We start from the raw sequence: 115,343 nt of genomic DNA on the forward strand, positions 1-115,343 counted from the left end.
ACTAGACGAATGGGACGCATATGCCTCGTTGAGGAGGCGCAAATAATAGATATATCACCCATTCATGTCAACCACTTATGTTAATTTTGTCGCTGAAAAATAACTCGATCATGACTGCGATATTGGCCGAACGTAATGTCTGCTTCTGGCGCGTCCAACACACCATCACCATCACGATCCCACAAGAGGAACGGAAAACGGGTCATATCAATTTGCATGTTAATTGTTCCGGAAAAAGATTCACCAGGTGCCGACATTTTGATGTCCGCATCTCCCGCTTCCACCCTAAAGTCACTATCAGCATATCCATAGGTGAAAGAGGATTTATCATCAACAATCAACGTGCCTTCAACATCGCTCAAGACAACTTCAGACTCCAACCAAGCAGAGCAACTATCCAGCTCATTGACAACAAATTGCTGACCATCAAAATACTGCACTACCCAAGGCACAGCCAAGGACTCCGTCTCAGGACCGTAAGCATTCTCCAACCACAAACGGCCATAGCGCATTGATAACGCATTAACTGCTCCTAACCTAAAGCCTTGGCAAGACTCTTCCAACCAGTCATTATCGCCGTCACTATCCTGTTTATAACAAACCAAATCCGCATCGGTTAAATCAGCTGCCGACAAAACGATGTCAAAGCTTCCCGCAAAAGGCGCCTCAGTGGCACCTTTTACATACCGCACTTGATCGTCCAACAAAGCTAAAACAGCCTCACCTGAAAAATCAGCTTGGGTTTCCTGCCAATCGCCACCGCTCCCTAAGACTGACTCAAGTGAAGCATTGACTGCTGCACTTTGGTCTTCAAAAGTTCGCTCAGATACGCTATCGCTTAAACGCCATAAATCAGCACCATAATTATAAGTTATAGCTCCCGTGTAACTGCGAGGCTGCACAGTAAATTCTGGCGCCACTTGAAAAGACAGCCAATCATCTAGGTAATTAAAGCCACCAGAAGGACAGTAAGCACTCATTTCAGGTGTATTAGCCGAAACAGCTAAAAAAGCGGGAACAAAGCGACCTACGTATACACTCTGTGTCGGAATTTGATGACCAAAATAATCGTCATCCCTCGCTGCTACGGATAAAACTCCTACCTCATCATAAGTTGTGCTAAAAGCAGCGGCTCCGTTGGAAAAAGCAGAGGAGACATCTAGATCGGAAGACACATCTTCCACATCGATAGAACCTGACGCTAATGCGAGTACACCGCTAACAGCCCCCTCAGCCATAAGAGGCGATTCTAATTGAGCCGACAGCATGGCCGAACTGGGCTGATAATTTGGCGTAGGCGTACCATCTGCACACTGAGCAATAATGGAGAGATTGAAAGGGCGCGCCGCTTGCCACACTGCTCCTGAACTTAGATCTGCATTATGCAAAGCCCCTCCGTCAGTATCGCTAGCGGCAACCTGCAGCTGCGCCGGATAGGTAACCCACTGATCTCCACCTATCAGCGTATTAACACTTGTTTGGAGTGATACGGCTAATGAAAGCTGGCCAGCATCAGCATAAGCTGCTGAAAACTCCGCTTCTCCGTTAGCGTCAAAGCTTAAAGTCACGGGAGTATTCACGCCTTCAGACACAGAGTATTCAACCCCTAAGGCACTAATCAGGACAGGAGCGCTACCTGAGGACGGTATACTATACTGACTGCTAAAACTGACTTGCTGTGTACCTGAGATCGCTGCCGCACAACTAGCGCTTGAATCAGACTTTTTAACAGCGCGCAGCCTTACGGTAGCACTCGACAAGCAGGAAGCCGTATCAGGAATATCAAAAACAAACCCCGATTCAGAAACGATCAGGTTCAGGTCTTCAGGATCACTTACATCCCTTAAATCAGTAGATTCACCATCGGTAACATTAAAGTTAACGATTTCGGTATCTGATGATAAGTCCGGGTAAGCAAAACTCAACACTACCTCCGATTCCCCATTATCAGGAAATGTATACGTTACCTCCCCTGCACTCGAACTGCCTAACACACCACTACCACTAGTAACGCCCAGCCACTCTCCTTTCCCTGTCGAGGTTGAGACAGTAATTGTTCGTCCACCAGCACTTACGAGAGAGTGGGAGCTATCATGCGCTTGAATACGGATATCAGTTGCCATACAGCTGACTAAATTTTCTGCATGGCTAACCCTGTAATGGTCAACTTGATTAGGCTCGACACAGTTACACGCCCTTAAGCCACCATCATAGTTTCTGCCGGCATTTTCATTATTATAGATGTCACGCAATTCAAACTCGGTCAAAGCGACATCAAAGATTTTCACCTCATCGATATCCCCATCAAAAAAACGATCACTCAACCCCTGATCTTGCCCAATTTGAAGGTCATTATTGTTATTCACTAAAGGCCCAGCAAAAGTAGCCCTGCCTGCCTCTTGGCCATCAATAAAAATTCGTTGAAGCCCATCAGCATGCACAATTGACACCTGATGCCATTGGTTGAGTGACAGCTGGATAGTGGACGTCACAGTTCCATTCTGGCCAGCCTGGTTGTACCACCACCAAAATACTTGCAGGTTGGAATTAACATGGAATTCGTAATTATTATCTTTAGATAGAATCGTCTTCAAACTACTAGGTACTGATTTTATTCGCACCCAGGTTGTCACTGTTAACTCATCGGAAATATCAACCAAGCTATTATCCGGTAAAGTGACATAATCATCCTCGCTATCAAACTGAGCTAAACCACAAATTTTTCCGTCTATGGTCGACAGCACCCCATTAACAGCAAATGCATCTAAGGAATTTGGGCCACTATCAATAACATCCTGACTATTTGACCAATTACAACTATCAAACCGGTAGTTCAATACGGTAGGTGGCAAATCACAACGACGACTTGAACCGTCATAATTGAGCCCACCTTGCTGATTAGCAAAAATCTGCGCCACTTGTCTTCCCGTCAACGCCGATGAAAAGAGAAGCGGCTCATCAATATATCCTTCCCAATCCTGAGTTGAGCTAAAGCCCCCTTGCAAAGAGTCCTGCTCTTGCCCAATAACAACACCGCCGGTAGATGCCGCAAGAGGCGCATTGGCCACACTGACGCAATCGAAGCGTTCTCCATCAAAGTAGAGGCACATTTCACCGCCGCTTCTCACCAGAGCAAAGTGATGCCACTGATTATCAGCAAAGTTTAAAGGGCCGCTAAAGTTATATTGGTTCTCATGAAAATAAACGCGGGTGAAGTTATCGCTATCAAAAAAAAGTAAGAACTCATTTTGGTTACCATTTCCATAAACAGAAATCAGCGCCTGATTACCAAGGTGTTGAGATTTTCCCCAAACGGAATACGTAAAATCATTCAACCCATCAAATGCCTGAGCATCCAAACTAATATAGTCAGTTACAGGCGCTGCAGTAAAATCAGCCGCACGACAGACAACACCCTCTTCAAGGGAGTCCATAGCAATATTCGATTTACCATCAAAGCCATTACCGCTGTAGTCAGTAACTTCGGTATCAGCACCCAGCCATCGCTCTTTATCTAAATGCCAGTCGCCTTGCGCCAAAGGAAGATCAGGAACAGGACAGGTTCGCACACTGCCCTCCCAATTAAGCCCTGACTGATAATTCTGATAGATGCCATCTGCTTCTGCAGAGCTAACAACGCTGCGAAAGATGAGTAACTCATCAATATAGCCTTCCCAATCACTATTAGAAGACAGGCCTGCGCCCACAGATGTTTGTCGCTGGCCTAAGATCAAACCACCGTTATCAATTGATACCTGCCCCGTTTGACCTAAGCTAGCACAACCGATTAAGGCACCGTCGATATATAAACAATATTGATCCGTTCCACCGCTCTGCTGGCTCGCATTGCGTGTCCATATATAGTGATGCCAAGCATCATCATTAGGAAAGTAATTATTAAGCTGAATAGTGTAACCATTGACTATAAATTGGTAACGCCAAACATTGCTAACCTGCACAAACCTTATAATAACCTCTTCATCTGAGCCACCCGCCGCACCTGATAAAACAGTCTGCGTTTGAGTCGAGGTCACAGAACTTGGCAGCTTCCCCCAATAAGCAATAGAAAAGTCGGTGGCTCCGTTAAGAGCGCTTCGGTTCAAGGAAATATAATCACTGCTGCTATTTGCGGTTAAGTCCACCGCCCCACACAATGCTCCTATAGCGGTGCTGTATAAAATACCGTTTGACTGCCCGTGATTGTCAGAACCACTAGAATCAACAACCTCATTTGCCTGCCCCGTCCAATCAAACTCATCAAGGCGCCAATCAGCCTCAATGACTGTAGCCGCATTAACCATGACGGAAAAACAACTTAAAAAGACAAACAACAGCCGTACTAACATGCTTATTCCTAAGTAAAAAGCTACAACAGAGCTCTAGATATCGACCAACAAGGCAATTACTGAATAAGATTAGTATAGGAGAGAATTAAATGAACACGTGGAGCGGGAAACGAGATTCGAACTCGCGACCCCGACCTTGGCAAGGTCGTGCTCTACCAACTGAGCTATTCCCGCAAAGATTAACCAACAGAAAGTCAGCTAAATAAGTGGCGTCCCATAGGGGGTTCGAACCCCTGTTACCGCCGTGAAAGGGCGGTGTCCTAGACCACTAGACGAATGGGACTAATTTAATTAAAGCTTGGTAACTTTAACTAGCTGCCCTAAGGCAGTAAATATTGGAGCGGGAAACGAGATTCGAACTCGCGACCCCGACCTTGGCAAGGTCGTGCTCTACCAACTGAGCTATTCCCGCTCATAATTATCAGCACAGCGGCTTGATAATTAATGGCGTCCCATAGGGGGTTCGAACCCCTGTTACCGCCGTGAAAGGGCGGTGTCCTAGACCACTAGACGAATGGGACGCATCTCACATTTCGAAGCATTGCCTCAAATGCGGGGCGTATATTATTCTGCTTACTCAGTAGCGTCAACTGTTTTTATTATTTTATTTAGTATTAAAATCAAATACTTTGTTTTGGGGAGCTAGCGCCTATGTTTACAGCGACTTTTTACTCAACCATGCGCTCCGCAAACTAGAAACACGCTATCGATACGTCCAGTTGATATTTACGATCAAACCGCTCTTTACGTCAATTAGCCATTTCCGACCATCAAACCGGTAAATCATGCGCGTGACTGAACAGGTTCTCCCAGAACCACAGCGAGCCTTCGTTTTATACTTCGTTTTTGGCTTACCCAAAGACTCGTAAAGTTTAGAAAGGTCATCCCCTGAAGCCAATAGTTGACCATCCGGTAGTCGCAGTGCATAAACCGAACTGGCATAAAAACAGACACCAATAACAATCCATTGAAATAGCCGCATCCTTGCTTCCTCATTAGAAAAAGCTAAACACTACTAAAAATAACATGAATGAAAGCTTAGGACCGGGTTAGCGATTTAACCGCTAGCACCTTGATTAACAAGGTAGATTAACCGTCATTGTTACGCCATTATCGGATTCAATGGTTAAGATAGCGCCTATAAAATCACAACGTTCTTCAATTCCTAGTAAGCCAAAGCCCCGATGGCCAGTTGGGTCCACATCTAAGTCAGGGACAAAACCTTGCCCATTATCTTTGATGCATAAAACCACCTCATCTTGTGTTTGTAACAATGAGATGGAAAGCTCGGTCGCTAAAGCATGCTTAAGCACATTCGTTAACGCCTCTTGGACAATACGATAGAGATGGATATCCGCCCCCGAAGGGGTTATCACATCTTCTAGATCGAGAGATACAGTAACGCCTGACTGCTCTAAGCTTTTCAACGTGGGAATTTGCTGAATCGATTGGCACAACCCCATGTGATCAAGTTCGGTTGGCCGCAGCGCCATGATACGATCGTAAACAGTTGCATACATAGCAGCCACTAGGTCTTTAATGTTTTTAGTATTTTTGAGTGCTGGGCTGCTCATCGATATTTGATGCTCTAGCAAGGTCGTTTCGACTCGAACAGCAGTAAGTAATTGGCCGAGCTCATCATGTAACTCTTGCGCTAAGTGGTTACGCTCTTGTTCTTGATTATTAATAAGCTGGTGCAAAATTACGCGCTTATCCCCTAATGCTTTTTCCAGTTTTTGATTAGCAGCCTTTAGCTCCGTTCGTCGGGTCGATAATTCGGCTGCTATCTCATCAACCTGCCCCCCCATTCGGTTAAATTCATCAATGCGACCTGGACTCCACCTATCAGTAGCAGCTCCTGTCATTAAGTGTCTGATATACATCACTAGCTTTTGCAGTTGTTTATCCAAAGAGGATGATAGCAATGCGGCCACAAGCGCACTGATAACTAATCCGGCTAAGCATCCCCCCACTAGTAACGCCAGCAGCCGACTGGCCAATGAATAAATGCGCGTGTCTGCAGACTGCAAGCGCAATTGCAAATGCTCGCCAAAACCTTTAATGGGCAACTGTAGGTTTTCTTCTAATACATGATTTAAGCCTAGCAACCGCAAACCAAAATTAGCGCCTTCAACGGGCTTTTCAAAAACGTGATCCGTTAGCGTTACCCCATCAACCAGTAACTTAGCCCGGTCAATAACCGCCTGCGTTCTATGCACCAATTGATTTAAAAATAACTTGTTGTTTGATAGCTTGATACCGCCAACCAACCTTCCAACTACCTTTTGATCGGCGTTGGTTATCAAATAATCTTTAATCAATAGCCATTCGGAACCGTTATTCAATAAATTCCATTCTTGGCGCGTAACATCATTGTATTTGCTATATAACTGTTTGCAGTTGGTAGGCCCAATATCCAGCAACGGATTTTTCAACAAAAAGCACTGGCCTTCTTGTAAAAGATAAACGAGAGCAAAAGCATATCGATGCTGTCGTTTACCTCTATTCTCGCCTAATACAATTTCATTGAGCTCTGGGCGCGTCTTGTCTAACAAATTAGGTTCAAGTGCCAGATCTACAGACAACATGTGGAGATCTTGATCAATGAGGCGCAACTGTATATCAAACTCATGCTGGACTGCTTCTGCACTGCGCGCGAGTGATTCTCTAGCCGCTTCTTTTAGGATTTGGGATGTTGTGTAATAAGCATTAAGAGAAAACAATAAAAGAAAGCCGGAGATAACCACCAGAAACAACAAGAACGTCAATGTTCTAAAGCGAAAAGTCATTGCATCATGGCCCTGAGTAGATAAATGCTTTTGATATAAGAGTTCTTAGTATTTCTGGAGTTGAATTGTTGTGCAATACCGAGAAATCGCCAGAGAACACCAACGGAACCTCTTTCTTCTGACGATCCAGAGAGATAGCTTCGGCTATAGCCACACCATTTTGGTCATTCATCCTCATCAATAAAACGTCTAAATCTCCTCTTTCAAACGCTTCTATTTCGGCTAACCCTCCTCCCCAACCATTGATGACAATGTCTTCACGCCCTAATTCATGTAAAGCATCCACTGCCCCTAAAGCCACATCGGTGGTACACGCATAAATATATTTAATTTCGGGGTACTCCGTTATAAGAGCGAGTGCCTGAGCTTTTGCCATTTCTCGGCTAGCGTTAGTAAAGTAACTTGCCTTTAAATCATGATAGCCACTTACAGCACGCTCAAAAGTCAAACCACGTTGGTCACTTACCACTCCTTTGTTCCATAAGAGCAAACCATAGGGCGTACCTTTAGGGAAGCGAGCTTTAAAGTAATCCGCCAGCTCTAAAGCACCTTGAGCATGATCAAAACCCACATATAAAAATGGCTGAAAATCAAACCACTCCTCCACAGGCTTGGTTAAATTTTGAACTATTATTTTAGGCTTATCCTGTTCTAACAACAGCTCTACGATGCGTTGTTGTTGCAGTGAGTTAATCGTCAAAATTAGATAATCAGGCTCCTTAGATAAAACGGACTTTATCTGCCTCACCTGCAAATCTACACCTTCCGCTGGAGCCGAAAAACGAACATCCAGATGATAATCCAACTCAATGGCATCTAACCGCCCCGTCAAAGAGCGAATGCTGCGCTGCCAATAATCAGACGACTGAAAACCCGGATACACAACCGCAATTTTAACGGACGAGCTCTGTTTAAACTGGACAGGGTGCGCGTCATCAGTGACTAATTGTTTAAAGTCATCAGCATTAACAGCCAAGACATTCGGGTTAATAACAACCAGTAATATCCAGCCTAATATAAAAGAGAAGAGCCGATGATGAGCCGACGGCCACTGCTTTCTTAACATTCAAGCACCATTTTTCGAAGCTCCTTATTGATAGAGATGCCGACAGTTACTGCTGAAAAAAGCCAACACGACTATTAACGCACTTATCATTGATTGACCAATTGTTCATTTAGTGACTACTCAATAAGAATGAGTTGATCAATAAGGCTAGGATCAGAAAATTGAAGTTGCGCTAACTTTTCTGCCAGGCCTCCAGAGCGACGTGCTTCCTCAAAAATTTTAGCAAGTAATAATAACGACGGTACTTGATGACGCTCAAGGTCAACTAATTTTAAACTACCTTGCTGGGCAACAGCGCTCACCACTTGACTGTCAAACCCCCACAGGGCTAACCAAAAAGCACCCGGAGCGGCTGCATCCCCATATGAAAAGTCAAATGCTGAGCTTAAATCCATATCATCTTGCTCAACTTGAGCTATGACTAGATCACCAATGTTATGCAACAAACCGGCAAGGTAACATTTATCAAGCGAGCCACGAGAGGCATCAAGGTCGGCTCCCAATTTAGAGGCCCAATAAGCGACATCCATCGCTCTTGATAACGCCAAACTACGCTGAAAATGGGAGGTTTTAGGAAGATTAACAAACACACCTACAACAATGACCAAATAATACATACGGTCAAGCCCCAGCCGCACTACCGCCTCATGAGCGTCAGTCACGGTATGCCCTAAAGCCAACGTCGTTGCGTTAGCAGCATGCAAAACTTTTCCCAGAAGAACTTGATCACGTTTAACCGCTCTAACTATCGAGCTAATATCGACATCTTTAGCACGTAAAAGACGCATTAATCGTAAATAAGGCTCTGGTAGGACGGGCAGATGACGAAGTTGGCAAAGCTGGATGCGCAACTCTTTCTCTAAGTTAAGTTGCTGCAACATTCGTACACGCGGCAGCAACGCTAGCAAGGCGATTGTTAAATCTTCTTCCGGTAAACTAAAATGGACTAATCCCGCATCATTTAAATGCAGCACATCCACTTCTTTACATACCAAGGCTCTAACCGCCGTAGGGTAGCGACTCGATATTTCAGTAAACAGTTCTGTTTGCTCAGCTTCTTGGTCTGTACTGTCAAACACTAAAACCAAATCAAAATCTGATTGCACAAGAGTGGAATCGCGCCAACGGGCTATCTCATCAAAATTTAAATTGTGCCCTTGACCCAGCACTTCCCAATTCAACGAATAACCACTGTTGTCTATCAGGCTTCCTTTATGATTCGACAGCACCTGAATTGATAGCTTTTGCATATCAAGGCCTATTAGTTTAATTACTAAGATTATCGGCCAGAGCTACATTTTTTATAGCACTGTGTTATGGAGCTACAAAAGAACGAACAACACACTCAACCAACAGTATTCACTATAGACCTATAAATACGCAGTGCCCACCAATCGAAAATTAGCCCCTCACTGACAATGCGCCTACCGCGCCTGAACACAAGGCTGATTCTATAATCAATAGTGGATTAACTTCTTTAATCAACTTTTACGCCTTATCTTTAAGACACCGCCAGCAAACAAAGCTTTGCTACAAAGGCACGAACCATGTGTTCGCCTAACCAACGGGGAAGTTTAGGAGGGAATATACATGATGACTGAAACCGACCGATGAGGATCGGAGTTCAGCCCATACAAGAAGCATGAACCCTACATAGAGCTTGGCAAAGAGCACATAATGGATTGACGTGTTCAGCATTGCTGGCAAGGTCATCACTAAGCACATCAGTGAGTGGTAGTTACTTATATTAGTTACTTATTAGTTACTAATTCCTGGCTACTGACTGCTTGGGAAGCCAAACGTATAAACGCATTTGCCTCTCCATAGCGATTATAATCATCAATGCGCTGCACCACTTCAAAAAACACGCCATGAACAGTTTGCGTATAAAAATGGAAAAATTCACCATCATCATTGCGATCGTACAACACATGATTAGCTTTCATCTGATCTAGCAACCCTGCATCTAAGGCAAAACGAGCGTCTAAATCTCTATAATAGTTCTCTGGAATAGGCAGCAAGTGAGTTGCTCCCACATGCTCAGCAGCGGCAAAAATATCCTCGCAACTGAAAGCTATTTGCTGGACCCCCGACCCCTTAGAATGCTGTAAAAACCGTTGAGCAGATGCATTTCTAGCCTCTGTCATATTGATGGGGATACGCACTCGATTATCCGAGCTTACGGCAACACGACTGACAACTAACCCGTAAATATCAGGCAAATCGGTACTCGCCTCAATATCAAAATCAAATAAAGATTTATAAAAGAAAGCCGCTGAAAGGAAATCTGTATTAGAGACCGTCTGCCCCACATGATCGATGCGCTTAAGACCAACGGCTGACGCCTCGACATCAGCTACAGGTTCAAAGTCGATATCAAAAAAACGAATACCGGCCCGGCGCTCAACAAAATAAACAAGGCTGTCATCAATTCCTCGGATAGCAGGTATATTTAGCTCGCCGGGGCCAGACTGCCCTTCAAACCGAGGGCAGCGATAAAAGTCAGCCCGCTTTAACATGCCCTTTAAATCATCTGTGGTAAACGCCAGAGCGCATACGGACACACCGTGCTTTTGATAATGCTGATGCGCTAAACTTTGCGGCTCTCGATTAAGTACAAGATTGATATCCCCCTGGCGCATCAAGCTAACATTCTTGGAACGATGCTTATGCGTTTCGGTAAAGCCCAAAGCCGAAAGCATAGCGATTAACTGTTCCCCACTATTGCCTTCCACAGAAAATTCAATAAATTCAACATCTGTAATAGCGGGCACCGCAGGCGCTACCTGCTCTACTTTAGGGGCGGTCTGCTCTTCCAACCAAAGCAATGAGCGCATACCATCTATTGCTTTCTCCAAAGGGGAAGAAGAACGAAACTCATCATTAAAAATTTCATGAGACAAATAATCATCAAAGCCTTTATCTCGTAACGTTTGCACAAGCTCGACAACCGGCAAGTCACCTTGACCGGGAAAGCAACGAAAGTGACGGCTGTAACTAAGTACATCCATTTGTAAACTGGGTGCATCAGCCACTTGTACCAGCGCTATCTTTTCTATCGGAATTTCGTCACGTAATAGATCTAGCGTATTGCCACGTGCAAACATATGGAAAGGATCAATAATGATCCCTACATTACTGTGATCAGCACGCTTAACGATATCCCACGCATCGCAGTAGTCAGCTACATATCGTCCCCAAGCCAGCGCTTCATAGCCAATGATGAAACCTTCTTTTTTGGCCAACTCGCCTAACTCTCTCAAATCAGCCGCCGCCCGCTGCTTATCGTCTATCACGTGAGGAGAAACGTTACTGCAGATCAATAATCGCTGAGTACCCAACTCGTGCATCAATTCGAACTTTTTCTGAGCACGATAAAAATTCTGTGTACGGTAAGGCTCTGGCATCGCTTCAAAATCACGAAACGGTTGCAGCGCTATGATCTCTAGGTCTAGGTCATTAGCCATCCTACGTACATCTGCCGCAGAACCGGCGAATTGGGTTAAATCATTCTCGAAGATTTCAACGCCATCAAAGCCGGCTGCGGAGGCAGCTTCAAGCTTTTGCTGCAATGTTCCAGAAAGGGTTACGGTAGCAATAGATTTTTTCATAACGTGACTTACCCAGAGAATCGAGCTGTAAACCCAGCAACGACGGATTCTTATTCAATATTACTACCCACATTAGCGACTACTTAAACGGTGTGGAAATGAAATAAAGATAGTTTATTATTCTTTTTTTGATATAAATAATATGAATTAAATGGAATCAACTACATAAATAAGCATAATATCAATATATTTAAAAGTACCCTATATTTTAAACATACTCAGAAACTGCATAACGCATTTTAAATTTACCTACCCCCAACCAGGACATAAGTGATGCTTGAGAACCGAATTAAGTACAGGCACTTACAATGCTTTTTAGAAGTTACACGCCAAGGCAGCGTTGGCAGAGCGGCTGATGTTCTTGCTCTAACGCAACCTGCTGTATCCAAAAAGCTAAAAGAGCTTGAGGAAATGCTCGGTGTTCGATTGCTTGAGCGCAATAAGAAAGGAGTAGAGCTAACACAATTTGGAGAGGTTTTTCTCAAGTATGCAGGGGCTAGCGTTGCCGCATTACGTGAAGGGACCGACAGTATTGCTCAAGCGCAGCAAAAAGGGAAAACAACACTTAGTGTGGGTGTACTTCCTACCGTTGCCACCTCTATTTTACCCAATGCTGTACAGCGTTTTCGCGAAAGCGGTATTGATGCAACGCTCAATCTTGTCTCGGGGCCCAATTCATTATTAGTAAGCCAATTGCGCGTAGGTGAACTGGATCTAGTAGTAGGACGCCTAGCTGAACCAGAACAAATGTCAGGCCTATCTTTTCAGCACCTGTACTCTGAACGCGTAACGTTTGTGGTTCGCCCAGGCCATCCTTTGCTTAGCAAACCAATGTTAGACGTAAAAGACGTTAGCCAGTACACCGTCATTTACCCACCTAAAGCCTCACTGATTGCTCCTGCCGTTGAACGCTTTTTATTAGCTCAAGGCTTTGGCGCACTACCCGACCGCATCGAAACTATCTCAGACTCATTCGGTAAAGAGTACATCCGCCAAACTGATGCTATTTGGGTTATTTCGCGCGGCGTAGTGGCACGTGAAATCAAAGACAACATATTTATTGAGTTGCCTTTAGATACAAAAGAAACCTTAGGCCCAGTCGGACTAACGACACGTGCCGACACTATCCCGACCCCTGTAATGCAAATGTTTATGAATGCAGTGCGCGATACGGCAGAGGCAAATCCAGTTAACTAACACGCAGCAAAAAGCGATAGAAAACGTTTACATATCGAAAACGATATAAAAATACAACAAAAGCTCATTTTACATAACATAAAAAGTTGTCAAAAGTATGGGGATCAACTAGCCAAAAACTAACAATAAGGCTGATACCTATGCAAACCCTGTCAAATAACGGAGACGTCCTACACTACCAATTGGACGGTCCCTCACATTTGCCACTTATCGTCTTTTCAAACTCATTGGGTACTGACATGCGCGTCTGGGACCCTTTGCTGCCTTACTTGAAAGACCAATACCGTTTTTTGCGCTATGACAAACGTGGACATGGCTTATCGTCTTGTAACAACTTGCCCGACACCATTGACGATCATATTAGCGATTTAATCGCTCTATTAGACTCTTTACATATCAGCCAAACCATTCTGTGCGGATTATCTGTAGGAGGACTTATCGCGCAGGGAGTAGCGGCTAAACGTCCGGAGCTGGTGAAACACCTTATTCTCTGTGATACCGCTCACAAAATTGGCCCGGCAGAAACCTGGGATGCCCGAATTGAAACAGTCACTCAGCATGGAATAGGCCATATTGCTGATGCAGTGATGGAACGCTGGTTTGCCAGTAATTTCCGTACCGAGCAAGAAGCGGAAGTAGTTTTGTGGAAAAACATGCTGGCGCGCACTCCCGTAGAAGGCTACACCGCCACCTGTAAAGCCATTCGTAATGCAGATTTAACACAAAGCAGTTCGCAATTAACACAACCTACACTGTGTATTGTGGGTGATGAAGATGGTGCAACACCACCCGAATTAGTGCGTTCAACAGCCGAACTCATTCCTGGTGCGCAGTTTGAAATCATTAAAAATGCAGGCCACCTGCCTTGTGTTGAGCAACCAGACGCTTTAGCTAAACTCATTCAAGCCTTTCTTCGTAATGTAAGTGAACCACTGACACGCTTCGATGCAGGTATGAAGGTACGCCGCTCGGTCCTTGGCGATGCTCATGTCGACCGTGCAGAAAGCAATAAAACAACATTCGACGAACCCTTTCAAACTTTCATAACAGAAGGCGCTTGGGGTTCCGTATGGAGCCGCCCGTTTCTCAGCAAACGGGATCGTAGTCTGATTACGATTGCACTATTAGCAGCGCTAGGTCATGACGAAGAGCTGGCAATGCACGTTAGAGCAACACAAAACACTGGCGCAACCCTCGATGAAGTACGCGAAACTTTATTACACCTTGGTGTATATGCGGGTGTTCCAGCATCAAACATCGCCATTCGTGTGGCAAAACAAGCCTACGCAGAGATAGGTATTTCCATTGATGGGGACAAGAACTCATGAGTAAAGTGACACCTAGAGACTGGGATAGCCATGCGGCTTATATTAGTCCTGAATACAAATCCTCCATTTTACGTGGTGTATCAAAAAGCTTAGTTGAAATTGATCCGGAGCTATCGGAGCTAACAGGCCCCGCCTATGGTGCAGAAGTGATTGGCGAGCTTGATCACGACTTAACAAAGAATGGGCAAGTCAACGGCGAGCCTATTGGCGAACGTATCGTCGTGACCGGCCGTGTATTGGATGAGAACGGCAATCCTGTTGCCAACACTCTGGTCGAAGTGTGGCAAGCCAATGCAGGTGGACGTTATATCCATAAGCAAGATCAGCACGATGCACCGCTGGACCCTAACTTTTTAGGCTCTGGCCGCTGTTTGACTGACGCTGAGGGTCGATACAAGTTTTATACCATCAAGCCCGGCGCTTATCCTTGGGGCAACCACGCTAATGCGTGGCGTCCTAATCATATTCACTTCTCATTATTTGGTGGCAGCATCGCTTCACGCCTAGTCACGCAAATGTACTTTCCTGGCGATCCGCTGCTAGACCTTGACCCTATTTATCAATCGGTTCCCGCGGGTGCGCGTGAACGTATGATTAGCGAATTTTCTATCGATGTTACCGAAGAAGGTTTCGCACTAGGTTATATTTTTGACATCGTTCTACGTGGTGTTTCAGCAACGCCAATGGAGGCTTAATTATGTCTATGAAACAAACGCCTTCACAAACCGTTGGCCCTTACTTCGCCTATGGCTTGACTGCGCAGCAATATCACTATAACCATACTCAAGTTGCAGATGCCGTCATGGTAACGGATACAACTGAGGGTGAGCGCATCCGTATCAAAGGGCGAGTGTTCGACGGCCAAGGCCAAGTGGTCAATGACGCAATGATTGAACTCTGGCAAGCGAACGCCGCTGGTCGATTTAATCATCCTAATGATGGACGCCAAGACCGTAAACTTGATCCAGCATTCTCTGGGTTTGGTCGCTGCGGTACAGGTATGACAGCCGATCACCACTTTGCGTTTGAGACTATTAAACCTGGGTCATCAGAAGCAGGTAAAGCACCTTATATCAGCGTGATCGTCTTTATGCGCGGCTTGCCTAACCATGCTTATACACGCGTTTACTTTAGCGATGAAGCTGCCGCTAATGCGAGCGATTCCACGCTCAATAAAGTTGAGGAAAATCGTCGCCCTACGCTAATAGCACAACGTCACGAGACGGCGACAGGCATTGAATATCACTTTGATATTCATATGCAGGGCGATCAAGAAACTGTGTTCTTCAACTTCTGAGGATAAAACATGTCATCTCCCTGCATCATTAGCGTAGCTATTACGGGGTCTCTGCCTCAAAAGCAGAATAACCCGGCCGTTCCTATCACGCCGGCAGAACAAATTGAGTCTACGCACGAAGCTTACGAAGCAGGCGCGACCTTAGTGCATCTGCATGTCAGAAACGACGACGGGACGACGAGCTCAGACCCAGAACGTTTTGCTTTAGTGCAAGAAGGCATACGCAAACACTGCCCAGGAATGATCACTCAATTTTCTACGGGTGGCCGAAGTGGTTCAGGTACAGAACGTGGTGGCATGTTACATCTCAAACCTGATATGGCTTCGCTTGCGACAGGTTCTGTCAACTTTGGGTCGATTGTTTATGCAAACTCTCCGCAGCTGATCGATGATCTTGCGCAACGAATGCTTGATAACGATATTAAACCAGAGATTGAAGCCTTTGATCTGTCGATGATTTTTAATACAGCCAAACTGGTAGAACGAGGCCTGCTCAAATCGCCTGTACACCTGCAGTTTGTGACCTCTATCCCAAACGCAATCCCAGCCGATCGCGAAGTACTAGAGTTCATGATCAAACAATTTAAGCGTGTATGCCCAGACGGCACATGGACAGCAGCAGGTATTGGAAAGTACCAACTCATTCTAAACCAGTGGGCGCTTGAACTCGGTGGGCATGTACGTACAGGCTTAGAAGATAACATCCGCTTCGACAAAGACAACCTAGCTAAAAGCAACGCACAATTAGTAGAGCGCTTAGCAGGTATGGTCGTTGATTATGGACGTACAGTGGCTACCCCGGCGCAAGCTCGCCAAATTTTGGGGCTAAAGCCCGTATAACGCTCCTTTGAAAAGCAATCGGCGAGCCTAGTATCTTGATAATCTGGCCGTCGTTTTGTGTCTGCTCTTATATAATTGAGGAACCCTTGCCATGGCAAAGTTTGTCTCCCTTAAAGAAGCAATCGCAGAAAACGTCTTTGACGGTGATGTGATCGCAATGGAAGGCTTTACCCATCTAATCCCTCATGCCGCCGCGCATGAAGTCATCCGTCAGAATAAAAAAGATCTTACTTTGATCCGCATGACTCCAGACCTCATCTATGATCAATTGATCGGTATGGGCTGCGCCAAAAAAATCATCTTCTCCTGGGGTGGAAACCCAGGTGTCGGCTCACTTCGTCGTTTGCGTGATGCTTATGAAAAAAGCTGGCCGCACAAACTTGAGATCGAAGAACATAGCCATGCAGCCATGGCAAATGCTTATGAAGCCGGTGCTGCAGGCTTACCGTGTGCTATTTTCCGTGGTTACCTTGGCGCGCAATTAGAAGAAGTAAACCCTAACATCAAACGCGTAGAGTGCCCGTTCACAGGTGAAAAACTGGCAGCTATTCCCTCTATCCAGCCAGATGTCGCTATCATTCACGCCCAAAAAGCTAACAAGAATGGTGACGTGTTAATTGAAGGTATTGTAGGGGTTCAAAAAGAAGCCATTCTCGCCGCCAAACGCGCCATAGTAACCGTTGAAGAGATAGTCGATGACTTTGACGACATCCACATTAATGCCTGCGTCCTACCTAGCTGGACGGTAAAGTCTATTGCCGTCGTCCAAGGCGGCGCTCATCCTTCCTATGCGATGGGCTATTACGACCGAGATAATGCTTTCTATAAAAACTGGGACCCTATCGCCTCTGATAGAGATGCATTCCTGGCGTGGATAAAAGATAACGTATTAGAAGTAGGTCCCGAGATTTTTGCGCAACGTGTTGCCGATAAGAAAAAGGAGAAGTGAGATGAGTTACACTCCGACAGAAATGATGACCATTGCAGCAGCGCGCGCTATCCGAAATGACGACGTCTGCTTCGTAGGTATTGGCATGCCCTCAGCTGCCTGTAACCTAGCACGCTTAACACATGCACCCGGCGTCACGTTAATCTACGAATCAGGCACCATTGGTACAAAACCTGATGTATTACCACTATCTATCGGTGATGGTGAGCTATGCGACACTTCGGTAACGACCGTGTCTGTTCCAGAAATGTTCCGCTACTGGCTACAAGGTGGACGAATCTCAGTTGGTTTCCTAGGTGCTGCTCAACTGGATAAATTTGGCAACATCAACACCACTGTTGTTGGTGGAGACTACCACAACCCTAAGGTTCGCCTGCCTGGTGGCGGTGGAGCGCCTGAGATCGCTACTTCATGCGGTGAAATATTTATTGTCATGAAACAAACCAACCGTGGTTTTGTTGAAAACATCGACTTTATTACATCGCTTGGTCACGGCAAAACAGGCAAAGAGCGAGAAGAGCTCGGCGTTAAGACAAAAGGCCCTAGCCGATTAACAACGGATCTTTGTATTTTCGAAACAGACCCGGCCACTAAAGAGTTCATAGTGACGTCTATCCACCCAGGCGTAACACGTGAGCAAATCCAAGAGAATACAGGCTGGACTGTTCGTTTTGCTGACCAAGTAATCGAAACACCGGAGCCCACTGCGATTGAACTTGACGCTCTACGCGCACTAAATGAACGTACGGCTAAAGCACACGCCGGAAAATAACCGAGATATCATTATGACCGTAGCTTACATATGCGACTATATTCGCACGCCGTTTGGACGATTTGGCGGCACACTCTCTACAGTGCGTCCTGACGATTTAGGCGCCATTCCGCTCAAAGCTTTGTTAGAGCGTAACCCAGAACTGGACCCAGCGGCTATTGATGATGTGATCTTTGGTTGCGCTAATCAGGCAGGCGAAGACAACCGAAATGTTGCCCGTATGTCTTCATTATTAGCGGGATACCCTACTAGCGTTACCGGTACTACCGTTAACCGCTTATGTGGCTCTGGGATGGACGCTATTATCATGGCCTCCCGCGCAATCAAAGCGGGTGAAGCCGAAGTCATTATTGCAGGCGGCACCGAAAGTATGACTCGCGCGCCTTTTGTCATGCCAAAAGCGACGTCAGCATTTTCGCGAAACAATGAAGTTCATGACACTACCATTGGTTGGCGCTTTATCAACCCTAAGATGAAGGCCGAATACGGCGTTGATTCAATGCCCGAAACAGGTGAAAACGTCGCTGAACAATTCAACATTAGCCGCGCCGACCAAGACGCCTTTGCGCTGGAATCGCAACAACGTGCAGCGAAAGCACAAGCCGCCGGTATTTTTGCACAAGAGATTGTCCCGGTTACGATACCTCAACGCAAAAAAGATCCCATCATTTTTGCAGAAGATGAGCACCCTCGCCCGCAAACTACCGCTGATGCCTTAGCTAAACTCGGCACTCCGTTTCGTGAAGGAGGTAGTGTAACGGCAGGCAACGCGTCGGGCGTGAATGATGGCGCCGCTGCTTTGATTATTGCTTCTGAAGCAGCCGTTAAAAAGTACGGCCTCACACCTATTGCGAAAGTGCTAGGCGGTGCAACAGCAGGCGTTGAACCTCGCATTATGGGCTTTGGCCCTGCCCCAGCGGCACAAAAGCTATGCAAACAGCTTAATATGGATATTAACCAGTTTGATGTCATCGAGCTAAACGAAGCATTTGCTTCCCAAGCGCTCGCAACATTGCGCGACCTAGGCCTGCCAGATAATGCAGCGCACGTTAACCCTAACGGCGGCGCTATCGCGATCGGTCACCCACTAGGGGCTTCGGGAGCACGCATTACAGGAACGGCAGCTCTAGAGTTGAAACGTACAGGCAAAAAATACGCCTTAGCAGCCATGTGTATTGGTGTCGGCCAAGGTATCGCTATCGCAATTGAAGCGGTTTAACACTCCGCTTTATTATTGTCTGGCTCCATAGCGCTAACGCTGCTGTCCTCATTGTTGAGGTATAGTAAGCATTAGCGCACTTTTTGTTTCTGATACGCTGTATTGCTACTGACAAGGTCTATTCATGATTCAAGTAACCCCTTTTGACTCGGCACTATTTAACCCTCTGCTCTCCGATAACGAAGCCGGTTATTATTTAAACGATCAGGCTTTCATCAAGGCAATGCTATCCGTAGAGTCTGCTCTGGCCATAGCGCAAGCTAAAGCCGGCCTAATCCCAACAGAAGCCGCGACAGCCATTACAAATGTTGCTGAAAACTTAGAGATCTCTCCAGCTACATTAGCTCAGGGCACGGCTTCGGCTGGAGTTCCTGTTCCGGCTTTAGTAGCTGCTATCAAGGCCCAGCTTCCATCGGAACAGGCGAAATGGGTTCATTTTGGCGCGACTAGCCAAGACATCGTTGACACAGCGCTCATCTTAACGATCCGATCTCTACTCGATATTATCGAACAGCGCATCAAACATTCTCTTAGACATTTGCGAGATTTAGCGCAGACACATGAAAATACGCTCATCGCCGGCCGTACTCGCACACAACAAGCGGTCCCCATGAGTTTTGGCTTCAAAGTAGCTGAATGGGCTAATCCTCTGCTGCGCCAGCTCGCGCGGTTGGATGAAATGAGGCCTCGTATCCTCAAAACACAATTAGGCGGGGCCGTTGGGACCCTAGCTGCTATGGGTGAAAAAGCGGATGAGGTCGGTTTGCATTTTGCAGATACACTTACACTTGAGCGCGGTGATAATTGGCATACACAACGTGATTCACTAGTAGAATGCTCTTCGTGGTTGAGTGTAACTACGGGGCTACTTGGCAAAATGGCACAAGATTGGCTTTGGCTCTCATCCACTGAATGCGGCGAAATCCGTTTTACAAACGGTGGCGGCTCTTCAACCATGCCGCAAAAGTGCAACCCTGTTAATGCCGAAGTCATGGTTGCCATGATGCGTTTAAATGCAGGTTGGTGCGGACAAATGCATCAGGCCATGCTGCATGAACATGAACGCAGTGGCAGTCAGTGGACACAAGAGTGGTTCATCCTCCCTCAACAGCTGCTAGCAACAGTGGTAGCCGCTCGTCATAGTATCGACGCGCTGGACCATATTGTTATTAATAGAGAGCAAATGTTACACAACCTCGGCGCTTTCAATGGTGTCATTTATGCTGAAGCCGCAACATTTGAGCTCGCCAAGACGATGGGAAGGGATAAAGCATCCGAATTAGTAAAAGCAGCAAGCAAGACGGCTATAACCGGGAGCGAACATTTATTTACATTGATTGCACAAGAAAGTGGTCAACAGCTCGATGTAGAAACAATGCAAGCGGCGCTGCTTAAAGCAGGCGCAACGACATCTTGGCTAGCTCGCATAATAGGCAACATAAACCAAATATGCCCGTAGACTTCTACACGATACAGGGAGAATAACGTGTTAGAGATTTTTGCTACAACAGCACCCATTTTCTGTTTAATCATACTCGGTTATGTTGCGGTTAAAACAAGACTAATGCCCACGGATGCATTACCGGGACTGGGCCGTTTTGTCATGTACTTTACGCTGCCCGCATTGATATTTGATACCTTGGTCCATATGGATTTTGCGGATGTGATTGAACCCCGCTTTTTACTTGCTTATGGGATAGGCTCGCTGTTGTCTTTTTCGATTGGATTATTGATCGCTAAAAAACTGTTGAACAACAACCTAACAGGAAGCGGTATTAAAGCATTGGGCATGTCGATGAGTAACAGTGCATTTTTTGGTCTTCCTGTTCTTATTTTAGTGTTTGATGATCCACCTACAGTGGCATTTACTATGGCCTTAATCATTGAGAATATGCTGCTATTTCCTGTGGCTTTAATGACTATTGAGTACGCAAATGGCAAAGGGGAAAACCAATCTCTTTTACAAATTTGGAAATCAGTTATTAAACGTGTTACTCGCAACCCATTAATCATTGCTATCGTTGCAGGTTTTATCGGGTCGGCACTACAAATACGCTTCCCCGCTCCTGTTAATGAAAGCCTACATATGTTGTCTGCCGCCTCAGCAACAACAGCCCTATTCGTTATTGGAGGCTCCCTAGTTGGCTCCACCATAAAAGGGAATATGGTAGAAATTAGTACTGTTATCGTCGGTAAATTATTAATGCACCCGTTATGCGTCGCGCTCGCGGTGCTTTGCATTCCAGGCCTCAGCCCTGAACTACGCTTAGCCGCTATTTTATTGGCAGCCATGCCTATGATGAGCATATACCCCATTATAGGTGGGAATTACGGGTACCGAAGTATATGCGCCAGTATTCTCATGGGGGCAACAATGGTGTCCTTCATATCGATAGCCGCCATCTTAGGCATCTTACTTTGAATACCCTGCCAATAAGCATGGGCTACACTGTGGCTTTAGGTGTTTGACTACCTCGACTAATATGGAGGGACAGCAAGGATTTGGCACCCTCTATATCATCATCCAAGAGCCGCTGAACCAATTCTTGATGCTCAGCCATAACCTCTTTCCCGCGAAACGGGCGCTGGCTTAACGCTAATACTTGATAACGCATATACAGCTCAATAACAGAGGCATGATAACGAATTAATTGTTTTGATCCGCAATTAGAGACAATGGCTGTATGAAAATCTCTATCAGCCTTCTCCCAAGCAGTTACATGCTGCGCCTCATCTTCCATCATCAACTTTTCAGCACAACTTAAGCGAAAGTGGGCGCTAATAAGCCGAGATTTCCAATCGATCAATGTATCTCTACGTTCGAACGACTTTTCTAGCCCTAGCATTTCCAAGGTGCCGCGTAGCTCTATTAACTCCTCTAAATCCGCAATAGAGACGGGGATAACACGAAAACCCTTTTGGTCTTCAAATGACACAAAACCTTCAGCCACCAAGCGCATCAAGGTTTCTCTTAGTGTATTTACACTAACGTTATATGTTTCCTTAAGCTGATTTAGCTTGAGCTTTTGCTCAGGCTTTAAGTGCCCGGTGACAATATCATTTCGTAGTTTTTCGTAAACCGCTTGCCCAACCAACTTACGATCCAATGCATTATTCATTCATTTTCCGACATTCTACATAAACTGTTCTACATTCCTTTTAGCAATTCTAACAAGTTTAGTTAAGGTATCCTTTAACAATTTAGATAGATTACCTGTACTTTTCACCCATAAAAAAAGCCTATCCAATAATGGATAGGCTCAGGGAGCATTGATAGCCCAAGAAAAGATAACTACCTATTAACTAATAAATTGGCTCTTCACATTAAACTTCTCTTTAAAGCGCGCTAGGACCGAGGGGGCGTCCACGGCTTGTCCGGTGAAAATAGTAAATGCGTCTAAGCCTTGATATAAAAACAAGTCAAAACCAGAGACAATCGTCATCTGCTTTTGATGAGCAACCTGTAAGAATTCGGTATCCACGGGTGTGTAGACCGCATCAAAAGCCCAAGATTGTGATCCAAACAAGCTTTGGTCAAGAGGGTTACCTGGCGTTTTGTAATGCCCAATTGGCGTACAATTTACCAGACCATCGGCATCCATAGCCGCATCACCAATGTCATTTTTGGTAACAAAGCGGGCATTCAAACCAGCCGCACACATAGATTCAGATAATGACCGAGCACTCTCTTCATGCACATCGTAAATCATCACTTGTGTAGCACCAACGTCAAATAAGGCAAACGCTATTGCCCTGCCAACACCGCCAGCGCCAATCAATAACACGTTACCTGCCGGCTGCTCACCTAAGCGGCTTTTGAAGCCGCGAATAAAACCAGAGTAGTCGGTATTCGCTGCGCTAACCGTCTCGCCGATAAAGGACAGTGTATTTGTGGAACCAACACGCTTTACCGCCTCGTTGGTATTAGTCGCGTGATTAATCGCAATTTGCTTATAAGGAAAAGTTACATTGCATCCGGTGTAGCCTTCTTCACGCAACCGATTCAATGTGAAAGCAAACGCTTCGGGAGATTTATCAGCTGGCTCATGTAAATCATACATTACCGGTATGTTGTGCAACTCACCTAACAACGTATGTAACAAAGGCGCGCTTGATTTTTGAATCGATTGACCGATAAGGCCTAACTTTATCATTTCTTATTCTCCACAATACTGCTCACTGCGAATGCTAATCGAGATTTGCCATCTAATCCCACGCTAGCACAAAGCTAAGGTGCAACCACGAATGATCACATCACAGCGATCATAATTACCTCCACCGCGGCAAGTCAACATATATGATATAAAACAAAATATAGGATACTTTTAGGTTTTATCAGGGATACATTATCTAATTTCGCATCGATAACGTATCAAAAAATCTATTTGTTATTAATTATCAATTACTTATGTAAAAAATATCTGATTAAAAAGAGAAAAAATCTAACCAAATAAAAACATTTATCCTGTTTAAAAACACTTTAACATTACAATAACAGTATACTAAAACGACAAAATCTCATTTTTCATATCGATAGCAATCACTCAAAGTTCACCTACTACTCAATAGTCGTTTAGCTCAAAACCCAATAATTTTAGGTATTAATTGCTTAATGAGAAGATTTTATCGTAATAATGCATAAAAAATGTCAATTTAATGGGTAAAAATATAGGTTATTTTTAATAACAAACTATAAAATTAGCCGTATACTTATCGGCTCTTAGCCGACTCAGGGCAATTTCAGGCGTAACACCCTCGCTTGAAATAACTATAAACATAAAAAACAGAAGACTTCTTAGAAGTCGCCTTTGGAGATGTAACATGAAATTAACCGTAAAAAACGTAACTCTCACCTTGGCTTCAGTGGCTGCTGCAGTCTCCTTTTCTGCTCACGCTGCAGAGGTAACCCTGACACTAGGCCATGTAGATCCACAAGAGTGGACGACATCTAAAAAAGGGGCTGCTTCTAAAGTCTTTAAAGAACTTGTTGAGGCTGAATCGGGTGGACGTATTGAGGTAGATATTTACCCGGCAAGTCAATTAGGCGGCGAAACAGACTTAGTACAGTCGGCTCAAGAAGGTACATTAAGTATGACAATGGTGTCTGGCGCATTTGCTAAAGTTTGCCAAGAAGCGTCCGTTCTAGAAATCCCCTACCTGTTTCCTTCAGCGCCTGTTGCTTGGGAAGTGTTGGACGGCGAATTTGGCAAGGCACTTTCTGAAAACTGCTTAGCAAAAACCGGGTTACGTACTTTAGCGTACGGTGAAACTGGCTTTCGAAACTTTACAAACTCTAAGCGCCCAATAGCCGAACCTAAAGATTTAGAAGGCTTAAAAATCCGTGTAATGACACTGCCGTTATACGTGGAGATGGTTAAAGCAATGGGTGGTGAACCGACTCCTATCGCTTGGCCTGAGGTACCTTCTGCGTTGACAACCGGCGTGGTCGACGGCCAAGAGAACCCTATCAGTGTTATCTATGGTAACAAGTTCTACGAATTTCAAAACCATTTAACATTAGATGGACACGTCTACGGGACGGATTTTCTATTAATTAATGAAGACGTATTTGCTGGGCTTAACGACGCTGACCGCGCTATTGTAGAACGAGCAGCAAAAGTAGCAGGGCTTGTAGGCCGTGCGATTCAACAAATCAACTCGGCAGAAGGTTTATCTCAACTGGCGTCTAACGGTATGACAATCACCACACCAACAACTGCCCAACTTGAGCTTTTTCGTGAAGCCGCCCAACCTGCTGTTTTAGAATGGCTCAGAGGCCAAATTGGTGATACTTGGGTAGATAAGGCCCAAGCAGCTGTCGCGTCTGTTACGAAGTAACCCTAGTAACACAATGCTGGGAGTGACCTTTTGCTTCCAGCATTTTTTCAAGCCATGCCCTTGAGATATTGTCCTATGAAGCCCTTCTATAAAAAAGCCCTGTCCTGGCTGACAGGCACCTCTTTGTTAATTGTGTTTTCTGTTGTTTTAGCAAGTAGTCTGAGCCGTTACCTACTCAACTCACCAATCCAATGGAGCGAAGAAATCGCTAAATACGCCATGATATATGGCACCATGTTTGGCACTATTTTATGTTACCTAGAAGGGATGCATATAAAATTCAGCTTCCTTGAAGACGCTGTCTCACCCAAAATCCGCAACATCCTTCATGTCATATCTGACATTGTCGTCTTAGTGTCTGGCATTATTTTAGCGTGGTCTGGCTACCTTTTTATGATGAAGCGAGGTGCTATAACCGCCCCAGGCTCTGGAATTCCAATGTATTACTTTCAAGTAGCAATGGTGATTGGTGGTGTAGGTTTAACGATCGCGGCACTTATTAAGCTATCTGAGCTTGTCCTATCACCTTCGATACAGAGCGAGTAATGTCATGTTAGGTTTTGGTATTCTTATTGTCTTGATGGTTATTGGCAGCCCCATTGCTTTTGCTATTCTCCTGGCCGTGTTTGGACACGTATCACAAACTCCTTTTTCGTTCGGCCTAGTTAGCCAACGTATTTTTTCAGGCATAGATTCATTTGCGATTCTTGCTATCCCCCTTTTTGTCCTTGCTGGCGAGTTAATGAACGAAAGCGGTATTACCGACCGTATTATTAAGTTTGCCAATGCACTGGTTGGCCACACTAAAGCCGGCTTAGCACAGGTTAATATATGGGCCTCTGTTATTTTTGCAGGCTTATCTGGTTCAGCGGTCGCTGACACATCAGCACTGGGACGTATATTCATTCCAACCATGGAAAAAGAAGGTTATCCGCGCGATTTCGCAGCCGCACTAACGGCCGCTTCATCGGTAATAGGCCCGATGATTCCTCCTAGCATACCCGTTATTATTTACGCACTTATCACCAGCGGAGTATCGGTGCCTGCACTTTTTTTAGCCGGTGTCGCTCCGGGCCTATTTTTAGCTATTGGCTTATCAATTTATGTGCGTATCTATGCAGGACACTACGCTCCTTTACGCCCCAAACTTTCAGCCAAAGAACGCTTTAGTGCATTTGTTAATGCATGGATCCCCTTATTTATGCCGATATTTATTGTGGGATCTATTTTAACGGGAATTGTTACGCCAACAGAAGCCGCTGCTCTTGCCGCAGGATATGCACTGATAGCGGGCATATTTATCCTTAAAACCCTTAATTTATCTCGTCTACCCCATATCTTCGTGCGCGCTATGCGAGATTCATCAGTTATTTTAATTATTATTGCCGTAGTGGCTGCCGCTAACTGGATGCTTACATTTTCTCGGGTGCCACAAACCATTAGCAGCTATGTATTAGGTGAGGTTACTAACCCTTGGGTATTTTTGCTCATGGTGAATCTTATTCTTTTAGTCGTAGGCCTCTTTTTAGAAGGGATTGCGGCCATGCTTATTCTGCTCCCTATTATCCACCCAATCGCCATGAGTTTAGGCATCGACCCCACTCACTTTGGCATTGTTGTCATCTTTAATTTGATGATTGGACTGGTAACGCCGCCAATGGGAATTTGTCTATTTGTTTCGAATTCCATTGCAAACGTAGGTATGGGCGCAATTTCACGCAGAATCATGCCGCTATTCCTAGTAGAATTAGGCGTACTTCTTCTTATTACGTTTGTGCCGCAAACAGTTACCTTTATACCAAGACTGTTTGGTTATTAAACGAGTACCCAAAGGATTTTGTGATGAGCAATGTTATATATGTATTGAATGGGCCTAATCTCAACTTGCTAGGGAAGCGCCAGCCGGAAATTTATGGCTATGAAACACTAGCAGACGTTCAGGCAAAGCTTGAGACTAAAGCAGCTCAATCAGGCTTCACTGTTGAGTTTTTTCAAAGCAATCACGAAGGAGCTATCATCGATAAAATCCATGAAGCTCGCGACAAGGCAAACGGCATCATTATCAACCCTGCCGCTTTTACACATACTTCTGTTGCTATTTTAGATGCACTCAATGCTTTTGAAAGCCCCGTAGTTGAAGTTCATATTTCAAATGTTCACAAACGCGAAAGCTTTCGACATCACTCTTATGTGTCACTCAGAGCAGATGGCGTTATCGCAGGTTTAGGCACTTTTGGTTATGTAGCCGCATTAGATTACTTTATTAACTTAAGCTAACCTCTACATTTCTTGTTTTCTAAGGCGCTCTTATGAGCGCCTTTTTATTGCTCGCACTCATCGGGAAACGCTGAAGTTTCGTATCAACCAATGCAAGGGGAGTAAAATTATGCAAATTAAAGAGTTAAAACATTTAGCACATCAACTAGGTACAGAAGTGTCGTTTATTGAACCCGCCTGCGGTGCAATGGTAATCAAAGTCAACTATATACTGGGTGAAACCCCTTCTAGTGCTTTATTGAAAACAAAACAGGGAGAAGTTATAACCCTAAAGAACCTAGCCCAAGGTTACGATTTACTCAGAGCTGTAGGCTTACATAAAGCAACATTAGAGCAAACGATTCCTCACGCCGAACTCTGCATACCCGACACCGCTAAGCAATGGACTTCAAATACAGACTCTCGCTCAGCTGCTATCCAATTGAGATTTTAGCACGCTAAATTTCAGATTGATCTTGCAATAAGACAGCAAGAACTTCCATTAATTATCCGCCTTACTATTTGAGAATACGATGACAAAACAGATTGCTATAGTAGGTGCAGGCCTATCAGGATGCATTCTCGCCAACGAACTAAACAAAGCTGGCTTTCAAGTAACCGTATATGAAAAAAGCCGGGGTACCGGAGGACGCTTATCCAGTGCTCGCGTCGGCGAAGACAGTGTAGACATCGGTCTACCCTATTTTGAAAACATTTCAGAACCCTTTGATACATGGTTACGAGACCTACCCTGTATTGTGCCATGGCCTACTTGCGTACAATCTATTGAGCAAAATATATCTACACAAAATTACTGGGTAGCATCACCTCGGTTTTCAGCCTTAACTCGCACACTTTTATCTAACGTAACGTTGATGACTCGTTGCCGAATTAGCCACGTGTGGCCGGATAACTTAGGAGTTATCCTGCGAGATGAAAACGGGGATTGCCTTGATCGGTTTGATGCAGCAGTCATCACGACTCCGGCTCCGCAAGCCGTGTCATTGCTTGAGTCCATCCCACGATTTGCGCACAAAGCCGAAGTCATCCAGCCTTCTGCAAATTGGATTTTAATCATCGGGCTATCTGTTCATTCAAAAGTAACCCCTGATATTCTATTGAGTTCTGGGCCTATCAAGCGGGCCGTTCGCGACTCAGAAAAGCCCGGCCGACACTCCAAAGAATACAAAGAAGTCTGGGTTGTAGAAGCATCAGATGAATGGAGCCGCTCCCATATCGATACAGATGCAGACTCTGTATCCGAGCATCTACTCCAAGCCTTTGAGCATATGCTAGATCAAAAACTAACCGTCGCTTACACGCGATCTCATCGCTGGCTTTACGCAAAACACCATACACTGCAAACAAGTAATCCAGCCGAAACTCAACAAGTTAGTTACTTATGGAGTGAGCATGATAAAATTGCTGTTTGCGGCGACTGGATATTGGCAGGGGAAGCAAACGTGCCTCCTGCAGAAGCAGCTTGGCACAGCGCTACCCAATTAGCACGTCTACTGATCGAGGAATTGAAGGGTTCGTAAAAGTCTCGACCCTACCCGCAACCGGTTTCGTATGGAATCAAAATATGGCCAAAGAGTCATATATCATCCAGATGACGATAACCATCGTATATATAGAAATGAAACAAACATCGACAGCAGGACATTTACACATGCTAAGCCCTGAAGCCAGACTCGTTCAGAAAAGGTTACAAGAAGCGGGACTTGAAACCCCATTGGTAGAAACCCCAATGGATAACAATCAAAAATACGAGCGTATTAAAGGGCTTATGACAGAAGTACTAAGCACTCTAGGCTTAGACTTAAATGATGATAGCTTAACCGAGACCCCTCACCGCATAGCTAAAATGTACGTTAACGAAATTTTCTCGGGGCTGGATTACAGTAATTTTCCGTCAATTGCTTTAATCGAGAATAAAATGCGCGTAGAAGAGATGGTGAAAGTCAAAGACATTAGCCTAACGAGTGCGTGCGAGCATCATTTCGTCACTATTGATGGGCTAGCAAATGTTGCCTATATCCCCAAAGATACAATCATTGGACTTTCTAAAATTAACCGGATTGTTCGCTTTTTTGCTCAGCGACCGCAAGTTCAAGAGCGTCTCAATCAACAAATATTAATTGCTCTTCAAGCCTTGCTCGGCACTGATGATGTAGCCGTGAGCATACAAGCAACCCACTATTGCGTTAAGTCACGCGGTGTAATGGATACAAGTTCATCTACCGGAACACTCGCGGTAGGCGGAGAATTTAAAACGAACGAACGAATGCGTGCCGAGTTTTTACGAGTATAACTTAAGTAAACCAAGGCTCAGCTATCAGGCAATCCTTGGTTTACTATCAGCAGTCGTTTTATATCATTAGCGCTAACAGGCTTACTAAAATAGTAGCCTTGTACCTCTTCGCATTTATTCTCGTTCAAAAACGCTAGCTGATCAGCTGATTCAACCCCTTCCGCCGTCACACTCAGTCCTAAGCTATGCGCGACGGCTATAATGGCTTGAGTGACCGAAGCATCTTCAGTGTTAGTGGTAACATGTGTAATGAACGAGCGATCTATTTTAAGGCGATCAATTGGGAAACGCTTTAGGTAACTTAAGCTTGAGTACCCTGTGCCAAAGTCATCAATGGCTAAGCAAACCCCAAGATCCTTAAGACGATGCAATGTGTCAACAGAACCCTCGACATCATCCATCAGCATATTTTCCGTGATTTCCAGCTCTAAATACCGCACGGGCAACCCCGTTTTGAGCAATGTGGACTGGACTACCGATTCGAGGTTTTGACGCGCAAATTGCCTAACGGATAAATTCACAGCCATTCTCACCGGTGGAAGCGCTTCATCACGCCATACCTGAGCTTGCTGACAGGCTTCGAACAAAACCCACTCGCCAATGGGAGTAATTAGCCCCGTCTCTTCTGCAACAGGTATAAACTCAACAGGAGAAACCGCTCCTAATAATGGCGAGTCCCAGCGTAATAACGCCTCCACACCAATTATTTTTCCGCTGTGTAATGATATTTGAGGTTGATACACCAAATACAATTCTTTGTTATCAATTGCATGCCGAAGGTGTGCTTCTATCTGTAAGCGCCTTTTGGACACAATGTTCATTGAGTGCGCGAACATTTCGTAGCTATTTTTCCCACCGTGCTTTACATGGTACATGGCAGCATCCACGTTTTTCAGAAGGCTTTCAACTTCAGTACCATCTTGTGGGAATAGCGCTATACCAATACTGGGAGTAATTACCAGCTCGTGCCCTGCCAAGCTAACCCGCCTACCTATATTATCTAAGATACGGTCCGCGATAACTTTGGCCTCGCTGGCATCTTTTACATGCGGGATTAAAATGGTGAACTCATCGCCCCCAAAACGCGATATGAGATGTGCTTCACTATTGCTCTCGCCATTATCATTACGATCATTAGCACGGGCACTTTTAGTTAACCGCTTAGCGACAACCTTCAGTAACAAATCACCCACTCCGTGACCAAACGTGTCGTTAATGCGCTTAAAGTTATCTAAATCTAAAAACAGCACAGCACCGGTATGATTAAACTTCTGAGCTCTTTTGATTGCACGATCCACCGCTGAACTAAATACCGAGCGGTTATGCAGCCCCGTCAGCGCATCATAGCTGGCTAGCTCCAAAATTTTATCTTGAGCCTGTCGTAGCTCAGTCACATCTAGAACAGCGCCGGATAACAAAACCAACTCACCATCTTCATCAAATTCTGCCTCTATCTGATGCTTCACAATACGATGGTCATCATTAACAATAATACGATGATGGATTGAATCAGCAGCATTTGGCTTACCATTCACAATACGGTTAAACCAGTAACGTACTTTAAAATGATCGATCTCGGGGATGCTTTCAAAAAAAGCGGTTAGGCTTGGCTGGATCTTACCCCTTTTGGAATTGAGCAACTCAAATAGATGATCAGACCAATACAACTCATTTGAAGTTACATCCCATTCCCAGTTACCTAGTTTCGCAATACGTTGCGCATTTGCTAAACGTCGCTCACTTTTTTTCAACTCGTTTAGCTCTTCACCAACCACACTTGCTCGGATCATGTAGCGTAAACGCTGGCCTAACACTTTCCAGTTAAATGGCTTGGTTACAAAATCAGTTGCGCCAGCATCATAAGCCCTATTAACAGACGACATATCGTTAAAGCCTGTCGCCATCAATATCGGTACGCGTTTACCAAATGGTAATTGACGAATTTGTCGGCACACCTCATAGCCGTTCAGCTCTGGCATCTCAATATCTAGAATCACAATGTCCGGATGCACTTCTTGAAAGCGCTCTAATGCATTCAACCCATCAGTTGCTTCATATACCTTAAAGCCATCGAGAGTAAGCGCTTGTTGGGCTAGGATGCGCGCGGTTATATCGTCGTCAACAACCAGTACTTTGCTCGGTTTTATTAATACTTCTATCATGATTTCCCACTACTTCCAACCGAACTTTCAGATAAATTAGATAATGCTTTTCTCACTCGCTCTAGTTCAACTTCAAGCGGATTTATTAGAGCCTTTACATCATCTAGGTTAACGCTACTTAAACTCTCAACCTGCTGGCTTAATTCGGCTAAATGAGTCGCACCCAAGTTGTAACAGCTCGACTTCAACGTATGAGCCGCCATACGTAAAGTATCTTCATCCTTGTCATTAAATGCTGATTGAATTTGCGACAGGTTATCGGCTGATTTCATTAAAAACGCTGTAATAATTCGTCTTAAAAACAACCCGTCTTCGTCCATTTGTTGTAATTGCGCGATTATTTCAGGATCCAACACATAGGAATCTACAGTCTCGGCAGGCACAACACCCTCTTCAAGTGAGGACGCATGATCCTTAGCCGGCGGCAAGTACACAACAGAACTGGTCTCTTCTTTGACGAGGTACTCATTCAGTACAGCTATCAGCGCCTGTTTTTTATAAGGTTTAGCTAGATAGTTTGTCATTCCTGCGTCGAAGCAGCGTTCTCTATCATCTTTAAACGCATTCGCCGTTAACGCAACGATAGGTGTTGGCTGAGCACCGGGAGATAATGACTTTTCCATTTGTCGAATGGCTGCCGTTGCTTTATATCCGTCCATTTTCGGCATTTGGCAATCCATCAAAATTAAGTCATAACGATGGCGTTTAAACTTATCGAGTGCCTCCATCCCGTCTGCAGCGACATCAACCGTTAATCCACTACCTGCTGCTGACAAAATTTGAAGAGCATATGCCTGATTAACTTCGTTATCTTCTACCAGCAACAGACGCCCGTGAACATCCGGCATCACTATTGGTTCGTTACTCGCAGAGATAAACTGCCCTGGTCTGTGATCTTGGTAGTGAAGACCTTTATCAAATGACAAGGTAAACCAAAATGTAGTCCCCTCACCTTCATAGCTCGAAAAGCCAATACTGCCGTCCATCATATCAATCAACTGTTTACAGATGGCTAACCCTAACCCGGTACCTCCAAAGTTACGAGTTGTTGAACTATCCGCTTGTACAAATGGTTCAAATATACGAGTCCTTTGCTCTGGTGAAATACCCACCCCCGTATCAGAAACTATTATTTTAACAGTCAGTTTATTATCCGTTTCCTCAAGCACTTCGAGATAAATAGATACTTCACCTTCAGAGGTAAACTTCAACGCGTTGCTAATTAAATTTGTTAACAACTGACGTACTCTAACCTCATCGCCTTGAACGGCTCCCCTAAAATGGTCTGGAAGGTAATAAAATAAACCAATCCCTTTCTGTTCGGCTTGGGGCGCAAACAAATTTACTTGGCTTTGAATAATATCATTCAGGTTAAAAGCAGCCTTCTCTAAAAGAAGACTACCGGCCTCAATCTTAGAGAAGTCGAGAATGTCATTAATAATCTGCAGCAAGCTCTCACTAGAGGAGCGAATCATGTGTAAGAAACGACGCTGATGAGCATTTAAATCTGTTTCTAGTACTAAATCTGTCATGCCCAACACACCATTCATCGGTGTGCGAATTTCATGACTCATCGTAGCCAAAAATTCACTCTTAGCTTTATTGGCTTGCTCAGCTACATTTTTTTCCTGATCGGCCTGCTCAATACGTTCTCGTATCTCTTCTTCTAAGAAAATAAATGACTCGGCCAATCGTCCGACTTCGTCTTGATACCGAGTCGCTAAACCTTTGATACTGTCCTCTATATCTGGAGATTTAGCGAAGTTACGAGATGGGAGAGCTTTCGCATGTGCAGTCAAAATGGATAGCGGATTAACCAACTTAGAGATTAAAAAGAAAGCAGCAAACAAACTCAGCAAGAAAACAGAGCCAATAATAAGGCTTTGCCTTCCAACTAAATCACGACCTGGCCCTGCAATTTCAGCAACGGGAACAACAACCGCTAAGTACCAATCAAATGCTTTAAAGTAAGAGATAAAGACCTGTACTTCACGACCACCCGTAAACGAGCCTTCATAACTAATAAACGAAGCGCTTTGTTTATGCCCTTCTATAATACGATCTAACAGTGGGGACTGCTGCCAATCTAACTGACCAGTATTCACATCGGGTAATAGCGGAAGATCAGGAGGAGCGATGAGTACCTCTTTAGAACCGTTGAATAGAAACGCAAAGCCAGATGCAGCAACCTTAATTTGCTGAAGACTTTGGCTAAGATCATCAATGATTTCATCCATTTTTTGTTGGCTTTGCACCTCGATATCATCGAAATTCACCAACACACCGATTGTCCATGACCACCCTTCTACAGGTAAAAAGAACGCTAAATAGTTCTTCTTTTCTTCCCCTTCGCTACTAGACCATTCGAATATGCTAGAGGCACCGTCTTTAGGTAAGTTACTAGGACGCATAACTTTTGAAAGCTCTAAACCTTTAAGATCTTTAATTTGGCCTAAAGACCCTCCCTCAATGATTGGGTTATTAGCCGCTAAAACATTACCTTGCGAATCTGCTATAAATAAATACTTCTTATCTATAGCCATAGAGCGAATCCAGTTAATCAAAGAATCAAGAATAACTTCTTGATCGCCTTCGTTACGATTATTTAAACCTGCATATGAATTAACAACTGACTGAACCAGAAATAAAGTATTTCGCATTTCTGATTTTAACTCACCAAGCAAACCAACCTTCTCATTAATAATACGATCATAGCTAGCACTGATGTGTAACTGAGCCAAGCCTAGCACATTACGAGCAGAGGACTGTTCTGCCACAAGCATGGCGTTACCAACATCCCGGTGAGTAAAATACATAATAGCACTCGACGTAACGAGCATTATTATAGCAATCAAAGCAACGAATTTAGACTTTATACTTGTAAACACTATTTATTCCTGATTCTCTATACGCCAATATAATTTATCAGCGGCAGCCAACAAATACGCATTCAAGTGAAAACCTATCAACTCAGCCGTTTTCATATTCAAATATATATCGGGGTGATCATTAAAAACCTGATTAATCTCTCCTGGCTTTTTCCCTTTCAATATTTCAATAGCAACATTTGCTAGAAAACGCCCCTCCTTTATCAATCCGTAAGATCGAGAAGCACTTAACATATAGCCGAATTTAACTTCATCCTGTCCATACTGAGAAAATGCAGGAATTTTATATTTATTCGCAATAGCAATGATTTTTTCATGAGTTTTTAGATCTAACCCTCCTTGCTCTGTAACATAAAAGCTATCTACTTTATCAGCTAAATAATTAAAACAGCTTACTATAGACTCAGAAGCAGCTTCCTCGCTAGGAATATCGCTTTTTGTATAGCAGGGTATGACTGTAAAGCCTTTATCTTTGGCAATAGAGTAAATGGTATCGACTGCAGCATAACTCCGACCTACTTTAGTATTTTCGTAAGCTATACCTAATCGCTTAAAACCAATTAAATTATGAAATATCCTAACTTGATTTAAATACCGATCAGGACTTATAAAAACATGTACATGATCAAATCCCGAATCATCTTGTTGTTTTATAATGCCAGCACTAATTGGGTCACTGGAAGACATTACCATAACAGGGGTGCTATGCTCCTCATTTGCTAAATCTAAACCGGCCCATGATCCTAATGCAAAAACAAGATCGATATCCGATTGTTTATTTAGCCTATTAAGGAAAACTTGACGCTGGTTAACACGCTGCTCTTGGCTCCATCCAGAAGAATAAAAAGCATCTGCCACAAACTCTATTTGATCACTATCGGTATTCTCTGATAGCCATTGCCATAAAAGCTTTGCCTCACCACTTTGAAAATCAGGTATTTCCCTACCTTTACTAATCGTGAAAACACCTAGGTCATGAAAAGATACAGCAATGGATCTTAGTGTTTTATAGTAATCGATATAGTCTCCACCTTGATAATATGCAACTCTTTTCTTTTGCTCATTATCAGCAGCCTGAGACTGAACAGACAAACCTACAGAAATAAATGAAAATATAATAAAAAAAGCGGTTCTTACTATTGAAAGCCTCATTTTATTACCTACTACCTTCAATAGTATGAAAAATTTCATCTGCCAAGCCTAGCAGTATTAACGGGGGGTTGAACCCAATAATTTCAGCTGATTTTATATTAACAGCCATTCGAGGTGGTTCTTCGAAAAGCTGCGAAATTTCCCGTGGAGACTCTCCACTTATAACGCGTTTTATTACGTCGGCCTGAAAATCTCCAACATATTTAAAACCCGCTTGTGATAAGCTTAACAGCATTCCCTTTTTAACCTCGTCCACACCTGACTGAGAAAATGTAGGAATTTTATTTTTATTTACTATTTCAACTAAAGTAGGAAGTGTTTCTCTATTAACACCTCCTTGGACGGTCACATAAATCGCATCAGTTTTCTTAGATAGTTCATTAAAACAGTCAATCACACTCATATTAGCTTTATTTGAGTCGCTAATATCACTTAGAGTAAAGCAAGGAATAACATCGAAGTTTAATTGTTCGGCTTTTTGAAGGACAATATCTAATGCGGCATAACTTCGGCCTTCTACTGTATCTTCGTATGCTATCCCCAAACGTTTAAATCCTATAACTTCATGAAATAATGTAATTTGTCGCTGATATCTCTCTGGATCAATTGTCGCATGCACATGGTCATATCCGGAATCTTCTATAGATCTCACTATATTCGAGCTTATAGGATCACTCGCGGACATTACTATTGTTGGTATATTATGTTGATTGTTAGCGAAAGACTGCCCAGCCCAGGTACCCATTGCTATAAGCAGGTCTACCTCTTTATTAATCAATAATTCGGTAGCTTCAACCTGATACTTCTCTCGCTTTTTTTCATCCCAATCTGCACTAAAATAAAAGTCTTTAGAAAAGGTAATCATGCTATTAGATAAGTTTTCAGCGAGCCAAGTCCAAAGCTCAGCTGTTTGCTCACCAGAGAATGCAGGTATTCTCTTCTGTTCCAGCAAACCATCATTCATCATTGCTGTAACCGTTTCAGTAAGAATTTTCTTATAATCTGAATAAGGACCTCCTTCGAAATATCCTAAGACCCATGGCTTATTAATTTTTTGTTTTTTATCTATAAGCTGTTCAGCAAACACATTAACCGACAAGAAAACAGCTAAAAAAATTATTAACTTTTTAAAAGATAACATTGCACCACCATAAATTAGCAATTTCTTTCCGTGCTTGAATATAATCCTGTTATGACTAAATCATTTCTTAAATTTTTAAAAAGCTGTTCTGCTATATCATCTCTAAACTGAGGTAAGAAGCTATTAGGCAAAACATCTTCTAGTGTTTCATGTAAGGATCCCATGTGCGCATCCTTTACTGAAACGTTATTCATCCAATTAGTATCTATTCCGCCATCATTAATGAGCTCAACAGGCCCAGTCGGATATAAACCAAAATTGTTTGTTGCTAAAACAGGCTGCATCCCTGAAAGATAACCATCTACTTTCGAGGGTATGGCGACAGAGTCGTTACAATTTTGAAACACAACCTCTACAGCTCTCTTCATTTTAGGTAGATAATCAGCTTGATAATAACCACCCAGCGCCGTAACACCTCTCGCCAATGTAATAACTAAGAAAGAAGTAAAAACAGATGGAATCAACCTCTCGTTTTGAATAGCCTCAGCTATGGCACTAACTGTTAACTCAATATCCCAACGCTCCCCTGAGTCTGAACGCCCCGAGAGCATGCACTTACCATCCTCTTCAACCGGTAATAAGGGAATTCTACGTTTCCGCTCATCGACTCCCCAAAACATAAAGGTACCAGACTGTTTAAAATGGCCTTCACTTGTCATAGTCAAACGTTTAGATAATTCAGCTATATTCCAGCAAGACTTTTCTTGGTCTAAGGCATGCTCTAAAGCAATCCTATGAGGCTCAGAAAAAAGCAGTCGTACGAGCAAGCTCTCTGTGTTCTCAAGATCTAAACAAACTAATCTAGACGCAATTTTCTCGAGTTCAAGATAAACAAGATTTGTTTTTTCTCTGGTCCTCTTTATAATTTTCGACCATAAAACAGAGTTCACTTGCGTAGCTTGCTGCGAATAGCTATCGCTACCAGTAGAAACTGAATATGCATCTATTACCAAGTCTGCTATCTCTGCTGGTTTCGAGATACTTGACTCCTTACCTATTCGTTTAGTGAACTGTAACAACATATCCCCCGAAATCGATCGGACTGCAGATACTGTCTCACGTCGGTATTTATTGGAATATATTGGAGCTTTAAAAGGGACTTTTTGATTTAAGGAGATTGAAGGAGGATAGAGAAGCACCCCTCTAGGGTACGTTAGGTTATCTAAGGGCACATTCCCACAAGCAAAAACTGGGACTGTTTTAGCTTGTTTACCATTAATTTTCCGCAAACTAAAAATCAATGTACCTTGTACTGATTGGGCAAAGTAATCGACCCCGTGGTGGTTAGCCGTTAGTACAACAGGGTTAGCTAAAAGCTCAGACGCCGCTTCCCTAGCGACTTCTTCACCTAATAATGGCTTGGCATAATTGTAGACAACTTCTGCTAAATCATCACGCGGTTGAAAGCTAGTAGCAGAAAATACATTTTGAGTTTCTAGATACTGAGCAATTGTTTTATCGCCATGATCACGAAGTGTACGATCAACAGTAGGTAAAGCCTCCCGAATACGTTGAAGATAACTTTCCAACGAATGTGAGCAAGCCAACTCCCCTGAAGTAGATTTTTTTTCTGACTCTAATGTATTGCTGTCAGCCAAGGTCATGGTGGCCTCGACTCGCTGAAGCCACTCCGAGCCCTCTCACAGTTTTTTTGTACAATATGCTGGTATACATTACCAATAGCGACTTAAGCAACAAAGCTAACCTCATGCCAACAAACACTGAGTGCCGGCCTTGGCTAAAGATTTAGCGTGTCCTTGCGCTAATTTTTTCGTAACACCAAGCGTTGAAGCTTCCTTATTCGCCACATGTTGTTTATCCGCTTGCCGCATTAAAGACCGTTTCATGTGGTAAACCCCTTCAAACAATAATATAGGGTTTGACTGAATACGCCAGCCTGATTCTAACTCTTGTACTTTTATCACCGCCTCATCATCATGCCAACGGCAACGATGAGGAAGTACTGTGATCACTTTTTCCTCAGGAGAAAAGAGTTGCTGAACAGTAAAGGCTGCAGCCATAGCCCCCGTACCACACGCCAGTGTTTCCCGGTATATGCCTCGTTCAAAACAACGGTTCTCGATAATCTTTTGGGACTTGATACGAGTAAAATTAACACTGATACCGTATGGAAAAAAAGAATGATAGGCACGATTAATGGCATGACCTATTGCATGAACCAGCTGAGATCCTGGATCATTTTCGAGGTCCCCTATGCGTGTATTGTTTTTGAAAATAGCCGATGCTATCGCTGGATCTTCAAAGCACACATCCGGGAAAATCACCAAATGTGGCTCCCCGGTAAAGCTTAAATAGCAGACGAAAGACAAAGTTGCATTTTCACCGAGCAAACTGCATCCATTAATGTCCAGCTCTGAAACGCGAAACGACTCAATCACTGACACTTCATTTTGAGTAAAACCTGGAGTGACTAACACAGGAGGCAATTTACGCGGGAAGCCCATTTCTGCCCAGCTGTAAGCGGTATCGGATTGGGTTCCAATTGAAATGAGCTTAGGGGTTAAGAACGGAACTTCTGTGATAATAGGGACTTGCGATAAACCATATTGCTGATAAAGATACTGAGCAATACACATTAAACCATTACCGCAACATAACGCTTCTTGGCCGTCAGGCTCGAACATTCTAAAAATGTAAGTTTCATTAGAAAGGTCGGGGGGAAGACGCCAATAGCGGCGGTAGTCATTGATATCTGCTAGTGTTTGGGACGTTGCTTTTTGCAACACTAATAGGTTATCGCAGCCTACCCCAAAACTCATATTCGTGGCTTGATAAGCAAACTCGGACATCGCCGCCTCACTTAGCCAAGCCGTCTCTGTCATGTCAACAACGACAAAGTTATTTCCACAAGATGAGTATTTAGTAAAGGGGATCTTGGTCATGACCCGACCACCTTTAGCCTTCTCTCCACAGGGTGCGGGTTACAGAATTTAAGCACAGACCTACACCCCTCTTTAAAAAGCATATTAGTCAACACCATTTTAGAGGCGAAAATCGGTGGTAATATTGCGCAAAAATTCACATCGGCATCCATCAGTTTGGTTATACAGAGGCTTAAAGCCTAGTAACGTCAACAAGCTTTCTGGCTTTTATAGCGCCGACTATCGTAGCGGCCTAAATTGCATCACCTAGATTAAAACAAGCGTTTGAAGCGCACAACAACAAAATATATACATTCAAAAAGTTTGTAAACAAAAAAACTTACATATCAATAATGTATACTTTAATTCTACCTCCTAAACTACTAAATAAACCAACCCGAAAGTACTAGAAGCACTACAAATTAGTACAGAAGAACCTTCAGCAATCCTAAGCACTAAAAGTAGTAAAGAGAAGCATTTACATATAGATCGGCAGCTTTTGCAAACTATTAAGGAGAAATTTGTTTTGCGTCCCACGCGAAAAGGTTACCACTGTCCTCTAATGTGAGACCGTCAATCACCTGAAGTAATGACTCAGCAGCGTTATGGGGCAAAAACAGTTGATCTGGTTTGACCTGTTTTTGAAAAGGTTTTGATAGCGGTGTGTCTACCGTCCCGGGATGCAGCCCAACGACAATAGCTTGCGGGTGTGTCCGCTGGCATTCAATAGCTAAAGATTTCAACATCATATTTAATGCCGTTTTGCTGGCTCGGTAGCTATACCAGCCTCCTAGGCGATTATCAGATATGCTTGAAACACGGGCGGACAAAGCACTAAACACAGATTTTTGGTTTCTTCTCAGTAGAGGAAGAAAATGTTTAGCAACCAACATCGGTCCCAATGTATTCGACATGAAAACAGCTTGAAACGACTCTGCTGTTAAGGATTTGATACTTTTCTCTGGAGCTAAGTTTTGTGCATGCAATAGCCCAGTTGCTACGATAACAATATCTACTAATTTACCATCTAACCGTTGAGCCGCAGCGGCAACAGATTGCTCATTCGTAATATCAATGCCAATGTCCGTTATCTGCGAACATTGTTTAAGATCTTCAGATATTGGGGAACGAGAGAACGTATAGACATGGCCAACTCGTGGAGTCTCAAGTAATGCCCTAACCATAGCATTACCAATCCCACCGGTTGCGCCCACAACGACGACGTTTAGGTTTTCCCTAAAGTTTTCCAACATGTGAAACCTCTGCACCGCTTTATGTAAAACAATGGTCCTACAGATTATAAGGATTAATCAGACTCACAAATTCATTTGCCGCTGAGTTTTAAGGAATATACTTCGAACATTTACTTGGGTGTCTAAACGTGCCGCCATCAAGTAAAGGCCAGCCATCTTACGATGCAGAAATAACACATCTGGCGGTGGCGTGTGCCATGCGTCAGGGTCTTTACTAATGCTCATTCCTAACTCGTGTATCCGCAAAGCAATGTTGGAGGATCCAAAGCTATACATCCCTTCACATCGCAAAGGCTCAACCGCTAGCATAAAGATAGCCAAAATAATCGGTTTGTTGGCGACAGCGGCGCTGGTATTGAAAAACCCCAGTTTTCCAAGCGCCGCAGCCAGTTGTTCCTCGTCTTCTTCAACAGCCGCTTCGATCGCACTCCAATAATCACGTACAAAGTCTGGTGTATAGGAGCGTACAGCACCAAAATCTAAAAGAACCAACTTTTGCGTGTCTGGCTGATACAAGTAATTCGCCAAATTAGGATCCGTCTGTACCAAGCCAAAATCAAATAGCTCGGTAAAAAACAAATCGAATATCAGCTCCATTATTTGATGTCGTTGGGGGGCATTGGTAAGCGACTGCTCTAATGGTTCACCAGACTCAAAAGACATCGCTAGAATGTCACGTGATGATTGATCCGGATAGTATAACGGGGTGATTAGCTCATCTCGTCTAGGGTAACTTTCTAATTTGTGCCTAACACTTTCTAAATGCTCACCCTCCACCCAATAGTCTGACTCGGCTTTTAGCTGTTCTTTTGCCTCTGTTATGAGCGGTTCTATATCTAATGATTTTGGGATAAACCCACTAATACGCAGCAACATAACTACATTAGCAATATCACTATCAATGCTTTCGCGCACGCCTGGGTACTGGATTTTTAACGCTATGTGACGCCCGTCTTGGCAAACAGCTGAATGCACCTGACCTATAGATGCCGCGGCAATCGGCTTAAACGAAAATTGAGTAAAACGAGACTGCCAATCTGCCCCCCAGTTTTTCTCTAATACAGAAATTAACTGAGTGGCTGGCATGACTTCCCCGTCTGACCGCAAACGGTCAAATACAGCTGATAGCTCGGGCGGAAGCATCGTTCCTGCGTCCATAGATATCAACTGCCCTACTTTCATAGCAGCACCACGCATAGTGGCTAATTTATCCGCTACTTTCTTCACATTATTGGGAGTTAATAGCAATTCATTAATGCGAGGGCGGTGTCCTTGAGCCACTTTTTTACTGCCTTCTACTGCTATATTTCCGGCTAAGCGGCTCGCTAACCCTCCTAGACTCACCAAACGAGAAAAACGGCTTGAAGGTACTTTTTTTCCCGAACGAGTACGAGATACGGGATGTTTGTCACTGCGTGAAGATTGCATTATTGCGCCGGTAAATGTTGTTCAATTAAAGTAACGATACGGGTATCCTCGGGTTTGATATGGCTTTTAAAGCTGGCTATCACCTCACCACTGGGCGAGATGAGGTATTTATGGAAATTCCAGCCTGGATACTCTCCCGTTTTTTGAGCAAGCCATTCATAAATAGGCGAGGCTTCATTCTGTGTAACACGAACTTTTTCAAACATAGGAAAGTTAACGCTATAAGTAAGACGACAAAAATTCTGTATTTGCTGCTCAGTCCCCGGCTCTTGTCCGGCAAAATCATTAGAAGGGAAGCCCAATACAACCAGTCCTTTCTCTTTATACGTAGCATATAAAGCCTCTAAACCATCATATTGGGGTGTAAATGCGCATTTGCTAGCGGTGTTAACAACCAATACAAGTTTACCTTGGTACGCATCACACAAATGAACCTTCCGCTCCTCACCAAGTGCTTTGTATGTGAAGTCTAACGCTTCTGAGCATTCTGCGGTTTTCGATATCGGGAGATCTTTTGACCATGAAACCGAGGGGGAAAAGGCCGCAAAAGCCATAGTTGCAAACATCACTTGCCTGACCTTAGTGTGGGCAGACAAGATAATAGGCTTAGAAACGCTCGACCCAAGCGAGATCTCGATGAAAGACATAGTTTTACTCCACGATGTTCTAAATATGTTTACGCCTCAAGTTCATTTCTAGATCCAATGCCGTTTAAAAAGCGTAATGAATTAAATAAAACGAGTGGATATTTCTACCTTTGACAACACTACATGGTTTTCCAAAAAAAATGGTGCTGCTTGACTGTGAGACTACCGGCGGTAAAGCCACCGTAGATCGCATTACCGAGATAGCATTAATAGTCATTATCGACGGCATTATTACTGAACGTTGGGAACAACTTATCAACCCCGGAATCTCGATTCCTCCCTGGATATCCAAGCTAACAGGCATTTCTAACTCGATGCTGGCAGGTAAGCCCTCTTTCGAGACCATTGCTGACGAGTTAATAGATAAACTTGAAGGTAAAGTATTAGTGGCTCATAACGCGCGTTTTGATTACGGCTTTTTAAAAAACGAATTCAAGCGAGTGGGGATCGAGTATACAACTAAGCCCTTGTGCTCCGTTAAGTTAAGCCGCCGTCTCAACCCGCAATTTAAGCGTCATGGTTTAGATGCCATTATCGAACGCTTATCAATTCCAATGTCTGCACGCCACCGAGCAATGGGAGATACAGAAGCGATTCTTCATCTATTCCAACACTTTAGCCAAACCTGTGAACCTGAAGAGATTGAGGCAATTTGCAAAAGCCTGAGAGCAAACAGTAGCGTACCAAGCCATCTACCGGCCGGTGAAATACAAAAACTGCCTTGCCGGCCGGGGGTTTATCGATTTTACAGTGAGAACGGTCAATTACTATACGTCGGCAAATCGATTTCGATCAGAGACCGTGTTTTAAATCATTTTAGTAGTGATCACAGCAACGCCAAAGACCTAAAAATAAGCCAGCTGATTACTCATATTGACTATACCGAGACACCAACCGACTTTGGTGCTCAATTGCTTGAAAACACAGAAATAAAAACGCTGATGCCAGCTTATAACCGCCGCCAAACCAAAACGCGCAAGCTCTATCAACTTGAAAAAACAACAGATACCTCGGGTTACGCACAACTACGCATAGTACTTGCAGATACCAGCAACGTAAGCGAAATAACCCAACGCTTTGGTTTATTCCGTAGCAAGAAAAAAGCGGAAAGCACTCTAAGATACCTAGCGGAAGCCAACCAGCTGTGCCATCGGCTCAGTGGGTTAGAAAAAAAAGCATCAGGTGCCTGCTTTGCACATCAAATTCGCCGATGCAAAGGGGCCTGCGTACACAAAGAGTCTGCCGAACATTACAATTTACGCGTTGATATGTCTCTTAGTTCAATCAAGAACCTGATGTGGCCTTGGGCGTCAGCCATTTTAGTGATAGAGCCTGCAGCGCCCAAACATGACAAAAACACAGCGTCAGACTCAGCCACCACTCATTACCACCTTATTGATCAATGGATTTATCTAGGCAGAGTTGAGGACGAATCAACTATGCACGATCGGCTTAATGCTACACCAACAAACACGTCTCATTTTGATCTAGATGCATACCTCATTCTGATCCGATTTTTATTGAACCCCGAGCTAATCAAGCAACATCAGTTGCAAATTACACCCTTGACACACCAGCTTGAAGAAAGAGGCTAATATGGCAGACCCGTTATCTCCCATCACCGGCAACATCCGTACTCTGCACATAGTGCTTGGTGATCAACTTAATGAGGATAGCTCCCTCTGGGATGGTTTCGACCCATCGCAAGATGCCGCATTAATGGCCGAAGTTATTGAAGAATCCCTACCCTCAACGACGCAACAAGATAACGGGCTTGCCATATCGTCTAAGCAACGCACTCTCCTCTTTTTCAGTGCGATGCGTCATTTTGCACAACAGATGACCCAAGACAACATTCCCCTCATTTACTGGGATATACCGCATAAAATCGTTTCCTTAAGCGATGCGTTACAGCAAACCTGTGAACATTGCTCCCCCACTAACATAAAAGCGGTACTACCCGGGGACTATCGCGTTTATAACGCACTCAATAGCTGGGCTAAACGAGAAAGTCGCTCAATTGAATGGTTAGAAGATACGCATTTTTTGGCCCAAAAGGGAGAATTTAAACAATGGATGAGCAAACGAAAAAAACCAATCATGGAATATTGGTATCGCCACCTTCGACAACGTAAACACCTATTAATGGACAACAAAAAACCAGAAGGAGGCCAATGGAACTTTGATGCTGACAACCGCAAAAGCTTTGGTAAAGCCGGCCCCACCAACCTCCCTATCCCTCCTACATTCTCACCAGACCCGATCACCTTACAAGCCCAAAAAGACATTGAGAAACACCTTTCAGAGCTCCCGGGTACGCTAGAAGATTTTAATTGGCCTGTGACCCGCTCGCAGGCGTTTGAGGCATTAGACAGCTTTATCAACACACGTTTAGCAAGCTTTGGGGATCATCAAGACGCTATGTGGACGAATGAACAAACTCTTTTTCATTCTTTACTATCTAGCAGCCTTAACTTAAAACTGATTAATCCACAAGAAGTCGTAGAAGCGGCACTTGTCCACTACCATGCAGGACATGCGCCGATTAATGCCGTAGAAGGCTTTATTCGTCAGATTGTTGGCTGGCGGGAGTATGTCAGAGGCTTATACTGGTATCACCGTGCCGATTGGTTAACCTGGAATGCGTTAGAGGCGAACCAACCGCTCCCTGACTTTTATTGGACAGGTAACACACACATGCATTGCATGAATCAATCCATAACACAGGTCTTGCAGACAGGGTACGGGCATCATATACAAAGGCTGATGGTAACCGGGCTTTTTTCACTGCTCTACGGGGTAAATCCTAAGGCTATCCACCAATGGTATCTTGGCTTTTTTGTAGATGCGATAGCCTGGGTAGAAGTCCCAAACACCCTAGGTATGAGTCAGTATGCTGATGGCGGCATTGTAGGCTCAAAGCCCTATATCGCCAGCGGCAACTACATTAATAAAATGTCCAATTATTGCAAACACTGCCGTTATAACCCCAAGAAATCTTCTGGGGATGATGCATGCCCTTTCACAACTTTATACTGGAATTTTGTCGACAAGCACCAAGAACGTCTCTCTAAAAACCCCAGACTCGCTATGCAAGTGAAGCATTGGAGCAATAAAGCCCCTAATGAACAACAGGCCATCAAAGAGCAGACTCTGTGGCTAGTGAACCATATTCAAGACATATAAAGGACGTCAACTATGCCAATGAAAGACACCTGTTTATCTATAGTACGGTACCTAAGTTTAGCTAATAACAATACCGCCAAAATACAAAGGCCTAAGATGCTTGCTAGTTTACTCGCTATCGCAGGCTTGGTTACCGGCTGTACCGGAGTACCCGAAGGAGTAACACCTGTACAGCCATTTGCTGTCGAGCGCTACTTAGGCCATTGGTACGAAATAAAGCGCCTAGATCACTCTTTTGAAGAAGGTTTAACAGACGTCTCGGCCACCTACTCCCTTAGAGACGATGGCGGAATCAAGGTGGTAAACCGAGGATATGATACGGAAAAAGCAGAATGGAAAGAGGCTATTGGCAAGGCCTATTTTTTAAAAGACCAAAACACCGGCAGCTTGAAAGTGTCGTTTTTTGGCCCTTTCTATGGTGGTTATCACATCGCTAAATTAGATGCAGACTATCAAATGGCGTTAGTGGTTGGGCCAAACACTGACTATGCATGGTTGCTTTCTAGAAGCGAGCAACCCTCACTCGTTCAATGCGACCAATTCATGCAAGTGGCACGTAACTTAGGTATTTCTGATGATCAGTGGATTACCGTAAGGGACTGCCAGTAAAAATTCAGGCTAACAAAGTACTAACTGGAACTCGGCCATTCGCAAAAACAGCCCATTGCTAAATTAGTTGGCTGTTTGAATGGCTTATTAGCCAAAAGATCATCTAACACCAAGCCAACAAAGTCTCCAGCCGCCGTTGAGCACACCGCTTCTGGGCTATAAGGACCTATATAATTCACCTCGCCCCCAGTAATAACAATCGCACTAGGACTCGCGGCAGGTGCCTCATTTTCGCGGGCTAAGCGCACGGTTTGGTCGCCAAATAGTCGATTAGCTTGCCTCAATGAAGGTACGTCTGCCGCTCTGATCAAAAAATTAACGCCCTGAGCGCTGTACCTTTCAATGAGATCTCTTACATGAGGGGTATTAAAGCGCGTGCACGGACAGCTGATATCAAAGTAATGGATAACAGTAGTCCCGTCAGACTTCACGCCGCGCGATAAGGCATTGTGTGAGTAAATTCGGCTATCAAACACGGCCTCTTGTGTTGAGTCTACTTGACGGTTAATTCTAAATTCAAACCACCAAAAAGTGAGACCGATAATGATCAACCAACACAAAACGCCTGCCCAGATAACCGAGTATTTATACTGCTTTAACATGTTAACCATATAAAGGATGACAAATAAAAATGGGGAGGATAGCAAAGAATGCTTGCACAAACATAGCGATCAAAAACTTAATTACAGCCGCTGATTAAGATAAGACTCAAAGTCACCGGCGGGCAAAGGTACGCTGTACAAGTAGCCTTGTAGATAGTCACACCCCATACTTTCTAATAACTCTTGGACCTGCTTATCTTCTATGCCTTCGGCTACCGTTTCTAAACCCAAATCGTGTGCCATTTGAATAATCATTTTAACGAGAATGCGGCTACTACGGTCTTCAAGGAGCTTACTAATAAAACTCTGATCGATCTTTAACAGCTCAAATGGATACTGGCATAAATAATTTAATGAAGCATAACCACTGCCAAAATCATCAATAGCTATTCTCACCCCCAACGCCTTGAGCTCTTGCATTTTTTCTTCTACGTAACTGTCATCATTTAATAACAAGCGCTCAGTTACCTCTAGCTTTAACGCATTGGGGGGTAATTGAGCAATCGCTAAAGCATTTTTGACTACCTTAATAAAATCTCGGTTCTCTACTTGCAATGGCGAGATATTAACACTCATATAAAAACCTTTAGATGCTAAAGGCAGCCATTTAGCCGCTTGGATACAAGCCCGTTGTAAAATCGACTCCCCTAACTGGCAAATTGCATGCAACCGCTCTGCTTCAAAAATAAATTCTGTAGGCGGTATCACGCCTAACACAGGGCTATCCCAACGTGCTAGCGCCTCACAAGCAATTAATTGGTTACTTCCTGCTTTAAGAATCGGTTGAAAATAGACATCTAATTCCTCTGCACATTTTCCACTTCGGATATGAGCTGCAATGTAAAGCCGCCGCACAGACTCTTGTTTCATCGCTGGCTCGTAAAAATAAAAACGGTTATCAGAGCGTGCCTCTTTAGCCTTGTATAGGGCAGACATAGCGTGTTGGAGTAGATCTTCACTGGTTATCCCATCATTGGGGGAAATAGCAACGCCACCGTAATGATCAATGTGTACTGGCTCATCGTGAATATAAAGCGGGGCATTAAACGCTTCGTTTAGTCGATCTAAAAATTCGAGAACCAAACGTGCATGTGCACTTCGTAGTTCAAAAGCACATAAAAAGTCACTCTCCCCTGAGCGCATTAACAACGTAGCCGGCGGTGCTTTGTGAGCTATAATTTCTGAGATTTGCAGCAACATAAGATCGGCATAGTGCAACCCAAACGTCTCTTGCACCGCTTTATAAGCATTTGTACTCACGATGAATACGGCTAAATGTGCATTGTGATCGACACTCGTGTCTAACCTAGTTTGCAACATGTCTAACCCCACGGCCAAACTTGGCAAGCCAGTAAGAGCATCCTTTTCTACAAGCTCCTGTTGACGCACATAAGCATTCTTTAGCTCAGTAACATCTCGTATCGACAAGATATATTGCTGTTCATCATCGTAGGTATTCAGATAGCTAACACAACGCAGATTAAACCAACACGGCGGGCTGTCAGGTGGTAACAAAAATAACTCTTTATGCCACGCATGATTCTCCCCCATGAGGGCATTTACCAAAGAGCGAGTGCTCAGTTGAGTATCAATTGAATCTAGCACTTCATCAATAACGTACATATCCGTCAAAGACGCGGGCAAACGGATTGTTAATTTATCAAGCAGCCCCTCAAACTGATGGTTATAAAATCGGATAACACCGTATTCGTTGAAGATAATAACCGCGGTTTCGCCTTCGCTAGCCGCGTGATAGACACGCTCACGCTCAGCTTTAGTAATACGCAGCTCTGTTACACCCTGCTCTATTCTAATACGCATGCTTTCGAGCGACTGACAAATGTCATCCAGTTCATCGACAGGAAGATCAGGGTCTCGCCCTAAAGTGAAGCGCTCACTCAAGCGCTCCATTGTAATACCCGACGCCGTATTGCGTAGTCGACGTAAATAGCGAAACAGCATTTTATCCATCAAGTATAAAATGATGAGCGAAACGCATAATGTTTTAAATGCATTGAGCAACAGCAGAATAACGGCATCACGGCCGATGTTTTCATATATAGAATGGCGATCTACCTGAATGATGAGCTCCCCCACAGTGCTAGTTTCATCACCCTGTTGGTAGGAAAGCTGATATCGCTGGAGCGTTTGAAAAGGGCCGTCTGACTTTTCACCGACTCCAATCGATTCAAAATCAGGTGAATTAATGACTAAATAATTCACAAAGGGCAATTGAGCAATAGCGTTTAAATTGAGAACAACAAGCGGTTTATCGACGCGCCATACGGCATCAACAATGGAGGGTAAAAAAGTAGACTCCGCATCTCGCAAACGTACATCCAATGTTTGCATATCTTCACGGAACTTACCGTAAAGATGAAAGCCCGTTATCACAGCTGCAAATACTGAACTGGCCAGCACTATAGAAATCAGGATTCGCAAGGTCAACGGGTTTCTATTACGGAAACCTACCAATGTAGTTAACATGGGTATTCCGACATATAGTTGTTCACTCCTTGAACTTTGTAGTCTAGATGAGTTTACTAACTAAGCAAGTTACCCTATAGGCTAACACGCGCCAAAAGTGAGGCCTAATCACCTACGAAACAGATAATGCTGTTTTTAAATCTACACTGGGTGATGTCTCGTTTAATAGCAAATGGCTTTCTATGGTATGCATGTGTACGTCATTTAACTGCAAAGCCAACGATTCATCACCCGCTAAAATAGCGTGCGCTAAGGCTTGATGCTCCCCCAGCGTACATTGAACATCCGGTGTCCCTTGATACAAAGCGATGATCAATGAAGTACGTTTGATAAGGCCGTCTAACAGCTCTCCTAAAACCGTATTGCCTGCTATTTCTGCTAAGAGTGTGTGAAAACGCCCTGACTCACGGATCATTTGTTGACGATCCTTCGCATCAATGGCGAGTTTTTCCTTTTCTATTTGCTTAAGTAAGCGGTTCTTATTTCTGGCACTTAAGTTTCGCGTAGCTAAACTAACAATCGCTCGCTCTAGTACCGTTCGGGTTTCAAAGATATCCCTTGCCTCTTTGATAGAAGGCTGAGCCACAATCGCCCCCCTATTGGCTAAAATCGATACCACTTTTGTTTCTGCTGCTAGGCGTTGTAGCGCTGCTCGCACATGATTGCGATTAGCTTGTAAGGCCTCCACTAATTTAGATTCCACCAACCGTGTCCCTGGTGGCAATCGATGATCAACAATAGCTTGGCTAATACTGGTCATGATCCTTTCTATTTCCGCTTGCGCTTTGGTACTCATAATCCATCCTCAACAATTGCTAACAATATAGAAAAAATATTGACCCATAGCAAAACAATCATTGAGTCCCTCAAAGGGTTAGAAATAAATAAGTTTTTGCTCTAATTCTGCTCACTTCGCTCTAAATAAGTGCGTATTGAGCTGAACCTCGTTACCTGCTCCGTTTGTTTTACATTTATAAAAACACTTCACCTCAAAAATAATATTCATTAAAAACATAGATTTAGATAAAAAGCGTTCACAGTTGGCACACCCGCTGCAATGTAAAACAGACAAAATTGTTAGCAATTTACAGGTATTGAGATGAAAAAAGGTACGGTCGAACTCATCAGTGTCGTCAAACGATACGGCGACAGCGAGGCAGTGAAGAAGATCAACCTCAAAATAGACGGAGGTTCCTATTGCTGCTTACTCGGCCCTAGTGGTTGTGGGAAAAGCACGACCTTACGCATGATAGCCGGTCATGAAACAGCTACCGAAGGAGATATACTGCTCAATAACCGAAATGTTACCGACTTGCCACCAAGGCAACGCGGCACGGCATTAATGTTCCAAAATTACGCACTTTTCCCTCATTTAAATAGCCTAGATAATGTGGCGTTCAGCCTAAAAATAGCCGGCGTGAGCGCAGGAGAGCGAAAAGCTCGTGCACTGGACATGCTCAAGCTGGTTAACATGGACCAATTTGCAGAGGCGTTTCCAGACCAATTATCAGGCGGACAACAACAACGAGTTGCCTTAGCGAGAGCCTTAATTAACCAACCGGAAGTCATTCTGCTCGATGAACCGCTCTCTGCACTTGATCCTTTTTTACGCACTAAGATGCGCACTGAGCTTAAACGCATCCAACAGCAGTTAGGCATCACTTTTATTCATGTCACCCACTCCCAAGAAGAGGCCTTCGCCCTAGCTGATCAAGTAGTAGTCATGAACCAAGGATTCATCGAGCAAGTGGACAGTCCACAAGGGATATTCCGCACTCCTCGTACCGCTTTTGTGGCTCAGTTTATTGGCGGGCATAACATCATAGAGGGTGATTTAGCCCCTGATCAAAAAGCATTGGTAGTGAAAGATCGAGCTTTCCCGATCCCTGACACTTTCTCACAAGAAAACCTGTCAGGTATTTCTTTGCGTTGTGACCAAATTTCTATCTCTACTGCACCTACAGCCACCAGCTTGCCAGACCCGTTAACAATAGATTTTGTCGAATACCAAGGCAGTTACGTACATGTTCGAGGCGCTTTTCAAGACGGATTAGCGTTATCGGTTTACCAATCGGATCATGATTGGCTCGATAAGCCTGTTAAAGAAGGTGATGCCGTATACGTCACTTGGAGTATCGATGCACTTAATCCATTAGCTTCTATCGCCCCATGATAGTGCGCTAATGCAGCCCAGAGAAAATACAACAGCGTTATTAATATCAACAATGTAGCGACACCGTCGCTTACAAGGAGCCTTCTAAATGAGCAATGATCTTAAGCAGGACAACCCATCTAATGAAATGGAAACTTCGGAGCAGAAAGGGTTAAGCCGACGTAGTTTTATTAAAGCAGCTGGAGCAATTAGCGGCGTTGCTGTTGGGTCTGGGGCCATTACTGGTTTCCCGATGATTTGGGCTCAAAATATAAAAGATATCACGCTGCGCCAGTTTGGTACGGGCGTATCAAATTTAAATGCCATTTCCGAAAAAGCGAAAGAAGACTTGGGTATCAACTTGCAATTAACAGCACTGGACTCTGATGCTGTTGCTCAACGCGCCGTCACCCAACCTAACTCTTGGGACATTGCGGATATTGAGTACTGGATCTGTAAAAAAGTCTATCCGTCGGGCGTAATGCAACCGATGGACACTTCAAGGTTAAGCAACTTCGATAAGATTTCTCCACTATTCATTGACGGTAAGCTGACTCCTGAATCCACGATTGCTCAAGGCACAGCGCCACATACAGTAGGATTTGTCGAAGGCAAAGACTCCACCACATTTGCCTCATCAGCAACAAATTGGATGACACTCATACCCACCATCTACAATGCCGATACCCTAGGCATTCGCCCTGACCTTGTTGGCCGCCCGATAACTAACTGGCGCGACATCATGGACCCAGCGTTTAAAGGCAAAACATCGCTCTTAAATATCCCATCCATTGGAATTATGGATGCCGCCATGATCTGTGAATCCATGGGTGAGATTAAGTATGGCGATAAAGGCAACATGACCCGCGATGAAATCGATCAGACCATCGAAATCCTTAAGCAAGCCAAAGCCAACGGTCAGTTCCGCGCCTTCTGGAAGAGCTTTGATGAGTCAGTCAACTTAATGTCGTCCGGTGAAGTGGTCATTCAGTCCATGTGGTCACCGGCAGTCACGGCCGTAAGATCTAAAGGCATCCCTTGTAAATATCAGCCGTTGGAAGAAGGTTACCGTGCTTGGGGCGGTGGTATTGGTCTCGCTAAACACTTATCAGGCATAGAGTTAGATGCCGCTTATGAGTACATTGATTGGTACTTATCAGGCTGGGTAGGTGCGTACTTGAACCGTCAAGGCTACTACAGCGCGGCTCCTGCTACCTCACAAAAATACATGACAGAAAACGAATGGGGATTCTGGATTGAGGGTAAAGAGGCCCAAAGTGACATTTTAAGCCCCGATGGCAAAGTTCTCGAAAAAGCAGGGGCCGTGCGCGATGGTGGCTCTTACACCGAACGTATGGGGGCCGTTGCTTGCTGGAACTCTGTCATGGACGAAAACAAGTACATGGTACGCAAATGGAATGAGTTTATTGCCTCGTAAGGGTATGAGGTAACCACTCAAGTCAGCACAGCCGTTCTTGCTGTGCTGACCTTCCTTGTAAAACCGCAATACGGTCACTGGAGCTACCTTATGGGTTCACCTACAAAGCTGTCTGGTTTTTCTTTAAACCCCAGCTATTTACAAATCACACCGCTTAGTTTGGTGATTTTATTCTTCTTACTATTCCCAGTAATCACCATCATTATTGTGAGTTTTTGGGATTACAACGCGTATCAGTTACTGCCTGATTTTATTTTCGAAAACTATGAATTTTTACTCACATCTAGCGTGACCCTAAAGGCATATTTGAATACGTTTTATTATGCATTTATGACATGGATCATCGCCTTAGTGCTGGGCTTTACGGTTGCTTATTATCTCGCTTTTTATATTAAAAACCCGTTATTGCAGAGCATATTGTTTATTGTTTGCACGGTCCCCTTTCTTACATCCAATATCATACGAATGATTTCTTGGATCCCATTACTAGGCCGCAACGGATTAGTGAACAGTGGATTGCAAGGCGCCGGCATTACCAACGAACCCTTAGAATGGCTGCTGTATAGTGATTTTTCTGTCATATTAGCATTTGTACATCTGTATACGCTGTTTATGGTCGTACCTATATTCAATGCAATGATGCGAATCGACCGCAACCTAGTCGAAGCCTCTATTGATGCTGGCGCTTCGATGATGCAAACCATTTTTCACGTCATCATCCCATTGTGTAAATCGGGTATCGCAATTGGATCTATATTCATCATCACACTAGTGATGGGTGACTTTATAACCGTGCGATTAATGAGCGGTGGTCTAAGCGCTTCTGTGGGTGTTCTTATCTACAACGAAATATCCTTGCTGCAATACCCTGCGGCTGCAGCGGGCGCCGTCATTCTTTTAATTACGGTGCTAATTATGCTGAGCATTTTGTTCCGCTTTATTAACATTAAGCAGGAGCTATAACATGCGCATCTCTAACCGAAAGCCTGGCTTTTTTCCATTAACGATTATCTTTTGTTTGTTTATCGTATTTCTTTACGGCCCTACCCTGACCATCGCGATTCTTTCATTTCAAGGACCTGATGGCGGATTAACCTTCCCGTTAAACGGATTGTCTTTGCATTGGTTTAGGGCTCTTTTTGAAAAACAGCAAGTTGGTGATTTTGGTGGCTCCTTGATGCGCTCATTATTACTCGGCTTTGCCGTCATGATTTGCACCGTGCTCTTTTCCCTATTAGCGGGCCTTGCTTATCGCCGCGCCTTCAAAGGCTCTACCGTATTATTTTACCTGACTCTGGTTAGTTTAATTTTGCCGTCGATTTTGATCAGCTTAGGGATCGGGATTATGTTTGATCGCTTAGGTCTCTCACCACACTGGTACTCATCCGCTTTTGGCGCACACCTTACCTGGTCTTTACCTTTTGGTTTACTCATTATGTTCGCTGTATTTAATCGTTTTAATAAGGCGTATGAAGCTGCAGCTGTTGATATGGGTGCTACAGCATGGCAAACCTTTAGGCTGGTTGTCCTGCCCCTGATACTCCCAAGCTTAATTGGCGTAGGTCTCTTTGGTTTCACCCTTTCTTATGATGAATTCGCCAGAACCATCATGACGGCAGGAAGTTTTAACACCCTACCGCTGGAAATCTATGGTATGACCACTAATGTCACTACGCCGGTTCTCTATGCATTAGGCACATTCACCACCGTTTTCTCATTCATCTTAATTGTGTTGACGCTTGTGATTATCACCGCCATCAAACGCCGCCAGAAAAAACCACTCCCCTCTTCAGAGGCTCACGTATGAAAATTTTGGTAATTAACCCTAATGACAGTAACGACATGCGCCTACTGATTGAACAAAGTTGCCGGGAAGTCGCCAGCCAAAGTACAGACATTACAGTGGTATGCGCGGGTGCCGGAGTCGCCAGCGTTGAAGGCTATTATGATGGAGCAATAGCTCAAGTTGGCGTACTCGAACAAATACAGCTCGGTGAGAAAGAAGGTTTTGATGCTTACCTCATTGCATGCGCCGACGATACAGGGCTCTATGCTGCGCGGGAGATAGCTAAAGGGCCGGTGATAGGCATTGGAGAAGCCGCCATGCATTATGCCAGCATGCTAGGTTATGGGTTTGCTATCCTAACCGCGCAATCTAAGTCCATCGCAATACTCTCCCAAAACGCTATAAACTACGGCTTTGAGCGGCAATGCAAAGGGGTGTATGCCGCTTGTATACCCGTATTAGCACTAGAGGCCTTATCAGAATCCGAGCGAGCCCACTTGGTCGCCCGTGCAGAAGCCATCCTTCAACACAGCGAAGCCGAAGTGCTTGTCTTTGGATGCGCAGGACTCACCCAACAACAAAGTCACTTTAGCCACAAACTCAATTTGCCTGTCGTTGATGGCGTTCGCGCGGGCGTATCTATGCTAGAAGGGCTAGTACGCAATAAACTCCAAACCAGTAAACGAAATACTTTCCAAACAAACACTATGGCCTAAGCCAACCCATAGCTTATTGATGCATTGTGCAGAAAATAAATTTTCGCGCAATGCATCAATAATCAACTATCCTCTTATTAGCATCAACCTGCCAAGATTACTCCGGTTTTCATAACGTTAATCCTCAAGAAACGAGCTTGAGCGGCGATAACCTTTACTATGATCACAGAACTACTTTCACATTTTTTTACCACCGACTACAACCCAACTGAAGTCATAACTTGGTCTTATGATTATTGGTTAGTGGCGCTATCAGTCTTTATAGCAGCGTTTACATCGACTGTATCTCTACATCTAGTTGGCATATCAATTCATAATAACAGCCAGATATATCGAGCAATCGCCATCTTTACCAGCGGCCTTGCGATGGGCTGTGGCATTTGGGCTATGCATTTTATCGGCATGCTGGCCTTTCATGTTCCCACAACAATTTACTACGATCCGACAATCACAGCTTATTCAATTCTTCCGGGCATTGTTGCCTGCTGTGCAGCTTTGTACATAACTACACGCAAGTCGATTTCCACTAATATGCTAATTGCTGGCGGTATCATCGTTGGTTCGGGTATAGGCATCATGCATTACACAGGCATGCAAGCTATACAAATGGGCCCATTAATGCGCTATGACCCCGTTTGGTTTTGCCTATCCGTACTCGTCGCTGTTTTATTAGCCATAGCCGCGTTAATAACTCAATTTAAGTTGCGAAAGTTAATCAAGCACCATTCTTTTAGGGTAGTGGTTAGTGGTTGCATCATGGGAGCCGCTATCTCGTGTATGCACTACTTTGGGATGAACTCAGCTATTTTCATCGTCGATGATAGCCACCTCCTTGATGAAAAAGAACAAGGGACACAAAACTTCATTGGCTTAGCTACCGCAATAGTAACCATTGCCGTCATGATGTTTGTAGCAGCAGCTAACTGGCTGATTCGCTATCGCCAACTGTTAAGTGAAATTGGGGAAAACGAAACCCGCTTGAAAGCCATTTTAGAAACAGCTGTAGATGGCATTATTACCATTAGCGATCACGGCATAGTTCAAGGCTACAACCCAGCTGCCGAACGCATACTGGGCTGGAGTGCAGACGAAGTCATCGGTAATAACATTAAAATGCTAATGCCTGAGCCTGATCAGAGCCGCCATGATGACTACCTTAGTAATTATAAGAAAACACACTATGCCAGTATTATAGGATCGGGTCGGGAACTGTTAGCTCTACACAAAAATGGGACACACGTCCCTATAAGACTGGGGGTTGGAGAAGTAAAACTAAATGACAGCACGACTCTGTATGTCGGGTTTTTAACCGATATATCGCATCGGCATAAAATAGAAAAAGAGCTACGCCAAAATGAAAAACAGCTCAGCTCACTAATGAACAATATGCCAGGCGTTGCTTTTCGTTGCCGGCTCGATAAAGACTGGTCAATGCTGTACATCAATGACGCCGTAGAAGCCCTAACGGGCTGGACAGCTAATGCTTTTTTAAACAGAACAATTCATCTAGGGGACTTGATTCACCCAGAAGACGCACCGATAGCAGAAGCACTGCTAAGCAACCCTGAGAGGAATAAAACCTACACAATTGAATATCGCTTGCAGCACCGCAAAGGCCATACCGTATGGATTTTGGATAGAGGTACCTTCCACATTAGCAACGACGATAACGAGCCCGATTGGATTGATGGCTTATTATTCGATATCAGTGAACGCCGCCAAATGGAAGAAATTTTACGCGAAGCAAAAGTCAAAGCAGAAGCAGCAGCCGAGGCCAAAGCCTCCTTCATGGCAAACATGAGCCATGAAATACGCACCCCGATGAATGCAATCATTGGGTTTAGCGACATCCTCTCCCATACCTCCTTGGATAATGACCAAAGCAAATACCTTAAAAGCATCAGCAACTCAGCTAAATCATTATTACACCTTTTAAATGATATTTTAGACAGCGCCAAACTCGAAAAAGGAAAACTCGATTTAGAGGAAATGGACTTCTCTCTGTATGAGCTCATTGATACTGTTATTTCAACCTTATGGATCCAGGCCAGAACCAAAAACCTATCGCTGAATTTACAAATAGAAAAAGACGTTGGCATATACTACTACGGAGCCCCTGATCGAATACGACAAGTATTAATGAACTTATTAGGGAATGCGCTCAAATTTACGGAAAAGGGAGAAATAAACCTCCATGTTTACCTTGAACACAGCTCTGTACACTTCGATATAATCGATACCGGTATCGGTATTTCTCAAGACCGACTTGATGCTATTTTTGCTCCCTTCACTCAAGCGGATGCCTCCATGAGCCGGCGCTATGGAGGTACTGGGTTAGGCACAACAATTAGTAAACAACTAGTTGAATTAATGGGCGGCCAAATTTACGCCACTAGCACCGAAGGCGAAGGCAGTACGTTTGGGTTTAGTTTACCATTAAAACCAGGCAGGGCTCTCATCCAGAACAGCTCCTACTGCGCTTTCTCCCTTCCACCGCTCAACATATTAGCGGCTGATGATATCGAGCAAAATTTAGAACTCTTAACACTACTTTTATCGCGTCAAGGTCATGAAGTGACTACCGTCTCTGACGGCTTAGAAGCAGTAGCAGCATACAAAAAAGATAACTTTGACCTTATCCTGATGGATGTGCAGATGCCCAATATGGATGGTCTAACAGCAGCACAAACCATCCGACTCTATGAACAGACAAACAATCTTGCAGCCACACCAATTATCGCACTTACGGCAAGTGTTCTTAACGAAGACAAAGTTGCGGCAAACAACGCGGGTATGACCGGTTTTGCAACAAAACCCGTCGACGTGGATTTATTAAATGCCGAAATCGCCAAAGTGATGGGCATAAACCTAGAAATAGCAGAATCAATTGCTACACAAGAGCAAGAGTCCGTTGCCATTAGACATGATAAAGGGCTAGCCCTGTGGGGCGATATTGAATTATATGCCCAAGAATTAGAACGTTTTGCAAAAGATGCTTCGTCACACCAGCAAAAGGCCAAACAGCTCATTGAATCGGGCCTCTTCTCAGCCTTGAAACAACATGCACATGCTCTTAAGGGGGTATCAGGAAATTTAGCGCTACCGCTCATTTCGCAAGCATTCTCGGATTTAGAATCCGCCGCCCGTAAAGAAGACACAACAGCAGCTAGCGCTTGCCTTCTCAAACTCGAAGATGTCTACGCGCAATTTCTCACAGAAGTGCTAATACTGACAAAACAAGCAACGCATCAAGATCAACTAGCCGGTACAAGCACCGACCTTGCTAAACTCCCTAATTACCTGTCGCTGCTTAAACAACATGCACAAAGCGCAGAAATAAATGATGCTTTACTAACTGACTTTATTAAAGACACTCCCGCCGACTTTTTGGCCGATGCCAAAAGAATAAGTAATGCGTTCAGTGACTTTGAATTTGACGAAGCCAAAGATTTACTCGAACAGTTTGAAAAACAACTGCAAGCACACCAAGAGGATAGTTAAGTGGAGTTAATACAAACCTTACCTCCTAGGATATTAGCCGTCGATGATGAGCCAACTAATTTAAAAGTACTCAAAAATGTGCTTCAAGATCACTATCGCCTCTCATTCGCTAAAAACGGTGAAGATGCTTTGTCGCTTATCAAAAAAGAACGCCCAAATTTAATCCTTTTAGATGTGATGATGCCCGGCATGACGGGGTTTGAAGTCTGCAAACGTTTGAAGCAGGACCCTGAGACAGACGACATACCTGTCATCTTTGTTACAGCCTTACAAGGTGAGGTAGATGAAACCACTGGCTTTGAAGTAGGCGGCGTTGATTACATACTCAAACCCATTTCACCATCCATTGTAAAAGCCCGTGTGAAAACACATTTATCCATGGTCAAAGCAGAAAAGCTAAAAAAGACCCATGTTGAATTAATTCAACGCCTCGGACGCGCAGCTGAGTATAAAGATAACGAAACAGGCATGCATGTATTACGTATGAGCCGCTACTCCTACGTTATTGCAAAAGCCGCTGGATTAGCTGACGAAGAGGCCTATGACTTATTACAAGCGGCGCCAATGCATGATATTGGTAAAATTGGTATCCCCGACGATATCCTACTCAAACCTTCAAAGCTAACTGCCGAAGAATACGCTCATATGCAGCGCCATACGCACATTGGTGCCGAAATCCTGGGCGATTCCGAATCCGGCTTAATACAGTTAGCACATACGGTAGCCATGACTCACCACGAAAAATGGGACGGCTCTGGTTACCCAAATGGCTTAAAAGGAGAGAATATCCCCCTAGCTGGGCGTATAGTAGCGATTGCCGATGTATTCGACGCGCTAACAAGCAAACGCCCCTACAAAGAAGCTTGGACAGTCGAAAAAACTCTCAATGTGATCAAAAAAGACAGTGGTACACATTTTGATCCAAACCTTGTAGAGCTGCTCGAAGCAAATCTTGATGAAATCTTGCGTATCAAAGAAGAACTATCTGACGAAAACGTCACTGGAGCGCACTACCAAACATTATGGTAGGCCTGCGCGACACTCTTATTAATAAAAAGTTGGTATTAATAAAAAGCTGGCTTCTATTCACCATTTCTGTAAACAAAAGCCAGCTTGAGCACGTCGATTTATTAGCACCTCCCCCGCACTAATAAACCAAACCAAGCGCCAAGACGGGGAATACGATAAGTAAAATTAACCGAACAATATCCGATAAAACGAACGGGAAGACACCTTTAAATATTTGCGCAATAGGCACGTTGGGCGCAACGCTTTTTATCACAAAGACGTTCATCCCCACTGGCGGTGTTATAAGCCCTAACTCCACAGTAATGACCGCGACAATGCCAAACCATATAGGATCGAACCCAGCATCCAACACCACAGGCATGACTACCGGAACCGTTAGTAACAGCATTGCTATACTGTCCATTACGCAGCCGAGCAGAATAAACAACACCAACACAGCGAACAAAACCGCATAAGGTGTTAGCTGCCATTCCACAACCAACTCGGTTAAATAGAAGGATACTCGCGATACCGATAGAAAATAACCGAAAACCTCTGCTCCCATTATCATAAAGAAGATCATGGCAGATAATGCAAGAGTCTCACCTACCGCCGACATAAAGCCCTTCCAACGCATGCCACGAAATAGCGCAATAAGTAACGTGGCAAATGCACCGATAGCCGCCGCTTCAGTGGGCGTAAATAAGCCTGTGTAGATACCCCCTATGATAATTGCAAACACACCCATAAAAGGAACAAAACCTTTTAAGCCTACGATTTTTTCACGCAGCGTAGTCGGTGTACCAGGCTGTGCTAACGATGGGTAGAAATGCACCAACAATCCAATCGTCACGCAATAGAGCACTAAACCAAGAATACCCGGTATGAGTCCAGCGATGAACATATCACCCACTGATTGCTCCGTAATAAGTGCATACAATAGTAGAGCAATACTGGGGGGGATCATGATGCCTAAAGTACCACCTGCAGCCAAGGTTCCCGTCGCTAAAGAATCGGCATAACCATGCTTACGCATCTCAGGCAGTGCAACTCGTGACATACTGGCGGCCGTTGCTACGGACGAACCCGAAATAGCCGAAAAAGTACCGCACGCGGATACAGCAGCCAACGCCATGCCACCGCGCCAACCGCCAAATAACGAACGGGCGGCATTAAATAACTCACTCGACATATTGGCATGAGAAGCCAATACCCCCATTAATAAAAACATAGGGATGGGACTAAAGCTGTAATTGCTTAACGTTTCAAAAGGACCTGCTTCCAGAATCGCGACGGCCGGCTCAAACGCGACAATACTACCAAAACCAATCACCCCCGTTGCCGCCATGGCTAGCGCGATAGGCGCGCGCAGCGCAATCATAATCAGCATCCCGATTAAACATAACAACCCAATCAAAGGAGCACTCATCTATTAGCCTCCTTTAAAGGGCCGACCCACTGCGCCAAGCCACTCACAACGCCACGTAACGCCAACACCGCTAGAGCAAACGAGGCAACCCAATAAATAGGCGACATAGGCATTAAAAGATCCTGCGTCAGCTCTCCGCTCATCTCTGCTTCTTCACCGGCCAGTGCAAAACGCCAACATAACAATCCGCCAAAAATACCAAAGCACAACGTATAGAAACCATCGGTCCAACGCTGCGTGCGGTCTGACCACCCCTGAGTAAACAAATCCACTACAATCTGCCCTTTATCAACAGCGTACGGAAACGCACAAAGCATCGAAAACAGTAAGGAGTATTTAACTAACTCAATTCCACCTACAAACGTAATATCAACATTTCCATCTGTAGCAGCAAACAGCCCACGGCTAACAACATCAAAGACTACGCTTAACATCATCACCACCAGCAGAAAGCCACTGATCCAATAAAGAACCAGAGCTAAGCCATCTACCGCTTTTATTAGCCATTTCATCATCCGGCCTCATTCATAGCGGTTAAACGTATTTATAAACAAGTTTTAGAAAGTTCCATGGCACGGTCATACACTTTGCGTGCAGGCATGCCCTTATCTTCTAAAGCTCCTAAATAGTTATTGGTGGCTGTTTCAAGAACCGGTTTCCAAGCGGGATTATTCACCCCACCTTCCAATGTGATGATAGAGTGCCCAGCTTTGACTGCCTCCTCACGACCTAGCGTATCGAGATCATCAAAGACAAGCGCTTGTTTTTGAGCCCAATCCATACCGGAATGCGTATCGACTACCGCCTTCAAATCATCAGGCATCGAGTTGTAGATGTCCTTGTTCATCGTCACGACAAAAGACAAGGTATATAACCCAAGTTCGGTGTGATAAGTCGCTAATTCATTTAAGCGAAAACTTTTCATTGCTTCCCACGGCATAGCAACCCCATCAATAACACCCCTTTGTAAAGACGGGTACGTATTAGGCGCTGGCATTCCAACAGGCTGAGCCCCTAAGCCCTCTAGCATTTCTGCAACAACAGTGGTGGGACGGCGAACTTTTAACCCAGCTAAGTCTGCAGGAGTTTCAATCGCCTTGTCTTTGGTATGAATATCACCCGGGCCATGCGTGAATAAAAAAAGTACATGCGTATCGTCGTATTCTTTACTGATGAGCGATTCGTCATACAGTGATTGAATTACACAACTTCCTTGTGCAGCACTACTCGCTACACCAGGTAGTTCGACCACTTGCGTTAATGGAAAGCGATTGGCACTGTATCCTTGTACGGTGGCGGTTATGTCCGCGATACGATTTTTAACAGCATCATAACTTTTTGGAGCCTTTGCTAAGGTCTGCGCAGGGTAGAATTCAACACTAATTCGACCATCCGATGCTTTTTCGAGCGACTCAGCCCACGTTTCAAAGCCTGTATGCACACCTGAGCTAGAAGGCCAAAAATGGGCAAATTTGAGATTATAGTCCGCTGCAAAAACTGATGATGTCAGTGAGCCAACCGTCAACAAGGTCGCGGTTGCGAACATTGAAAACTTATTCATTGAATGATTACCTTCTATTATTGTTTTTGTATTTCTTTAAGTTGCCGCGCACTCTTTAAGGTGAGCTAACAACTGTGCATCCTTCTCATCCACTATAAAAGGCTAACTCCCTTTCACAAAAATGAAATTAGCCCTGCTTTACATATCATTTTTGATATATAAATATACCTTTACCCCCCTTTATAACTTAATATAATCATCAAAATTTTAAAGTCACTTCCTTCGCGAGCAGTTCTACCCCACTAACGCCCACTCAAAGGTCACTCAACCTGCTCATAAGGAAGCCCAACATAATTTTCAGCTATACAGGCTAAGCCTGCATCAGAGTCTGTGTAGTAAGCCAGTTCTGCTTGTTGCATTTTTTGTGCAAATTCGCCATCGTCAAAGCGATGAAGCAAGCCAGTCATCCACCACGAAAAACGTTCAGCTTTCCAAATACGGCGTAAACAAATATCCGAATAGCGCTCTAGCCACTCGGGCTGGTCATCCACATACGCCTTTTTAAGTACGCGGTATAGCGTACTGACATCACTTGCTGCCAAATTTAACCCTTTAGCGCCTGTTGGCGGAACAATATGTGCGGCATCACCCACCAAAAACAAACGCCCAAACTTCATGGGTTCAGCCACAAAGCTACGTAACGGCGCTATACTTTTTTCAATGGATGGACCTGTGATCAACTTATCCGCCACGTCGCTTGGTAAGCGTAATTTCAGCTCATCCCAGAAACGCTCATCCGACCATTCGCTTAAATCATCATCTAAGCCGCACTGAACATAATAACGACTTAATTTCTCACTTCGCTGACTGCATAAGGCGAAACCTCGCTCATGGTTTGCATAAATTAACTCATGTGAGACTGGTGGCGTTTCAGACAGAATGCCGAGCCATCCAAATGGATAAACACGCTCGAAGATATTGATCTCCTCTGGAGATACCGATTGGCGGGATACGCCATGAAAACCATCGCAGCCCGCTATGTAGTCGCACTCCAAATGATGCTCGATACCTTCATGTGTAAAAGTTACGCTAGGGGTACTTCCCTTAAAATCGTGTAATACTGCATCATCAGATTCATAGTACGTAATTAAACCAGCAGCCTCCCGCGCCGCCATCAAATCCCGGGTCACTTCGGTTTGGCCATATACCATAACCGTTTTTCCTGCTGCGTAACGCTTTAAGTCCACACGTTTGCGCTGCCCATTAAATGCCAGCTCAAAGCCATCGTGTACATGACCTTCAGCCATCATCCGATCAGCGGCCCCGGCCTCGTGAAGCAAATCCACTAAGCCTTGTTCCAATACCCCAGCACGAATACGTTCTAATACATAAGCTTTGGATTTACGTTCGATAATGACGTTGTCGATTCCGCATCGATGTAATAGTTGACCGAGCAATAAGCCTGACGGACCGGAACCAATAATCGCAACTTGCGTTCTCATGTTTCACCCCTTTTATTATTAGCTACACAAGCCGTGAACCTCACGCTTGCCGATTCACTAGGCAATATGCCCGTTGAGGTTTTATTTTTACTGGTTGTGCAGAAGAGGCTATCTTGATGGGATTTTTTTCTTAAAAAAATTCACATTTCTTGCAAATAATTGTACTTTTAATGAACCAGCACACTTAAAGCGCACTATAAAAACAAAAAATTACTGCCTAAATGCTGGTAAAAACCCTAAAAAACATAAAAATAACACTAAAAACCACTCTTACTACAAATCGACTTATCTGTAGAAAGATGTGATTTTTTAAAGGGGATAATAATAAAAATGGATACTAAAACTGATTTCTCAAAAATTCCGCACTTCTCACTTTACGGAGAAGAACTTGCCATTGACGATCCTTCTTTCATCCACATCGAAAACATAGCACACCGCAGCCAAGACAATGGCTGGTACATACGGCCTCACCGTCATGGAAAAATGTTTCAGATGATAGTGATCTTAAATGGAAAAACGGACCTTCGCTTAGACGAACAAAAAATAACGATTAACAAGCCTTCCGTCATCACGATACCCACAGGATGTGTACACGGCTTCCGCTTTGCCCCTAATACAGAGGGCATTGTTTTAACGCTTGCTGATAGCGTTTTAAATACCCCGCAATTTGAGCACCTTAACCAAACATTTGGAGTACTTTTATCGCATCCACAAGTACTAAAAATAGACACAGAGAATGGCTTTTTAGAGCAAATCATGTGGCTACTCGAGCAGATCAAATGGGAGTTACAACACCCTAATATGGGACGCGCGCTGATGTGTGAATGGCATGCAATGAGCTTGTTATTAATTGTTCGCCGAATCCATGACATTTTGGGCTCGGAAACTAGAGAAGAAAGCTTGCGCAGCCAACAAATCAGTCATCTAAAACAACTGATTGAGCAAAACTTTCGCAATCAATGGAATGTTCAAGAATATGCCGACGCTATTGGCATCACCACAACCACGCTCAATCGCATCACGTTACAGCACCTCAATAAAACGGTAAAAACTTTATTGCTAGAACGTACAATGCTCGAAGCCAAGCGCCGACTTATCTACACACGAAGTAACCTTGACCAAATAGCTTATGATTTAGGCTTTAAAGACCCCGCCTACTTTTCTCGATTTTTTAAGCGAGAGACAGGGCTAACACCGGGACAAATGCGCAAAGAAATGAGCCATGATGACAGCCCATTACTCACCACCTGAAAAAGTGATATGTCTAACCAGTAACGCGGCAAAGCAAAGCGCAAAAATTGACCTGTAAAATTCACCAATTTTTCCTTTGCCTTTGCCCCATGGTGAAATAAAATGCGCCCTCAATAGTGTATGCTGACATAGACATCAGCGTTAACGTGGGAGATTTAAGACATTGGCACCAACACCCAACGGTAAAATTAAGCTTCAAGGCTTTAATAACCTAACTAAAAGCCTTAGCTTTTGTATTTATGACGTCTGTTATGCAAACACGCCAAAACAGAAAGAAGAGTACATTGAGTACATCGACGAGCGTTACAATGCTGACCGATTGACCGAAATTTTATCGGAAGTATGCGAAATTATTGGTGCAAACATTTTAAATGTAGCCCGCCAAGACTACGAGCCTCAAGGGGCAAGTGTCACCATTCTAGTATCCGAAGAGCCTATTAAAGACTCTGATCGTGTCGACAAAACAGAAAAGCCAGGTCCTTTACCTGATGCGGTAGTTGCCCATCTGGATAAAAGCCATATTTGCGTACATACCTACCCTGAGAGCCACCCCGATGATGGCATCTGTACTTTCCGTGCCGATATAGAGGTATCCACTTGTGGAGTTATTTCTCCGCTTAAAGCGTTGAACTACCTGATCCACAAACTGGAATCAGATATTGTGACGATCGATTATCGAGTACGTGGATTTACGCGCGATGTAGATGGTGTGAAACACTACATAGACCACAAGATAAACTCGATTCAAAATTTCATGGGCCAAGATATTCATGACAGTTACCAGATGGTAGATGTGAACGTTTATCAAGAAAACATCTTCCACACTAAAATGATGTTGGATACTCCCGATCTTGACCAATACTTGTTCGGCACATCTAAGAAAGACCTCACAGAACAAGAAATTGATGAAATTTCAGAGCGTCTATTCAAAGAAATGAACGAGATTTTTTACGGCCGAAACATGCCTGATATGAAAAATTAAGCAGCTTAGCAAAGCGCTTGAACCTGCTTCACAAAAACCAGCTTCATTGCTGGTTTTTTTATGCTTTTAAATCCATCGTATTAAACAGGCACCATCAATAGATAATGTGCAAATGTCACATTAGTGGTATAGTTTGTACCAAATGAACGATAATCACCGAGGTGATCGATGAGTGCCGTTAGCCAAACACAACCTGATCCAAGCTACGTACTGGCCAAAGCCCTGCTAAATGCAGGCGAGCAACTACAGCTATCCCAAGCAGAATTAGCCGCTGTCGTGGGCTTACACAGAACGGGCATTAGCCGCCTAAAAAAATCAATGCAATTGGACCCCAATAGCAAAACAGGCGAGCTGGCGCTATTGCTCATTCGAGTTGCAAGAGCACTCTATGCGTTATCTGGTGGCGACTCTACGTGGACGCAACATTTTATGCGCAACCCCAATACCATGACAGCGGGCATTCCCGCTGAGCAAGTCCAATCCGTACAAGGACTTAGCCGGGTCTTGCAATATGTAGATGCCATTCGAGGTAAGATCTAGTGATTTGGGACGCATGCGAAGGAACGCAACACATACAACCGATACAAGGCACTTTATACCGTTTGGTTGAAAGCCAAGAACAAATAGCCACCCAAAGCTTGGTCGACACACTAGACGAACAAGCGGTGCTAGAACAGCTCCTAGAAGCCACAAAACCAGCCTACCCCCATACTAACCATGAACTTCATTATCTATTAAAAACCCCTTTCCGCTACCCGCCTTTACAATGGGGATCACGATTTGGAAGAGTCTATGAACCCAGTTTATTTTATGGAGGATGCTCAATAACCAGCACGCTCAGCGAATCAGCGTACTACCGATTCGTCTTCATCCACACCATACAAGGTAAGCCACCGGAAAGCCCCCTGCGGACATCACACACACTTTTTAGCGTGAAGTACAGCACAGTACACGGGGTGAAATTACATCAAGACCCTTTCGACCAACACTCTTCATTATTGACACACCCCAGTGACTACCGAGCAACCCAACAACTAGGGAGTGACATGCGAGAGGCCCGCGTTAAAGCTTTTGAATACTTATCAGCAAGATCTTCAGACGCTGCTCATTGTGTCGCACTGTATGACCCCTCTCCTTTTGTATCTAACCAGCCAGACATGCAAGAATCCTGGTTATGCGAAACACGACCAGATTATGTACTCCTTAAAGCGGTAGGCACCATTCCTTTACGCTTTTCATTCAACGATTTCGCGATTAACGGCCAGTTGCCCTTGCCCGCTTAACGCCATGAGGCCTCAAATTCTATTCAAAATCAGGGATATGCGGCTGAACCACTGGCATCTTAGCCTCTGCCCAAGCATCGTACCCTCCCGCTATTGATTGCACATGCACATACCCCATTTGATGCAACGCCACAGCCGAAAGCGCCGCACGACCGCTTGTTTTGCAATACACAACAATATGTACATTACGATCCGCTAAATGAGGCTCGCCGGTCATTTTAAACTCTAGCAGCCCTCTTGGAATATTAATCGCGCCAGCTAAATGGCCAGCGGCATACTCATCCGCTTCTCTTACATCAATTAAAACATCCGCTGTTTCAATCGCTTGGCTAGCATCTTGAATACTAATTTCTTGGATACTTAATTTGGCTTGTGCCACAAGATCATGCGCAGTTTTCATTACCATCCCCTTATTCAATCTTCCTCCAATGGCTATAAAACCAAGGGAGGCTTGCAATTAATAAAATATACATTAGCATATATTAATATGATTTAAGCATATATCAAAAAGAAATATAGGAAGGTATACATATGCAACCGCAAGTAACCTCATTTTTCGATGAGCCGACTAATACTTACAGCTATGTCGTTAAAGATCCGCACAGCTCACATTGCGCTGTTATTGATTCTGTTCTGAATTTTGATTATGCAAGTGGCCACACAACGACAGAGTCTGCTGATGAGATCATTCGCTTTATTGATGAACACAGCCTTACAGTCGATTGGATTTTAGAAACACACGTACACGCTGATCATTTATCCGCCGCTCCTTACTTACATCTTAAGTTAGGCGCTAAAACGGGAATCGGTGCGCACATCAAAACAGTTCAACAAACTTTTGGTCAGGTATTTAATGCAGAGACAACCTTCTCTCGTGATGGGAGTCAATTTGATCAGTTGTTCATGGACGGCGACCACATACAGATTGGACACCTGAAAGGCAAAGCAATTCATACCCCCGGCCACACACCAGCATGTATGACATATGTCTTTGGCAATGCGGGCTTCGTTGGAGACACGCTATTTATGCCAGACTACGGCACAGCACGCTGTGATTTTCCTGGAGGCGATGCAAGCACCTTATATCAGTCAATTCAAAAAGTGTTTGCCCTGCCAGATGAGACACGCTTATTTATGTGTCATGACTACAAAGCCAAAGGGCGTGACCATTTTGCTAATGAAACAACCGTAGCCGACGAGCGGTTGCACAATATCCATGTTGGTAACCAAATATCAGAGCAGGCATTTGTCAAAATGCGCACTGAACGAGATGCCACCTTAGGTATGCCCAAACTTATCATCCCTTCTGTGCAAATCAACATGCGTGCAGGTCATTTACCTCCCGCTGAAGATAACGGGCAAATTTACCTTAAAGTCCCGATCAACCTGTTATAACCGAGGCTCGCGCAGCTTATTTCATCGTAGCGACATTACCAGTGCATCAGCGCTGTACATAATAAAAACGGTCAGGAGATGTTCATGCAAATCAATCAACTAAGTCCTTTCATCAGCGTTAGCCCTCAATTAACTCCCAATGACATTGGAGTTGCGGCATCAAGGGGCTTCAAGTCAATCATATGCAATCGACCCGACCAAGAAAGCCAAGACCAACCCTCGACAACTGACTTAAAAGAAGCGGCAGAACGCTTAGGATTAAACTGGTACTACCAACCTGTTGTTTCAGGAAAAATTACAGACGCCAATATAGCCGACTTCACCGCTATTATGGATAAAGCTCAGGGACCGGTTTTGGCTTTTTGCCGAACAGGAACACGTAGTTCTACACTTTGGGCCTTATCTCAAGCTCCTCGTTTAAGCCCGGAGGCTATTCTTACAACGACTAAAGCAGCAGGCTACGACCTTAGTGCTCAGCATGAACGTCTTAATGCTCTTAACCAATCAGCGACAAAACAATTCCACTCCCCCACAGCCACCCATAAAGCGAATCATGATGTTGTCATCATTGGCGGCGGCGCTGCAGGACAGGCCGTTGCTGCCAGCTTACTGAAACGTAAACCTAGCCTTACCATTGCTATTGTGGAACCGAATAACGAACATTATTACCAACCGGGTTGGACGCTTGTGGGAGGCGGCGTGTTTGAGCGCAGTGAAACATCACGCGCTATGAAAGACATTATGCCCGATTCGGTACATTGGTATCACGCTGCAGCCGCCTCATTTACGCCTGAACACCACAGTATTACCTTAGAAAATGGCGAGTCAATTAGCTATAGAGCTCTGATAGTCGCTCCAGGGCTTATACTCGACTGGGACGCCATTCCCGGCCTAAAAGATAGCCTAGGGAAGTACGGTGTCACATCAAACTACCGAATAGATCTGGCCCCATATACATGGGAACTTGTACAAAGCACACAACAAGGCACAGCTATTTTTACTCAACCACCCATGCCCATTAAATGCGCAGGTGCACCACAAAAAGCCATGTATTTATCGTGCGATCATTGGAAGCGCACAGGCAGACTCGACAACATAAAAGTTGAGTTTTGTACCGCCGGTGCCGCTCTGTTTGGTGTAGCTGATTACGTACCAGCGCTTATGGAATATATTACGGAATATAGCGTTGAGCTGGCCTTCCAAACAACATTAGTTAGCGTAGACGGCCCTACAAAAACCGCACGTTTCTCTGTCATTGATAGCGAGGGTAAATCAACAGAAATTGAGAAGCAATTTGACATGCTACATGTATGCCCTCCTCAGCGGGCCCCTCAATTTGTTGCGCAAAGCCAATTATCAGATGACGCAGGTTGGCTCAACCTAAACTCAGAAACATTACAACATAAGCACTACGGTAATATTTTTGGCCTCGGAGACTGCAGCAATACTCCAAATGCCAAAACAGCGGCTGCTGTCAGAAAACAAGCACCCGTCGTAGCCGAAAACGTGCTGATGGTACTCCAAGGTGAAGTCCCCAGAGCCATTTACGATGGTTACGGATCCTGCCCTCTAACCGTTGAGCGTGGAAAAATTGTACTCGCTGAGTTTGGTTATGGAGGCAAACTACAGCCTACTTTCCCCTCTTGGTTAGTAAAAGGCACCCAGCCAAGCCGGCTATCTTGGTTTCTTAAGGAGAAAATGCTGCCGTGGATTTATTGGAATGGCATGCTTAAAGGTCATGAATGGCTCGCTAAACCAACAATACTGCCTCATAGACCTTCGGATCACGAAGCAGCACAAGCCTGTAACTTTGACCAGAAACAGTAAACACCAGACTCGCCGTAGCTAAGGATATATCTATGCTCAAGCGTTACTTACCTATTTTTGATTGGATAGGTAACTACAATCAGCGCACACTCACTAGCGACTTAATCGCAGCGCTCATTGTCACTATTATGCTAATCCCACAATCATTAGCTTATGCTTTGTTGGCGGGGTTGCCACCGGAGGTGGGTCTTTATGCCAGCATATTACCGTTAGTTGCTTACGCTATTTTTGGTACTAGCCGCACATTGTCAGTAGGCCCAGTGGCTGTTGTCTCATTGATGACGGCTGCAGCTGTCGGCAATTTAGCGTTACAGGGCAGTGATGAGTATATAGCCGCCGCTATTATTTTAGCGTTTATGTCCGGCCTTATCCTGCTCATCATGGGCTTTTTAAAATTAGGCATGCTTGCCAACTTTTTAAGCCACCCTGTTATCTCGGGATTTATTACGGCCTCTGGGTTAATTATTGCCGCCAGCCAACTTAAACATATCTTGGGAATTAAAGCGGACGGTAGCAACCTGTGGGACCTCATCGTTTCGCTTTTTAGTGAACTACCATCCACTAATATTCCCACACTGGTTATTGGGAGCTTTGCAACAGGCTTTCTATTTTGGTCAAGGAAATACCTAAAAAGCTATTTACTTAATAAAGGTATTGGCCATGCGCTAGCTGAAATACTGGCTAAAGCCGGTCCTGTGTTAGCCATTGCACTCACCACATTAGCTGCATGGGGGCTAGATTTACAACAACATGGTGTCCAGCTTGTTGGCGCTATACCCTCAGGCCTTCCTAGCCTTACTTTACCTCAATTTGAGTACAATATTTGGCAAGAGCTTTTAGTGTCAGCCGTCTTAATCAGCATTGTCGGCTTTGTAGAATCCGTGTCAGTGGCACAAACATTAGCGGCAAAACGGCGTCAACGAATCAGCCCTAATCAAGAGCTGATTGGCCTTGGAGCCTCAAACATCGCAGCTTCCATCTCTGGCGGTTTCCCTGTCACAGGCGGCTTCTCGCGTTCTGTGGTTAACTTCGATGCAGGAGCGGAAACACCTGCAGCCGGTGCGTTTACAGCAATAGGTATCGCATTGGCAGCATTAACTCTCACCCCTTTGTTGTTCTTTTTGCCTAAGGCAACACTGGCTGCAACCATTATTGTGGCTGTTTTATCATTAGTGGATATGGGGGCATTAAAACGGACATGGGATTTTTCACGCAGTGATTTTTTTGCCATGCTCGCTACTATTTTACTGACCCTGGCTGAAGGCGTAGAACTAGGCATTATCGCTGGAGTAGGCTTATCGATTTTGTTGCATTTATACCGCACTAGTAAACCGCACAGCGCAATTGTTGGTCGTGTTCCAGGAACAGAACATTTTCGCAACATCGATCGCCATCATGTAGAGACCGACAACCACATACTGACCCTAAGAGTTGATGAAAGCCTCTACTTTGCCAATGCACGTTATCTTGAAGACCGCGTATATGACTTGGTCATGTCCAATCCTAATATTGAGCACCTGATACTCATGTGCCCAGCGGTTAACTTCATTGACGCATCCGCTTTAGAAAGCCTAGAAGCCATTAATCATCGCTTAAACGATAGTGGTGTCACACTGAATTTATCAGAAGTGAAAGGCCCTATTATGGACCGCTTACGTCGCACGCATTTTGTTGACGAACTCACAGGTCACATTTTTCTAAGCCAATATGAAGCATGGAATACACTTCGCAGTGAGCGGGTAGCGCGTTCAGTGGGTGATTTGTAAACCACCTATGATTAAAGCCAAATATCGCCGATCGGTGTTTCAGGAGACAAGTGATAAGCAACCTCTGCTTGAAATAGTTCTGCAGTGGCTAAAGCATCAGTAAGCGCATGATGCGAAGGGTAATTAGGCAAGCCGTATCGCATACGGCTATCCCCTAAGCGAATAGACTCTGGTTTTATACCAAGCTTTTGTTTGATTCGTGCCCACATAGAAGAGCGGCATAATGAGGCTTCTATAGCCATCGTATCAACAACAGGAAAAACAACGCCTTCATTAATACGCTGCTCCAATGCTCGATATAGAAATGGCCTTTCTATGGAGCGATAATGAACCACAAGCACACGCCCCGCCATTACCTTTAACAATGGCTCAATCACATTTTCAAAGTCTTCCGCTTCATCCAAATCCCGATGGGTAATACCATGGAACACAACAGAATCTGCATTTAATGGCGCGATAGGCTTCACCAACCAATGTTTGCTCTGGCTATAGTGAATACGCTCTAACGTAAACGGCACAACGCCTATGCTCACAATTTCATCTCGGCTCGCGTCAAGTCCCGTGGTCTCAAAATCCATCGCTAAAAAAGGCACTCGGCTTAAAGGCGTATCAGCAGCTGGCACACTACTTTGATAATACGCTTTTAGAAAAGCGCTGCTGGCCTGCTTTGCGCCTCGCTCAAAATTCAAAAGCCAATCGACGCTGCCATCAGACAATGGGGTTTTTATCGGTGTACTATTGGACATTAAAATCGCCGATTAGGTGGGTATTTTATAACGATGAATTTTTGTGCGTTAGCAACTATCTGAAAAGCATCCTTCAGGTTTCTTCGCTCAAAAGGGCTTATTTGTTCGGGTTCGATATTGTTATCAGGCACCCGATCCGCCTCTAAATCTAGCGCCTGATGCCGTATCCGCACCATCGAAATAAACTCCAATGCATCACGTAAATCGGGCCCACGCCCTGGCGGTAAAATATTGGCCGCGATAATATCGTCCAGACGCTCAAACGAGTTTTGTGCTGTTGACCCCACCGCTAGCGCATAGACACGAATAAGATCTGACAAGGGTGCCGTGCCTCGTCGTTTTAAATTTATCGTATTCCTATGCTCACCATCTTTCTCAACCACAAAATCCTTAAAAAAGCCTAATGGTGGTTTACGATTAATCGCATTGCGCGTTAGACAGGCTAAAAAGTGCGGACTGGCTTGGGCCTTTTTAGCAATCAAAGCGGTAAGCTCATCAGCCCACTCTGTTTGCCCCCAAACGCCGTCTAGATCAAAAAATATCGAGCTATTCAATAACGACTCAGGTGTCGGCTGCTCAATCCATTCAGTGAAATACCCCTTCCAAACCGACAAAGGCTGCCGCCAACGGGTATTGGTTGCCATAATATTGCCAGTGCAATAACTGTAGCCACATTCGGCCAAACCATCACAAACAAAACGCGCCAGTTTTAAAAAATATTCGCCATGCAGCTCAGCATTATAAGAATCATCCAAAATGAGCGCATTATCTTGATCTGTTAGGACTAATTGCTCATCTCGTGCCATTGAGCCTAACGCCAAAAAACAATACGGGATGGGAGGCTCACCTAGTTGCTCTTGAGCCAAGGCTAACAATCGCTGTTTTATGCTACGTCCAATAACCGACATAGCACTACCTATCATATGTGAATTAGCATCTTCATTTACCATGCGTGTAAAACTTGCATGGATATCCGGAATCAATGCGCTAATTTCTTCTACGCTTTGCGCATCAAAAATACTACTAACCACAAACAAGCTATTATGGGATTCATAACGAATAATATCCGATATCCCAATGACTCCGACAGGCTTCCCAAGGTGTAGTACAGGCAAATGGTGCACGTTATGAGTCAGCATGGTTAACATGGCTTCAAAAACAAAATGGCTGGAATCAATCGTAATAGGGGCAGGTGTCATGATATGGCGCACTAAAGTCGTGTAATCTAACCCTTGAGCAATCACCCGAGTCCGTAAGTCCCTGTCGGTCATAATCCCAATCATTGATACCGAATCCTGCGCGTCTGCCACCAATAGACAAGAAATATCTTCTTCGCTCATTAAGCAGGCTGCTTCTTTAACCGTGGCCGATTCACTAATCAGTATCGGTTCACGAGTAATGAGCTTATTGACCGGTGATGTCATCAGCTCATTAGCATCTTGGCGTCGGGTTACAGTGTGGCTAAGTCGCTTATTATTCTCTAATTCGACAAAATCAGAGAAACGCTCATGTCGATCAAATAACTCAATAAAAAGTGCATAAGGAATGAAATAGATTAACGTGTCATCCAGCGCTTTAGCCGGAAACCTTACCGGGCTTTTAGTCAGTACGCTTTGTTGCCCAAACATACCGCCTTCACCTAAACGGTTAAATAACTCACCGTTACGTAAGTAGATCTCCACCGCACCACTTCGGACTATGTGGAGGTCACTATTCGTTTGGCCAACCTCTAAAATCGTTGCCCCAGCTCTAAAATAAGATACATCTATTTCAGTGGCTACCTTGGACAACTCCTCTTCCGGTAACCAACGAAAAGGAACATGATCTTTCAAAAAAGTCAGTATTTCGAGCTGTTCGACTTCCATAATCTATATTCCATGAGAAAGTTGAGTATAAAAAGACGGCAATTGTTAAAACAATAAAAAAGCCGATAGCTCATTATAAGCTATCGGCTCTAGAGGTCGGTGATCTATTAACGAAACTTAAGCGCGCGGCTCCGACGCTAACCCTTTAAGAACCGATGCACAAGCAACTAACAGAACAATCGTGAATGGCAATCCTGTTGACACAGCCATCGCCTGTAAAGCAACCAAACCACCACCGAGTATTAAAGCGATGGCAACTAGGCCTTCAAAAGTACACCAGAAGACACGTTGAGGTTTTGGCGAATCTACTTTACCACCAGCCGCAATCGCATCAATAACCAACGAGCCTGAATCAGATGAAGTGACAAAGAAGACGATAACCAAGATTATCGCAATAAACGATGTAATCTGAGACAACGGTAACGCATCCAGCATAGTGAACAATTGAATCGGCAAGCTCGCGTCTTGTACCGCGGTATAGCCATCATTAACCACTTGGCTAATGGCTGTTCCGCCAAAGGCTGTCATCCATAAAACACATGCGGTCGACGGGATAAGCAGCACCGACACCATGAACTCCCGAACAGTACGACCACGAGAAACACGCGCGATAAACATACCAACAAAAGGTGACCAAGAAATCCACCACGCCCAATAAAACGCTGTCCAACCTTGTGAGAAGTTGGCATCTTCACGCCCAAACGGCATCGCTAAACCAGGTAAGTTCTGGACATAAGCAGCAAGGTTAGCCACGAAGCCCGTCAAGATAGCGACAGTAGGCCCTACAATAATGACAAACAGCAGAAGCAACGCAGCCAGAGTCATATTAATTTCGGAAAGGCGCTTAACCCCTGCATCTAACCCAGCTAACACTGAGACTAGGGCTATTGCCGTAATGCCAATTACTAGCAAGACCTGCGTAGTTGTACCGGTTGGCACTCCAAACAAATAATTGAGCCCAGCTCCTGCTTGTGATGCCCCTAAACCTAGCGAGGTCGCCAAACCAAACAAGGTCGCAAACACTGCTAAGATATCGATGATATGACCAGGCCAGCCCCAAACACGCTCACCTAAGATAGGATAAAAAACCGAACGCATCGTTAGCGGAAGGCCTTTATTAAACGAAAAGATAGCTAATCCCAGCGCCAAAACAGCGTAAATTGCCCACGGGTGTAAACCCCAGTGAAAAATAGTTGCCGCCATACCCAGACGCTCAGCAGCGGCAGCATCACCCGCCGCCGCCCCTAAAGGTGCCCAGTCAGTTCGCACACCATCAACGACGGTTGTACCGCCCAATGAACTGCCAAAATGCGACAACGGCTCTGATACCCCATAGAACATCAAGCCAATGCCCATTCCTGCTGCAAACAGCATAGAAAACCACCCGAGATAACCATAATCTGGTTTAGCCTCAGTCCCACCAATACGTACTTTGCCCATAGGCGATACGATAAGGAATAAGCAGACCAGAACAAAAATGTTACCGGATAATAAGAAGAACCAATCTAAATTCGTGGTTATCCAACTGCGCATGTCTCCAAATACTGGAGCGACACTATTTTGAAAAGCTAGGGTCAAAATAACAAATGCAACAATTGCTAACCCTGAAATCAAAAATACGCGGTTGTGAATATCAAGGCCGAACGGCCCTATGTTAAGTGCGACATTGTCCTGACCTACTTGGTAATCGGTATCAATCGGATTAACCAAGCCGTCGGGAGTCATAATATCGCTCTGACTATCGATAGGATCTAATTTCGAATCAGGCATTAAAAAGAAAATCTCCAGAGTATTTGACAACAAGTACTCACATTTGAAACTCCTAGCCACCACTCACGGCCAAGTAACAAGTTTCAAATATCAGCAAATTCCTTTGTACTCTAACAATTATCTGACCTAAAGATCAAATTCCTCACACAATAACAGCCCCTTGCACAGATAGCTTGATCAGGTTTTAATGCAGCTTAGTTACTTGATTTGGAACGGCAAATGGACGTGATATCCGAAAAAATTCGTGATAATTATGAACAACTCACACCGCAAGAAAAAAAGCTGGCTGATTTTTTATTATCCCACCCCGATAACTTGCCGCTATTTAACAGTACCGACCTGGCAAGCACGTGTGAAATTTCGAAAGCTACCATTAGTCGTTTATTTAAGCGTTTAGGCTACAGTTCGTTTAAAGAAGCTCGTCACGTAGCTCAAAAAGAGAGACACCAGGGCACACCATTTTTTAACTCTCAATCATCGGGAGCATTGCACAACCAACACTTTGAGCAAGAAATCAAAAATTTACAGTATCTACAAAACACACTCACTAATGAAACGGTCGATAGAGCAGCAGAGCACATTGGCAATGCGAAAAACGTAGTCGTCATTGGTTTTCGCAACAGCTACCCCATCGCAGTTCATTGTCGTCAGCAACTGGTGCAAATTCGCTCAAATGTAAGCTTAGCGCCTGTCAGCGGCCAAACAGTTGGGGAGGAGCTAGCTAATTTATCCCCCGATGATTTAGTCATTCTGATTGGTTTCAGACGCCGGCCTACACTCATACAACCTCTGATAGCACAACTCAAAACGCTATCAATACCCACCCTCTTGATCTCAGACTTTTCTTTGCGACAACAAGCGAAGCAAGTTGATGTTTGGATAGAGTGCCCCCTAGAAAGCGCCTCTTCCTTTAACAGCTACAGTGCCGCTATGAGCTTAATAGCGTTACTCGCTAACAAAACTCTGGATTTTTGTGCTGACGACGCTCAATTGCACATAGATAAAGTTACCGCCTTCTATAAAGCCCTAGAAGAAGTCGATTTTTCATAACATACTTTTTAGGGGCCTCGCTATCAGGCCATATGCTGATCGCACCAAAACAGTGCCAACTCACAATACACTTCCGAAATATCCCTGAGTTGATGCAGTTTTTTTCCTTCATTCATTTATTCCCACATTCTTCTCATATCCTCATACATACTAAAAAACGTAGATCCTTGTTTTATATGTATAAAAAATATTTTTCTAAACTATCACTACTTACCAAATAAAGTTGGCCCTTTAGTTGCAAAAGACAAATAAAAAGTAACAAAAGTAACAAACAGCTCATCCAACCGCCGTGAATTTTTAGAATATTTGGAATTAGAGGGAATACCATATGAAACGCTTCACAAAGTCTGCATTAAAAGTTGTAGGCGTGGCCTGCCTAACGTTAGCTAGCACTCTCACTGTTGCCAGCCAATTAGAAACCGTACAAGAACGTGGAACTCTCAAAGTAGCCGTCCCACAAGATTTCCCGCCTTTTGGTTCAGTAGGTCCTGATTTACAACCCGTTGGATACGACATTGATACAGCCAAATACCTAGCCAACGAAATGGATCTGAAACTTGAGCTTGTGCCCGTAACCAGTGCAAACCGTATTCCCTACTTACAAACCCGCAAAGTAGACCTAGTGATTTCCAGCATGGGCAAAAATCCAGAACGAGAAAAAGCAATCGATTTCTCAATGGCTTATGCACCCTTCTTCCTGGGTGTGTTTGGTACTGAATCAGCTACGGTAAGTTCACCAGCCGACCTCTCCGGCAAGGTGGTTGGCGTAACGCGAGGCTCAGTTGAAGACTTAGAACTCAGTAAACTAGCACCCGAAGATGCAACTATTCGACGCTTCGAAGATAACAACACCACTATTTCTGCCTACCTTTCTGGACAAGTCGATTTAATTGCCACTGGTAACTTAGTAGTTGCCAAGATTGCAGAAAATGCTGGCGATCGTAAACCCGTTAGCAAGTTCATGATTAAAGACTCACCTTGTTACATAGGTGTCCACAAAGGCGATGATGCCCTTCTAGCAAAAGTAAACAGCCTTATATCTAAAGGTTTAAGTGACGGTTCTTTAGACAAGCTATCCATGACGTGGTTAAAAGCTGAACTACCTGCTGAATTGAAAGCACAGTAAGTCCATTGTCACCCAAAACACAGCAGGAAGACTTATGGACTACACCTTTAATTTTGCTGAATTACTTAACTATAAGAGCGAAATACTAGAAGGCTTGGTCACCACTATACTCCTTACCGTGTTTACTACTGTTCTCGGCTGCCTGTTAGGCACGCTGGGAGCAGCAGCTCGCGCGGGCAAAACTACTTGGCTAAGCCGTGTAGTAGGCTTATATGTTGAACTAGTCAGAAACACGCCGTTTATCGTACAACTATTTTTTATTTTTTTTGGTTTACCCTCTTTGGGTATCAAGCTTTCAGCGATGGAAGCGGGTTTATTGGCAATGGTTATTAATTTAGGGGCCTACAGCACCGAAATTATCCGTGCCGGTATAGAAGCCACACCAAAAGGATTAGTAGAAGCAGCTAAAACGCTTGGGCTTACACGTGTACAGATCTTTACACGCGTTGTGTTGCCACCTGCCATTGCTCGTATATATCCAGCACTAACCAGCCAATGCATCATCGTGATGCTCGGATCAGCAGTACTATCGCAAATATCCGTAGAAGAACTCACCTTCGCTGCCAACTTTATCCAATCCCGCAACTTTTTAAGCTTTGAAACTTATTTCGTCGTTACTTTACTGTATTTAGTTATTGCCATTGGTATGCGTCAAATATTTAAGTTGATTGGCTATGTGGCATTCCCTAACTTGAGGGCCCGCTAATGTATCAATTTACTGATTGGGACATCCTTCGTAACCTGCTACTCGCGGCACGTTGGACTGTCGTTTTATCGTTGATCGCCTTTGTCGGCGGCTCAATTGTGGGTTTAATACTAACTTTTATACAAACGAGTGGTAACAAGGTAGCGCAACGACTTATACGTATTTATGTTGAGCTATTTCAAGGAACCCCTTTATTAATGCAGTTATTTTTGGTGTTTTTTGGACTGTCCTTGTTTGGCTTTGACGTATCTGAGTGGACCGCCGCTTCATTCGCTTTAATACTCTTTAGCAGTGCCTTCTTATTTGAGATTTGGCGTGGGTGTATCGAATCGATTCCGAAAGGCCAGTGGGAAGCTTCACGCTGCTTAGGTCTCAGTTATTATGAAATTATGCGTCATATAATATTGCCCCAAGCCTTACGCGTTTCTATCCCACCTACAGTAGGCTTTTCAGTACAAATTGTTAAAGGCACCGCACTGGCTTCGATTATTGGATTTGTAGAGCTGACCAAAGCTGGAACCATGCTCAATAACGCAACCTTCGAACCTTTCAAAGTCTTTGGCATGGTTGCACTTATTTACTTTTTACTCTGCTACCCATTATCAGTCGCAAGCCGCAAGTTGGAGAACAAATTAAATGTCGCTCGTTAATATCGAAAACATCCACAAATACTATGGCGATAACCATGTACTTAAAGGCGTCGACCTAACCATTGCTGCGGGTGAAGTTGTTTCAATTATAGGACGCAGCGGCTCAGGCAAAAGCACCTTACTGCGCTGCATAAATGGTTTGGAGTCATACTCCGAAGGCAATATCATTCTGGATCAGATGGAAGTTAGCACAGACGACTTCCAAGTCCGCAAGCTTAGCAAAAGCGTGGGGATGGTATTTCAGAACTTTAACCTCTTTCCTCATTTGACTGTGGGACAAAATATCGAATTGGCGCCTAAACTCGTCCGTAAAACATCAGCACAAGACGCCGAAGCGACATCCAAAGAGGTGTTGGAAAAGGTTGGTCTAGGCGACAAATATAACAGTTATCCTAGTGAACTATCCGGAGGGCAGCAACAGCGTGTTGCTATTGCTCGATCACTGGCCATGAAACCAAAAGTACTGCTGTGCGATGAGATCACCTCAGCGCTAGATCCGGAGCTTGTGGGAGATGTTCTTAAGGTGCTAGAACAATTGGCTAGTGAAGGTATGACACTCGTACTAGTAACGCATGAGATGAATTTTGCTCGTGATGTGGGAGACCGCGTTGTTTTCATGCATCAAGGGAAAGTGTGGGAAACGGGCGATGCCAAAGAAGTCTTTGCCAACCCCCAAACCCCCGAATTACAAAGCTTTATTAATGCAGTACTTTAACGTCAAAAATAGACTGGCTGATTAGTCATGAGCCAGTCTATCGATGTTACTTAAAGACTAGATTGAAGGTGACCGGAACTACCGAGCTTATTGAAGGCAACCCAGCGAGTGTCTGAAGCTTTTCCACACCTTCGCCTAAGTCAAAAGTTTGCGCATCAATAATAACGGGGCTTAACGAAGTCACTAACAGCTGATCATTAGCTAATTTGGTGACTTGTACTTGTGCATCAACATCGGCGACTACGCCATGTAAAGACAGAGTGAGCTTAAGTGCTTCCTGATAAGTCTCGCCCTTCTGTAATTCAACTGCTCGGCTTACATCAACGGCTCCACGCACCTTAGCATCCGCAAAGCTTTCTGTATCAAAAAACTCTGTTTGCATTCGCTCATTACGAATAGAAACGCCCGTCTCTACACTATTTAGATCGATAGTCAGAGAAACAGCACCACTGTCGGTGATAGAACCTTCTAGGGTCTTAAAATAATTAACTTCGCCTGTACTATTGGCTTTGATGGATACGTAATCGATCCGCGATTCTTCCCCTACTAGCGTCCAATCGGCGAACGCTGCCGGGGATAGAGTCAACAATATCCATGTTACTAATGAAATTTTTTTCATGAGACTTCTCCATAAGTTACGTTTTTCATAGCGAAAAAGGCATCACGAATCAGTCATGACAAAATTAGTAAAACGATTTAAAAACACAACTGCTAAATTCGACGTCATCAGCCCTGCAACTGCTGACCGACAAAGGCTCACAAAGTTCTATTTAGTCTGATGGTCGACCGACAGAAAAAGGCATTAGGCGTCTCATGGTTAACTAATACGACGTGCCTTAAAAGTACGCCCTTTAATTTTACCGTGTTTGAGCAGATCCATTGCTTCTTTAATGACTGTTAACCTAACCGCCACATAAGTGCGCTGAGGCTTGACTTGTATTTTACCAATATCATCAGAGGTAATGGTTTTATCAGCCGTTAATGCCCCCACAATATCCCCTGGACGCACCTTATCTTTTTTGCCACCGGAAACTTCAACTGTACATAGCTCGGGGAAACGGACATCGTTTTGCGATAAACGAGCAGCACTCGCATTGATCGCTTCATCATCTAAGTTTAGATATTCCTTTAAACGATCAAAACGGAACGATTCTTTTTGGCTAAACAAGGTGCATGCCGTACCGGTTGCTCCAGCGCGACCTGTTCGCCCTACACGGTGGACATGCACCTCAGGTTCAAAAGCAATTTGCTCATTAATAACCAAATCAACCGAGTCGATATCCAAACCACGAGCCGCTACGTCAGTCGCCACTAAAACGTTTACCGAGCCATTAGCAAACATTGCTAAAGTAACATCACGATCTCGCTGCTCTAAATCACCATGTAAGGATTTAACACGATAACGTTGAGACTGTAAGGACTGATACACTGCTTCGACTTCACGCTTTGTATTACAGAAAATGACCGCAGCAGCCGGTTGGTAATGACGTAACAAACGATCAACCATTTCCAGGCGCTCATCTTCATCGGCTACTTGATAAAAATGCTGTTCGATGGAGTACTCATCATGTTGCGACTCGACCTTCACCATAACGGGGTCATGCATCACTTTTTCAGCTAACTTCGCAATTTCTTTAGGGAAAGTCGCACTAAATAGTAAGCGTTGGTTAGCCGCAGGGATGGCCTCTAAAACCGCATCAATTTGCGGCTCAAACCCCATATCCAGCATACGATCCGCTTCATCAAGTACTAATGTTTTGCATTGACCTAAATCCAGCGATTCGCGCACTAAGTGATCAGCTATGCGGCCTGGCGTGCCGACAATGATATGAGCTGTATTCTCTAATGATATGAGTTGGCCTTTAATTGGAACACCACCACACAGCGTAACGATTCGCGTGTTATTGATCAAACGTGCCATTTTTCGCAGCGCGTCAGCCACTTGATCTGCAAGCTCACGCGTTGGGCATAAGATCAATGCTTGTATCGCTCGGCTATCGCTATCTATAGCATTCAATAGGCCTAATCCAAACGCTGCCGTTTTACCCGATCCTGTTTTTGCTTGCGCAATTAAATCTTGGCCCGCTAAAATTTTTGGTAAGCTTTGTGACTGGATAGGAGTCATTGAGTCATAGCCCAAAGACGCGAGGTTATCGATCAATTCGTCACGTAAACCGACGGCCGTAAAAGTAGATTCAGTCAAAAGAGCACCTTGCAAAAAAATTAGCAGTTAAAGTGCGTCTATTGTAGACGTTTTGTTGCGTAAAGGCTGCTTATTCCCATTGCGCATGCTTATCATCGATCTCAAAATCAATTTCCCGACCGTCAGCACATAATTGCGCTATGCGAGTGGGTACACCTTCTTTATCTAGGGTAACCAATCCGATACCCGCCGCATTCAACAAACGCTCGCCTAACTTCGCATTATCGGGCTTTCGGGGAGACACGCGCATACCGCGACGCTTTGTAAACCAGTTGAGTGGCGACCAAGGCGCATACAACCAACGATTTAAACGATCAAATACATCCAGCAGTTTGGGAGGGAATTCGTTCCGAAGCCCGCTACTGGTAATTTGCCAAATGGATGGGCTGTTTTTGCGTCCCCGTAACTCGATGTCATAAACAAACGAATAATGTACATCACCCGACAAAATAACAAAGTGCTGAGGTGTCCGTGGGTGCCTAAATAAATTCATCAAACCATGAGCGGCACCGTTATGAGCCATCCAGTTTTCAGCATCCACCATTAACGGATAACCCGCCCATGTAAACATCCGCTGAATTGACTCTATCAATTTCACACCAAACACTGGCGCCGGCGACACCATGACAACTGCTTTCTTATCCAATAAGCTATATTGCAAATCAGTGATTGATTCCCAATCCATTAACCCTGATGGCCGATCGATATTTTTCTCGGAACGCCACCGATGTGTCCGTGTATCTAATACGAGCAATGCAGGGTCAGTATCCCAATGGAAATGCCAGTGATCAAACGCTAATAATTGAGTAATAAACGCATCGTGCTGCTTTGTTCCAGGAGCTGCTAGCGTAGTGGATAAATGTGCTAATAAACCCTCATCAAACTGATCAGGTGCGTTCCCCCACCCTTGGCACAAAAGGTAGGCAATCAAGGCATTACCGATAACACGTCGTGATAACGGGTGTTCATAAGCAGACTTTTCCCAACCCGCAGTCAAATTCCAATCATCGGTAACATCGTGGTCATCAAATATCATCGCACTGGGCACATGCGCCATTACTCGCCGCACATGAATCAAATCAGCTTTAAAGCTATTGATCGCCGTTTGCTCTCGCGCGTACCGCTCAACATCCAATTGCTCATTAATAGAGCTAGGCCGCTCAAGCGTGATACCCACCCAGCACTCAGGTGACCATACCAATAAATACATAGCCAGCATTTCAGATAATGACATCAAGTGATTATTTGCATTGCTAGAGGTAAATACCGGCTTTCTTGCACCACCAAAAAACTGCTTGCGTAACTCTCCACCTTGCTCTGTTTTTGGTAACAGGGAATCTCGTTTGTAGTAATGTGGCTGGTCATGCCACAGCGCTTTACTATCCGATAAATCTGTACCTTCTAAGGCTTCATCAGGCAACTTCAAACGATCAATCAATTGGTGAATGGCAACCAACATTGGACCTGCGACATCATCGGCATAGACTTGGTCACCCGACATCATTAACAAAGCGGGCCATCGTTCAACGAACTCGTGCTCATTCATGCTGCCCTTTTGGCCCATGATGGTGGCTAGGTGCTTATCTGCTCGGACGAGACCGTCCCCGCTGTCCTTTTTATCTTCCGATTCAGCGGGCAGCAAGTGAGGCTTACGGCAAGACCCATGGAGTAAAGTACTTAGGTGGGATTTGATCATAAAACCCGGTAATGACTGTCCGCCATAACAAATATCACTTGCCCACTCGACCACGCTAATAGGGGTACTATCTGATGTTGTTTTTAAAGCGAGGTCATACCCTATCCATACATCGTGCGGTAGTGGCTTTGCTTGCGAAAACACGACGCAGTAAAAATACAGCAGCTCGCCCGCTTTAAAAACTTTATGACTGGTGAGGGCCTCAGAATGATTAACCGGCTCTTCGCCTTCAGGGAATAAACGTAGCGAGAGTGATACAGGCCGAGAAGTCGCCAACCAAAAAGTGACCGCCTTTGAGGTTAATTGCCGCAACACAGGTCCAACGAGGACAAGAGGAGTATCGGTAGAAGATTTCATTACATTCATAATGGTGTGACAGCATTTCCTGCTTTCATATCCATAAAAGCGAGCTAAAACAGCCTGCTATGCGGATGGACTCGATTCATAGATTTTAACTCCCGGTAATTCAACAAAATGAACCCACTTGAGTGGTTTTGATAAAAAATACCCTTGAGCTAAATCACATCCCTTTTCTCTGAGCAGGGTTAGCTGGTCTTGTGTTTCAACCCCTTCCGCTACTGTTTCGTATTGGTAAGAATTGGCAATGGACAAAATAGCATCAACCATGACAGCATGCTTACAACCCGCATGAAGTTCATTGATAAAGCTTCTATCAATTTTTAGTTGATCCACAGGGTAATGGTATAACTGATTAAATGCTGTATACCCCGTTCCAAAATCATCAAGGGCTAACCTAAAGCCCAATGCTCTGATGCGTTGCAGAACATCAATATTGCTTGCATCAATATCAACTAAACGTGTTTCAGTGATTTCCAACTCAATACAAGCCGGTGAAACGGCGTATTGCTGAGCTAGCTTTGCTAACACATCGGGGAAGTGAATATCATTCATTTCTTCGGCGGAGATATTAACGGAGATTCTAAAGTCAGGATTAGACTCGCAAAGACCACTCGACTGAAGAATACGAAAAACCTCTTCAATAACCCACAAATCAATCTCTTTAATCATCCCAAACTCTTCCGCAACCGAGATGAATTGATCGGGACCAATCCCCTCCATAGAGGGATCAATACAGCGCAAAAGCACCTCTGCCCCAGCCACTTCTAATGATTCAATATGGTAGATGGGCATATACATCAAAGTAAAAGCATGTGTATTAAGTGCATACCGCAACGTCGTCGAAATCTTACGCTTTAGCATGATTTTCTCTTGCACTTGCCGGTCAAAAAACTTGTACTGGTTTTTACCCGACTGCTTTGCAAAATACATTGCAGCATCACCCTGTTCTAACAAATCACTGAAAGTAATAGGTTTATTGGCTAAGACAGACTGTGTAACCCCTAAACTAGCATTCAAATCACAGATCAAGCGATTACCTGTTTTAATAGGCTCGGCAATTTTCTCTAAAATTTTTGCCGACAAATCAGGAATTAAAGGTGCTTTACAATTAAGCAATAAAAGTACAAATTCATCGCCTGAAATACGACCGATGGCTGAATCACTGCAATCTTTATTTTTTTGACAATCATTAACAAGGTGAGCTATTCGTTTGCAAGTTTCAATTAAAACTGAATCCCCTACGAGATGCCCAAATGAGTCATTAATACGTTTAAAATTATCTAAGTCTAAATAAATTAACGTTACAACATCGTCACTGGTTTTTTCTTTTTTAATCTGTGAAAAGTATTCCCCTAACCCTCGCCGGTTTAATAGCTGAGTGAGTGAGTCTTGATTGGAAACCTGCTTTAGTACTTCGTTTCGGCTGATATATACAAGGCGCTGACGATTTAAAAGATAAACAGAGACTATCAGCCATAAAATAAATAACCACCAAATCAAACTAAACTCATCAATACTACGGCCTTTAAACTCCATAGAGTGTAGAGTGATTCGATACTCACCTATTTTTGGTAACGGGAACTCATGGGACGTTAGCTCAATGACTGACACATTAGTTAGATCAACTTGAGAATGCTCATAATCCACATTGAGTAAATCAGTCCACCAAGTCTCTACTTGAAAGTAACGCGTGGGAATTTGGATTGTTTCCCGGCTGTGACCGGCTTCAAATCGAACAGCATTGTACTTTAACGATAGATCATCATCAGGCTTGGAGAGTTCATGATCAAAGTTTTTCAAGAAGACTCTGATTTTGGTATCTTGCGACGGTGAAAAATAACTAACGCTTAGCTCAAGCTCATCGTAACGACTTAAGTCCAAACCATCGCTTAAGTCCTCGGATAGATAAATAGATAACCCACAAAAGCGATCCCCTTCTAAACTTTTTACGTTGCAGAAAACACTAACGGAACCACCCTGCTTAAATATCACATACTCACTATTTTCGTCATCATAGGCTTCTGTTACATAATTATGCTTTGGATCTAGCACATCTAAATACGTGTTGAATAAGCCTGCGTGGAAGCCACCAATACTGGCAAAGGTGATAACAAGTAAAGTTATGGGGATGACGTAATTAATATTCTTATAAAGTATAGCAATCATAAATGGCTTCGGTGAGTACAGACATCCATGCATGCTAACCATGAGGAAGTTTTATAAATATAGTATAAAAATAGTTATTGATAAACATTAACAGACTATAAAAAGATCCTACCTCTGGTTATCCGAACTTAAGATTAATGGCGCATCAATAGTGTGCCTAAAACAGAAAAGTACTGATAGAAAGCCTGATTGATACGAATACGCTGCTCGGCAGCTGGGTATAAACCGGCTTTTGCTTCAGGTGACTGTTTAGTCCCTTTAACCAGAAAATGATTGGTAACATTAGCGTCTTGAACATAGGCTTCAAATGCACGCGCGCAGAGTTCTTCCGGCTGACTGTAATATAATTGCCCAAGTTGTTTATCCATAGACGCCGAGGCTACAAAAAGATCGCTAGGGCCATCGCCCTGCTCGTCTAACAAAATGGCCTTAAAACAAGCGATTAGATAATCATTTAATGGATGTGCAACCGGCGTAGCGTCACTTAGCCATGCTTTGGAAGCAAACATCGAGGTGGGGGCATCAGCGAATGCCTTATCAACTAAGTAGTGATCTAATGCGTGAAACCATTCATGTGCAATACTGCCCGGCCCTGCATTTTTAGCAAGCGCAAAACTTCGGTTTGCAGCATCATAATGTGCCGCAACGCCCGGCCGACCACCGGTACCATACATTAAAGATAGCGTGCCGCGCAGTGAAATAAGAGTTTCTGGTGCCTCAAGAATCAACATGAGATCGGCCAAGGCATCATAAAACAAGCCCGCAGCATTCTCTTGCTCTGCAACGCTTACCCATTTTCCAATTTTGATAGATTTAAAATCAAAACAATTTCGTATGTCTGCAAAAGAGACAGAACGCCCCTCTCGATAATCAGGGCCGTTTCGAAAAAATGTACGAGCCATGGTAGACAAAACAAATCCCCAATTGAAAAACACGGCTTTGACTATAGCCGACCCATTTATGAGATACGCGCATGCCCTGTTTTAGTCTCATTTCACGCTTAAGATTGAGGCACGTATTAGCACTCAGTAGGTAGGTGAGTTTATGCAAACGAACGATCAGAAAAACAAAAGCAGCAACTAAGATACGTTTAGTTGCTGCATTAGAGGACACACTACCTGTTGATGTTAACTGTCTTGCTCGTTATTAATACGATCAATGATGTCAGCGTATTGATCAGAAAAATCAGAGAAGGTGTCTTGTTGATGGCTGCAACAACGGATGCGTCCAGTTTTAATATCGTAAATCCATCCATGAATTTCGATTTTAGCGTTCGCTAATTTGGCCGCCACAGCTGGATGCGTACGCAAATGTTGCACTTGCTGCAATACATTCTCAGCAATCGCTTCATTAAGGTATTTATGATCCAAACTGCAATCACCTGGAATATCATTGCGCTCTCGCACGATCTCCATTGCCGAACGACAATGTCCCAACCACTCCTTAACGTGGGGCAAACCTTTCAGCGCATCCATATCCAGTGCACCTTTTATAGCACCGCAATCAGTATGGCCGCAGACGATAATATGACGCACACCTAAAACAGCGACTGCGTATTCTATAGAGGCCGTCATTCCCCCAGTCTCATTACTGTGCGGCGGAATAATATTTCCTGCATTTCGGCAGATAAATAAATCACCTGGATCCGAGCCGGTTAGCAAGTTAGGGTCGATACGCGAATCAGAACAAGTAATAAACAACACGTCTGGGCTTTGGCCATCGGCCAAAGTTCCAAACAGGTCCTTTCGCTCTGGGTAAATGTGTTCATGGAAATGCAAAACGCCACGAATAATTTGATCCATTTACTCACTCTCATCAATTTGTAGGTTAGCTGAAAGATTATCAGACTGATTAATCTTTAGTATGATACCAATAGGCTATCGTGTTCCAAAGCAGCTTATTACAATTCCTTATAAAAACTGCCTTGGTCAAGTGTAATCAGCACATACGCAAGCTTATTTACACTATTAAAACTACCATTAGTTAACAATTTCGACTAAAACTTCCCCTGGAGTGACTCGATCCCCTTTCACCACATAGACAGCAGCTACCGTACCGGCTAAATTAGCATGAATCTCGGTTTCCATTTTCATCGCCTCAGTAATTAAAACCGCTTGACCGGCTTTAACGACTTGTCCTTCTTCCACCAGCACATCGACGATATTCCCTGGCATTGTCGCTGTTACGTGCCCAGGTTGGGTAGCGCGTTTACGGCCACTAGATGCTTCAGCAACATACTCATTGAGCGATTCAAATGTCACTTCTTCCGGCATACCATCCAATGAGAGGTAAATTTTGCGTTTACCGGCCCCAGAATCACCTACACCCGTTATCGCTACCTCGTAGGACTCGCCGTGTACATCAATACGAAACTCAGTTGCCGTAGCCTCAGACATGCGAGATTTCGTTTTTTGATCAGCCGGTAACAGAGCTTCTGGTGTCAAGGATCCCTCCGCGCGCTGCTGTAAAAACTCACGCCCAAGATCAGGAAACATTGCAAAGGTCAGCACATCTTCTTCACTTAACGCTAGCGAACCAATCTCTTCACGTAGCTTGTTAAGTTCAGGTGATAATAAATCAGCTGGCCGACCTTCATTAACAGGCTCATTCCCGATTGCTTTTTTAAGCACTTGCGTATTCACAGCAGCAGGAGCTTGGCCGTAGCCGCCTTGCAAGTAGCGCTTAACTTCGTTGGTAATTGTTTTGTAACGCTGACCTGCCAATACGTTGTATACCGCTTGCGTACCAACAATTTGAGAGGTAGGTGTCACTAACGGTGGGAAGCCAAGGTCCTCACGCACACGGGGAATTTCATCAAAGACATCGCGAATACGATCCAGTGCATTTTGCTCTTTGAGTTGGTTCGCTAAATTCGACATCATGCCACCCGGTACTTGGTTGATCTGTACCGATACATCTTCGCGCGTAAACTCACTCTCAAACTGGTGGTACTTTTTACGCACTTCACGGAAGTAATCAGCGATCTCGGATAACAATCCCAAATCTAATCCCGTATCAAAAGGGCTATCCTTGAGTGCGGCAACTTGTGATTCTGTTGCAGGATGACTAGTCCCCGATGCAAACGATGAAATAGCCGTATCAATGCGATCTGCTCCGGCTTCAATCGCCTTCATTTGACACAAGGGCGCCAAACCAGACGTAGAATGGCTATGGATCACTAATGGTAAATCCACTGCTGCTTTAATCGCTTTGACTAAATCATAGGTGGCAAATGGTGTTAGCAAACCCGCCATATCTTTGATTGCGATCGAATCCGCACCCATCGCCTGCATCGCCTTGGCTTGCTCAACAAATAACGCGGGGGTATGCACAGGGCTAGTTGTGTAACAGATAACACCTTGCGCATGCTTTCCGGCTTTTTTTACCGCCTTCATAGCTTGCTCAATATTTCGCAGATCGTTGAGCGCATCAAACACACGAAAAACATCAATCCCATTGTCAGCTGCTTTTTGCACAAACGCATCGACCACGTCATCAGCATAGTGGCGGTAACCTAATAGGTTTTGCCCTCGCAGTAACATTTGTAGGCGTGTATTAGGCAACGCTTTACGCAACTGGCGAAGACGCTCCCAAGGGTCCTCTTTGAGAAACCGAACACAAGCATCAAATGTTGCACCGCCCCACACTTCCAATGACCAATAACCAACTTGATCTAACTTTTCGCAGATAGGCAACATGTCTTCTGTGCGCATACGCGTAGCAATTAATGATTGATGCGCATCGCGTAAAACAACATCAGTAACTTCAATACGTTTTGGCTGCTGCTCGTAAGTAACGTGTTCCATAGTAGATTCCTTCTGTGTTTTACCAGCCCGCATGTGCTGCAATAGCCGCCGCTATTGCCAAAGCAACTTCGCTTGGGTGTCTTTTTTCAGAATAATTTAATAATTCAGGGTGTGTCGGAACAAAGCTGGTATCAAATTCCGCCCCGATAAAGTCAGGGTGATTCAAGATTTGCTGATAATACGAAGCGGTCGTTTTAATACCATGTAAACGCATATCATCTAATGCGCGTTGTCCCCGAGCGATCACCTCTTCCCACGTCAGTGCCCAAACCACCAGCTTCAAGCACATGGAATCGTAATACGGTGGAATCTCGTATCCCGTGTAAATAGCGGTATCGACACGAACCCCCGGGCCTCCAGGAGCGTAATAATGGCTAATGCGGCCAAAGCTAGGTAAGAAGTCATTTTTAGGATCTTCGGCGTTGATACGAAACTGCAACGCAAACCCGCGCAACTGAATATCATCTTGTCGATAACTCAACGGCAAACCTGCAGCTATACGCAACTGTTCACGCACAATATCAACACCGGTTATTTGCTCGGTAATCGTATGTTCAACTTGCACACGGGTATTCATTTCCATGAAGTAGACTTCGTTACCGGTCAGCAAAAACTCCACGGTTCCAGCATTCTCATAACCAACGGCTTGTGCCGCCTTTACCGCGAGATTACCAATGTACTGGCGCTGCTCCGGCGTTATTTGCGGGCTGGGAGCAATTTCGATCAATTTTTGGTTACGGCGCTGTATAGAACAATCCCGCTCGAATAAATGCACCACATTACCCTGGCTATCTGCCAATATTTGTACTTCGATGTGCCGCGGGTTAACGATGCACTTCTCCATGAAGACTTCAGCTGAGCCAAACGCTTTAGTGGCTTCAGAGATAACTCGCGGGTATTGAGTTTTAAGCTCCTCGGGCGTGTCACACCGGCGAATACCACGCCCACCGCCGCCCGATGTGGCTTTCACCATAACGGGATAACCTATTTCATTCGCGAGCGATAACGCCTCGTCAATATTTGCCAAATTCCCTTCAGAGCCCGGCGTAATAGGCACTCCTGCAGCACGCATACTATCTCTGGCTTGGGTTTTGTCCCCCATACGGTGAATAACTGACGACGCAGGCCCGACAAAGGTGATTCCTTTTTCTTCACACAGCCTTGCAAACTCTTGGTTTTCAGAAAGGAAGCCATAACCCGGATGGATCGCATCACACCCTGTTTCGATGGCTAGATTAACAATACGCAACGGATCGAGATAACCCGCTAATGGATCTTCGCCTAACGAATAAGACTCATCCGCTCGTTTAACATGCAATGCATAACGATCCGGCTCGGTATAAATAGCAACAGACCGGATACGCATTTCTGCGCATGCCCGAATAATACGGACTGCAATCTCTCCTCGATTGGCAATGAGTACTTTTTTTAACATGACCGTTCCTCTATGAAGGTTCAGCCACCACACTAATTCACAACCATACCAAAGCTAAAATTGATTTTTCTTAGCTTATCTATAAGGTATTAGTTATAGATAGAATTTTCACCATAAGAATTAATCCCATGCCTTTAACATCGCCTATCACAATCCCCAAACTAGCCAGCCGATTAACCTTTCGCCAGCTACATATCTTCCATGCGGTGTATTTACTGAAAAGTTACAGTAAAGCCGGCAATGAATTAGGCCTCACGCAACCCGCTGTAAGCAGCCAAATACGCCAACTCGAAGAGGCCATTGGCATGCCAGTTTTTGAATACATTGGACGCCGTTTATTTTGCACCGCCGCAGGCGAAGCCTTAGCCAAAAGTACTAGTCTAATTTTTACTGAGATAGGCAAACTACAAAGTGACTTGGCCGAATTAGAAGGCGTAGTCGCAGGTGAACTAAGATTGGTAGCCGTCAATACTGCGCAATATGTTGTACCCTATTTACTGCGCGCTTTTTTAAACCTTTACCCACAAGTCAAAGTATCCGTGCGCGTTGTAAATCGCGCCGCCGCTATCCAGCGATTAGAAGATAACAGTGACGACCTCGTCATCATGGGGATGGTACCCAGCGAGCGCCCGTATACATCCCTTCCCTTTTTAGATAATGAGTTGGTACCCGTCGTTCCTACAGACCACCCTTTCTTATCGACCCCCGCTTTTTCAACACAGGAGTTTCTAGATAGCCAATTATTAATACGCGAAAGCGGTTCAGGCAGCCGCTTGGCATTAGAAACACACTGCCGAAATCACCATCTTCACATTAATAACTACATGGAGTTAGGCTCTAACGATGCACTCAAACATGCCGTTATAGCGGGTTTAGGCGTCGCTGTTTTACCTAAAGTAAGCATATTGCCCGAGCTTAAATTAGGGCTAATGCACATCATCGATTTACCCGACTTCCCACTTAAACGCTCATGGTGCGTAGTCTACCCGCAAGCTAAACACCCAACCCCAGCAATGCGCGCTTTTATCGAGTATATCCAGCAAAATATTCGACAGTTTGAGCATACCTTTTTGCGCCAGAATCAAGGGTTTTAGCGACTTTTACCCCTTAATTTTGAGCCAATTCCGTTTTTTATTGCTATCTACTCTAAGTTGATGAGCAAAAATTACACATCTTTTGGTAAACAAATCTCCAGCTTTTTCATGCGTCTGTAAACCGTCGGTCGTGAAACGCCTAACTGTTTCGCCACTGCTGAAATATTCCAGCGGTGGTGACGCAGTAAAGCCAATAAATCGTTCTGCTGCACGGCGGCGCTCTCAAGCTGACAGTGACTATTGATAACAGCAGACTGCTCCGGATTAGTATGAATCACTTGCCCAACAGAAGATAACGGTATAATAGCAGAGCGTGATCGATGCTGAGTGCATTCATCCGGTAGATGATGAACTGTTATCTCCCCTGTTTCACATACGGCTTCAGCAAAAGTAAGCGTATTAACTAACTGTCTGATATTACCTGGCCATGAATAAGCCAGCAGAGCACTCATGGCATCAGCGCGCAGCCTAACAGCAGGGTTAATGCGCTCTAACAGCAACTTAATAAGGTACTGCTTATCAGCGCGTGCTTTTAAAGTGGGTAATTTTAATGTTGCGCCATTCAAGCGGTAGTACAAATCTTCTCTGAATTGCCCATCAGCAATGAGCTGAGTGAGATTACAGTGCGTAGCCGCCAATACGCGAATATCAATATCAACCGGCTGCGACGCCCCCAGCGGTAATACCTGCCCTTCCGCCAACACCCGCAACAAACGGCTTTGCAGGTGCAGCGGCATATCGCCTATTTCATCTAAAAAGAGTGTGCCCCCATTGGCTTCTTGGATAAGGCCTTTTGCACCTTTTGCCCGTCCACCTGTAAAGGTTCCTGGGGCATACCCAAAAAGCTCACTTTCGATTAACGATTCGGGAATAGCAGCACAATTGACAGCCATAAAGGGACTATCGGCTCGATGGCTTGTGCCATGTATGGCTTTTGCCAGTACTTCTTTGCCCGTACCTGTTTCACCCAAAATGAGCAAACTAACATCGCGATGTCTTAATCGTTTAGCCAAACTAATCGTCTGGCGCATCGCGGGGTCATCGGCGCACAGCCTATCTAGCGCTGATACAGACTCCTCTTGAGAGCTAATAACTTGCGACACATCTGATTGGCTGGATGATTTTTTCCTTGGTTCAATCAAAACACCGTATAGCATTTGTTGAGTACCGGATACACGAAACGCCCGCACTCCGTCTTTGCTTTCGTACGTGATAGACAATATATCTCGCCACTGGCATTCCAATAAATCCGGTAATGTAATCGCTTCTTTTGAAATGGGCTGATATTGGGTCAACAAAGCACGTCCCGCCGTGTTGGCTGCGAGAATAACCCCTTGCTCGTCGAGCGCAAACAAGAGCTGCCCATTAACTTGGACAAGCTCACGTGACTGATCACATTTAAAAACCAAGCTATGGCGATAACGCCGCAAGAAATACGCATCTTCAATTAGGCGAGCGTGCAACTGAATTAGGTGTAATGCAAAATTTTGGCTTTCGGGGGTACGTGAGGAGTGCAATGATGAAATATCCAGCACAGCGAGCAATTGTCCCGATGGATCTTTTATCGGTGCGGCCGTGCAGGTAAGGCTAATGTGCGAGCTATCGAAGTGATCGACTCGGTGACACGTTAATGCTTGCCCTTCTTTTATACAGGTGCCAACAGCTGATGTCCCTGCGTATTGCTCGCTCCAATCAGCGCCTAGATACAAACCGGCTTTATGCAACCGGTCGTCATGCTTGTCACCCAAAAACTGCACCATAATCCCACGGTGGTCACTCAGTAACAGCACATAGCCTAGACTGGCTATTTGCGAATACAGCTGCTCAACGCCTGCACGTGCAACATTTAAAAACTCATCCACGGAGTCTTGGTGCTCACGCAATGTTTGATGCGTGACTATGCGTGCAGGACGCGGCCTGCTGGGATCTAACCCGTACTCACTTAAGCATCGCTGCCACGAGCGACCAATCAACTCATGCGTTGGAGAATAGCTTTTGTTCGCCGCCTGATACCCACCATAACTAAGTACCGTATCGATATGACGACGCTGGCTTGCGTTATTCATGCGTAATCCTTTATCCGTGGCTGTTATTTTTATTTCACGGTTATTTCGAGTCTACCCCTGAAAAGGGCTGCTTTCTATACTTCTTTCTGAGGTGCTATTTAGGTTACTTTTTTGGTCGCTCATATCATCGATTATCAACCAACGTGTTGTTTCACCTCCTCTCTTGCAAGTTTTACAGCTGTAACAGGTGCCTGCTTTTCACGTTACAGGTGTAAAATGACGGTGTTACAGGTGTAATGCAGAAGTCCGTACCCACTTAAATAACATCCACTCTCGCCTTTATATTTTCTTACATAAAATCAGCCACTTATAAAATAAACAGCGTTTCCGGGCCATACTGGCATGCATGCTGCTCTACCTCCTTTATCAACGCAGTACCAGGTAGAACTCACCTGTAAAGAAGACGTTGGTGTTAACGCAGTAACAAAAACAATAATCTGCACTGGAGATACTTATGACGCATTCAACCTTAACCGCGACTCATAAACCCACACTAGCCGCCGTTGCTTGGCTGGAGGGTTTAGCAGCCACACTCAGCTCAGATACGCCAACCGATGCCGTTAACTTATTCGAGGAAAACGGCTATTGGCGCGACTTAATCGCTTTCACATGGAATATAAAAACACTCGAAGGTAGAGAAGCCATCAGCGATATGATTGCCGCAACCATGAAAGATGCGGCGCCAAGCAACTGGCAAGTCGAAGAAGACGCGACTGAAACCGATGGTGTTATAGAAGCTTGGATTACATTTGAAACATCAGTTGCTCGTGGCCGCGCTTATTTACGATTACGTGACGGGCTAGCATGGACCTTTCTCACGACCATGACCGAGCTAAAAGACTTCCCAGAAAAACGCAACAAGCTACGTCCTAAAGGCGCAGAGCACGGCGCTAATAAAAACCGCCAAACTTGGCTAGAAAAACGTCAACACGAAGAAGCAAATTTGGGCTACACCGAACAACCCTATTGCTTAATTATAGGTGGCGGCCAAGGAGGGATAGGCTTAGGTGCACGCCTTCGTCAATTAGAAGTGCCCACTATTGTTATCGACGCGCTCCCCAAACCCGGTGATACATGGCGCAACCGTTATAAATCACTCTCGCTGCATGATCCTATCTGGTATGACCACATGCCATATATCCCATTTCCTGAAAACTGGCCGGTCTTCACACCTAAAGATAAAGTTGGCGACTGGCTAGAAATGTACACCAAGGTGATGGAGATTAATTACTGGGGTTCTACACGTTGCACGCATGCAAAATACGATGAGGACAAGCAAGAATGGACAGTAGAGGTTGATCGTGACGGTGAAAAACTCACGCTACATCCGAAGCAACTAGTACTGGCAACAGGAATGTCAGGCATCCCGAATATACCAGACATTCCAGGCATGGATACCTTTGAAGGAGAGCAACATCACTCTAGCAAACACCCAGGAGGAGAAGCCTATAAAGGCAAAAAATGTGTTGTATTGGGTGGCAATAACTCAGCACACGATATTTGCTGCGCTCTTTGGGAAAACGATGCTGATGTCACCATGATTCAGCGTTCATCCACACACATCATCAAGTCCGATTCCCTGATGGAGCTCGTGTTAGGTGGGTTATATTCCGAAGAAGCGGTCGAAAATGGCATGACCACTTACAAAGCAGACCTCACCTTTGCCTCTGTACCCTTCCAAATTATGCCGCAGTTTCATATTCCAGCTTATGAAGCTGTTGCAAAACAGGATGCTGAATTTTACCAACGCCTTGAAGACGCCGGGTTCCTACTCGACTTTGGTGAAGATGGATCGGGGCTGTTCATGAAGTACCTACGCCGTGGCTCAGGCTATTACATTGATGTAGGGGCGTCCGACTTAGTTGCAGAAGGTGAGATCAAACTCAAATCCGGGGTTTCGATAGCCGAAATAAAACCTAAGTCGGTTGTGCTGACCGACGGCACCGAGCTAGAAGCCGATTTAATCGTGTACGCCACAGGCTTTGGCTCGATGAATGGTTGGGCCGCTAAAATCATCTCTCAAGAAGTGGCCGACAAAGTGGGTAAATGCTGGGGCTTAGGCTCCGATACGGCTAAAGACCCTGGCCCTTGGGAAGGCGAGTTACGCAATATGTGGAAGCCAACACAACAAGAGGCGTTGTGGTTCCATGGCGGAAATTTACATCAATCTCGCCATTACTCTCAGTATCTATCCTTGCAATTAAAAGCACGTATGGAAGGTATCAAGACACCGGTATACGGGTTACAAGAAGTTCACCACCTTAGCTAGTCCCAGTGGCACCTTGGCAGCGGAAACCGCTGCCCTTTTTGTCATTTTTGGAGCACATCAGAAGTACATTTTAAGTCCAAAATCGAACACCACTGGCTTTCGTTGATGTGCGCTACTCAACGTAAACAAGGTCTCGGACCTTAGGAGCAAACAATGAAAGGTATTCAAGGTAAAATCGCATTGGTAACGGGCGCCGCTAACGGTATCGGTGCGGCCATTACCCGTCGTCTCTATGCCGAAGGTGCAAATATCGCCCTTATCGATTGGAGCGGCGAACAGCTTGAACAAACGGTTAAAGAATTTGATGCAGATCGAGTCATGTCAATGGTTATTGATGTCTCTGACCCCGTTCAGGTTGAAACGATGATTACGGAGGTCATTAATCGTTTTGGCCGCCTGGATATTCTAGCGAACAATGCTGGTATTCATATCCCTGGAACCGTATTAGAAACCACAGTAGAAGATTGGAAAAAAGTCTCGGGAGTCGATATCGACGGCGTTGTTTACTGTGCCAAATTTGCACTTCCAGAGTTAATCAAAACTAAAGGCTGCATCATTAACACCGCATCGGTTTCTGGCCTTGGAGGTGACTGGGGCGCTGCATTTTACTGTGCAGCCAAAGGTGCCGTTGTTAACTTAACCCGCGCAATGGCACTCGACCACGGTTTAGATGGTGTCCGCATCAACGCAGTGTGCCCCAGCTTAGTAAAAACTAATATGACGAACGGCTGGGACCAAAGCATCCGCGATAAATTTAACGAGCGCATTGCACTAGGGCGTGCAGCCGAACCCGATGAGGTAGCTTCTGTTGTTGCTTTCCTAGCAAGCGATGATGCGTCTTTCCTAACCGGTGTTAACTTACCGATAGACGGAGGAGCTACCGCCTCAGATGGTCAACCAAAGGTGGCGTAGTTGTTTAAGGTATTAAGCTTCAACAAGGTTAGGTGTACAAAGCGCCTAACCTTGTTTTAAGTAAACGACCTCGACACCTGCGGCTAAAAGGCGGCTAAGCAAAGCGGCTTCAGGAGCTTTATCGGTAATAACACAATGATAATCACTCATTTGCCCCCATACGCAACGTGATTCTGTATCAAATTTAGCGCTATCAATGACCAAAATACGATAAGCACAATGGCTGATCAGCGCTTCACGCGCCATGACTTCATCATCATTGTAATCATATAACCGACCTTGCCGATCAACCGAACCCACCGAAACGACACCCACCTCGGCTCGGTAGCGTTGAAAAAAGCGCATGGCATCACCACCGATCACATCCTGATCACGCTTACGAACATGTCCTCCCGCTATGGTTAATTCACAATCGCTGCTTGCACACAAATGCCGCGCGGCGTGCAAGTTAGAGGTCATTATTTGCAAGCCTTTATGCTCCATCAAGGCGCGTGAAACTTCAGCAACGGTTGAGCCACTGCCTAGAAAAACAGATTGATAATCAGTGATTTTTGCTGCGCATAACTCGGCAATGTGTCGTTTTCCCGAAACATTACGAATCTGACGTTGGTCATAACTAATGTTTTCACGATGCGGAAACGGTATGACTTCGCCATGACTACGCAACACCAGCCCCTGCTCTGCTAAAGCGCGAATATCTGCCCGTATAGTTTGCACCGAAACTTTAAATTCATCAGCTAGGCTTTGTATCGTTTGCCTTCCATGCAGATTCACCCACTGGACTATTTCATAATGGCGTTTACTCATGTTAAAGCATTCCTTTTTAGCGCCTGCCAACCCAAAAAACAGCAAACGAAAGCTAAATACCATCAAACGAAAGTTTTTCGTCATCTTACTGTCAACTTGTGAAGTTAATATTTCACAAGCTCTTAAACAGGAATGAAAACCATGACTTTTAAAAACGCTTTCGCTTTATGTGCCGCTTTATCGGTTTCTCCTTTAATCGCTAACGCACAAGAAACATTAACCCTCTACACAAGCCAGCCCAATACAGATGCTCAGCAAACGGTTGATGCGTTTGAAAAAGCTAATCCTGATATTGATGTTGAATGGGTACGTGACGGTACGACCAAGTTGATGACCAAACTGCGCGCAGAACTCGCTAGCGGTGTGGTTAAACCTGACGTTCTATTAATCGCTGATAGCGTCACCATGGAATCACTCGCGGCTGATAACTATTTATATGCTTATCAAAGCCCCGCCCGTGAAGCTTACGCGGATAGTCTTTATCATCCCGAAGGCTATTACTATGGCACTAAGATCATCACAACAGGCATTGTTCGCCATAAACGCGCTCCCGAAACGCCAAAAAGCTGGGCTGATCTCACCAAGCCTGAGTATAAAGGCCAACTCGTTATGCCTAGCCCACTGTATTCAGGTGCCGCCTTGATACACCTTGCCACACTCACGGATGCCCCAGAGTTAGGCTGGAACTATTATGAGCAACTTCAAGCAAACGGCGCGATGGCTCAAGGCGGTAATGGCGGTGTCCTTAAAGCCGTTACTTCAGGCAGCAAACCATATGGCATGATCGTGGACTTTTTGGCTATCCGTGAGGCAGCCAAAGGCTCACCTATTGAATTCACCTTCCCTACAGAAGGCGTCAGCATGGTCACTGAGCCAGTTGCCATTATGGAAGGTTCAAAGAATAAAGCAGCAGCGCAACGTTTTGTGGACTTTTTATTATCTAAGGATGGCCAAGCTTTAGTCCTAGAACAAGGTTACTTACCCGCGCGTGAAGATGCCGGAGTGCCTGCCGGCTTCCCTCAACGGGACGCTATTAAATTATTACCTTTTGATGCCGCTGGCACACTCAAATCGACCGATGAAAACAAAAGCCGCTTCAGCGACATCTTTGGTGGATAAGTGCTAATGCTTACGGCGTCTTCGGATAACCAGCTCCGCTGGTTATCCATTACCTTATTCGGTTTGGTGGTTGCTCTTAGCTTATTACCTTGCTTACGTTTACTCAGCGAAGCGTTAAGCCATTGGGATCGAGGCTTAGACGCACCTCTTCTGAGCATATTGCAAAACCCGCGTACCTGGGTTGCCTTACAAAACAGCTTGTATACGTCCGGTCTAGGAACCCTCATTTCAGTTGTTCTGGGCAGTGGTTTTGCCTTTGTTTTGACACTGACTAATATCCGTTATCGCGCGTTGTGGATCTTCTGCTTTATGTTACCCATGATGATCCCTCCTCAAGTGACCGCTTTAAGTTGGCTCCAACTCTTCGGCCCTGCCAGCCCCATTTTAAATACATTAGGCATTGCTCCGGCTTTAGGTAGCCCGCAGCCTATGTATTCAGCTGAAGGGATCGCACTGTTATTAGGTATTCAGCATGCACCCTTGGTTTTCTTAGCGCTGCGGTCTCAGCTCATTTGTCTACCTAAAGACCTGATCGAAGCGGCTCAATTATCCGGAGCGTCTCAATGGCGGCTGTGGATTGATATGATTGTCCCCCTTTCACGCAATGCTATCTTTGCTGGTGCTGCTATCGCTTTTGTCTCGGCTTTAGGCAATTTTGGTATACCGGCCATGCTAGGTATTCCTGCCGGATACAGTGTATTACCCACTCTGATTTATCAGCAGATGGCCGGTTTTGGCAATGATGTACTCAGTGAAGTGGCCAGCTTATCGATGCTGATCGCCTTCTTAGTATTAATAGGGATGCTACTTCAACAGTGGATACAACAGCGCAGTAGTTATTCGCTCATAGGACATAGTGCCCAGCCTGCATCGTTTCGTTTGGGCAAATGGCGCATCCCTACACAAATTTTATTATGTGCTGTGCTGTGTTTAATTTTAATTGCGCCTTTAGCGGCGCTCATGATTAGCTCGGTGGTGCCGGCACTAGGCATGCCGCTAACGGCCGATACCTTCACTTTTGCGGCTTATAACGAAATGGTGAACAACCAAGGCTCCACAGCAAGGGCCTTTACAAATAGCTTGTTACTCGCATCCTTAGCTGCCCTATTATTAATGATTATCACGCTTCCTCTGGGTTATCGATTAATGCGGCTTTCATTAAAAGCACGAGCGGTGATCGCAAGTTTAATTGAAGTCCCTTACGCTATACCCGGTATCGTACTCGCCATCGCATTTATTTTACTTTTTTCTCGCCCCATCCCCATTATTAACGTAACGCTTTATGGAACGTTGACGCTCATTTTTTTAGCCTACTTGTCGTGCTTTTTAAGTGTGTGTTTAAAACCCGTAATGAGCGCGCTGTCACAATTAGATCCAGCGTTAGAAGAAGCCGCTCAGATTGCTGGCGCTACACCTATTCAACGGCTTATCAATATTGTGCTCCCGCTCATTTCTCCTGCGGTATTTGCTGGCGGCTTGCTGGTGTTTTTAATTGCCGTGAACGAGCTGACAGTATCTGCTCTGCTATGGAGTGCTGGCAACGAAACTTTAGGTGTTCTCATTTTTAATTTGGACGAAAGTGGCGATAGTATTTTAGCGTCAGCCATTTCTGTTCTTGTCGTTGTATTGGTAGCCAGCTTAATGGCCTTACTCAGCCTACTTGCCCCGCGCTTACCCAAAGGAGTTATCCCTTGGCACTGCTAACACTTAATCAAATCAACAAATCATTTAATGGTCAAAACGCAGTTTCAGATTTAAATTTATCGATTGAGCCTGGGGCTTTTGTTGCACTTTTAGGCCCAAGCGGTTGCGGTAAATCCACCACACTGCGCATGCTAGCTGGCTTCGAGAAGGTGAGCAGCGGCAGCATATTTCATGGAGGCCGCTGCTTATCCAATGCAACAACGCATGTAGCGCCAGAAAATCGCGATTTTGGGATGGTTTTCCAATCCTACGCACTTTGGCCACACATGAGCGTTATGGAAAACATCGCCTACCCGCTGACTATTAAACGAGTAGACCGAGCGACTAAGCAAAAGCGTATTCAAGAAGCGTTAGCAATAGTGCAACTTGAACCCTATGCGGATAGATCCCCCGCCGAACTGAGTGGAGGGCAACGCCAACGAGTAGCTTTGGCACGTAGCTTAGTGACCGAGCCAGAAGTCATCTTGCTGGATGAACCTTTGGCAAACTTGGATCGTCACTTACGCGCCACCATGGAAGAAACATTTCGTACTTTTCATAAGCGTACTGGGGCTACCATGGTCTACGTAACGCATGATCAATCGGAGGCTATGTCGCTCGCTCATCAAATAGCGGTGCTAAAAAATGGGCAACTTATCCAGTGGGCATCGCCGCAATCTCTTTATCAGCAACCCAGAACAGCATGGCTGGCCGATTTTATCGGACGTGGTTCTGTCATTAGAATGCAACCTAGCGACGAGCTACAACCAGGCAGAAAAGTTGAGCAATCACTGATCCACCAGCAGTTGATTCTTCCGCACATCCCGTCGCAAGGCGTAGATGTGCTCATTCGCCCGCAGTCGGTTTGTCTGCATCCGAGCCTGGGCATCTCAGCTAAGGTAACTCAATGCATTTATCGCGGCGGCCATTTTGACGTTGAGCTCTCTTTACCCAGCGGCCAAACGCTCCTTGCCTACCATGATACGCCGCTAGCCGTGGGTGAAACGCTTTTCGCTACCGTTCAAGAGGGATGGTCACTGGAGCCCGATCATGCCTAATATCACCCACGCCAAAGTATCAGTATTGAGTGGTTACGGTAAAAAAGCACCGGCAGCCATCTTACTGGAGTATGGATCAAAGCGTATTTTGCTAGATGCAGGTGGCAGCCTGCAATCTGGTGACGCAATGGGCTGGACGTTCCCGCCAGGACTAGACGCAATCATAATAAGCCATGACCACGTTGATCATGCCCGCGGATTAGAGCAACTAGATTATCCCGTCCCCGTGTATGCGACTGCCCCGGTCTTAGCCTTGTTGCCCAACCATTTATCCTTGCACACACTGCCTATCAAAGGGGATGTCACTATTGAGGGCATACCATTTACTATTGGGCAAGCAGGACATTCTTTGGGGGGGATCTGGATACATGCCGGTATAGGAGGTGGTATTTTCTACAGTGGTGATTATTCTCTCGAGTCTAGCTTATTCGCATTTGATCCGCCGCCACCAGCCGCACTCGCACTGATTGATGCCTCATACGGTTTATATGACGAACCATTAGCCCACACTAAAGACGCTTTACTGAGTTTGCTCGAAAGGCCTGAACCCGTTTTACTTCCCGTACCACCTACCGGGCGCGCCTTAGAAATAGCAAATTGGTTGTGGGAGCAAGGACGAGATAACTGGAGTTTAGGGCCCGATTGCCTCACTCCCGAACAAGCGCTGGCTTTGCCTCATGGCTGCCTTAAAGCTGAAGTGTTAGCAAGTTTGCAGGCTATGCCGCACTCCTCATACCAACCTAACGCCCATATTATCATCAGTGGTGACCCTGACGGTTTAGGGGGTGAAGTAGCTCGCCTACTAAAAGAAGAGCCAGACAGAACCGTTATCTACACCGGGTACTTACCCCGCAAAGCCAAACTCGATGTTAGCGCAGGTAAAGCTCACTCACTTCGCTGGAATGTACACCCCAGAAAGCAAGACTTGAAATGGATGGTCGATCACTTGCAATGCACACAATGCTTACCACTATTTCATCCCATTAACAACATTCAAGAGTGGGCCTCGTGCATTGGGCCAAGCTTAATCACACAAACACACCTAAGGATTTGCGCATGACCATAATACGCCGCCCTTTTGTGTTCATGCGTCACGGCGAAACACCGCTGAACGCCGCCGGGTTAATGGGAGGTATTACCGATAGTCCTCTTAGTGAACGCGGCATTGAACAAGCAAAAGCAGCGCAAGCTCGTTTAGACAGAACGTGGAGCGTAGTTGCGATTAGCGGGCTGCAACGCACACGAATAACAGCGCTTCATGCCGTGCCCCAATATGAGCCCATTGTATTGCTGGGGCTCAATGAGAGAAATTGGGGAGATTTAGAGCAGCAGCCCATTGCACAACAAACACCTTATGAAGTCACACCGCCCAATGGAGAGCCTTGGGCAGACTTTCAAGCAAGGGTTATTGATGCCATAAATCAGTTGCTGACACACTATGATACGCCCTTAATTATCGCGCACTCTGGAGTCAATCGCGTACTTAATAATGTCATATTGGGTAGCCCGTATGGCCCTCGTATCAATAATGCCGAACCTACACTTTTCACCCCTAGCCAAGATAATGATTGGCTAATTACGCCCTATTAAGGAGCTATTTAATGATTCATGAAGCTGTCATCGTGGATGTCGATGGTACTCTTGCCGAGTTTAACCCCAGTGAAGTACACCAGTGGGTGCTGGGAGTAGAAAAAGATTGGGATCCTTTCTTTGAGCACATGCGCAACGCACCAGCCATCACCAATGTACTTAAGCTTGTCAAACTGCTTAAAGCACAAGGCCAGCACATTATCATCTGTAGTGGCCGACCAGACTCACATCGCGAAGCAACGGTAGAATGGCTAAAGCAACAGGATGTCCCTTTTGATGCAGTCTACTTACGTCCCAATAACACGGATCATTTAGCTGACGAAGTCGTCAAGGATCAACTGCTCAAAGCCATGCACAATGACGGTTACCAACCTTGGCTCGTATTAGATGACAGAACCGCTGTAGTTGATCACTGGCGCGCCATGGGCCTTACCTGCCTGCAATGCGCTCCCGGTGATTTTTAATAAAACCTGACCAAAGCCCCCTTACAACGACTGCCGAAAGCGTGAAATATCTGTTTTCGGCGGCGCTCCAAATAAACGACTATATTCGCGGCTAAACTGAGATGGGCTTTCGTAGCCGACTTTGTAACTTGCCGTGGATGCCTCTATTCCATCGTAGAGCATAATCCGCCGCGCCTCATTAAGCCGCAATTGTTTTTGAAACTGCAAAGGAGTCATGGACGTCACCGCTTTAAAGCCTTGATATAAAGCAGACTCGCTCATATGCACCAGCTCCGCTAACTCTTTAATGCGGAGCGGCTCATTGAAACGCTGACGCAATTGATCAATCACTTTGACAATGCGGTGAGTTTGGCTATCTAGCAAAGCAAAATCACGCAATTGGCTGCCCACCTCACTCATTAGCAAGCGGTATAAAATTTCTCGTTTGAGTAATGGCAACATGATTGGAATGTCTTTGGGCTCATCCATTAAACTGAGCAAACGATAAAAAGCAGACACCATCGAATAGTCCATGTCTCCTATATTGATACCGCGTGCTTGGTCAGCCCCCACGGGCAGCTTATCCCCAAGTTCAATCACTAAATCAGAGAGTGTCTTAATATCTATATTAAAAGCCATGCCTAAATAAGGCTGATCCGAGGAGGCCTTAATCACACGCCCGCTAGCCGGCAAGGTGACCGGTACCAACAAATACTGCATCGGCTGATAGCGAATCATTTGGGAGCCTACGCTAACCTGCTTTTCACCTTGCAGCAAAAAACACACTATCGGCTCATAAACACCGGGAGTTTTTGCCGTAGGCCCATCAGATCGAAAGATACGCACGCCAAGCGCGTCATTTTCTTCTGTATGAGTAGCAGGCAGTTTGATTTTGAGCTGGGCAACCATCTGCTGACGAAGTATCTCGATACGTTGAGTCTCAGAATAGAGGTGAGATGGATCTTCTGTGTACATGATGCCCCCACGTTTAATCTCACTCCAGTATAGCCAGCGAGACGCGTCGCTGACTAATTAATCGAGGGAAATATGGAGGATTAGGCAATCATGCTGGAGTTTAAGGCAGACGCATAATTGGCTTATCAACTGATAAGCCCTATTTTTAGGTATGGTAAAGTGCTCACACCCTAGCTATTTGGCTCAATTAGCTGAGGGCGTGATAGGAGGCATCGCCGACATGGCTAGATCGGCAACCTCGCTTAACTCTTGCGGTGTTGCTCCATTATTAGCCTGAATCGCCATGCCCTGTATGATCGTTCCTAAATAACGCGCTAATGCGGGAACATTAGTTGTAGCAGGAATATCGCCCTCTTCCTGAGCCCGTTGCAACCGCTCACATACTCGCTGCTCGCCTTCTCTTCTGCGTTCTAAAAGGGCTTCTTTGACAGCACTGGCTGTTTCGCTACAAGACAGCGCCCCTTGAACAATGACACACCCTTGTGGATGGCTACTATCAGCAAAGCTTGCTGCCGCGCCGTATAACATTTTTTTAACAAACTCGTGAGCTGTCGGCTCTTCAAGAGCTGGCTCAAAAAAAGCACAGGGGCGATTCTCGTATAATTCTATCGCCTGTAAAAATAGCTGATCTTTATTGCCAAAGGTGGAATACATACTCGGTTTATTAATGCCCATGGCTTCCGTTAGATCAGCCAACGAAGTTCCGTCATAACCTTTACGCCAAAAAACTTCTAAGGCCTTTTCAAGAGCGACTTCTTTATCAAAAGCACGCGGTCTACCGACCGAAGCTGCACAACGTGATTCCGACATAACTTTCTCCTAGTGACGATTTCTTATTGTATCGCAAGCCAAACCTACTCTACTAATATATCGGATTAAGAACGAATGCCTCGCTGGCCATATCAGCAATACAGGATTAGGCAAGGATTGGTCAGCTTTTGGCATTCAATCCCTCTGCGCTAAGACATACACTGTTTCCACAAGCTAAGCATCTACTGACATGATCTGACATTCCTAACTGTTAGTCTTCCCAATACACAGAGAGTTCAGTCAACGAGCTGGGTGGCTCTGCTTATAAACCTCAAAAATAATCTATTAATCAGACAGTTACTTACTTCGTTGCAATCACGACATAGACTGTTCGAAAAATAACATACCAATCGGTACAAAATTAATTGCATCAAGTAGGATAAGCACATTATATTCTTACCAGTCGGTACAAAACTAGCCGTCGCGTCAAGAAAATTACGCTTTTCTGCTACCGCGACACTTAGTTAACCGTTTTAACGCTTTGTAAAATTGCAAGACTCAGGAGAGCAACACCATGAGCACGCCAAAATTGATTCGAAACTTTACCCTAGGCACTATCGCCGTCATGGTGCTTGCCGCATGCGGAGGAACAGAAACAACGGCACCCAGCGCGCCACCACCGCCTCCCGAAATAACCGTAGCAACAGTAATCCATGAGCGTATTACGGAGTGGGATGAATTCACAGGCCGCTTACAAGCTCCACAAACGGTCAGCTTGGTTCCTCGTGTCTCTGGATACATCGAAAAAGTACTGTTCCAAGAAGGCGCATTAGTGAAAAAAGGCGACGTGCTATTTTTAATAGACTCCCAACCCTTTGATACCGAAGTTAAGCGATTAAAGGCCGACTTAATCAACGCAAAAGCAGCGGCCCAGTTAGCGAGCCACGATTATGACCGTGCTAAAAAATTAGGTAAACAACGTGCGATCTCTAACGAAGCTGTCGACAATAGACGCGCGCAACAACAACAAACCGCCGCACAAGTCGCCTCAGTGCAAGCGGCATTAACCCGCGCCCAATTAGACGTACAGTACACTAAAGTCACGGCGCCAATCGATGGACGAGTGTCCTATGCCATGGTGACAGAGGGCAACTTTGTTAACGCAGGACAAAGCGAGCTAACCAGCGTCGTATCCACCGATACTATGTACGCTTATTTTGATTTAGATGAGCAAACATACTTAAAGTACGACCGCTTAGCCAGTGCAGGAAAGCGAGTCGATGCTCGTGACACAAACGCTGATAACCCTGTCTATATGGGGCTGGCCAACGATACCGGCTACCCGCACATTGGACACATCGACTTTGTTGATAATCGCATTAACCAACAAACGGGCACTATTCGTATCCGTGCCCGTTTTACTAATCAAGATAACAGCCTCATTCCTGGTTTATTTGCCCGCGTAAAGCTCATTGGCAGTGATACCTACGAAGGTATTCTGATCGATAACAAAGCAATCGGCACAGACTTAAACAACAAGTTTGTTCTCGTAGTAAATGCCGAAAACACATTGGAATACCGCCCTGTTACGCTAGGCGAAACAATCAACGGCTTACGCATCGTGACTCAGGGATTAGCACCTGAGGATGTCATTGTAGTGAATGGTTTACAACGCGTGCGCCCAGCTATGCAAATCAAACCCAACCCGGTTGCGATGGCTAGCGATGAAACCCTCGCCGCCTTACACGCCGAACAACAAACCCTGGACAAAGCGAGTGCGGCACTTAGCAGTGCAGCAAGCGTCACTGACAACCGCGGTTGAGCACTAAACGATTAGTACATCGTTTTTTTAATAGGCTTAAGGTTCAGTAAGGAGCCACTATGTTATCCCAGTTTTTTATCAAGCGCCCGATATTTGCCGCCGTGCTGTCACTGCTGTTTTTCATCGGTGGTGCTATTTCTGTGTGGCAATTGCCCATCACCGAATACCCAGAAGTTGTTCCGCCTACGGTTGTCGTTACCGCCAACTATCCAGGCGCAAACCCCAAAGTTATTGCTGAAACCGTCGCATCGCCACTGGAACAGGAGATCAATGGCGTTGAAGATATGTTGTACATGTCTTCACAAGCAACCTCTGATGGACGCATGACGCTCACCATCACGTTCGCGATCGGCACCGATGTCGACTTAGCACAAACCCAAGTGCAAAGCCGCGTCGAACGCGCTAAACCTCGTTTACCTCAAGAGGTTCAGCGCTTAGGTGTGGTGACTGAAAAGTCATCACCCGACCTAACAATGGTGGTGCATCTCACCTCACCCGATAACCGCTACGACATGCTCTACTTGTCTAACTATGCCTCGCTCAATGTAAAGGATGAACTAGCACGTATCGAAGGCGTAGGTGCAGTCCGTTTATTTGGTGCTGGTGAGTACAGCATGCGAGTGTGGCTAGATCCAAATAAGGTGGCGGCATTAGGTTTGTCTCCTTCCGAAGTGGTTGCCGCTATTCGAGAGCAAAACCAACAAGCCGCTGCCGGTAGCTTAGGCTCACAACCCAGTGGTGATGCTGACTTCCAACTTCTGATTAACGTGAAAGGACGGTTAGCTAAAATTGAAGAGTTCGAAGACATTATTGTAAATGTCGGTGCTCAAGGTCAGGTCACTCGTTTAAAAGATATTGCCCGTGTTGAGTTAGGCTCGTCCACCTATGCGCTGCGCTCATTATTGGATAACAAAGAAGCCGTTGCTATTCCAATCTTTCAAGCATCCGGCTCTAACGCTATTCAAATCTCGGATGATGTGCGCGCTAAAATGGCGGAGCTGTCCCAGACCTTCCCACAAGGCTTGAGCTACGACATTGTTTACGATCCAACCGTTTTCGTACGCGGTTCAATTGAAGCCGTAGTAAAAACCTTACTCGAAGCCATCATACTGGTTGTTATCGTTGTCGTTCTCTTCCTACAGACATGGCGCGCATCAATCATCCCATTAGTTGCTGTACCTGTATCTTTGGTCGGCACCTTTGCGTTTATGCACTTACTTGGGTTCTCTCTAAACGCCCTATCCTTGTTCGGCTTAGTACTCGCGATTGGTATCGTGGTGGATGATGCCATCGTAGTCGTTGAGAACGTAGAGCGGAACATTGAAGAAGGTTTAACGCCTATCGCCGCCACCCAAAAAGCAATGAAAGAGGTCACAGGGCCAATCGTTGCGACAACCTTAGTATTGGCAGCCGTTTTTATTCCAACTGCTTTCATGTCAGGTTTAACGGGTCAGTTTTATAAACAATTTGCGTTGACCATTACTATCTCTACGTTCATTTCTGCTATCAATTCACTCACGCTTAGCCCTGCCTTGTCTGCCTTGTTATTGAAGGGACAACACGAGAAAAAAGATTGGCTAACACGCGCAATGGACACCTTATTTGGTGCTTGGTTGTTCAAACCGTTTAACGTATTTTTTACTAAATTATCACACGGCTACGGCTGGATGATTAAAAAGGTTATTCGTTTTGGTGCCGTCGTTGCCTTGCTTTACATCGGGCTAGTTAGCTTGACCGGTTATCAGTTCAATACCACGCCAACAGGTTATGTGCCGGGTCAAGATAAACAGTACCTAATCGCCTTTGCCCAATTACCTGATGCAGCCTCATTGGATCGCACCGACGCAGTCATCAAAGAAATGTCGCGCATTGCTTTAGAACAACCGGGCGTTTCGCATTCTGTTGCCTTCCCCGGCTTGAGCATTAACGGCTTTACAAACAGCCCTAACAGCGGCGTTGTCTTCACCACGTTAACTAACTTTGATGAACGAACCGACCCATCAATGTCTGCACAAGCCATTGCCGGAGCACTTAATCAAAAGTTTGCGGGCATAGAAGATGCATTTATTGCCATTTTCCCGCCACCCCCGGTCATGGGTTTGGGCACCATTGGCGGATTTCGCCTACAGATACAAGACCGGGCAAATTACGGCTATAACGAGTTGTACAAGGTCACTATGCAAGTCATGCAAAAAGCATGGGCTACCCCTGAACTGACCGGCGTATTCTCAAGCTATCAAGTTAACGTGCCACAACTTGACTTGGATATTGACCGTACTAAAGCTAAACAGCAGTCCGTCTCATTAAACGAACTATTTGAAACCCTGCAAGCTTATATGGGCTCTGTGTATGTCAATGACTTCAACCAATTTGGACGTACCTACCAGGTTAATGTGCAAGCGGATGAGCAATTTAGGCAAACTCCTGAGCAGATTAACCAATTAAAAGTTCGTAACCAAAATGGCGAGATGATCCCACTGGGTTCATTTATCAATGTCACTAACACCGCAGGCCCGGACCGAGTGATGCACTATAACGGCTTTACCACTGCCGAGCTCAACGGAGGCCCAGCTCCCGGCTTTAGTAGCGGTGAAGCACAGGCAGCGATTGAAAAGATCCTTGCAGAAACCTTACCTAACGGTATGACATACGAATGGACAGAGCTCACGTACCAACAAATTTTGGCAGGTAATGCAGGTATGCTTATCTACCCATTAGTGATTTTGCTCGTATTTATGGTCTTGGCGGCTCAGTACGAAAGCTTGAGCTTACCTATGGCAATCATCTTAATTATCCCAATGACGTTGCTTTCAGCTCTGACAGGCGTACTTATATACGGCGGTGATAACAATATCTTCACTCAAATAGGGCTAGTGGTGCTCGTCGGCTTGGCAACCAAAAACGCCATACTCATTGTTGAATTTGCACGAGAGCTACAAGACCACGGCATGAATAGGCTAGATGCTATTTTAGAAGCCGGACGCTTACGCTTGCGTCCCATTCTGATGACCTCTATCGCTTTCATCATGGGCGTTGTTCCGATGGTTTACTCAAGCGGAGCAGGCTCAGAAATGCGCCAAGCAATGGGTGTCGCGGTGTTTTCAGGCATGATTGGTGTCACTATCTTCGGCCTCATTTTAACGCCTCTGTTCTACTACGCTCTAGCAACACGCGACCCCAAACCTGTCGCTATTGCCCACAACACAGACCATAAGGCAGGAGTTTAAGCCATGAGAGCACCTTTAAAAGCAGCGGTTCTCGCCTTAGTCATCGGTACACTGACGGCTTGTGCCGTCGGACCAGACTACAAAATGCCTGAGCAAGTAAAACAGGTGCCGTTTAATAGCCCTTACCAACAGGCTGGCGCGGCACTAAACTGGTGGCAAGCATTTAATGACCCCGTACTGAATCAGCTTATCGAGAAAGCGCTGGTTGAAAACCGTACCATCACCCAAGCGCGTGCTAACGTAGACCGCGCATATGCTGTTTTTCGTGATGCGGATAACAACCGCTTACCAAACGGCACGTTAGATTCTGGCTACCAAGCTTACGAAAACAGCACCTTAGATCCAAGTGATGACGACATCATTAGCCGAGGTTACCAAAGTGGTGCGAGTTTAACGTGGGATGTCGATTTATTTGGCAAAATCCGTCGCGCAAGTGAGGCAGCACAAGCAAACGCACAGCAAGCCGATATTTTGTGGCACGACGCACAACTGCAAATCATCAGCCAAGTGGCTGCGAGTTATGGTGACTACCGTGGTGCACAACTGCGTTTGCAAGTCGCACAAGAAAACGTCAACAACCTTGAACAAAGTCGCGCTATTGTGCTGGCAAGGTTAAACGCTGGTATGGCCTCCGAGCTGGAACTCGCCCGAATGGATGCCCAGTTATATGAAGTCAAAGCCAGTGTACCCGCCTACCAAAGCCAATTGGCCACCGCCGATGCGGCGCTATCATCTCTATTGGCAGCAACGCCAGGAGAGCTAGCAGACAGTGTGCTATCACAAGGGGATGTTAGCAATTTACCGCAGCTATCAAAGCCGGTTGCTATCGTAAAGGGTGAAAATTATTTGCGTTATCGGGCCGATGTTGCCAGCACCGAACGCGCATTGGCCGCCAGTACCGCACAAATTGGCGTGGCGACCGCCGATTTGTATCCCAACCTTTCGATAAGCGGTTTTTTAGGTTTTTTATCTAGCCCAGGCTTTGCAGTCAACAGCGACTCGCAAAGTTGGTCTGTAGCACCAACTCTTAGTTGGCAAGTTGCTGATTGGGGCTCAGTGAGGGCACGAATCAACTCGGCAAAAGCAAGCTCTCAAATGGCGTTGGCCGACTTTGAGCAAAGCGTATTCTCTGCACTCAATGACATGTCGCTATCGCTAAAAAGCTACAACCTGAGCCGCCAACAAGAACTCACAACGGAGCAACAGCGAGCGGCTAGCCAAAAAGCTGTACACATAGCCCGCCAGCGCTATAACGCAGGTAGCGGCGAATTTCTTGATTTACTGGATGCCGAACGCGAACTCTTACGTAGCCGCGATCAACAAGCGCAGCTAGAAAAACAAACTTTTACACGGCTAGTAAATATCTATAAAGCCTTTGGAGGAGGTATTTCAGTTTTATAACGTTTGACGTAATCATACGAGCCGCCAAGCAATACTG

Annotated in this window: 91 protein-coding genes and 4 tRNA genes; 51 read left to right on the forward strand and 44 right to left on the reverse strand. The window is 44.9% G+C overall.

Annotated features, from left to right (window positions below):
- Positions 1 to 80 precede the first annotated feature (80 nt).
- The 10 genes from OW491_RS03365 to OW491_RS03410 form a co-directional block, all read right to left on the reverse strand.
- On the reverse strand, positions 81 to 4,346 hold the full coding sequence (locus tag OW491_RS03365; protein WP_290034654.1) for a DUF6701 domain-containing protein: 4,266 nt from the start codon (positions 4,344 to 4,346) through the stop codon (positions 81 to 83).
- A gap of 98 nt (positions 4,347 to 4,444) precedes the next feature.
- Positions 4,445 to 4,520: transfer RNA gene (locus tag OW491_RS03370), tRNA-Gly, on the reverse strand.
- A 33-nt stretch (positions 4,521 to 4,553) separates the two neighbouring features.
- Positions 4,554 to 4,629: transfer RNA gene (locus OW491_RS03375), tRNA-Glu, on the reverse strand.
- A 53-nt stretch (positions 4,630 to 4,682) separates the two neighbouring features.
- Positions 4,683 to 4,758, reverse strand: a tRNA-Gly gene (locus OW491_RS03380).
- Positions 4,759 to 4,791: 33 nt separating this feature from the next.
- Positions 4,792 to 4,867, reverse strand: a tRNA-Glu gene (locus tag OW491_RS03385).
- 182 nt (positions 4,868 to 5,049) lie between these two features.
- Complete coding sequence (locus tag OW491_RS03390; RefSeq protein ID WP_290034655.1) at positions 5,050 to 5,328, reverse strand: hypothetical protein; 279 nt, start codon at positions 5,326 to 5,328, stop codon at positions 5,050 to 5,052.
- A gap of 94 nt (positions 5,329 to 5,422) precedes the next feature.
- A complete protein-coding gene (locus OW491_RS03395) occupies positions 5,423 to 7,135 on the reverse strand; it encodes an ATP-binding protein (RefSeq protein WP_290034656.1) in 1,713 nt (570 codons plus the stop codon).
- Positions 7,136 to 7,139: 4 nt separating this feature from the next.
- Positions 7,140 to 8,201: a substrate-binding domain-containing protein gene (locus OW491_RS03400; RefSeq protein ID WP_290034657.1), complete on the reverse strand. Its 1,062-nt coding sequence runs from the start codon at positions 8,199 to 8,201 to the stop codon at positions 7,140 to 7,142.
- A 116-nt stretch (positions 8,202 to 8,317) separates the two neighbouring features.
- On the reverse strand, positions 8,318 to 9,451 hold the full coding sequence (locus OW491_RS03405; protein WP_290034658.1) for an HDOD domain-containing protein: 1,134 nt from the start codon (positions 9,449 to 9,451) through the stop codon (positions 8,318 to 8,320).
- A 501-nt stretch (positions 9,452 to 9,952) separates the two neighbouring features.
- Complete coding sequence (locus OW491_RS03410) at positions 9,953 to 11,812, reverse strand: sugar phosphate isomerase/epimerase and 4-hydroxyphenylpyruvate domain-containing protein (protein ID WP_290034660.1); 1,860 nt, start codon at positions 11,810 to 11,812, stop codon at positions 9,953 to 9,955.
- A 273-nt stretch (positions 11,813 to 12,085) separates the two neighbouring features.
- Between OW491_RS03410 and pcaQ the strand changes: the two genes are divergently transcribed.
- The 10 genes from pcaQ to OW491_RS03460 all read left to right on the forward strand — a co-directional run bounded on the left by pcaQ (position 12,086) and on the right by OW491_RS03460 (position 21,836).
- Positions 12,086 to 13,009 carry a pca operon transcription factor PcaQ gene (gene pcaQ / locus OW491_RS03415; protein ID WP_075171734.1) on the forward strand — a complete coding sequence of 308 codons (924 nt, stop codon included), beginning with the start codon at positions 12,086 to 12,088 and terminating at the stop codon, positions 13,007 to 13,009.
- Between the two features lie 140 nt (positions 13,010 to 13,149).
- Positions 13,150 to 14,337 (forward strand): 3-oxoadipate enol-lactonase, encoded by a 1,188-nt coding sequence (gene pcaD / locus OW491_RS03420; RefSeq protein ID WP_290034661.1) that lies wholly within the window; start codon positions 13,150 to 13,152, stop codon positions 14,335 to 14,337.
- On the forward strand, positions 14,334 to 15,032 hold the full coding sequence (gene pcaH / locus OW491_RS03425; protein ID WP_075171732.1) for a protocatechuate 3,4-dioxygenase subunit beta: 699 nt from the start codon (positions 14,334 to 14,336) through the stop codon (positions 15,030 to 15,032). Before pcaD ends, pcaH begins: the two co-directional genes overlap by 4 nt.
- A 2-nt stretch (positions 15,033 to 15,034) precedes the next feature.
- The gene (pcaG, locus tag OW491_RS03430) at positions 15,035 to 15,634 is read left to right on the forward strand and encodes a protocatechuate 3,4-dioxygenase subunit alpha (protein WP_178968473.1); all 600 of its coding nucleotides are present in this window, start codon (positions 15,035 to 15,037) and stop codon (positions 15,632 to 15,634) included.
- 9 nt (positions 15,635 to 15,643) lie between these two features.
- On the forward strand, positions 15,644 to 16,474 hold the full coding sequence (locus OW491_RS03435) for a 3-keto-5-aminohexanoate cleavage protein (protein WP_290034663.1): 831 nt from the start codon (positions 15,644 to 15,646) through the stop codon (positions 16,472 to 16,474).
- Between the two features lie 91 nt (positions 16,475 to 16,565).
- Positions 16,566 to 17,423 (forward strand): CoA-transferase, encoded by an 858-nt coding sequence (locus OW491_RS03440; protein ID WP_290034664.1) that lies wholly within the window; start codon positions 16,566 to 16,568, stop codon positions 17,421 to 17,423.
- Position 17,424: 1 nt separating this feature from the next.
- Positions 17,425 to 18,195 (forward strand): CoA-transferase subunit beta, encoded by a 771-nt coding sequence (locus tag OW491_RS03445; protein ID WP_075180287.1) that lies wholly within the window; start codon positions 17,425 to 17,427, stop codon positions 18,193 to 18,195.
- 13 nt (positions 18,196 to 18,208) lie between these two features.
- Complete coding sequence (gene pcaF, locus OW491_RS03450) at positions 18,209 to 19,414, forward strand: 3-oxoadipyl-CoA thiolase (protein WP_290034763.1); 1,206 nt, start codon at positions 18,209 to 18,211, stop codon at positions 19,412 to 19,414.
- Positions 19,415 to 19,538: 124 nt separating this feature from the next.
- Positions 19,539 to 20,873, forward strand: a complete 1,335-nt coding sequence (locus OW491_RS03455; protein ID WP_290034665.1) for an adenylosuccinate lyase family protein — start codon at positions 19,539 to 19,541, stop codon at positions 20,871 to 20,873.
- A gap of 27 nt (positions 20,874 to 20,900) precedes the next feature.
- Entirely contained in the window at positions 20,901 to 21,836 is a 936-nt protein-coding gene (locus OW491_RS03460; RefSeq protein WP_075171726.1) for an AEC family transporter, read from the forward strand.
- 22 nt (positions 21,837 to 21,858) lie between these two features.
- On the opposite strand, the gene OW491_RS03465 is transcribed toward OW491_RS03460, so the two are convergent.
- Both OW491_RS03465 and OW491_RS03470 read right to left on the reverse strand, forming a co-directional pair.
- Positions 21,859 to 22,533 (reverse strand): GntR family transcriptional regulator, encoded by a 675-nt coding sequence (locus OW491_RS03465; RefSeq protein ID WP_178968470.1) that lies wholly within the window; start codon positions 22,531 to 22,533, stop codon positions 21,859 to 21,861.
- Between the two features lie 180 nt (positions 22,534 to 22,713).
- Positions 22,714 to 23,568 carry a shikimate dehydrogenase gene (locus OW491_RS03470; protein ID WP_290034666.1) on the reverse strand — a complete coding sequence of 285 codons (855 nt, stop codon included), beginning with the start codon at positions 23,566 to 23,568 and terminating at the stop codon, positions 22,714 to 22,716.
- A gap of 667 nt (positions 23,569 to 24,235) precedes the next feature.
- On the opposite strand from OW491_RS03470, the gene OW491_RS03475 reads away from it, so the two are divergent.
- From OW491_RS03475 to folE, 7 genes are all read left to right on the forward strand, one after another.
- Positions 24,236 to 25,252, forward strand: a complete 1,017-nt coding sequence (locus OW491_RS03475; RefSeq protein WP_290034667.1) for a DctP family TRAP transporter solute-binding subunit — start codon at positions 24,236 to 24,238, stop codon at positions 25,250 to 25,252.
- Positions 25,253 to 25,327: 75 nt separating this feature from the next.
- Complete coding sequence (locus OW491_RS03480; RefSeq protein ID WP_075171723.1) at positions 25,328 to 25,798, forward strand: TRAP transporter small permease; 471 nt, start codon at positions 25,328 to 25,330, stop codon at positions 25,796 to 25,798.
- Positions 25,799 to 25,802: 4 nt separating this feature from the next.
- Positions 25,803 to 27,071, forward strand: a complete 1,269-nt coding sequence (locus OW491_RS03485; protein ID WP_075171722.1) for a TRAP transporter large permease — start codon at positions 25,803 to 25,805, stop codon at positions 27,069 to 27,071.
- Between the two features lie 23 nt (positions 27,072 to 27,094).
- A complete protein-coding gene (gene aroQ / locus OW491_RS03490; protein WP_075180281.1) occupies positions 27,095 to 27,529 on the forward strand; it encodes a type II 3-dehydroquinate dehydratase in 435 nt (144 codons plus the stop codon).
- 109 nt (positions 27,530 to 27,638) lie between these two features.
- Positions 27,639 to 27,962, forward strand: coding sequence for a hypothetical protein (locus OW491_RS03495; protein WP_290034668.1), 324 nt, complete (start codon positions 27,639 to 27,641; stop codon positions 27,960 to 27,962).
- Between the two features lie 79 nt (positions 27,963 to 28,041).
- On the forward strand, positions 28,042 to 29,049 hold the full coding sequence (locus OW491_RS03500) for an NAD(P)-binding protein (protein ID WP_290034669.1): 1,008 nt from the start codon (positions 28,042 to 28,044) through the stop codon (positions 29,047 to 29,049).
- Between the two features lie 131 nt (positions 29,050 to 29,180).
- Entirely contained in the window at positions 29,181 to 29,822 is a 642-nt protein-coding gene (gene folE, locus OW491_RS03505; RefSeq protein ID WP_075180279.1) for a GTP cyclohydrolase I FolE, read from the forward strand.
- A gap of 17 nt (positions 29,823 to 29,839) precedes the next feature.
- Here the strand turns inward: folE and OW491_RS03510 are convergent, their stop codons facing one another.
- The 9 genes from OW491_RS03510 to OW491_RS03550 form a co-directional block, all read right to left on the reverse strand.
- Positions 29,840 to 31,984 carry an EAL domain-containing protein gene (locus tag OW491_RS03510; protein ID WP_290034670.1) on the reverse strand — a complete coding sequence of 715 codons (2,145 nt, stop codon included), beginning with the start codon at positions 31,982 to 31,984 and terminating at the stop codon, positions 29,840 to 29,842.
- Positions 31,981 to 34,872, reverse strand: a complete 2,892-nt coding sequence (locus OW491_RS03515) for an ATP-binding protein (protein WP_290034672.1) — start codon at positions 34,870 to 34,872, stop codon at positions 31,981 to 31,983. The genes OW491_RS03510 and OW491_RS03515 overlap by 4 nt, the downstream gene beginning before the upstream one ends.
- Positions 34,873 to 34,875: 3 nt before the next feature.
- On the reverse strand, positions 34,876 to 36,063 hold the full coding sequence (locus OW491_RS03520; protein WP_290034673.1) for an ABC transporter substrate binding protein: 1,188 nt from the start codon (positions 36,061 to 36,063) through the stop codon (positions 34,876 to 34,878).
- Positions 36,029 to 37,165, reverse strand: coding sequence for an ABC transporter substrate binding protein (locus tag OW491_RS03525; RefSeq protein WP_075173429.1), 1,137 nt, complete (start codon positions 37,163 to 37,165; stop codon positions 36,029 to 36,031). The genes OW491_RS03520 and OW491_RS03525 overlap by 35 nt, the downstream gene beginning before the upstream one ends.
- 14 nt (positions 37,166 to 37,179) lie before the next feature.
- Positions 37,180 to 38,769 (reverse strand): hypothetical protein, encoded by a 1,590-nt coding sequence (locus OW491_RS03530; protein ID WP_290034674.1) that lies wholly within the window; start codon positions 38,767 to 38,769, stop codon positions 37,180 to 37,182.
- A gap of 102 nt (positions 38,770 to 38,871) precedes the next feature.
- On the reverse strand, positions 38,872 to 40,068 hold the full coding sequence (locus OW491_RS03535; RefSeq protein WP_290034675.1) for a diaminopimelate epimerase: 1,197 nt from the start codon (positions 40,066 to 40,068) through the stop codon (positions 38,872 to 38,874).
- A 488-nt stretch (positions 40,069 to 40,556) separates the two neighbouring features.
- The gene (locus OW491_RS03540; protein WP_075171712.1) at positions 40,557 to 41,300 is read right to left on the reverse strand and encodes an SDR family NAD(P)-dependent oxidoreductase; all 744 of its coding nucleotides are present in this window, start codon (positions 41,298 to 41,300) and stop codon (positions 40,557 to 40,559) included.
- A 63-nt stretch (positions 41,301 to 41,363) separates the two neighbouring features.
- On the reverse strand, positions 41,364 to 42,728 hold the full coding sequence (locus OW491_RS03545) for an AarF/ABC1/UbiB kinase family protein (RefSeq protein WP_075180274.1): 1,365 nt from the start codon (positions 42,726 to 42,728) through the stop codon (positions 41,364 to 41,366).
- A complete protein-coding gene (locus OW491_RS03550; protein WP_254842954.1) occupies positions 42,728 to 43,375 on the reverse strand; it encodes a glutathione peroxidase in 648 nt (215 codons plus the stop codon). Before OW491_RS03550 ends, OW491_RS03545 begins: the two co-directional genes overlap by 1 nt.
- Before the next feature lie 110 nt (positions 43,376 to 43,485).
- Between OW491_RS03550 and OW491_RS03555 the strand changes: the two genes are divergently transcribed.
- From OW491_RS03555 to OW491_RS03565, 3 genes are all read left to right on the forward strand, one after another.
- Entirely contained in the window at positions 43,486 to 44,970 is a 1,485-nt protein-coding gene (locus OW491_RS03555; protein WP_290034686.1) for an exonuclease domain-containing protein, read from the forward strand.
- Between the two features lies 1 nt (position 44,971).
- The gene (locus OW491_RS03560) at positions 44,972 to 46,561 is read left to right on the forward strand and encodes a cryptochrome/photolyase family protein (RefSeq protein WP_290034687.1); all 1,590 of its coding nucleotides are present in this window, start codon (positions 44,972 to 44,974) and stop codon (positions 46,559 to 46,561) included.
- Positions 46,562 to 46,657: 96 nt separating this feature from the next.
- Positions 46,658 to 47,170, forward strand: a complete 513-nt coding sequence (locus OW491_RS03565) for a lipocalin family protein (protein ID WP_290034689.1) — start codon at positions 46,658 to 46,660, stop codon at positions 47,168 to 47,170.
- 20 nt (positions 47,171 to 47,190) lie between these two features.
- Here the strand turns inward: OW491_RS03565 and OW491_RS03570 are convergent, their stop codons facing one another.
- The 3 genes from OW491_RS03570 to OW491_RS03580 form a co-directional block, all read right to left on the reverse strand.
- Entirely contained in the window at positions 47,191 to 47,772 is a 582-nt protein-coding gene (locus OW491_RS03570; protein ID WP_075171708.1) for a DUF6436 domain-containing protein, read from the reverse strand.
- Between the two features lie 81 nt (positions 47,773 to 47,853).
- The gene (locus OW491_RS03575; protein ID WP_290034691.1) at positions 47,854 to 50,259 is read right to left on the reverse strand and encodes an EAL domain-containing protein; all 2,406 of its coding nucleotides are present in this window, start codon (positions 50,257 to 50,259) and stop codon (positions 47,854 to 47,856) included.
- Positions 50,260 to 50,371: 112 nt separating this feature from the next.
- Positions 50,372 to 51,055: a GntR family transcriptional regulator gene (locus OW491_RS03580; RefSeq protein WP_290034692.1), complete on the reverse strand. Its 684-nt coding sequence runs from the start codon at positions 51,053 to 51,055 to the stop codon at positions 50,372 to 50,374.
- A gap of 303 nt (positions 51,056 to 51,358) precedes the next feature.
- On the opposite strand from OW491_RS03580, the gene OW491_RS03585 reads away from it, so the two are divergent.
- From OW491_RS03585 to OW491_RS03615, 7 genes are all read left to right on the forward strand, one after another.
- Positions 51,359 to 52,432: an ABC transporter ATP-binding protein gene (locus tag OW491_RS03585; protein ID WP_075171705.1), complete on the forward strand. Its 1,074-nt coding sequence runs from the start codon at positions 51,359 to 51,361 to the stop codon at positions 52,430 to 52,432.
- A gap of 88 nt (positions 52,433 to 52,520) precedes the next feature.
- Positions 52,521 to 53,849 (forward strand): PotD/PotF family extracellular solute-binding protein, encoded by a 1,329-nt coding sequence (locus OW491_RS03590; RefSeq protein WP_075171704.1) that lies wholly within the window; start codon positions 52,521 to 52,523, stop codon positions 53,847 to 53,849.
- A 90-nt stretch (positions 53,850 to 53,939) separates the two neighbouring features.
- Positions 53,940 to 54,812, forward strand: coding sequence for an ABC transporter permease (locus tag OW491_RS03595; protein ID WP_075171703.1), 873 nt, complete (start codon positions 53,940 to 53,942; stop codon positions 54,810 to 54,812).
- 1 nt (position 54,813) lies between these two features.
- A complete protein-coding gene (locus tag OW491_RS03600) occupies positions 54,814 to 55,656 on the forward strand; it encodes an ABC transporter permease (RefSeq protein WP_075171702.1) in 843 nt (280 codons plus the stop codon).
- Positions 55,653 to 56,351, forward strand: a complete 699-nt coding sequence (locus tag OW491_RS03605; protein WP_290034696.1) for an aspartate/glutamate racemase family protein — start codon at positions 55,653 to 55,655, stop codon at positions 56,349 to 56,351. Before OW491_RS03600 ends, OW491_RS03605 begins: the two co-directional genes overlap by 4 nt.
- Positions 56,352 to 56,510: 159 nt before the next feature.
- Complete coding sequence (locus tag OW491_RS03610) at positions 56,511 to 59,852, forward strand: MHYT domain-containing protein (protein ID WP_290034697.1); 3,342 nt, start codon at positions 56,511 to 56,513, stop codon at positions 59,850 to 59,852.
- Entirely contained in the window at positions 59,853 to 60,881 is a 1,029-nt protein-coding gene (locus OW491_RS03615; protein ID WP_290034698.1) for a two-component system response regulator, read from the forward strand. It begins immediately after the preceding gene.
- 118 nt (positions 60,882 to 60,999) lie between these two features.
- On the opposite strand, the gene OW491_RS03620 is transcribed toward OW491_RS03615, so the two are convergent.
- The 4 genes from OW491_RS03620 to pobA form a co-directional block, all read right to left on the reverse strand.
- The gene (locus tag OW491_RS03620; RefSeq protein ID WP_290034700.1) at positions 61,000 to 62,289 is read right to left on the reverse strand and encodes a TRAP transporter large permease; all 1,290 of its coding nucleotides are present in this window, start codon (positions 62,287 to 62,289) and stop codon (positions 61,000 to 61,002) included.
- Complete coding sequence (locus tag OW491_RS03625) at positions 62,286 to 62,804, reverse strand: TRAP transporter small permease (protein ID WP_083609926.1); 519 nt, start codon at positions 62,802 to 62,804, stop codon at positions 62,286 to 62,288. The genes OW491_RS03620 and OW491_RS03625 overlap by 4 nt, the downstream gene beginning before the upstream one ends.
- Positions 62,805 to 62,833: 29 nt before the next feature.
- The gene (locus tag OW491_RS03630) at positions 62,834 to 63,850 is read right to left on the reverse strand and encodes a TRAP transporter substrate-binding protein (protein ID WP_290034701.1); all 1,017 of its coding nucleotides are present in this window, start codon (positions 63,848 to 63,850) and stop codon (positions 62,834 to 62,836) included.
- Between the two features lie 260 nt (positions 63,851 to 64,110).
- Positions 64,111 to 65,292, reverse strand: coding sequence for a 4-hydroxybenzoate 3-monooxygenase (gene pobA / locus OW491_RS03635; RefSeq protein ID WP_215152166.1), 1,182 nt, complete (start codon positions 65,290 to 65,292; stop codon positions 64,111 to 64,113).
- A 330-nt stretch (positions 65,293 to 65,622) separates the two neighbouring features.
- On the opposite strand from pobA, the gene OW491_RS03640 reads away from it, so the two are divergent.
- The 4 genes from OW491_RS03640 (at position 65,623) to OW491_RS03655 (ending at position 68,808) form a co-directional block, all read left to right on the forward strand.
- Positions 65,623 to 66,543, forward strand: a complete 921-nt coding sequence (locus OW491_RS03640; protein ID WP_075180264.1) for a helix-turn-helix domain-containing protein — start codon at positions 65,623 to 65,625, stop codon at positions 66,541 to 66,543.
- Positions 66,544 to 66,706: 163 nt separating this feature from the next.
- On the forward strand, positions 66,707 to 67,525 hold the full coding sequence (gene speD / locus OW491_RS03645) for an adenosylmethionine decarboxylase (protein ID WP_075171694.1): 819 nt from the start codon (positions 66,707 to 66,709) through the stop codon (positions 67,523 to 67,525).
- Positions 67,526 to 67,693: 168 nt separating this feature from the next.
- Positions 67,694 to 68,065 carry an MbcA/ParS/Xre antitoxin family protein gene (locus tag OW491_RS03650; protein WP_075171693.1) on the forward strand — a complete coding sequence of 124 codons (372 nt, stop codon included), beginning with the start codon at positions 67,694 to 67,696 and terminating at the stop codon, positions 68,063 to 68,065.
- A complete protein-coding gene (locus OW491_RS03655) occupies positions 68,065 to 68,808 on the forward strand; it encodes an RES family NAD+ phosphorylase (RefSeq protein WP_290034703.1) in 744 nt (247 codons plus the stop codon). The genes OW491_RS03650 and OW491_RS03655 overlap by 1 nt, the downstream gene beginning before the upstream one ends.
- A gap of 19 nt (positions 68,809 to 68,827) precedes the next feature.
- Here OW491_RS03655 and OW491_RS03660 read toward each other — a convergent pair whose 3' ends face one another.
- Positions 68,828 to 69,208: a rhodanese-like domain-containing protein gene (locus OW491_RS03660; protein ID WP_290034704.1), complete on the reverse strand. Its 381-nt coding sequence runs from the start codon at positions 69,206 to 69,208 to the stop codon at positions 68,828 to 68,830.
- 131 nt (positions 69,209 to 69,339) lie between these two features.
- Here OW491_RS03660 and OW491_RS03665 point away from each other — a divergent pair, with 131 nt between their 5' ends.
- From OW491_RS03665 to sulP, 3 genes are all read left to right on the forward strand, one after another.
- The gene (locus OW491_RS03665) at positions 69,340 to 70,203 is read left to right on the forward strand and encodes an MBL fold metallo-hydrolase (RefSeq protein WP_290034705.1); all 864 of its coding nucleotides are present in this window, start codon (positions 69,340 to 69,342) and stop codon (positions 70,201 to 70,203) included.
- A gap of 84 nt (positions 70,204 to 70,287) precedes the next feature.
- Positions 70,288 to 72,030 carry a bifunctional protein tyrosine phosphatase family protein/NAD(P)/FAD-dependent oxidoreductase gene (locus tag OW491_RS03670; RefSeq protein ID WP_290034706.1) on the forward strand — a complete coding sequence of 581 codons (1,743 nt, stop codon included), beginning with the start codon at positions 70,288 to 70,290 and terminating at the stop codon, positions 72,028 to 72,030.
- Between the two features lie 32 nt (positions 72,031 to 72,062).
- A complete protein-coding gene (sulP, locus tag OW491_RS03675; RefSeq protein ID WP_290034708.1) occupies positions 72,063 to 73,796 on the forward strand; it encodes a sulfate permease in 1,734 nt (577 codons plus the stop codon).
- A gap of 11 nt (positions 73,797 to 73,807) precedes the next feature.
- Here sulP and OW491_RS03680 read toward each other — a convergent pair whose 3' ends face one another.
- From OW491_RS03680 to OW491_RS03690, 3 genes are all read right to left on the reverse strand, one after another.
- Positions 73,808 to 74,542: a 3'-5' exonuclease gene (locus OW491_RS03680; protein WP_290034709.1), complete on the reverse strand. Its 735-nt coding sequence runs from the start codon at positions 74,540 to 74,542 to the stop codon at positions 73,808 to 73,810.
- On the reverse strand, positions 74,542 to 76,407 hold the full coding sequence (locus tag OW491_RS03685) for a DUF294 nucleotidyltransferase-like domain-containing protein (protein ID WP_290034710.1): 1,866 nt from the start codon (positions 76,405 to 76,407) through the stop codon (positions 74,542 to 74,544). The genes OW491_RS03680 and OW491_RS03685 overlap by 1 nt, the downstream gene beginning before the upstream one ends.
- A 117-nt stretch (positions 76,408 to 76,524) precedes the next feature.
- A complete protein-coding gene (locus OW491_RS03690) occupies positions 76,525 to 78,177 on the reverse strand; it encodes a BCCT family transporter (RefSeq protein ID WP_290034712.1) in 1,653 nt (550 codons plus the stop codon).
- A 219-nt stretch (positions 78,178 to 78,396) separates the two neighbouring features.
- Here OW491_RS03690 and OW491_RS03695 point away from each other — a divergent pair, with 219 nt between their 5' ends.
- The 5 genes from OW491_RS03695 to OW491_RS03715 all read left to right on the forward strand — a co-directional run bounded on the left by OW491_RS03695 (position 78,397) and on the right by OW491_RS03715 (position 82,424).
- A complete protein-coding gene (locus OW491_RS03695; RefSeq protein WP_290034713.1) occupies positions 78,397 to 79,227 on the forward strand; it encodes a MurR/RpiR family transcriptional regulator in 831 nt (276 codons plus the stop codon).
- A gap of 328 nt (positions 79,228 to 79,555) precedes the next feature.
- The gene (locus OW491_RS03700; RefSeq protein WP_075171683.1) at positions 79,556 to 80,353 is read left to right on the forward strand and encodes a transporter substrate-binding domain-containing protein; all 798 of its coding nucleotides are present in this window, start codon (positions 79,556 to 79,558) and stop codon (positions 80,351 to 80,353) included.
- 34 nt (positions 80,354 to 80,387) lie between these two features.
- Positions 80,388 to 81,059 carry an amino acid ABC transporter permease gene (locus OW491_RS03705; RefSeq protein ID WP_290034715.1) on the forward strand — a complete coding sequence of 224 codons (672 nt, stop codon included), beginning with the start codon at positions 80,388 to 80,390 and terminating at the stop codon, positions 81,057 to 81,059.
- Entirely contained in the window at positions 81,059 to 81,709 is a 651-nt protein-coding gene (locus tag OW491_RS03710; RefSeq protein WP_075171681.1) for an amino acid ABC transporter permease, read from the forward strand. The genes OW491_RS03705 and OW491_RS03710 overlap by 1 nt, the downstream gene beginning before the upstream one ends.
- Positions 81,696 to 82,424 carry an amino acid ABC transporter ATP-binding protein gene (locus OW491_RS03715; RefSeq protein ID WP_075171680.1) on the forward strand — a complete coding sequence of 243 codons (729 nt, stop codon included), beginning with the start codon at positions 81,696 to 81,698 and terminating at the stop codon, positions 82,422 to 82,424. Before OW491_RS03710 ends, OW491_RS03715 begins: the two co-directional genes overlap by 14 nt.
- 46 nt (positions 82,425 to 82,470) lie before the next feature.
- Here OW491_RS03715 and OW491_RS03720 read toward each other — a convergent pair whose 3' ends face one another.
- The 8 genes from OW491_RS03720 to OW491_RS03755 all read right to left on the reverse strand — a co-directional run bounded on the left by OW491_RS03720 (position 82,471) and on the right by OW491_RS03755 (position 94,090).
- Positions 82,471 to 83,043 carry a YceI family protein gene (locus OW491_RS03720; protein ID WP_215152177.1) on the reverse strand — a complete coding sequence of 191 codons (573 nt, stop codon included), beginning with the start codon at positions 83,041 to 83,043 and terminating at the stop codon, positions 82,471 to 82,473.
- Between the two features lie 198 nt (positions 83,044 to 83,241).
- Positions 83,242 to 84,627 carry an ATP-dependent RNA helicase DbpA gene (gene dbpA, locus OW491_RS03725; protein ID WP_075171678.1) on the reverse strand — a complete coding sequence of 462 codons (1,386 nt, stop codon included), beginning with the start codon at positions 84,625 to 84,627 and terminating at the stop codon, positions 83,242 to 83,244.
- A 70-nt stretch (positions 84,628 to 84,697) separates the two neighbouring features.
- The gene (locus OW491_RS03730; RefSeq protein WP_290034717.1) at positions 84,698 to 86,680 is read right to left on the reverse strand and encodes an alkaline phosphatase D family protein; all 1,983 of its coding nucleotides are present in this window, start codon (positions 86,678 to 86,680) and stop codon (positions 84,698 to 84,700) included.
- 66 nt (positions 86,681 to 86,746) lie between these two features.
- Complete coding sequence (locus tag OW491_RS03735; protein ID WP_290034718.1) at positions 86,747 to 88,849, reverse strand: GGDEF domain-containing phosphodiesterase; 2,103 nt, start codon at positions 88,847 to 88,849, stop codon at positions 86,747 to 86,749.
- Positions 88,850 to 88,983: 134 nt separating this feature from the next.
- Positions 88,984 to 89,760, reverse strand: a complete 777-nt coding sequence (locus OW491_RS03740) for a CLCA_X family protein (RefSeq protein WP_215152181.1) — start codon at positions 89,758 to 89,760, stop codon at positions 88,984 to 88,986.
- A gap of 216 nt (positions 89,761 to 89,976) precedes the next feature.
- The gene (locus OW491_RS03745) at positions 89,977 to 90,651 is read right to left on the reverse strand and encodes a carbonic anhydrase (RefSeq protein WP_075171675.1); all 675 of its coding nucleotides are present in this window, start codon (positions 90,649 to 90,651) and stop codon (positions 89,977 to 89,979) included.
- A gap of 177 nt (positions 90,652 to 90,828) precedes the next feature.
- Positions 90,829 to 92,655, reverse strand: coding sequence for a sodium-extruding oxaloacetate decarboxylase subunit alpha (gene oadA, locus OW491_RS03750; protein WP_178968445.1), 1,827 nt, complete (start codon positions 92,653 to 92,655; stop codon positions 90,829 to 90,831).
- 19 nt (positions 92,656 to 92,674) lie between these two features.
- Positions 92,675 to 94,090 carry an acetyl-CoA carboxylase biotin carboxylase subunit gene (locus OW491_RS03755; RefSeq protein ID WP_075171673.1) on the reverse strand — a complete coding sequence of 472 codons (1,416 nt, stop codon included), beginning with the start codon at positions 94,088 to 94,090 and terminating at the stop codon, positions 92,675 to 92,677.
- Positions 94,091 to 94,218: 128 nt separating this feature from the next.
- Here OW491_RS03755 and OW491_RS03760 point away from each other — a divergent pair, with 128 nt between their 5' ends.
- A complete protein-coding gene (locus OW491_RS03760; RefSeq protein WP_277252278.1) occupies positions 94,219 to 95,184 on the forward strand; it encodes a LysR family transcriptional regulator in 966 nt (321 codons plus the stop codon).
- A 71-nt stretch (positions 95,185 to 95,255) separates the two neighbouring features.
- On the opposite strand, the gene OW491_RS03765 is transcribed toward OW491_RS03760, so the two are convergent.
- Positions 95,256 to 97,250, reverse strand: a complete 1,995-nt coding sequence (locus OW491_RS03765) for a sigma-54-dependent Fis family transcriptional regulator (protein WP_290034721.1) — start codon at positions 97,248 to 97,250, stop codon at positions 95,256 to 95,258.
- A 454-nt stretch (positions 97,251 to 97,704) separates the two neighbouring features.
- Here OW491_RS03765 and OW491_RS03770 point away from each other — a divergent pair, with 454 nt between their 5' ends.
- Both OW491_RS03770 and OW491_RS03775 read left to right on the forward strand, forming a co-directional pair.
- Positions 97,705 to 99,519 (forward strand): NAD(P)/FAD-dependent oxidoreductase, encoded by a 1,815-nt coding sequence (locus OW491_RS03770; protein ID WP_083609924.1) that lies wholly within the window; start codon positions 97,705 to 97,707, stop codon positions 99,517 to 99,519.
- A 153-nt stretch (positions 99,520 to 99,672) separates the two neighbouring features.
- Positions 99,673 to 100,431: an SDR family oxidoreductase gene (locus OW491_RS03775; RefSeq protein WP_075171669.1), complete on the forward strand. Its 759-nt coding sequence runs from the start codon at positions 99,673 to 99,675 to the stop codon at positions 100,429 to 100,431.
- Between the two features lie 45 nt (positions 100,432 to 100,476).
- Here the strand turns inward: OW491_RS03775 and OW491_RS03780 are convergent, their stop codons facing one another.
- Positions 100,477 to 101,238 carry a DeoR/GlpR family DNA-binding transcription regulator gene (locus OW491_RS03780; RefSeq protein ID WP_290034723.1) on the reverse strand — a complete coding sequence of 254 codons (762 nt, stop codon included), beginning with the start codon at positions 101,236 to 101,238 and terminating at the stop codon, positions 100,477 to 100,479.
- Between the two features lie 141 nt (positions 101,239 to 101,379).
- On the opposite strand from OW491_RS03780, the gene OW491_RS03785 reads away from it, so the two are divergent.
- Genes OW491_RS03785 through OW491_RS03810 form a run of 6 tightly spaced genes read left to right on the forward strand, consistent with a single transcriptional unit; the run spans position 101,380 to position 107,152 of the window.
- Positions 101,380 to 102,357, forward strand: coding sequence for an ABC transporter substrate-binding protein (locus OW491_RS03785; RefSeq protein ID WP_075171668.1), 978 nt, complete (start codon positions 101,380 to 101,382; stop codon positions 102,355 to 102,357).
- A 6-nt stretch (positions 102,358 to 102,363) separates the two neighbouring features.
- Positions 102,364 to 104,061: an iron ABC transporter permease gene (locus OW491_RS03790; protein ID WP_178968442.1), complete on the forward strand. Its 1,698-nt coding sequence runs from the start codon at positions 102,364 to 102,366 to the stop codon at positions 104,059 to 104,061.
- The gene (locus OW491_RS03795; protein WP_290034725.1) at positions 104,049 to 105,098 is read left to right on the forward strand and encodes an ABC transporter ATP-binding protein; all 1,050 of its coding nucleotides are present in this window, start codon (positions 104,049 to 104,051) and stop codon (positions 105,096 to 105,098) included. The genes OW491_RS03790 and OW491_RS03795 overlap by 13 nt, the downstream gene beginning before the upstream one ends.
- Positions 105,091 to 106,158, forward strand: coding sequence for an MBL fold metallo-hydrolase (locus tag OW491_RS03800; protein ID WP_290034727.1), 1,068 nt, complete (start codon positions 105,091 to 105,093; stop codon positions 106,156 to 106,158). Before OW491_RS03795 ends, OW491_RS03800 begins: the two co-directional genes overlap by 8 nt.
- Positions 106,155 to 106,688: a histidine phosphatase family protein gene (locus OW491_RS03805; protein WP_075180244.1), complete on the forward strand. Its 534-nt coding sequence runs from the start codon at positions 106,155 to 106,157 to the stop codon at positions 106,686 to 106,688. The genes OW491_RS03800 and OW491_RS03805 overlap by 4 nt, the downstream gene beginning before the upstream one ends.
- Before the next feature lie 11 nt (positions 106,689 to 106,699).
- Positions 106,700 to 107,152, forward strand: coding sequence for an HAD family acid phosphatase (locus tag OW491_RS03810; RefSeq protein ID WP_290034729.1), 453 nt, complete (start codon positions 106,700 to 106,702; stop codon positions 107,150 to 107,152).
- Between the two features lie 21 nt (positions 107,153 to 107,173).
- Here OW491_RS03810 and OW491_RS03815 read toward each other — a convergent pair whose 3' ends face one another.
- Complete coding sequence (locus tag OW491_RS03815) at positions 107,174 to 108,106, reverse strand: AraC family transcriptional regulator (protein WP_290034731.1); 933 nt, start codon at positions 108,104 to 108,106, stop codon at positions 107,174 to 107,176.
- Between the two features lie 183 nt (positions 108,107 to 108,289).
- Entirely contained in the window at positions 108,290 to 108,916 is a 627-nt protein-coding gene (locus tag OW491_RS03820) for a TetR/AcrR family transcriptional regulator (protein ID WP_075171661.1), read from the reverse strand.
- Positions 108,917 to 109,430: 514 nt separating this feature from the next.
- Between OW491_RS03820 and OW491_RS03825 the strand changes: the two genes are divergently transcribed.
- The 3 genes from OW491_RS03825 to OW491_RS03835 are packed head-to-tail and all read left to right on the forward strand — an operon-like array spanning position 109,431 to position 115,306.
- Positions 109,431 to 110,678, forward strand: coding sequence for an efflux RND transporter periplasmic adaptor subunit (locus OW491_RS03825; RefSeq protein ID WP_075180242.1), 1,248 nt, complete (start codon positions 109,431 to 109,433; stop codon positions 110,676 to 110,678).
- Positions 110,679 to 110,737: 59 nt separating this feature from the next.
- Entirely contained in the window at positions 110,738 to 113,905 is a 3,168-nt protein-coding gene (locus OW491_RS03830) for a multidrug efflux RND transporter permease subunit (RefSeq protein ID WP_290034732.1), read from the forward strand.
- Positions 113,906 to 113,908: 3 nt separating this feature from the next.
- Complete coding sequence (locus tag OW491_RS03835; protein WP_290034734.1) at positions 113,909 to 115,306, forward strand: TolC family protein; 1,398 nt, start codon at positions 113,909 to 113,911, stop codon at positions 115,304 to 115,306.
- The last annotated feature ends 37 nt before the right edge of the window (positions 115,307 to 115,343 follow it).

It is taken from the genome of Neptunomonas sp. CHC150, assembly GCF_030397555.1.
Lineage (GTDB): Bacteria > Pseudomonadota > Gammaproteobacteria > Pseudomonadales > Balneatricaceae > Neptunomonas > Neptunomonas phycophila.

What these genes read in the sequence shown, in the direction of transcription:
- OW491_RS03535 (WP_290034675.1), bottom strand. Translation starts at nt 40,068, where the DNA reads ATGACCAAGATCCCCTTTACTAAATACTCATCTTGTGGAAATAACTTT.
- OW491_RS03525 (WP_075173429.1), bottom strand. Translation starts at nt 37,165, where the DNA reads ATGTTATCTTTTAAAAAGTTAATAATTTTTTTAGCTGTTTTCTTGTCG.
- pcaQ (WP_075171734.1), top strand. Translation starts at nt 12,086, where the DNA reads ATGCTTGAGAACCGAATTAAGTACAGGCACTTACAATGCTTTTTAGAA.
- OW491_RS03410 (WP_290034660.1), bottom strand. Translation starts at nt 11,812, where the DNA reads ATGAAAAAATCTATTGCTACCGTAACCCTTTCTGGAACATTGCAGCAA.
- OW491_RS03780 (WP_290034723.1), bottom strand. Translation starts at nt 101,238, where the DNA reads ATGAGTAAACGCCATTATGAAATAGTCCAGTGGGTGAATCTGCATGGA.
- OW491_RS03735 (WP_290034718.1), bottom strand. Translation starts at nt 88,849, where the DNA reads ATGATTGCTATACTTTATAAGAATATTAATTACGTCATCCCCATAACT.
- OW491_RS03550 (WP_254842954.1), bottom strand. Translation starts at nt 43,375, where the DNA reads ATGTCTTTCATCGAGATCTCGCTTGGGTCGAGCGTTTCTAAGCCTATT.
- OW491_RS03565 (WP_290034689.1), top strand. Translation starts at nt 46,658, where the DNA reads ATGCTTGCTAGTTTACTCGCTATCGCAGGCTTGGTTACCGGCTGTACC.
- OW491_RS03755 (WP_075171673.1), bottom strand. Translation starts at nt 94,090, where the DNA reads ATGTTAAAAAAAGTACTCATTGCCAATCGAGGAGAGATTGCAGTCCGT.
- OW491_RS03760 (WP_277252278.1), top strand. Translation starts at nt 94,219, where the DNA reads ATGCCTTTAACATCGCCTATCACAATCCCCAAACTAGCCAGCCGATTA.
- OW491_RS03765 (WP_290034721.1), bottom strand. Translation starts at nt 97,250, where the DNA reads ATGAATAACGCAAGCCAGCGTCGTCATATCGATACGGTACTTAGTTAT.
- OW491_RS03435 (WP_290034663.1), top strand. Translation starts at nt 15,644, where the DNA reads ATGTCATCTCCCTGCATCATTAGCGTAGCTATTACGGGGTCTCTGCCT.
- OW491_RS03405 (WP_290034658.1), bottom strand. Translation starts at nt 9,451, where the DNA reads ATGCAAAAGCTATCAATTCAGGTGCTGTCGAATCATAAAGGAAGCCTG.
- pcaF (WP_290034763.1), top strand. Translation starts at nt 18,209, where the DNA reads ATGACCGTAGCTTACATATGCGACTATATTCGCACGCCGTTTGGACGA.
- OW491_RS03400 (WP_290034657.1), bottom strand. Translation starts at nt 8,201, where the DNA reads ATGTTAAGAAAGCAGTGGCCGTCGGCTCATCATCGGCTCTTCTCTTTT.
- OW491_RS03610 (WP_290034697.1), top strand. Translation starts at nt 56,511, where the DNA reads ATGATCACAGAACTACTTTCACATTTTTTTACCACCGACTACAACCCA.
- OW491_RS03680 (WP_290034709.1), bottom strand. Translation starts at nt 74,542, where the DNA reads ATGTCCAATAGTACACCGATAAAAACCCCATTGTCTGATGGCAGCGTC.
- OW491_RS03585 (WP_075171705.1), top strand. Translation starts at nt 51,359, where the DNA reads ATGAAAAAAGGTACGGTCGAACTCATCAGTGTCGTCAAACGATACGGC.
- aroQ (WP_075180281.1), top strand. Translation starts at nt 27,095, where the DNA reads ATGAGCAATGTTATATATGTATTGAATGGGCCTAATCTCAACTTGCTA.
- OW491_RS03545 (WP_075180274.1), bottom strand. Translation starts at nt 42,728, where the DNA reads ATGCAATCTTCACGCAGTGACAAACATCCCGTATCTCGTACTCGTTCG.
- OW491_RS03500 (WP_290034669.1), top strand. Translation starts at nt 28,042, where the DNA reads ATGACAAAACAGATTGCTATAGTAGGTGCAGGCCTATCAGGATGCATT.
- OW491_RS03395 (WP_290034656.1), bottom strand. Translation starts at nt 7,135, where the DNA reads ATGACTTTTCGCTTTAGAACATTGACGTTCTTGTTGTTTCTGGTGGTT.
- OW491_RS03605 (WP_290034696.1), top strand. Translation starts at nt 55,653, where the DNA reads ATGAAAATTTTGGTAATTAACCCTAATGACAGTAACGACATGCGCCTA.
- OW491_RS03640 (WP_075180264.1), top strand. Translation starts at nt 65,623, where the DNA reads ATGGATACTAAAACTGATTTCTCAAAAATTCCGCACTTCTCACTTTAC.
- OW491_RS03365 (WP_290034654.1), bottom strand. Translation starts at nt 4,346, where the DNA reads ATGTTAGTACGGCTGTTGTTTGTCTTTTTAAGTTGTTTTTCCGTCATG.
- pobA (WP_215152166.1), bottom strand. Translation starts at nt 65,292, where the DNA reads ATGAGAACGCAAGTTGCGATTATTGGTTCCGGTCCGTCAGGCTTATTG.
- OW491_RS03830 (WP_290034732.1), top strand. Translation starts at nt 110,738, where the DNA reads ATGTTATCCCAGTTTTTTATCAAGCGCCCGATATTTGCCGCCGTGCTG.
- pcaH (WP_075171732.1), top strand. Translation starts at nt 14,334, where the DNA reads ATGAGTAAAGTGACACCTAGAGACTGGGATAGCCATGCGGCTTATATT.
- OW491_RS03510 (WP_290034670.1), bottom strand. Translation starts at nt 31,984, where the DNA reads ATGATAGAAGTATTAATAAAACCGAGCAAAGTACTGGTTGTTGACGAC.
- sulP (WP_290034708.1), top strand. Translation starts at nt 72,063, where the DNA reads ATGCTCAAGCGTTACTTACCTATTTTTGATTGGATAGGTAACTACAAT.
- OW491_RS03745 (WP_075171675.1), bottom strand. Translation starts at nt 90,651, where the DNA reads ATGGATCAAATTATTCGTGGCGTTTTGCATTTCCATGAACACATTTAC.
- folE (WP_075180279.1), top strand. Translation starts at nt 29,181, where the DNA reads ATGCTAAGCCCTGAAGCCAGACTCGTTCAGAAAAGGTTACAAGAAGCG.
- OW491_RS03590 (WP_075171704.1), top strand. Translation starts at nt 52,521, where the DNA reads ATGAGCAATGATCTTAAGCAGGACAACCCATCTAATGAAATGGAAACT.
- OW491_RS03470 (WP_290034666.1), bottom strand. Translation starts at nt 23,568, where the DNA reads ATGATAAAGTTAGGCCTTATCGGTCAATCGATTCAAAAATCAAGCGCG.
- OW491_RS03820 (WP_075171661.1), bottom strand. Translation starts at nt 108,916, where the DNA reads ATGTCGGAATCACGTTGTGCAGCTTCGGTCGGTAGACCGCGTGCTTTT.
- OW491_RS03705 (WP_290034715.1), top strand. Translation starts at nt 80,388, where the DNA reads ATGGACTACACCTTTAATTTTGCTGAATTACTTAACTATAAGAGCGAA.
- OW491_RS03530 (WP_290034674.1), bottom strand. Translation starts at nt 38,769, where the DNA reads ATGACCTTGGCTGACAGCAATACATTAGAGTCAGAAAAAAAATCTACT.
- OW491_RS03625 (WP_083609926.1), bottom strand. Translation starts at nt 62,804, where the DNA reads ATGATGAAATGGCTAATAAAAGCGGTAGATGGCTTAGCTCTGGTTCTT.
- OW491_RS03715 (WP_075171680.1), top strand. Translation starts at nt 81,696, where the DNA reads ATGTCGCTCGTTAATATCGAAAACATCCACAAATACTATGGCGATAAC.
- OW491_RS03560 (WP_290034687.1), top strand. Translation starts at nt 44,972, where the DNA reads ATGGCAGACCCGTTATCTCCCATCACCGGCAACATCCGTACTCTGCAC.
- OW491_RS03540 (WP_075171712.1), bottom strand. Translation starts at nt 41,300, where the DNA reads ATGTTGGAAAACTTTAGGGAAAACCTAAACGTCGTCGTTGTGGGCGCA.
- OW491_RS03695 (WP_290034713.1), top strand. Translation starts at nt 78,397, where the DNA reads ATGGACGTGATATCCGAAAAAATTCGTGATAATTATGAACAACTCACA.
- OW491_RS03665 (WP_290034705.1), top strand. Translation starts at nt 69,340, where the DNA reads ATGCAACCGCAAGTAACCTCATTTTTCGATGAGCCGACTAATACTTAC.
- OW491_RS03805 (WP_075180244.1), top strand. Translation starts at nt 106,155, where the DNA reads ATGACCATAATACGCCGCCCTTTTGTGTTCATGCGTCACGGCGAAACA.
- OW491_RS03710 (WP_075171681.1), top strand. Translation starts at nt 81,059, where the DNA reads ATGTATCAATTTACTGATTGGGACATCCTTCGTAACCTGCTACTCGCG.
- OW491_RS03800 (WP_290034727.1), top strand. Translation starts at nt 105,091, where the DNA reads ATGCCTAATATCACCCACGCCAAAGTATCAGTATTGAGTGGTTACGGT.
- OW491_RS03700 (WP_075171683.1), top strand. Translation starts at nt 79,556, where the DNA reads ATGAAACGCTTCACAAAGTCTGCATTAAAAGTTGTAGGCGTGGCCTGC.
- pcaD (WP_290034661.1), top strand. Translation starts at nt 13,150, where the DNA reads ATGCAAACCCTGTCAAATAACGGAGACGTCCTACACTACCAATTGGAC.
- OW491_RS03690 (WP_290034712.1), bottom strand. Translation starts at nt 78,177, where the DNA reads ATGCCTGATTCGAAATTAGATCCTATCGATAGTCAGAGCGATATTATG.
- OW491_RS03620 (WP_290034700.1), bottom strand. Translation starts at nt 62,289, where the DNA reads ATGAGTGCTCCTTTGATTGGGTTGTTATGTTTAATCGGGATGCTGATT.
- OW491_RS03580 (WP_290034692.1), bottom strand. Translation starts at nt 51,055, where the DNA reads ATGAGTACCAAAGCGCAAGCGGAAATAGAAAGGATCATGACCAGTATT.
- OW491_RS03660 (WP_290034704.1), bottom strand. Translation starts at nt 69,208, where the DNA reads ATGAAAACTGCGCATGATCTTGTGGCACAAGCCAAATTAAGTATCCAA.
- OW491_RS03810 (WP_290034729.1), top strand. Translation starts at nt 106,700, where the DNA reads ATGATTCATGAAGCTGTCATCGTGGATGTCGATGGTACTCTTGCCGAG.
- OW491_RS03475 (WP_290034667.1), top strand. Translation starts at nt 24,236, where the DNA reads ATGAAATTAACCGTAAAAAACGTAACTCTCACCTTGGCTTCAGTGGCT.
- OW491_RS03390 (WP_290034655.1), bottom strand. Translation starts at nt 5,328, where the DNA reads ATGCGGCTATTTCAATGGATTGTTATTGGTGTCTGTTTTTATGCCAGT.
- OW491_RS03650 (WP_075171693.1), top strand. Translation starts at nt 67,694, where the DNA reads ATGAGTGCCGTTAGCCAAACACAACCTGATCCAAGCTACGTACTGGCC.
- OW491_RS03815 (WP_290034731.1), bottom strand. Translation starts at nt 108,106, where the DNA reads ATGTACACAGAAGATCCATCTCACCTCTATTCTGAGACTCAACGTATC.
- OW491_RS03670 (WP_290034706.1), top strand. Translation starts at nt 70,288, where the DNA reads ATGCAAATCAATCAACTAAGTCCTTTCATCAGCGTTAGCCCTCAATTA.
- OW491_RS03440 (WP_290034664.1), top strand. Translation starts at nt 16,566, where the DNA reads ATGGCAAAGTTTGTCTCCCTTAAAGAAGCAATCGCAGAAAACGTCTTT.
- OW491_RS03600 (WP_075171702.1), top strand. Translation starts at nt 54,814, where the DNA reads ATGCGCATCTCTAACCGAAAGCCTGGCTTTTTTCCATTAACGATTATC.
- OW491_RS03575 (WP_290034691.1), bottom strand. Translation starts at nt 50,259, where the DNA reads ATGTTAACTACATTGGTAGGTTTCCGTAATAGAAACCCGTTGACCTTG.
- OW491_RS03455 (WP_290034665.1), top strand. Translation starts at nt 19,539, where the DNA reads ATGATTCAAGTAACCCCTTTTGACTCGGCACTATTTAACCCTCTGCTC.
- OW491_RS03720 (WP_215152177.1), bottom strand. Translation starts at nt 83,043, where the DNA reads ATGAAAAAAATTTCATTAGTAACATGGATATTGTTGACTCTATCCCCG.
- OW491_RS03825 (WP_075180242.1), top strand. Translation starts at nt 109,431, where the DNA reads ATGAGCACGCCAAAATTGATTCGAAACTTTACCCTAGGCACTATCGCC.
- OW491_RS03630 (WP_290034701.1), bottom strand. Translation starts at nt 63,850, where the DNA reads ATGAATAAGTTTTCAATGTTCGCAACCGCGACCTTGTTGACGGTTGGC.
- OW491_RS03595 (WP_075171703.1), top strand. Translation starts at nt 53,940, where the DNA reads ATGGGTTCACCTACAAAGCTGTCTGGTTTTTCTTTAAACCCCAGCTAT.
- OW491_RS03485 (WP_075171722.1), top strand. Translation starts at nt 25,803, where the DNA reads ATGTTAGGTTTTGGTATTCTTATTGTCTTGATGGTTATTGGCAGCCCC.
- OW491_RS03770 (WP_083609924.1), top strand. Translation starts at nt 97,705, where the DNA reads ATGACGCATTCAACCTTAACCGCGACTCATAAACCCACACTAGCCGCC.
- OW491_RS03495 (WP_290034668.1), top strand. Translation starts at nt 27,639, where the DNA reads ATGCAAATTAAAGAGTTAAAACATTTAGCACATCAACTAGGTACAGAA.
- OW491_RS03835 (WP_290034734.1), top strand. Translation starts at nt 113,909, where the DNA reads ATGAGAGCACCTTTAAAAGCAGCGGTTCTCGCCTTAGTCATCGGTACA.
- OW491_RS03685 (WP_290034710.1), bottom strand. Translation starts at nt 76,407, where the DNA reads ATGGAAGTCGAACAGCTCGAAATACTGACTTTTTTGAAAGATCATGTT.
- OW491_RS03445 (WP_075180287.1), top strand. Translation starts at nt 17,425, where the DNA reads ATGAGTTACACTCCGACAGAAATGATGACCATTGCAGCAGCGCGCGCT.
- oadA (WP_178968445.1), bottom strand. Translation starts at nt 92,655, where the DNA reads ATGGAACACGTTACTTACGAGCAGCAGCCAAAACGTATTGAAGTTACT.
- OW491_RS03480 (WP_075171723.1), top strand. Translation starts at nt 25,328, where the DNA reads ATGAAGCCCTTCTATAAAAAAGCCCTGTCCTGGCTGACAGGCACCTCT.
- OW491_RS03790 (WP_178968442.1), top strand. Translation starts at nt 102,364, where the DNA reads ATGCTTACGGCGTCTTCGGATAACCAGCTCCGCTGGTTATCCATTACC.
- OW491_RS03570 (WP_075171708.1), bottom strand. Translation starts at nt 47,772, where the DNA reads ATGTTAAAGCAGTATAAATACTCGGTTATCTGGGCAGGCGTTTTGTGT.
- OW491_RS03465 (WP_178968470.1), bottom strand. Translation starts at nt 22,533, where the DNA reads ATGAATAATGCATTGGATCGTAAGTTGGTTGGGCAAGCGGTTTACGAA.
- pcaG (WP_178968473.1), top strand. Translation starts at nt 15,035, where the DNA reads ATGTCTATGAAACAAACGCCTTCACAAACCGTTGGCCCTTACTTCGCC.
- OW491_RS03775 (WP_075171669.1), top strand. Translation starts at nt 99,673, where the DNA reads ATGAAAGGTATTCAAGGTAAAATCGCATTGGTAACGGGCGCCGCTAAC.
- OW491_RS03785 (WP_075171668.1), top strand. Translation starts at nt 101,380, where the DNA reads ATGACTTTTAAAAACGCTTTCGCTTTATGTGCCGCTTTATCGGTTTCT.
- OW491_RS03520 (WP_290034673.1), bottom strand. Translation starts at nt 36,063, where the DNA reads ATGAAATTTTTCATACTATTGAAGGTAGTAGGTAATAAAATGAGGCTT.
- OW491_RS03730 (WP_290034717.1), bottom strand. Translation starts at nt 86,680, where the DNA reads ATGAAATCTTCTACCGATACTCCTCTTGTCCTCGTTGGACCTGTGTTG.